Genomic DNA, 107989 nt, shown 5'->3' on the forward strand with positions numbered 1-107989 from the left:
CGTTCCGCTGGCCCATCAGGATGCACAGGGTGTAGGTGGCGTCGTCGAGCTCGTTGCGCACGGCGGGGTCGTGCGGCGCGGCCAGGGCGCGGCGGCGCAGTCCGCGGTGCCGCTTCAGCAACGCGCCGATGGTCTGCGGATCGGGGAGCAGCCGCGTGTACGGCTGCGTCGCGGGCGGGGCGGTGGCGGACCTGGCCTTGTCCATCGAGGCCTTCAGGGCCGTGCCGAGCGAGGCGGGCAGTGCGCGGCAGCCTCCCAGGGCGAGCACGGCCTCGGCCGTCTCGAGCAGGGCGACTTCGGCGGCCCGCGCCGTATCCGCCAGGATCTGGCGTGCGGTGTCGGAGCCGCACGGCACCACCGCCATCAGTACGGTCACGGCCTGCTCCGTGGCGGCGTGCTCGGGTGATGTCTCGCTCATCCGCGTGATTCCTCCGGCTGCTGGGTCGGCTTGCGCCGGCTGTGCGCTTCATTGCCTGGGATGGGGCACGGCCTCGTACGCCGAATGGTTCGGATCCCGCCGGGGAAGATGCCGCGGAGCGGCCCGTCGGCCCCGCGGCCCGTGACCGGACCGGACGGCCGCCGCCCCTCGGGCTCCGGGGGACCCGCGCCCGTCAGCCGAGGTGGGCGGCGCCGTAGGCTGGCGGCAGGCAGCACCTGCCGACTCCTCCCGGAAGGACGTACGTGATGAGTGCGAAGGCCCGCAAGCTGTTCGAGGCGCTCGATCTCAACCAGGACGGCACCCTGACCCGCCTGGAAGTGATCACCGCCCTGCGGACGAAGGGCCCGACCCTGGCCGCCAACGGCGACCTGCCGTTCTGGGGCCTGGGTGATGTCGACGCCTCGTCCGCGCTCTTCGACGCCGCCGACAAGAACGGCGACAACGTGCTGACGTTCGAGGAGTTCGCCCAGGAGGTCGACCGCCGCTTCGGCTGGTAGCCCCTGCGAGCCGGCGATGGCGGCTACGCCGTCTGCCCGTCGGCGTCCGGGCCCGGGCCGGACGCTTCGGCGGCAGCGAGCGTTGCGGCCCGCCGGTTGAGGACGATCGTGGCCGCGGCCGCGCTGAGCGTGAAGGCCGTCACCACCGTGGCCGGCCGGTCCAGCCGGTGCCGGGTGAGATGGTCGAGCGAGAAGCAACCGGGCCCGGCCAGGCCGAGGCAGGCCGCGACGAAGCCGAGGAAGGCCGGGTACTCGAAGCCGCCGCTCTGGGCGAAGAACCCGGCAGGCGCATGCACCGCTGCGGCGCCGGCCATGGCGCCTGCCGCGGCGGCGCCGGCCGCCGGGGTCGCAAGCCCCAGCGCGAGCAGCGCGCCACCGCCGGCCTCGCCGAGCCCGGCTGCGATCGCGCTCTCCCGTCCCGGGGTGAATCCCATGTGCTCCATGCCCCGGGCCGTGCTCTCGATACCGGCTCCGCCGAACCAGCCGAAGAGCTTCTGCGTTCCGTGTGCGATCAGCACACTGCCTGCCCCCAGGCGCAGGGCGAGCAGTCCGAGATCCTTGCGATGGGTGAGCGGCATGAGGACAGACCTTTCCTTGGGCGCGGTCGCCACGACCTGGTACGTGCGGGGTGGTGCGTGTCAGCTGGTCTCAAGCTTCACGTGAGCACAGCGCGTGCGCATGCGGTGTGCCGCCACCGGCGCGTCCTGGACCCCGTCCGGACGCGGGGAGGCCGGAGACGGCCGCGGTGAAAGCGTCGGATCGTCCAGCCAGGGGTGGTGGCCGGGGTACGGCAGGATGGTCGGCCGGGCGTCCGGGAGGAGCTCCGCCGCCCGGGCGGCGGCAGCCGTGAGGGGCCGCAGATCGCGTTTCCCGGCGAGGAGCCGCACCGGTGCGCCGAGCCGGCCGAGTACGTCGTGCAGGGCTGCGGTGCCGGGGGAGTGGTCGGAGTGGAAGCCCTCGCTGACCGACGGCGAGCGCTGGGCCGGGTCGGCGGCGGCCCGGGCGCGGGCTGCCTTCATGGCGCGGCAGGCGGGGACGGCGTCCGCGTACCACGGCTCGGCGGCCCCGGAGCGCAGCACCTCCTCGCCGTCGGTGTCCGAGGGCCGCCCGATCGACGCGAAGGACGGGTGGCCAGCACCAGGCGGCGCAGCCGCTCGGGGTGGGCGGCTGTATGGAGCCGGGCCGGGCTTCCGCCGGCCGAGTGGCCCGGCAGGTCGATGCGCTCCGGGCCGAGGTGTTCGCGCAGGGCCTCGACATCGGCCACGAGGCGGTCGGCGCGGTAGGTGGCGGGGTCGGCGGGAACTGCGGAGGAACCGGTGCCCCGGGTGTCGGGGACGACCGGCATCCGGTGGGCGGCGAGAGCGCCCAGGTCCCCGAGGTGGGCGCAGGCGCGGCCGGGTCCGCCGGGGAGATGGACGCGCGGCGGCCGTCGGCTGCCGGCGGGCTCGTCGGCGTCGAACGCCGCCCGATCAGCTGTCGTCCATGGCCGCATCGCAGGACGAGCACACCAGGCTCGCCTCCTGCGGCGGGTACCACGGGGAGCCCGGTTGCCCGGACGGGGTCCATCGTGCCGGCTCCATCGCGAAGGTGTCCTTGCCGCAGAGCGTGCGCGGCCCCGGCTCGGTGGACGTACCCGGCGCGGCAGGCGCGGCATGCACCTGGCGGACGGGTGCCTCGGCGCCCTGGGCCGACCCCTTGCCGGCGCGGGTCGGAGCCTGTGTGCCGAGCTCGTGCACCACGATGATCCCGCTCATACCTCGACGGTAGGCGACCGTCCGGGAAGCCGCTCCCTCGAGGCGGAGCGGACCCGTCCGGGTGCACGGCCCCCTCCGTGGAGGGGCCAACCGAGCGTAAGGCATACAAAAGGCTATGCATTTCATTGCTTTCGAGGCTTTCGCGCCATATGTTCCCGACGGATTCGAGCCTGGTTCCTTGGGCGGCCGGGCAACTGTGACCACTCCCACCGGAGGTCTGAATGCCTTGTCGTACGTCACTCACCATGCTGACCGCAGCCGCGCTGCTCTCCCTCGGGGTCCCGGCAGCAGCCGCCGACGGGGCCGGGGCCACCTGCTTCGGCCGCGCGGCCACCATTACGGGGGCAGGCACGATCGCCGGGACGGCGGGCGACGACGTCATCATCGGGTCGGCGGGTGCGGACACCATCGACGGGCTCGGCGGTGACGACCTGATCTGCGGCCTGGCCGGCAACGACACGATCGCCGGAGGCCTGGGCAACGACCAATTGGACGGTGGCGAAGGCGCGGATCTCCTCCGCGGCGACCTGATCGCCACCGGAGCCCCCGTCGACGGTGGGGGCGACGACGTCCTCTTCGGCGGGCCGGGTGACGACCGCATGGGCGGGGACAGCATGGCCTTCGGCTCCAGCGCGTCCGGCGGGGGCAACGACGTGCTGTTCGGCGAGGAGGGGAACGACGCCATCATCGGAGACAGCCGCGGCGGCATCAACGCGACGGGCGGCGGCAAGGACGTCATCGACGGTGGGCCCGGTGACGACAGCATCACCGGCGACTCCTCCGCCGAGGCCAGCGCGGCAGGCCACGGCGCGGACGTACTGCTGGGCGGGCCGGGTGTCGATGCCATCATCGGCGACAGCAACTCGGGCCACGCCGCGCACGGGAAGGGTGAGAGCGGGGTGGCTGCGAAGCCTGCCCGCCCGGGCCGCCAGAGCCGCCCGACCTCGTCGGCGAAGCCCGCTCAGAGCACGCCGGCGCCGCTCTCCCCGGCGGACGCGGCGGCAAGCGGCAATGACGTCATCGACGGGGGCGCCGACTTGAAGGACACCTGCGACGGCAACGACGGAAGCGACGTGGCCGTCCGCTGCGAGACCACGGCCAACGTTCCGTAGCGCCGGGCGCTTACGGCCCGGCCCGCGGCTCAGCGGATGCCGTAGCGCGCGGCGATGCCGTCGATGACGATCTGCAGGCCCTCTTCGAAGTGCTCGTCGTACTCCTGGAAGAGGTGCGCACCGGCGGCCGCGGCGAGCGGGTAGTCGGCCAGGCGCTCGCTGCGCTCCGCCACGTCGTAGCCCTCCCGGCGCTCGCCCGGGAGGGGGTGGACGCCCTGTTCCTCGATCACGAACCCGAGCGTGTACGAGAACGCGGTCGCCATGGCCCGTACGGCCTGCGGCAGTTCGAACCCCTGCACCAGAAGGGCCCGCAGATAGGCCTCGGACTGCTCCGCGTGCTCGGTTCCGGTGAAGCGTGACCCGGTGAACACGCGGGCGCCGTCGCGATAGGCGAGCAGGGCGCGGCGCAGACCGTGATTGGCGGCCAGCATCCGCTCGCGCCACGGCGTCGAGGGATCGTCCGCCCCGGATCGTGCCGGGCTCGCGGCCATGCGCCGGAACATCTCGGTGGCCATCTCGTCGATCAGCTCTTGTTTGTTCTTGAAGTGCCAGTACAGCGCCGGCGCCTTCACGTCCAGCTCCTGTGCGATGGCGCGGAGCGTGAGCTTGTCGAGCCCGCTCTCGTTGAGCAGCCGCAGTGCGGTCTCGGCGACGGTCAGGCGACTCAGCGGCGGGACGCGAGGGGGTGTCTGCTGCGGCTTGGCGTTCATCGTCTGTCCGTCTCCCGGGGCGGTGCACTCGTTCGAGGGTTGACAGCTTAACAACGTTAAGGGCACTCTTGCGATACGAGGCTCCTTAACGCTGTTAAGGAAAATTCTCGCTATGCGAACGGGGAGATCGATGACGCAGCACGAGCACGAGCACGAGCACGGGCACCGGCACGAGAACGAGCACCAGCAGCAGCGCGGCACCGCCGTAGGGATCGCGGCCCTGGAGGACCCGCGGAGCGACGTCCTGATCGTGGGCGCCGGTCCCACCGGCCTGGTTCTGGCCTGTGACCTCGCCCGGCGCGGTGTGCGCGCGCTGGTCGTCGATCGGTCGCCGGAGCTGTTTCCCGGTTCCCGCGGCAAGGGCATTCAGCCGCGGACGCTCGAGGTCTTCCACGACCTCGGCATCCTCGAGGAGGTCATGAGGTGGGGCGGCCACGCGCCGATCGGCATGACGTGGCAGGGCGGCACCCGCGCGGGCGAATACCGCATGTTCGACGACACCGAGTCGACCGAGGACGCGCCCTGTACGGGGCCCTGGATCCTGCCCCAGTGGCGCACCCAGCGGATCCTGCTCGACCGGCTCCGCGAACTGGGCGGTGACGTCGTGTTCGGCGTCGAGCTGACCGGGCTCACCCAGGACGCCGAGGCCGTCACGGCCACGCTCATACCGGTGGGAGGCGGCAGCCCGGTGACCGTCCGTGCGGGGTACGCCGTCGCCGCCGACGGCGGCCGGTCCACGGTCCGCCGGCTCGCCGGCATCAAGATGACCGGCGAGCGCGTCGACCCCGCCCCGATGCTCGTGGCCGATGTGGTCATCCCGACGCTCGACCGCGAGAACTGGCACATCTTCCCGCCGGCCGCGGACGGCACGGGCTTTGCGGCCCTGTGCCCGTTGCCGCATTCGCAGGAGTTCCAGTTCGTTGCACAGCCGGCGCCGGTCGGTGACGAGATCGCGGCGGAGGACGTGCGCGCGCTGGTTGCCGCATTCACCCATATACCGGCCGAGGAGGTCGTCGAGGTCCGCTGGGCGTCGGACTTCACCGTGAACGCCGCCCTCGCCGACCGCTTCCGTGACGGCAGGGTCTTCCTCGCGGGCGATGCCGCCCACATCCACTCACCGGCCGGCGGCCAGGGGCTCAACACCAGTGTCCAGGACGCCTACAACCTGGGCTGGAAGCTCGCCGCCGTCCTGCGTGACGGAGCCCCCGAGGCGCTGCTGGACACGTACGAGGAGGAGCGCCTGCCCAACGCCGCGGCGATGCTGGGGCTGTCCACCCGCATCCACCGCGGGGAGGAGCGGCGTGGCGCCGCCACCCGTCAACTCGGCCTCGACCAGCGGGACTCGTCGCTCACCTGCGAAACACGCACGGGCCTGGCCGAGGGCGCCCTCACCGCGGGAGACCGGGCGCCCGACGGCCGGCGCGACGGAGTGCGGCTCTTCGACCTCTACCGGGGCCCCCACTTCACCCTGCTCGCGGTCGACACCACGCTGCCGGACCGACTGCCGCCGCTCCCGGGCCTGCGTACCGCACAGATGGGTCCGTACGAGGCGTACGGGCGGGGCCTGTACCTGGTCCGCCCGGACGGCTACATAGCCTGGGCCGGCTCCGCCGATGCCCCGCTCGATGCCTCGGCCGACGATCTGCACGCCTGGGCAGCCCAGGTCGTGCAGCCGCAGCGGGCCGGCTCACCCGGTTAGCGAGGGGGTTGACCGGTGCCGCGTGGATCCGTACGAGCACCTCGGCGGGGCCGGGCTCGGGCCGGTCGGTCTCGGCGAGCCGGAGCACCTCTGGGGCCGCCGAAGCCGGCGCGGGGCCGAGGCCGTCGCCACGGCGGACACCCTCGTCATCCCACCCTTCATCTGCGGCCCCGGCGCGGACGGCAACCACCTCGCCGAAATGGACTGGCCGCCCCGTGAACTCGCCGAGCCCCTCGAGCGGTTGCCGGTCGACGCGCGGATCGTCTCGATGTGCACGGCCTCGTACGTCCTGGCCACGGCCGGCCTGCTCGACGGCCGCCGGGCGACGACCCACTGGAACGAGGCGGAGCACATCCAGCGCGCGCCTTCCCGCAGGTCGAGGTCGACGCGGACGTCCTGTTCGTGGAGGCGTACTGAGGCCCGCGTACCTGCTACGGACGGACGTAGGGCCGGGTCATGATCTCCATGTTGTGGCCGTCCGGGTCGGCGAAGTACGCGCCGCGACCCCCGAACAGGCGGTTGATGTGCCCGGGTTCGGTGTGGTGGGGGTCGGCGTAGTAGGTGACCCCGACTGCCTCCAGGCGGGCGATCATGGTGTCGAACCGCTCCTCGGGCACGAGGAACGCGTAGTGCTGCGGCTGGATCGGCTCGGCGGTCATCGCGTAGTAGTCGAGCGTCACGCCGTTGCCGAGGTCGACGGGCAGGAACGGCCCGAACGGAGTGCCGACCTGCAGTCCCAGGATCACAGCGAGGAACTCGGCCGACAGCTGCCGGTCCCTGGCATGGACGACAGTGTGGTTCAACTGGACGGCGTTCGGGTACTGCTGAGCGTTCTGCATGAGTGGTGTGTCTCCGGTTTCGGGATCCGCTGGAACGGCGCCACATGCGGGCGCCCGGGAACAGAACACGGAGAGCCGGCGGGCCCCTGGCCCGCCTCGTGCTCACGCCGAGGCCGGGAACCCCACTCGTACATGGCCCAAGGCCGACCCGGCAGTCACACGGCCAACCTTAGAGATCACCACGGGCCGGGACAACCCGGTTTCCCCGCCACGCTCACCGGCGCGTTCTGGCCGCTGCGCGCACCGACGCGCGCTCCTGCAGCCGTAGGCGGGGTACCGCCCCCAGCCGGAGCGGACCCCACGCCGCGAGTGCCGCCACGGCCGCCGACGCCCCCGTGACGGCCGCGAGCGCATAGGACCAGGTGGGCCCCGTCCCGCTGGGCAGCACGATCCCCAGCAGCCCCAGCACCGCCAGCCGCGCCCGGGTGTCCTCCAGCAGCCGCCAGGCGACCGCCGCCAGCGGCACCATCCCCCACAGCACGTACCAGGGCTGGACGACCGGAGCGGTCACCACCAGTCCCAGCAGCGCCATGCCGGTGGCGTACTCGGGACCCGTACGCGGGGCACGCCACGCGCAGAAGGCCACCGCGCACACACCCAGCAGCATCCCCACCGACCGCGCGGCGGCGATCGCATCGGCCGCCGTACCCACGCCGAACCCCTCGGCGAACAGTCCGAGCACGCGGCCCACGTCCGTGCTGGGCGACAGCACCGTGTACACCTGCGTCGGGCCCCGCAGCGTCGAAAGCCACCCCCAGCCCTGGCCGCACACACCCACGCCCAGCACCAGCGCAGAGAGGGCCACCAGCAAGATGCCCGCCGCCCTCGACCAGCCCGAACGCCGGTCCGGCCGCCCGCCGACGGACCATGCGGCGGCACACAACAGAGCCACCGCGGCGGGAACCTTGACCAGCGTGGCCGACGTGAGGACGACGGTGCCCAGCACCCAGCGGCCCCTGCGGAAGGCCACCAGCCCCGCCACCATCAGCCCGATCATCAGCGCCTCGTTGTGGGCCCCGCCCACCAGATGCACCAGGGCCAGCGGGTTGAGCACCGCCGCCCACAGCGCCCCGGCCTCCCCCACGCCCCACTCGGACGCGAGACGGCTCACGCCCCACACGATCAGCCCCAGCCCCACCAGGGCCACCAGCCGCATCCCCAGCACCGCCGCCACCGTGTGGTGTTCGCCCGTGACGGCCACCACGGCCCGCGTCGCCGCGACGGCCAGCGGCCCGTAGGGCGCCGGTGCGTCCTGCCACATCTCCGGCACGTTGTCCGCGAGCGTGCCGCCGAGCGCCGACGGCCCCAGCCGGTACACGTCCCAGCCCCTGGCCGCCAGTGCGCCCTGCGCGACGTAGCTGTACGCATCGTTGCTGAACAGCAGCGGGCCCGGTACGAGGGGCAGAACCCAGGACCACAGAACGGAGCGCAGCCGTCCGCGGCCGACGGGCTCCCCGCTCCGCAGCAGCCCGCCCAGTCGCCACCAGGCGATCACGAGCAGCACCAGCCCGGCGTACGAGGCCGCAGCTCCCAGCACCGTGTGGGCCGGGCTCCGCTGCGCCCACACCCCGTCGGGGGTCCCGAAAGGCAGTGCGCCGGCCGACCAGCTCCCGGCCGCCAGCAACACCGACCCGAGCGTTCCGAGCAGCCCACAACTCCGGACGGTGACCCCCACCTCAGCCATGGCGGCAGCCTAGGGTGGGCGCGGTCGGTGATCGGCCTGCGGGAGGCGTCGGGGAAGTGAATTTCGGGGGTCGTTCCGCCCTCGCGCCGGCCGACTCCGCCCGTGCGGGCGCCGGCTCCGCCGGGATCCGCTCAGCAGGTCATGCCGAGGGGCCGAGACGGACGGGCAGGGTCCGGTGGCCGTTGCTGATCAGGGAGGCGACGGGCACGAGCTCATCGTCGGGAACCGCCAGTTCGAGAGCGGGGAAACGGTCGAAGAGCGCCTCGAGCGCGGCCGCGACCTCGAGCCGGGCCAGCGGGGCGCCGAGGCAGAAGTGGACTCCGTGCCCGAAGGCGAGGTGGTCCTTCGTGACCCTCGTGACGTCGAAGGCATCGGCGTCGGGGCCGTGCCAGTCGGGATGCCGGTTGGCGGCGGCGTACGACGCGAGGATCGCCTCCCCCTTGGCGATGGTCCGTCCGTCGGACAGGGGGATGTCGGCCAGGGCGAAACGCATCGGCAGGTGTTTCACGGCCGACTCGTGGCGCAGCGTCTCCTCGACGACGTCGTTCCAGCTGCTGCGGCCGGCGCGGACGTGGCCGAGCTGCTCGGGGTGGGTGAGCAGGGCGGTGACCGCCTGGTCGATGACGTTGACGGTCGTCTCGTACCCGGCACTGATCATCAGGAACAGGGTGTCGGCCAGTTCGGTGTCGGAGAGCGCAGAGCCGTCGCCCTCCTCGTCGCGGGCGGCGATGAGGAGCGAGGTCATGTCGTCGCCGGGCACGGCGCGCTTGGCGGCGATGAGCTGGCCGAGGATTTCGTACGCCCGGACCGCGTTCGCGGCGGCCTGTTCGGGGGTGAGGGTCGTGTCGAAGACCCCGTCCACCACGGAACGGAACTCACCGCGCTTCTCGTCGGGGAGGCCCATGAGGTGGCCGATGACCGCGATGGGCAGCGGGTAGGCGAGCCGTTCGCGCAGGTCTGCCGCCTCACCGGGCGGCAGGGCGGCGAGCTCGTCCAGGAGGCCGGTGACGATGGCCTCGACGGTGCCGCGGAGCAAGGAGACACGGCGCGCGCTGAACGCGGGAGCCACCATCCGCCGCAGCCGCCGGTGGTCGGCCCCGTAGGCGGTGAACATGTTGCTCACGGCCACCCAGAGGGCGAGCGGCCATGTTTGTACGGCCTGTTCGAACTCCGGCCAGTGCGCACGGGCGTCCTTGGAGACGTCCGGGCTCGTCAGCAACTCCTTGAGCAGGGCCGGGTCGGTGACGGACCAGGCCGTCACGCCGAGGACGTCGACGCGGGCCGCGGGCCCCTGGGCGCGCAGCAGCCGGTGCTCGGCGTGCCGCTCGGCGCCGGCCGGATCAAGGACCAGCGGGACGGTGGGGTGGTTCACGCGGAACTCCTTCAGGAGACGGTCGTGTCGGAACGGAGGGTCCTCCATCCCTCGCACAACGCGTGTAGTGGGCACGAGGTTCCACCGTCCGTGGTGCGGGCCCGTGAGAAGATCCTTTCGCCGGTGTGCTCTGGTCCCGACCCTGGAAGGTGACGATGTTCGCGATATCCCTGGGCGACGACGGCGCGGAGCTGCGCCCGCTCGAACCGTGGCAGGCCGAGGAGTTCCTCTCCCACGTGGACCGAGGACGTGAGTTCATCGGGCGGTACAACGGGCTCCCCGACGTCGTCACGGACCTGGACTCCAGCCGGGCGCTGCTCCAGGCGTACGCGGAGAAGACCGCGGCCGACGCCGGGCGGCTCTACGGCATCCGGACCGACGGCATGCTGGTCGGAGCGGTCCTCTTCCGCAGGTTCGACGTGGCCCAGGGCGTGGCCGAGGCGGGCTGCTGGCTGGAGCCGTCCGCGGTGGGCAAGGGGCTGGTGACCCGGGCCGTGCGCGCGATCGTCGACTGGGCCGTCGAGGAGCGGGGCATCCACCGCGTGGAGTGGGTGGTCTCGGTCGGGAACGAGCCCAGCATCGCCGTGGCCCGGCGGCTCGGGATGACCAAGGACGGCGTGCTGCGGGAGAGTTACCTGTACCGCGGGAAGCGGCACGACGAGGAGGTCTGGTCCGTCCTCGCCCCGGAATGGCGGGCGCATCGGGCGGACCGGCCACACCGGGCGGACCGGCCACACCGGGCGGAAGGCTGAACTGGACGTCCCCCGGCGCAGGCCGTCGCCGGGAGACGTCCACGAGCTGTCCTCCCGTCAGGTGATCTGCCACCGCTGGTAGCCCGAACCGGAACTCGGCTGCTGCGTGACCAGGGCGCCGTCCGCACCCGATGCGGTGGTCAGCAGGAGCGTGCTCTTCTTGTTGGCCACCGAGTACTCGCCCCCACCGAGGGCGGTGATCACCCAGCGCTGGCTGTCGCCGCCGCTGCAGGTGGCCTGGACGACGGCTGCACCGGGCGCGGTGGAGCCGCCCGATACGTCCGCGCAGAGCCCGGACGAGCCGTTGACCATGGAGTAGGAGCCGGCGGCGTCGAGTGCCAGTTGCCACTGCTGGTTGGGGCCGCCGTGCGGTGTCCAGGTGATCAGCTGGGTGCCGGAGGCGCTGGAGCTCGCCGGGTCGTCGAGGACCTTGCCGGCTGAGCCGAGGGTCCGGGTGCCGCTCAACTGGCCTCCGTACACCTCGAACTCGTACAGCGAGTAGCCGTACGCGGTGCCGCGCCGGGTCCCGTACACCCGGATGTAGCGGCCGGATCCGGTCAGGCCGGTGAGCTCCTGCACCCCGCCCGTGCCGGTCGTGGTGGAGTACACGGTGCGCCAGGTGGTCGCGTCGTCGGAGAGCTGGATCTGGAAGGCCTTTCCGTACGCCGCCTCCCAGCGCAGCAGCACCCGGCTCACGGCCTGGCTGGAGCCGAGGTCCACCTGGAGCCACTGCTGGTCGCCGTAGGCGCTGGACCAGCGGGTTCCGGGGTCGCCGTCGGTGGCCGAGGAAGCGGGGAAGCCGGCGGTCTCCGTGCTGGACGCGGTGGTCGGCCGGTTGCGGGCGAGGTTGCCGGGCTGGGCGAGTCCCGGCCAGGCGGGGTTGTGCCCGACCGCGGCCGCGATCGGGGTGAACGCGGCGTAGGTGCTCGCCGACTTCGGGGAACCCCAGGTCTGCTGTGCCAGGGCGCGCAGCGGGTACATGATGCCCGCCGCGATCTGGTCCTCCGTCTCCGCGGTCGGGTTGTCGCACCACACGTGGATCAGCGAGCCGAGGTTCTTCGAGGGGTCGGTGAGGGTGGCCCCGCCCTCGAAGCGGTCGGGGGTCCAGGTCTCGTACATCCACTTGGTGTCGGGTTTGGCGCCGCCGAGCACGTAATAGGTGGGAGTCCAGGACTCGTTGGCGACGGTGTGGCCGGCCGCGGCCAGTTGCTGCGGGGTGAGCCCGTAGCTGTACCAGTACTCGACGAGGATTCCCGGGTGCGGGGTGATCGTCCCGTCCCCGGCCTTGATGCCGTCGTTCCACATCCGGGTGGTCTTGCCGGCCGCCCGCACCAGGTCGTCGGCCCAGTTCACGAACCCGTAGTAGGTGTCCTTGGCGGTGGCGCCCGCTCCGTAGTGGGCGCGGGCATAGCTGAGCAGCTGCGGGTACTTGGCGTAGTCGGTGACGTATTCGTCCGCGCCGATGTGCCAGTAGGGGGCCGGGAACAAGGGCAGGTACTCGTTCACCAAGTCCTTGATCAGGGTGTACGAGGCCGGCAGCGAGAGGTCGATGAAATCGGGGCTGGCCGTGCCGGAGCTGTTCTTGAGCTTGAGCTCCGGGTGGGCGGCCAGGACGGCGTTCATGTGCCCCGGGGTGTCGATCTCGGGAACGATCGTGACGTGGTACTTCTGCCCGAGCGCGACCAGGTCGGCGATGTCCTGCTTGGAGTAGTGGTCGGCGGAGACGATCTCCGGGTGGGTGGAGCTCTCGAGGCGGAAGCCGAACGTGTCCGACAGGTGGAAGTGGAAGTAGTTGAGCTTGAGGTAGGCCAGCTCCTTGATGTGCTGCTTGACCCAGTCGACGGTGAAGAACTTCCGGCCCTGGTCGATCATGAGCCCGCGCTCCGCCTTGGTGGGCCAGTCCACCGCCGTGCCGGCGGGCACCGAGGCCGACTGGTGCAGGAGCTGGAGCACGGTACGGGTGCCGTAGAAGGCGCCGGTGTCGGTGCCGGCCCGGATGCCGAGGGACTGACCGACGGCCAGCCGGTAGCCCTCGGCGGGCAGGCCGGGGTCACCGAGGCTCAGTGCGATGTCGCCGGGGGCGGCGCTCCCGGTGACGACGGCGACGGGACGCCCGGCGAGCGCGCCCAGATCCTCGGCGAGTGTGGCGGCCTCGTCGGAGAGCTGGGCGGTGTAGGCGGGGTCGACGACGATACGGCTGGCGGCGGTGAAGGCGTACGCACCGGTCCCGGCCGTCCACTGGCGCAGCGCCGGGACGGTCTGGGGCGGCCCGGCGGCGGCCTGTGCGGGCGGGGGTCCGGCGGCGGCGACCCCGGGTAAGGAGAGCGCGGCCACCGCGCAGACGGCGGCGATCAGCAATCTGAGCAGACGCATAATCAAGTCCCCAAGTCATGGGAGGGAAGGGGAGTTCAGAGAGTCGGCCAAAGTGCAGCGCAGTGCGGGATGCATGTCAATACCTGCTCGAAACTCCGTTCCTCCGAGCAGGATCAAGCATCCGAACGTGCAGCACTGACGGGGCGACAGCGGCGATCAGCTGTGGGGAGTCTGCGCCGGCGTACCGCGGTGCCCACGAGCACCAGGAGCACCGCGAGCCCGTACGCCGTGGCGCTCACCGCCTCGCGCGAGCCGAACACCTGGCCCGTGACGTACACGGCGGGGCCCGCGACGGCGATGCCCAGCCACTCCCAGCGTCCGTCCAGCGCCACGAGCGCGACCAGCAGCAGGGCGTACCACGAATAGCCCGGCGTGAGCAGCGCGAACGCCCACCCCGTCACCAACAGCGCCCCGCTCCAGGGCCGTCGGGGATCCCCGCGCCACAGCACGTACCCGCACACGCCCGCCATCGCGGCGATCAGCACCGGCAGCGCCCAGCCGTCCGGCAGCACCAGCCGCAGCAGCGCATAGCGGGAACCGGCCGAGGCGTCCTCGTACCCCTCCTCCTCCACGTAGCCGCCGAGGTAGCCGAACACCGAGCCGCGCGAGAGCAGGACGTACGGCAGGTACGCGAGCGCGGTGAAGGCGGCGGCCGGCAGCAGCACGGCGGCCGCATCGCGTACCCGGCGGACGCCCGACAGGGCGCCCGGGAGCACGATCGCCGGCATCAGCTTGGTGGCGACGGCGGCGCCCAGGACCAGCCCGCCGGCCGCCCGGCGCCCGAGGCGCTCCGCGGCCACGAGCCCGAGACCGGCCACGGCCAGCAGCACTCCCAGGACGTCGACGTGCGCGTTGTTCACCGCCTCGATCGGTACGGCGGGGCACCACGCCCAGTACGCGGCCCTGCGCGGGTCCGTGCCCCGGCGGCGCAGGATCAGCAGCAGCGCGCCGGTCACGCCCAGGGACAGCACTCCGGCACCGATCTGGAGCGGTTTGTGCCGGGCGCCATCGGGGGAGAGCCGGTCGACGGCCAGGAAGTACGCCTCGGCGACCGGCGGATAAATGGTGTGCACGGCGGGCCGGTTGATCCGGGTGCAGCGCGGGGTGTCCCCGGTGTACGGGATCCGGGCCCGGTCCGGGCCGGTGCACGCGGCGGCACCCGTGGGGAAGAGCCAGGGATCGCGGAGCCGGGCGGGTGCGGGGTCCTGCGGAGCGTGGTCGTACGGCGAGATGCCCGCGGACTGGACCCGGCCGTCCCAGGCGTAGCGGTACGAGTCGGTGCTGGTCCGGGGCGCCGCCACCAGCCCCGTCGCCGTCACCGCGACGGCCCCCGCCAGCACCAGCGGCACGACGACGGCGGCCGGGACCCGGCGCAGCGCGAGCACGGCGACCGCGAACAGCGCCCAGCAGGCCGCGTACCGCCAGGACAGTCCGGCGGGGTCGGTGAAGTAGCCGTCGTGGCGGATGGTCCATACGAGGGCGGCGACGAGGGCGGCGAGGGCGGAGAGGCCGAGGGCGGTGCGCAGGTTCACGTCCGCAGCGTCCCAGGCAACGGCCGCACAGCGGGGTCCGGCGCTGCTCATGTCCGTGTTTCGTAAGGTGTCCGAACCGCCTCAGCGAGCCTGGCCGGGGGTGTCATGGGTCCATGCGATTCCCTCTTCTCCGACTCCCTCCCGACCCGCCCGTCACCTTCAAGGCGCGGCTGCACGACGCCCGTACCGCGACAGCCGTGGGGCGCTGGCTCGGGCTCGCCTTTGCCGTGTGTTTCGCGACCGGTGTGCTCAGCCACTACTTCCAGCACCCGCCGGTCTGGCTCGCCGACCGGCTGCCGAGCCGCCCGTACTGGGGTTACCGGTTCACCCAGGGACTCCACGTGGTCTCCGGGATCGCGGCGATCCCGCTGCTGCTGGCGAAGCTGTGGGCGGTGTACCCGCGGCTGTTCGAGTGGCCGCCGCTCAAGTCGGTGCGGCACGCGCTCGAGCGGGCCTCCGTGGCGGTGTTGGTGGCGGCCGGCGTGTTCGAGCTTTTCAGCGGGCTGCTCAACACCTTCCAGTGGTACCCCTGGCCCTTCTCCTTCGTACCCGTGCACTTCGCGCTGGCCTGGCTCCTGATGGGCGCGCTGATGGTGCACATCGCCGTGAAGTGGCCGCAGATCCAAGCCCATTGGACCCGCCGCTCCCCGGGGACGCTCGCGCTGCCCGAGGCCGACGGCCCGGACCGGCGCGCGCTGCTGGCCGCGGTCGCCGCGGGGGTGGGCGCGGTGACGCTGACGACCGCCGGGCAGTCCGTGACCGCGCTGGGGCGGCTCGACCTGTTCGCCCCGCGCCATCCCGCCGTCGGACCGCAGGGGCTCCCGGTGAACCGTACGGCGAACGCGGCCCGGGTCACCGCCGCCTCCGTACAGGACTGGCGGCTGACCGTCGCCGGCCCGCGCCCGTACACCCTCACCCTGGACGAACTGCGCGCGATGCCCCAGTACGAGGTGACGTTGCCCATCGCGTGCGTCGAAGGCTGGAGCAAGTCCGCCCGCTGGACCGGCGTGCGGGTACGGGACCTGCTGGACCGGGCCGGCGGCGGCCCCGGCGCCCACGCCCGGGTGGTGTCGCTGGAGGCGGCCGGCGCGTACCGGGTGATGGAGATGGGCCGCCGGTACGCCCAGGACCCGCTCACCCTGCTGGCGCTGCGCCTGAACGGCGAGGAACTGTCCCTGGACCACGGCTACCCGGCGCGGATCATCGCCCCGAACCGGCCCGGCGTGCTCCAGACCAAGTGGGTCGGCCGACTGGAGGTGGCGTGATGGCGTACCGGTACCTGGTGGCGGGCCTCGGGCTGGCCTTGATGGGCCTGGGCGGCGCCCTGCTGATCCAGCAGCCCTCGCCCTGGCGGATCGCGCTGTGGCTCGCGGGCGCGGTCGTCGTGCACGACGGGCTGATCGCGCCCCTCGTGATCGCGGTCGCCGCGCTCACCGGCGCTGTCGGCCTGCGTCTGCGCGGGATCCCGCGCGCGGCCCTGATCGTCGCGGGCTCCCTGACGGCGATCGCCCTGCCACCGCTCCTGCGCCCGGGTGGCGCGGCCAACCCGACGGTCGTGCCGCTGGACTACCTGCGCAACTGGCTGCTGGCGATGGCGGCCATCGCCGTGGCCGCGGGCCTGTGGACCGGGACGCGCGCGGCGCTGCGCGGCACGCGCCGGCAGGCCTGAGCGACGGACATGCAAAAGCGGCTGACGCGGTTCTGCTCCGCGTCAGCCGCTCACGTATGCCCCGGTCTGCGGTCAGCGCCGCAGCTGCACGAACGCCCGGCCCGCGGCCTGCCAGGTCACCGCTCGGGTCCAGCCCGCTTCAGCCGCCTCGACGCCGAGTGCACGGGTACCGAGCCGGGCCCACAGGAACGGCTCCCCGCGGCCGCCGTGACCGTCGTCGACATGCACCTCGACGCGCTCGTCGACGTCCACGGTGGCCACCTCGACCAGGAGCGAGCCGCCGGGCGCCGCGAGCCGCGCGGCGCGCCTCAGCAGGGCGCCGGGGTCGCCGCCGATGCCGATGTTGCCGTCGATCAGCAGGACCGTGCCCCACCGGCCCTCGCTGGGCAGCGGGTCGAACACGGACCGGCACAGGGCGCTGCCGCCCGCGCGTACGGTACGGGCCACCGCCTCCGGGGTGACGTCCACGCCCAGCGCGGGGTGCCCGCGGCGGGCGAGGGCGGCGACCAGGCGGCCCGGTCCGCAGCCTATGTCCAGGACCGGACCGGCGCAGCGGGACAGGACGGTGGCGTCGGCCGTGTCGGGCTCTGCACACCAGCGCTCCACGTCCAACGGCAGCAGCCAACCGTCGGAGCGGCGCAGATAGAGAGGGCCCTGGCCGGTACGCAGGGCATCGGAGTACGGATCGGCCCGCCAGGCCTGGGCGGCGGGCTCCGCCAGTTGCGCGGTCATCGGACGGCCGCGCACAGCTCGGCGTGCAGGACGGCGAAACGGGTCCCCGGCGCGGCGGTCGCGACCAGCGCCGCATCGGCCGGGGTGTCGACGTCGCGGAGCGCGGCGAGATCCCGCACGGTCCGCCCGGACGAGGTCAGCCGCCGGCGCTGCACCTCACCGGTGTGCGGTTCGGACATGGGGACGCCGAGCAGCAGCGCCGGGTCGGGCTCGGCGAGCCCGAGGGCCCAGAACCCGCCGTCCAGGGCCGGGCCGAACCAGGCGCCGGTTCGGGTGAAGTCCAGGCCCTGGGCGAGGAGTTCCGGGGTGACCTGGGGGGTGTCCATGCCGATCAGGAGCGCGGGGCCGTCGTACAGGGCGAAGGCCGCGGCCAGTCGGGCGTCGAGCCCGCCCCCGCACTGCGGGACCACCTCGATGCCGTCGGGCAGCCAGTGCCTCGGCGCCCCGTCGAGGTAGAGGACGCGCCGCCGGGCCGGCGTGGCGAGGACGGTGTCCAGGGTGTCCTGGAGCGCGGCGCGGGCCAGGGCGGCGGCCTGCTGCGGCGTGAAGTGCGGTGTCAGCCGCGTCTTGACCCGGCCCGGGACCGGGGCCTTGGCGACGACGAGAAGGGTGCCCTCGTCGTTGCCGTGGCTGCTCGCGAAAGTGCTCATGCGCAGGCCCCGCCGGCCGGTGCGGGCCGGGTGCCGGGCGCCTCGGCCAGCACGCGCTGCATGTCCCGTACCGCATGCCAGGTGCCCCGCCAGGTGCCGGTGACCTTCGACTTCCCGGCACGCGGCAGGTACGGGACGTCCGTCTCGGCCACCCGCCAGCCCGCGTCGGCGGCCCGCACGACCATCTGCAGCGGGTAGCCGCTGCGCCGGTCGGTCAGGTCCAGGCCCAGCAGTGCCTCGCGGCGCGCGACCCGCATCGGTCCGAGGTCGTGCAGCCGCAGCCCCGAACGGCGTCGCAGCATCCGCGTCAGCGCGAGGTTCCCGGCGCGGGCGTGCGCGGGCCACGCGCCGCGGCCCTGCGGGCGGCGCCGGCCGAGCAGCAGGTCGGCCTCCCCGGCGGCGACCCGCGCCGCCATGGGAGCGAGCAGGGCGGGGTCGAGGGAGGCGTCGCAGTCGCAGAAGCAGACGAGGTCGGCGCTCGCGGCGAGCAGCCCGGCGTGGCAGGCGGCGCCGAAACCGCGCCGGGGTTCGCGCACCACGGTCGCCCCCAGGCTGCGGGCGATGTCGGCGGAGCCGTCGGTGGAGCCGTTGTCGACGACGATGGCCCGCCAGCCGGCCGGCACCCGCGCCAGCACCCAGGGGAGCGCCTCCGCCTCGTCGAGGCACGGCAGTACGAGGTCCGCCCGGGGCGGCACACAAGCAGAATCAGTCACGGTCCACACCGTAGGAAGCCGACGCGGACGAAAGGGGCTTTCACTCCTTACGAAACGCGGACGCCGTGCGGGATCGGGGGCAGGCGCATTTCACGCCGCCCAGGGCGGATGTCAGGCTGGGGCCATGGCAGTCAGCAATACGCAGAGTACGAACGAGGGCCAGGACGCCGTCGGCCCCGGCGGGGCGGGCACCCCGGAGCGGTTCATGGGCAGCGTCCTGGTCGTGGAGGACGACCCGACCGTCTCGGAGGTGGTGGCCGGATACCTCGACCGGGCCGGCTTCGCCGTGCGCCGGGCCGCCGACGGACCGGCCGCGCTCCGCGCCGCCGAGGAGCAGCGCCCGGACCTGGTGGTCCTCGATCTCATGCTCCCGGGCATGGACGGGCTGGAGGTCTGCCGGCGGCTGCGGGCGCGCGAGCGCGACGCCGACCAGCGCGGCGGTGAGCGCCGGGTCCCGCCCGTCCCGGTCATCATGCTCACCGCACGCGGCGACGAGGACGACCGGATCCTGGGCCTGGAGGTCGGCGCCGACGACTACGTGACCAAGCCGTTCAGTCCGCGCGAGCTCGTCCTGCGCGTGCAGTCGGTACTGCGCCGGGCCGCCCCCGCCCCGCCGGCCGTCGGCCCCCGGCTCACCGCGGCGGGCCTGAGCCTGGACCCGGCGGCCCGCCGGGTGAGCAAGGACGGACAGGAACTCGCCCTCACGCTGCGGGAGTTCGACCTCCTCGCCTACTTCCTGCGCCACCCCGGGCAGGTCTGTGACCGGGAGCGGCTCATGCGCGAGGTCTGGGGCTGGGACTTCGGAGACCTGTCCACCGTCACCGTGCACGTCCGCAGGCTCCGCGGAAAGATCGAGGACGACCCGGCGAGCCCCCGGCTGATCCAGACCGTCTGGGGCGCCGGCTACCGCTTCGACGCCCACCCCACCCCGGCGGCCCCCGCCACGGACCTGCGAACGGCGGACGGACATGCGTGACCAGGATCTGCTGCTGATCGCCCTGTACGCGCTCCTGGGCGCGGGCGGCGCCGGAGCGCTGGGCGCCCTCGCCCTGCGGATACTGAGACGGCGCAGCATCGCCGTCTCCCTCGCCGTCGTGACCGCCGTCGCCGTGTCCGCGATGCTCGCCGGAACGCTCACGGTGGCCTGGGCGATGTTCCTCTCCACCCACGACCTGACCGTGATGACCACGGTCGTCGCGGTGGCTGCCGCCGTCTCCCTGGGCACCGCCCTGCTGCTGGGCCGGCAGGTCGTACTGCGCTGCCGCGAGCTCGTCGCCGCCGCCCGGGTCTTCGGCGAGGAGGGTACGTTCACCACACCCACCGTGCCCGCCCCCGCCGAACTCACCGCACTGAGCCGCGAACTGGCCCTGACCAGCGAGCGCCTGGAAGCGTCCCGGGAGCGCGAGCGGGCCCTGGAAACCTCACGGCGCGAACTGGTGGCCTGGATCTCGCACGATCTGCGCACCCCGCTGGCCGGCCTGCGCGCCATGTCGGAGGCGCTGGAGGACGGCATGGCCGCCGACCCCGCGCGCTACCACCGGCAGATGCGCACCGAGGTCGACCGCCTCAACTCCATGGTCGGTGACCTCTTCGAGCTCTCCCGCATCCACGCGGGTGCCCTCAGCCTCAGCCCCACCCGGATGTCCCTATACGACCTGGTGGGCGACGCCCTGGCCGGAACCGACGCCCTCGCCCGCGAGCACGGCGTACGGCTGGTCGGCGACGGTATCGCACCGCTCCCGGTGGAGGTCGACGGCAAGGAGATGACCCGCGTCCTGTCGAACCTGCTGGTCAACGCCATCCGCCACACCCCGGCCGACGGTACGGTCGCGATCGCGGCCGAATCCCGCGAGGGAGCGGTGGTGCTGTCGGTCACCGACGCCTGCGGCGGCATTCCCGAGGAGGACCTCACGCGCGTCTTCGACACCGGCTGGCGCGGCACGCAGGCCCGCACGCCTCCGGGAGGTGCGGGCCTGGGCCTGGCGATCGTCCGGGGCATCGTGGAGGCCCATGACGGGCACGCTCACGTCCGCAACGTCTCCGGCGGCTGCCGCTTCGAACTGACCCTCCCGGCCCCCGCCTAGAGGACCGGAGGGCCGGAAGTCCGGGGACCGGGCGGCCCGGCGGCTCAGGGCGTGTCCGCCCCGGCCGCCAGCTCCGCCATCCCGGCGGCGAACGGCACCACCGGCCGCCAGCCCAGTTCCCGGCGCAGGCGCGCCGAGTCGGCGGTGATGTGCCGGACGTCGCCCAGCCGGTACTCGCCGGTGACGACCGGGTCCGGACCTCCGCACGCGGAGGCCAGGGCCTTGGCCATGTCACCGACGGTGCGCGGATCTCCGCTGCCGACGTTGTACGCGGCGAGGCCGCCCGTCGCCGCCCCCGGGGACTCCAGCGACTCCAGGGCCGCCGCGTTGGCCACCGCCACGTCCCGGACGTGGACGAAGTCCCTCCGCTGGCCGCCGTCCTCGAAGACGCGCGGCGCCTCGCCCCTGGCCAGCGCCGACCGGAACAGCGCGGCGACCCCGGCGTACGGGGTGTCCCGGGGCATCCCCGGCCCGTAGACGTTGTGGTAGCGCAGCGAGATCCCGCGCCCGCCGGTGGCCCGCGCCCAGGAGGCCGCGAGGTGCTCCTGGGCCAGCTTGGTGGTGGCGTAGACGTTCCGCGGATCCATCGGCGCGTCCTCCCCGACCAGGCCGGGCGACAGGTCGGCGCCGCAGGCCGGGCAGCGCGGCTCGAACCGGCCGGCCGCCAGATCGGCCTCGGCACGGGGCCCGGGCCGGACCACGCCGTGGGCGGTGCACTCGTACCGCCCCTCGCCGTAGACGACCATCGACCCGGCGATCAGCAGGCTGCGCACCCCCGCCTCGGCCATCTGGGCCAGCAGTACCGCCGTACCGAGATCGTTGGCCGACACATAGCCGGGTGCGTCCCCGAAATCCTTGCCCAGGCCGACCTTCGCCGCCTGGTGGCAGACCGCGTCGACGCCGGCCAGGGCCTCCCGTACCTGACCGGGATCCCGTACGTCCCTCCCGTCCTCCGCCAGGTCGAACACCACCGGGTCGTGCCCCCGGCCGGCCAGTTCGGAGACGATGTGCGAGCCGATGAAGCCCGCTCCTCCAGTCACAAGTACGCGCATGATCCGACGCTATGCCGCCCCATGGCGCGGGAGGCGCTCACCCGGCCGGACGTCACGGATCCGTAAGGACGGACCCGGGCCGGACCCTCGTCCGTCCGGATGTTCGAATGTGTGTGGATCCGTGACAAGGTGGCCGGGTGACGAAACACCGCGAGAGCACTGCCCCTCACCGCCCCGGTATCGGCCCCGGACCGTGGTCGGACACGGCCGGGGTCCCCGACGATCTCCTCGCGGCGAAGTCCCGGGTCTACGACCCCTGCGGATTCGTCTGCTCGCAGCCGGTGCCCGAGGCCGAGGGCGCCGCGTACGCCGCGCATGAATTCACCCTCGACGGCCGCCGTGTCCGGTTCCGTGCGGCGAAGACGACGCCCACCAAGGCGGGCCAGTTCGTCACCGTCTGGAAGAGGTCCGCGCGCGGGCCCATCGAGCCGTTCGACGCTGCGGATCCCGTCGACCTCTTCGTCATCGGCAGCCGCGACGACGACGGCTTCGGCCAGTTCGTCTTCCCGATGGACGCGCTGCGCCGGAACGGCGTCGTGTCGGTGGAGGGTTCCGGCGGGAAGCGGGGGTTCCGCGTCTACCCGCCGTGGGTGACCACCGCCAACCGCCAGGCCGGGCGGGCACAGGCGTGGCAGGTGGAGCACTTCCTCCACCTGCCACAGGACGGCCCCGTCGACCCGGCCCGCGCCGAGCAGCTGTACCACCCGTAGGCGCGCAGGTCAGCCGGTGGTGGCGGGCGAACGCGTCGGCGCCTCGCGCTGGTGCGGGACCGGGGGAGGCATCGACGCCTGGAGGTCGTCCCGGTGGAGTGCGACCGTCCGGGTGGGAGCGGGGATCGATATGCCCTCCGCCCGGAACCGCTGGTGCAGGCGCTTGATGAACTCGTGCTTGATCCGGTACTGGTCGCTGAACTCGCCGACACCGAGGATCACCGTGAAGTTGATCCTGGAGTCCGCGAACGTGTGGAACCGGACGGCCCCTTCGTGGTCGGGGACCGCGCCGTTGATGTCGGCCATCACGCCGTCGATCACGTCGAGGGTCACCCGCTCGACCTGCTCCAGATCGCTCTCGTAGCCCACACCCACCTGGACCAGGATCGACAACTGCTGCTCGGGCTGCGTGAAGTTGGTCATGTTCGTCCGCGCGAGACGCCCGTTGGGGATGATCACCAGGTTGTTCGACAGGTTGCGGACCACGGTGTTGCGCCAGTTGATGTCGACGACGTACCCCTCCTCGCCACTGCTGAGGCGGATGTAGTCACCGGGCTGCACGGTCTTCGAGGCGAGGATGTGGACGCCCGCGAAGAGGTTGGCGAGGGTGTCCTGCAATGCCAGGGCGACCGCCAGACCGCCTACGCCGAGGGCCGTGACCAGCGGTGCGATCGACACGCCCATGGTTTCCAGCGCGACGAGCACACCCATCACGAGCACCACGATCCGCGTGATGTTCACGAAGATGGTCGCCGATCCGGCCACCCCGGTCCGCGCCCCCGCCACGGACTGGACGAGACCCGAGATGACCCGGGCGGCACTGAGCGTGGCGATGAGGATGAGCACAGCGGTCAGGGACTGGTTCACGAACCCCAGGACCCGCGCGTGCAGCGGCAGGGTCGAGGCGGCCACCGCCACGCCGGCGATGACCGCCGCCCAGGGTGCGAGCGTGCGCAGCGCGTCGACGATGATGTCGTCCCCGCTCCACCGTGTCCGCTCGGCGTGCCGCCCCAGCCAGCGCATGAGGGCGCGCAGCAGCAGCCCTGCCAGGGCGCCCGCGGCGATCGCGATTCCGGCCACCAGCCAGTCGTGCAGGACGAGTTCCCGGTTCAACGGACGCCCTCCGCTTCGCGCCGGACCGTGGGAGCGGCGACGGGCGCTGCGGGTCGTCGTATGAGGTGTGTCGTCACCTTGTCACCTGTCAGTTTGTCGTGCATGGAGCCTCGTTCGGGCGCGTGTACGCATTCCGGAACGGGCTGCCATCCTGCCCCATGGGGCGGGGGACCACTGCAGGCGGGCCGGTTTCTGCCACCCCCGCCCGGGCCGACCGGTCTACCGGCGCCCGGTGGCCGGGACCGTGGCCGTCGGCGTGTTCCAGCCCGAGACCCTGATCCGGGGCGCGGACCCGTGCAGATCGGCGGTGCGGTACGTCGCGGTCAGGGTCGCCGACTCACCGGGCCAGAGGCTGATCTGATTGTCGGACCACTGGACGGGCAGGACGGGGACGTCCTTGCCGTCCACCAGATGGAGGTCGGTGAGCAGGGCCGGGGTGTTCCCGGTGCCGGTGTTGCGTACCGTGACGGTGGTCGTGGAGGTCGCCGGCGCATCGGCGCCCACGGCCGTCGTAGCCGTGGCGGACACGGAGGCCTGCGCCATGGACCGCAGGCCGGTGAGGTCGGCGTAGGCGGTGGTCGGGGTGTGGTACCAGTCGCTCTCGTCGTAGTCGGAGACGTCCCGGCGCGTGGAGAGCCAGTACACGTTGCGGCTCACCTCGCGGCCGGCGGCGTCCGTCAGGACCAGCCGCGCGAGATGGGTGGTGGACAGCCCCTCCACCGAGGCCGGAAGGGTCAGCGCGGTGGCCTTCGCACCGTCCCCGCCGACGCCGAGACCGGTCACGGTCCGGTCGTACTTCTGCGTCCCGTCCGTGTTGAAGAGGGAGACCCGCGCGGTCAGCCCCGACACCGCCGCCGGGCGGCGGTTGACGACGGCCACGGTGCGGTCGTCGTAGGAGTACTGGATGTGCAGCGGCTCGTTCGCCTTCTTCGCGCCGGAGTAGGCGCCGCCCTGGTCGAGGAAGCGGTCCACGAGCTGCCAGTGCAGCGAGGTCCAGCCGCTGTTGAACATCCAGTAGATCACCCCCGTCGACGGCTTCGAGGCGTCGGTGGCGTTGCGCGCGTACGCCTCGAACTGCGCGCGGACGTTCTCGTACTGGGCGAGCTGCGCCTTGGCGACGTAGTCCTCGAGGCTGCGCGGGGCGCCGTACCGGGCGGTCAGCGCATCGTCGTACAGCTTGAGCGTGGCGTAGGTGCGGGAGGGGGAGCGGTGGTACTGCGGCGCGGCCGGGTCCTTCCAGAGGGCGGTGAGCTCGGCGGGGGACATCATGCGGCGCAGGGTGTCGAGGGTGGGGACGTCGGGGCCGGCGCTGGTCTCGGAGTTGAAGCCGGTGGCTCCGCCCTCCCGTTTGTCGTACCAGTATCCGGGCGGCACCCAGTCGTACGGGCCGGGCATCCGCATCCCCGAAGGGCCGCTGAGAGGTGCGGATTTGGCGGAGGCGGCGGGGATCACCGGCGTGGGCCAGTCGGCGGCCTCCAGCGCGTCGAGGTAGCCCTTCTCGATCTCCGCGTCCGGGGCGAAATCGCTGCCGATGAGGAAGGAGATGACGCTGGGGTGATCGCGCAGGCGCGCGGCCTCGGCCGCCATGGAGGCCTTGGCGACCGGGTGGTCGGCCGCGGTCCAGCTCTCTCCGGCCTCGGTGCCGTTGACCTCGCCCTCCCACTTGGTACAGCACTGCCAGCCCGGCAGGGTGAGGATCCCGTACCGGTCGGCGAGGTCGAAGAACTCGTCCTGTTCGAGGTGCCCTTCCAGGCGCAGGGTGTTGAGGCCGAGGTCGCGTGCGTACGCCAGCCGGTCCTCGGCGTAGACGGGGTCCCAGCGCAGCAGCTCGTCGGGGGACCAGCCGGCGCCCCGGATGAGCAGGGGCCGGCCGTTGACGGAGTACTGGCGGGCACCGTCCTTGTTGAGCGGGGCCTGCACGCTGCGGATGCCGAAGCCGTGGCGGGAGCGGTCGGACACGGCCCCGGACTCCGCTGCGGGCCCTGGGGCCGGGACGGTGACCGTCAGGTCGAGGGCGTACAGCTCCTGCGCGCCCATCCCGGCGGGCCACCACACGCGCGGGGAGTCGAGGTGCAGCTGCGGCGTGTCGGCCGGGGCGAAGGCCACCGTCTTCGTCTCGTGGGCGCGCAGGGGTACGTCCCGGCGGAAGGCGATGCCGGTGCTGGTGGGGCCGGTGGGGCCGGTGGCGCCGATGGTGCCGGAGAGGGTGGCCGTGACGGCTTCGGCCGAGTCGTTGCGCACCTGCGCCTTGACGGTCAGGTCCGCGGAGGCCAGGGACGGCAGTGCCAGGCTGGTGACCACGTGCGCATCGCGCAGGGCGAGGGGGCCGCCGCGCCGTACGAGCACGTCGCGGACGATGCCCATGTTCTCGTCCGGGGGCGGCTGCAACCAGTCGAGCCAGCCCATGGTCAGGTTCTTGCGGGGGTTGTTGGGCTGGATCCGGAAGGCCACCGCATTGGCGCCGGCCCGCACCAGAGCGGTGACGTCGAGCTCATGACGGGTGTACGCGCCGGCGACCGCGGACGCGGTGGCGACCTGCTTGCCGTTGACGAACACGTCCGCGGCTGAGACCACCCCGCTGAAGTCCAGGTACGTGCGCGAGGAGGCGTCCTCGACGGTGAACTCGGCGCGGAACCACCACGGCACGGTGAAATCGGCGGCCGGGATGCGCTGCTGGTTGGTGGAGAAGAAAGGGTCGGGGTGCTTGCCGTCCGCGACCAGGGCCGCGAGCACGGTGGAACGCGGCCCGGCCGGGTACCAGCCCGTCGTCCGGTAGCCCGGGGCCGAGACGACGGACGCCGCGTCGGAGACCTCGGCCGTCGACCGGATGGCGTACCCGGACAACGGGGTGGTGCTTCCCGGCGCCGTGGGGACGGCGGTCACCGCTCGTACGTGCGCTGCCCGAGGGGAGGGAGCCGCGGCCGGAGCACCCGCGACGAGCGCACCCAACAGGCCGAATACGGCCAGGACCGAGATCTCCCACCGAACAAACGGGACAACCCGAAGGACACGCACAGGAGAGGGGAACACGGTGGTCTCCGGGGAGGCTGGCCGGGAATCCGCGTCATACGCGCTGGAGGGGCGGCCCTCAACCTAACGGAACCGACGTGCCGGATCGCTGGACGCGCCGCACGCGTCCGGACCAATCACGGGTGCGGGTGGCTCCGGGTCTACCGGCTGATTTCGTAGTCGAACCAGATCCGGTGGGTGCCGTCGGCGTCCACCGCCATGCCGCCCGCCCCCGTGATCCCCGCCAGCGCACCCGTACCACTGGACGGGACGATGGCGAAGAACTCGTTCTGTCTGCCTTCGCCGAGGGTGGTGGCGCAATGCGCGAAGTTGAAGGCGCCCGCCAGCCCGTTGAGGGCTCCCTCGAACGACTCCATCGCGACGTACGTCCCCGTACCGCTGGCGTGGTCGAACGCGGAGGTGAACAGCGTGGCGGACCGGCCGGCCACCTCGCCCTCGTACTGCTTGCGCATCGTGGCGACACCGACGGGCATCGCGGTCTCGATCTCCGGGCCCGGTACGGGGGCCGGGGTGAACTCGGCAACGGTGAAGGTTCCTGAAGCTCGCATGCCCCGAATCGTAGGCCGCCCCACTGACAACGCCCTCAGGCTGCGAGGGCGGAGGTGATCACCAGCGGCGGTTCGGACCGCTCCGCCGCCCACGCGTACCGCTGCACGAGGGCCGGGTCGGCGATGGCCAGGGCCTCGTCCACGGTCGGCCGGCGCCCGGTGACATCGCGGAAGCGGGCGCGTTCCAACAGAGGCGGCAGCAGGTCCACGGGCCAGGCGTGGTTGCGCACCTCCTGCCAGGAACCGTCGGTGCGCCGCAGCCGTAGCGGCATCTCCTCGCCCGGCAGGTACGCGGCCCCCGCCGTGCCCACGCGCAGCGAGGCGTACTCCAGCCCCGTACAGGCGGGGTCGGTGGTCAGCAGCACGAGCGGTGCCCCCGGCCGCAGCAGGCGGCGGATCTCGGCGAGCACCGTGAGCACGGCCTCCTCGGTCGGCAGCGAGGCCAGGACGTGATTGCACATCACCGCGTCCGCGCACCCGTCGGGCAGGCCGGTCACGCGGCCGTCCCTGACCAGGTGGAACTCCGCCACCTCCGTCGCCGTGCTCCGGGCCAGCGCCAGCATCTCGGCGGACGCGTCCACCCCCAGCACCCGTGCGCCCAGCACGCGCGCCGCCTGGTCGGCCACCCGTCCGGGCCCGCAGCCGTAGTCCACGAGCACCTCGTCCTCGCCGATCCGGCGGCGGGACAGGGCCTCGAACACGAACGGATAGCCGAGCAGCCAGTCCGTGGCCGCCTCCACCGCCGCGAACGCCTCTGCCCCGGCAGGCCCGGACCAGGCGCCGCCCTCTTGCATGTGTCCCTCTGACCCGTTGCTCACAGCTCCCCACTATCGGCCCGGCGGGACGGGTGACGGCAGCGGCGCGCCCGTCCCGTACACGGCGCGGGGCCGCGGGAGCGGAACCGCCGGCCGATCCGCTGCGCCCGCGTACCACGGGTCGGCCAAGTGGGGCGAGTGCGCCCTTCCGCCGGGGCGGCTGATGTTTCACGCCCCGGAGGCCGGGCAGTGTGGTGGGCTCCGGCCCTGCCCGGCTCTGCGGAGCCGCACGTCTCGAAAGGCATGACATGACCTCGCCTGTCGGTAGCGAGCTGCTCCCCAACGCCCGTGAGCTGTTCGACATCCCCGACGGCATCGCCTACTTCAACACCGCGAGCCTGGCACCGACCCTGCGCACCGGCCTCGTCGCAGGCGAGGGCGCCCTCCTCAAGCGCGCGCAGCCGTGGCGGATCCAGGGCGCCGACTGGTTCAGTGCGGCAGAACTGCGCAGGGCGCTGTTCGCGGAGCTCATCGGGGCAGCCGCAGACGACATCGCCCTCGTACCGGCGACGAGCTACGGGTTCGCGGTGGCCGCCGCCAACCTGACGGCGCCGGCCGGCAGCCGGGTCCTGGTCCTCGCCGGCGAGTACCCGTCCGGCATCTACACCTGGTGGCGGTTCGCCGAGCGTACGGGGGCCTCGATGCTCACCGTCGACCGGGAGCCCGGCCAGACCTGGACCGAGGCCGTCCTGGACGCACTCACCGCACACGCCGACGGCGTGGCCGTGGTCTCGGTGCCCCGGGTGCACTGGACCGACGGCGCGCTGCTCGACCTGGACCGGATCGCCGAGGCCACCCGGGCCGCGGGCGCCGCCCTGGTCGTCGACGCCAGCCAGTCCGCCGGGGCGATCCCGATCGACATGAGCACGCTGCAGCCCGACTTCGTCGTCAGCGTCGGCTACAAGTGGCTGCTCGGCCCCTTCGGGCTCGGCTACCTGTACGTGGCTCCGGAGCACCAGGAGGGGCGGCCGCTGGAGGAGAACTGGATCCTGCGCAAGGACTCCCAGGATTTCGCGCGGCTCGTCGACTACCGCACCGAGTACCAGCCCGGGGCCCGCCGCTTCGACGTGGGCGCCCGCACCGCCTTCGAACTCACCCCCATGGCCCTCGCAGCCCTGGAACAGCTGTCGGCCTGGACCGTCCCCCGCATCGCCGTCACCCTGGCGGCGACCACGGCCCGTATCGCCTCGGCGGCCCGCGAGCGGGGCCTGCCGGTCCCCGCGCCCCGCGGACCGCACATGCTCGGCATCACGGTCCCCGAGGGGCTCCAGCAGCGCGTGGTGGCCGCGCTGGAGGAGGCGAACGTGTTCGTCGGGGCCAGGGGCTCGGCGATCCGCATCAGCCCGCATCTCCACACCACCGGCGCCGACATCGACCAGCTGCTCACCGCGCTGGACGCCGCCCTGAACAGGCCCTGAACAGGCCCTGAACCGGCCCGGAACCGCGTCAGCAGCTCGACGGCGCCAGGCAGCCCCACAAAGGCCCGCTGCGGCCTTCTAGAGGAAATCGCATACCCGTGCGTAGGATTCCGATGTCCATCGCACTTTGAACACAGCTTCTCCACAAGCGAGTTCGGAGGTCATGTTGAGATCGAACAAGCGTGTCCCACGTCGATTAGCGGTCCTGGCCGTGGGCTTGGCGGCAGTCCTGGCCGCCCCTGTCGGCTCGTCGGCCGCGGTTGCCGCCGCGCAGCCCGCCACAACCGCGGTCAGCTCCGTGGCCGCAGCACCGGTGGTGGGCTTCCCCGGCAACCAGGTCAACTACCAGTACGACAGCGTCCGGCTGCAGATGACCGCCGGCGGTGGCACGACCCCGTACACCTGGTCGGCGCTCAATCTGCCGGTCGGCCTGACGATCAACGCGTCGACCGGGCTGATCTCCGGCCTGCTGCGCGGCAGTGGAACCCGCACCGTGACGGTCACCGTCAAGGATGCCGCGGGCGCCACGGCCTCCACCACGTTCACCTGGCGCGTGATCCGCGACGCCTGCCCGCGCTGCTGACCCGCCGGCCCTGAGAACCCCGTCGCGGGCGGGGTGCCGGCGCACGCCGCGCCCCGCCCGCGACACCGGGGGGAGTCCCCCGCTGGAATTCCCCTCGGGACGCCGAACTGCCGAACTGCCGAACTGCCGAAATGGCGAACCACGCGAACGCGTGAACCGTCGGTGCGGCGCAGGCGTCCCAGCGGGGGGAGGGGGGTGGTGTTCATGCCAGGGGCTGAACCGCAGGTGTGGCGGGTCGCCGCGCCGGTGCCCGTCGTGGCGGCCGCTGCCGTGTACGCCTGGGCCCACTGGTGCTACGGCGGCACCTCGGCGCCGTCCGGCACGGTCGCGTTGGCGGGCGGAGCGGTGCTCGTCATCGGCGGCTCGGTGGCGTACTTCGCGCTCGTCCGCGGGAGCGGCAGTCTCTTCGGTGCGCTCTTCCTGGCCCTGGGGCTGCTGCTGACCGTGACGGCCGCAGATCAGGCCGCCTCGCGCGGGGAGGTCGCCCCGTCCGTCATACGCGACGTCCAGGCCAGCGTGCAGGGCTCCGCCGGGGAGGGCGCTCCCGCGGAGAAGACCGTGTACCGCCATGTGCTGAACTGCCCCGGCGGCTACCCCGATGAGCTCAGGGACGACCGGCGCATCGCTGCCGCGGGTGCGGAGATCCGGGTCGCCTACGACTCCCGGCACCGGGTGTCCCCGGTCCTGGAGGGCGAGAACTCGCCCTGGACTGCCGGATTGTGGGCCGTGGCCCTGCTGGCCGTGAGTACGCTGCTGGCCGCTGCCAGGCGCGGCCCGGACGCGTAGCCGCCGCACACCGCGGCCGCGGCGGTGCGAACCGCTCGGGCAGACGCTCCGGTGGCTCCGGCGATCGAGTGAATCCGCTTCCCGGACTGACACGCCACGGCTCCGTCCCGGGCGGACGGGGCAGGGCCGGTACGGTCCGATGCGACGCATCGAGGACGAGGAGAGCCTGACGTGCCCATCGCAACCGTCAACCCCGCGAACGGCGAGACGCTCAAGACGTTCGACGAGCTGGGGGCCGAGCAGATCGAGCAGTGCCTGGCAGCCGCTGACTCGGCTTTCAGGAGCTACCGTACGACGGAATTCGCCGAGCGCGCCCGGCTCCTCGACCGCGCGGCCGACCTGCTGGACCGGGACCAGGACGCCATCGCCCGTACGATGACGCTCGAGATGGGCAAGCCGCTCGCCGCCGCCCGGGCGGAAGCGGCCAAGTGCGCGAAGGCCATGCGCTGGTACGCGCGCAACGCCGAGGAGCTGCTGGCCGACGAGCACCCCGCCCAGGCCGAGGTGGCGGACGCCGGAGCCTCCCGCGCCCGGGTCCACTACCGCCCCCTCGGCGTGGTCCTCGCCGTGATGCCGTGGAACTTCCCCCTCTGGCAGGTCGTCCGCTTCGCAGCGCCCGCTCTGATGGCGGGCAACGCGGGCCTGCTCAAGCACGCGTCGAACGTGCCGCAGACCGCGCTGTACCTGGGCGACCTCTTCCGGCGCGCCGGCTTCCCCGCCGGGGTGTTCCAGACGCTGCTGGTGTCCTCCCGCGCCGTCGAGGGCATCCTCCGCGACCCCAGGGTCGCGGCGGCGACCCTGACCGGGAGCGAGCCGGCCGGCCGGTCCGTCGCCGCGATCGCCGGCGACGAGGTGAAGAAGACCGTCCTGGAGCTGGGCGGCAGCGACCCGTTCGTGGTGATGCCGTCGGCCGACGTCGAACGGGCCGCAGCGGTCGCCGTCACGGCCCGGGTGCAGAACAACGGGCAGTCCTGCATCGCGGCCAAGCGCTTCCTCGTGCACGAGGACGTCCATGAGGAGTTCACCCGCAGCTTCACGGCCCGGATGGCCGCGCTGACCGTCGGCGACCCGCTGTCGGAGTCCACGGACGTCGGTCCGCTCGCCACCGAGCAGGGCCGCGCCGACGTCGAGGAGCTGGTCGAGGACGCCGTACGCCGCGGAGCCAAGGCCCTGTGCGGCGGCAGGCGGCCGAACGGGCTGCCTGAGGACCTGTCGGGGGGCTGGTTCTACGAACCGACCGTGCTCACCGGGATCACCCCCGAGATGCGGATCCACCGCGAGGAGGCGTTCGGCCCGGTGGCCACCGTGTACCGGGTCCAGGGCCTCGACGAGGCGGTGGAGCTCGCCAACGACACCCCCTTCGGCCTGAGTTCGAACGTCTGGACTCGTGACGAGGCCGAGCAGGAGCGCTTCGTACGGGACATCGAGGCCGGCGGGATCTTCTTCAACGGCATGACCGCCTCCCACCCGGCACTGCCCTTCGGCGGCGTGAAGCGCTCGGGTTACGGGCGAGAGCTGTCGGGCCACGGCATCCGCGAGTTCTGCAACGCGACGACGGTGTGGCACGCGGCCGAGCCCGGCACGGGCTCGTAGGCGCTGCCGAGCCGGGGCCCGCGGGTACCCGGCTGTCGGCCGGGAACCCCGACCTCATGATCGCCCCCGACGGTGCCCGCCGGACGGCGGCCGTCTCGCTCCGCGCACGCACGCACGCACGTCACGTACGACGGCGCCCGCTCAGCCGCCCCGGCACGTCCGAAGCGCATGCGGTCTGCCAGACCACGGCCGCGACCAGCCCCCAGAGCAGCCACACCGCGCCGAAGCGGCCCGCCGGCAGGGCCAGGAGCAGCGTCAGCAGCAGGCAGGGCCGCGCCCACAGCAGGGTCCGGCGCCAGGACGCACCGGCCACCAAGGCGGCCAGGACGCCGACGCCGAAGTACCCGGCAACGCTTCCGCACAGCAGCCGGCGCGCTCCGTCGGGGGTGTGGCCGTCCGGGTGCGTGATCGCCGGTCCGAGCCCCGCGGCCAGGACCGCGATCGCGCAGGTCGTCGCGCAGTGACCATGACGGCCAGCCCGGACATCGCCAGCAGCAGACTGGGCGTCCCGGCCCGGATCCCCTCGACGTTCCCGTACACCGTGAGTCATCGGCCGCGCGCTCACCCCGCTGGAGGTCCGCCCGGTCGGACGGGGTCTCGCCCCGACCGGTCGCCGTTCGGGAAGTACGCGAGGGTGTCCGTCAGCGCGAGCAGGCGGGCAACGCGGGCACTCATGCTCCGGACCTTGAAGTGCCGGCCGGGATCGACGCGTGCTCTCAGACGGGCGTGCAGCAGGACGTTCAGGCAGGCGCAGTCGCAGAAGGTCACGGCAGCCAGATCGAGGACCACCCCTTCGGGATGGGCGCCCAGGGCGGACATCAGGACGTCCTGAACCTCCGCGGCACAGTCCTGATCGATTTCTCCGGCGAGGACGACCACCGCGCCGCCCGCGCCATCCGGTTCCACGCGGACGGTCGACCGTGCTTCGTCCGTCCGCGCCTTTGCCGCGCCTTGCCGAGCTGGGGACATCTCCGACTCCCTTGGCCCAGTCGGATCGCTGTCATCTCGATCGTCCGCCGCGTCCTGTCATGCGTCAAGAATTACGGGAAAAATATTTCGCGTCTTCCCTTGCACGTCTTGTTTCTCGCGTCTTGCTTTACGCGATACGCCTCACGCGACTTGTCTCACGCGAATGGGGCGGCGCATGATGGAGACATGGAAAGCAGCTCAGAGCGCCGCGTCACGTGGACGTTCCTGACCAACCATGCACGGGTCCTCGTCGCCATCTCACGGGACCCCGGGGTCCGGCTGCGCGATGTCGCGGCGACCTGCGGACTCACCGAGCGCACGGTCCAGGCGATCGTGGCGGACCTCGAAGCCGACGGGTACCTGACCCGCTCGCGCGACGGGAGGCGCAACCGGTACGAAATCGCCGAGGGGGCGATGTTCCGGCACCCCGCCGAGGCGGGCCACGAGGTCGCGGGCCTGCTCGCCCTGCTCGCCGAGGACGTGTCCCCGGCGAGGCGCTAGCGGGTCCGGGCGGGCCGGAGCCGGAGCGGCTTCGGGAAGGCCGGTAGCAGCCACACGAGTGGTGTGGCGGCCGTGTTGCCGGGTGTGGAACCCCGCGGGCGACACGATGGACCGGGCTCCATGCCCGTCCGTGTCTTCGTGGGAGGCCTGTCCATGCTGGAACGCAAGCTGCGCAAGGACCGTACCGAGGTGACGTTCGTCCTGCCGGGCGACGAGCCGCCCGGCCCGGTCAGCGTCGTCGGTGACTTCAACGACTGGAAGCCGGGTACGCACACGCTGACTCCGCGTGCCGACGGCTCGCGCGCCGTAACCGTCAAGCTGCCGACCAAGCAGGTGCACTCCTTCCGGTACCTGGCGGCCGGCGACTACTGGTTCGACGACGCGCACGCGGACGCCCACGACGGCACCAACGGCCGCCTCCACACCTGAGGCCCTTCCCCCCGATCGGAACCCGGGCAGAGACCCGGGACGACGAGAACGCCTCCGGGCACCACGCCGGTGCTCGGAGGCGGGGCCGATGGCCGAGGGCGGCAGTCCACACCCGGATGTTCGAGGAGCCGGTCATGGTCCTGCCTCCCGCGATCCGCGAGAGTCCGTCCGAGGGCATCGGACGCCGTTCGCTGCTGCTGGGCACGGCCGCCTGGTGCGCCGGTGCGGCAGGGTGCGCGCCGGGCACGGAAACGTCGCCCGCCGCCCGGCACGCCACGCCTGCCGGGGCCGCGCGCGCGTCCGCCTCGCCCGGGCCCACGGCCAGTCTTCCGGCCGCGGCTCCGTGGCTGCCGGGACCGGGCGAGATCGAACCCGCGGCCAAACTCGCCGCCGTACGGCTCGTCGAGGCGCTCGGGACCTGGCCGTCGGGCCAAGGCGGCCCGCGCCATGCGGCGCAGCGGGCCGCGGCGCTCGGCATCGCCGGCCCCCTGGCCGCCCGCCTCGCCGCCGAAGCGGGGCCGTTGACACCTCCGGCGGACCAAGCCGTCGTCCGCGTGATCGACGCGCAGTACGGCGGCCTCCTGGCGGACACCGCGAGCGTCCTGATCCCCTGCGCCCAGAGCACCCGTACCGGCGGGGTCGTCCGCCAGGGCGGAACCACCGTCGACGTCCGCCTCGACCGCACCTCCACGGGCTGGGCCGTCACCGCTCTGCACCCCGGGCGCCCGGGCCCCGCGGCACCGCTCGGAGCCTCGGCACGGGCGGTGCTCGCCCAGCCCCGGATCGAGCTGCCGCCCGCCTCCGCCGCGGACATCCGCAGCGGGGCGGTGCACGAGGGCGTGCTGCGCGCGATGCTCCGGCTCGCCGAGACGTACCGGATGTCGGTCAGCGTGGTCCGGTCGGGACACCCGCTCAACGTGTTCGGCACGAGCCGCCCCAGCGACCACCCGGTCGGCCGCGCCTTCGACGTCTGGGGCATCGACGGCCGTCCGATCGTCGACCCCGCCACCCCGCGCAGCCTGATCACCGCATTCATGCGCTCGGCGGCGGCCGCAGGCTCGTACAACGTCGGCGGCCCCGTACGCCTTTCGGGCGGAGCCACACCGAACCAGTTCTTCTCCGACGATACGCACCACGACCACGTGCACCTCGGTTTCGCCGGCTGACGCCGCGCCCCGGCTCGGCTCACGGGTGAACACGCCCGGGTTCCGCGGCGGAGCTTGTAGCATTCCTGCCCATGTCGAAGCCTGACGACCTGCTCGTTGCCATCGCCGCCGCGGTGGAGTCGCAGCAGACCAATCAGATGTCGTTGACCGTCCTGGTGCACGGAGCCGTCATCACCGGCCGCCTCGCTCCCGAGAGCGCATGGCGGCGGCGGGTGGCCGAAGTCCTGGCGGATTCGGACCGGCTCGGTCCGTTCGCGAGCCTCTTCATGGATGCCGAAGGGGCCGAGGGGGCGGACGTCCCCCCGCGCGGCGCACCACACCCCCCCTCCTACTTGCACTTCCACGTCGCCAGGATCCTCCAGGGCACCGTGGGCATCCCCGAGACCGGCGGCATGTACCGGATCGCGATCAAGGACGTCAGCGCCTGGACGATGGGCGACTTCAGCTATTCCGAGCCGTGAGACCGCGGGCAGCGGTCCGCCGGCCGGACGGCCCGGTTCATACCGGTGCCTCTTCTTCGCCCCGGCCGGGGCGAGTCCGGCGTACCTGACGGTCAGCGAGATCCTCATCGGCACAGCACGGACGGCAGTCCCGTGCCCACCGACGCATGCGCCCGGTGGTGGCGAGGGCGGGGACCTCGAGCCCGGTCACTGCGCCCCACCGCGAGACGAGCGCGGCGGACGGTGCCCGGGGTCTTCGCTCCCGGATTCGATTACAGGCGCCACCGAGGCATGAAATGCGGCATTTATGGTACACGCAGGGTGTCCTGGTGCACTCAAGTGCCGGGGCGCCGGGAGGTAGTCGTGATTGTCCTCGGAGTGATCCTGCTGATCATAGGATTCGTCACCGGAATCTCGATTCTGTGGACGATTGGCCTGATTCTCGTCGTGGTGGGCCTGGTCCTCTGGCTGCTCGGCGCCGTCGGGCACGCGGTCGGAGGCCGCAAGCACTACTGGTGACGCAGGCCCTTGCGGCCCAGTGAGCGGCCCCGTGCGCGTGCTCCCCGGCAGGGCGGGTGTCCTGCCGGGGATGCGCCATGACGGGTGCAGCGTCGGCGGGCGGCGAAGTCGCTGTGCCATAAGGAAGCTGTGCCATAAGGAAGTCGCTGCGCCATAAGGGTGAGTGGGCGGCATGCCGCCGGGATCGGGCGGCCGTTGCCGAGGCAGTGTCGATCGCAGGCCCGGCCGCGAACGGCAGGCCGAGGCATGCACGCACCACGGAACGGGAGAAGCGCATGGGGCAGCGGAACATCCAGACGGCGCTGGTGATGGCAGCGGTGGGCCTGGGGCTGCTGCTCCCGGCGGTGCCGGCGGCAGCGGCTGAGGCCGCACCGGGACCGGCCGTGCCTGCCGCGGGCGCCCGTGACGCGCACGTGAAGGGCGTGGTGGTCGCCCGCGCGTCCCTCCACGTACGGATCAAGCCGACGACCTCGGCGAAGGTGATCGGGTCGCTGGCCCCGAACGAGAAGGTCGAGCTGTCCTGCCAGGCCAAGGGCGCCTGGGTGGAGGGCAACAACATCTGGTACCGGCTGCACGGCACGCCCGGCTGGGTCTCGGCCCGCTTCGTCCACAACTACACGCCCGTCCAGTGGTGCCGTTAGGCCGAGCGGCCCCGCCACAGGCGCTGCAGCTGAGGGCGCCGGGCGCGCGCCGTGCGCGAGTGCCGGTCGAGCTCCTCCACGAGCCGTTCGGAGCGCTTCTCCACCCCCAGTTCGTCCAGCACCCGGTCGGCTTCCGCGAGCAGGGCCCCGTACAGCTGCCACGACCCCGGCCGCGATCGCGCCTCCTCCTGCAGAAGACGCGCGGCCCGCTCACGGCTGATCCGCGCCGCCGCGAGCTCCTGCGTCAGCCGGACTTCCGCCTCCTCCGCACTGGCGGTGATCTGCGCGGTGATCAGTACGGCGAAGTTCTCGAGCGCGATCGCCATGTGCGCGAACAGCTCCCGCAGCGCCTGCGCGACGTGTTCCGGGAAGAGCGGGCCGTCCGTGCGCGTCTTGGCCAGGTCGGTCAGGGTGCGGCAGCAGACCCGCAGGACCACGGCGCAGATCTCCAGCGTGTCGAGTCCTGTACGGAGCACCAGGCGGAAGAGGAGCGCCTCCTTCACCCGAGGGTTGAGACGCAGGCTGTCCTCGGCCTGTCGCAGCGCCGAGTCCACGTGCGCGATGTCGTTGTCCAGCCGCCGTGCCTCGTGCAGTCGTGCCGCCGCCTGCTCCACGGGCGTGTGCTGGTCCAGTTCGTCGCCGATGTGGACCAGCAGGTCGCGCATGCGGCCGGTCAGCGAGGTGATCGCCTCGCTCGCCGGCGCCACCCATACGGGCGGTGCGAGGAAGACGTTGAACAGGAGCCCCACAACGGCTCCGATCAGGGTCTCCAGTACGCGGTCCCAGGCCGTGGCCGCCACCTGTGTCACCCCGAGCACCAGCATCGCGCTGATCGCGACCTCGGGGACGAACTCGTCGACCCGCACCAGATGGCCCACGACGAGCGAGGTGAGGATGACCAGGCCCAGGCTCCACCAGGTGAGACCGACGAGGGCGCTGAACCCGATGGCGACCAGGACACCCGCGACGACCGAGTTCACCCGGCGGATGCCGGTGGTCAGGGTGGTGTAGAGGGTCACCTGGACGACGAGCAACGCCGTCAGCGGTGCGGTCAGGGGCGCCGGCTCGCTGCTCAGCCAGAGCGCGACGACGTAGGACACCACGGCCGCCGCCGTCGACCGGACGGCTTGTACGACGACAGGTTCCCGGTGGCGGCGGACGAGGGAGCGTACGGTGACGATGACTTCCGGCATACGTGCCTTCCTTCCCGGACTCGGCGGCACCACGCGTCACACGGATCACGAAACCACGTCCGGCCGGGCAGCCGCTGCCCGCCTCCGCACTCCCCGCGCCCCGTACGGTGTACGTTGTTTTCGGGCGGCGGCTCGCCCGAGACACGAGCGGCCCGGCCTCGGGGCCGGTCACCCGGCTCCGGGCTAGTGTGTGTCGGGGGGAGGTCGAGGGAGGTCGGAGCCGGTGTCGACGTCAAGTCATGAGGTGTTCGGCGCGCCGTGCTGGGTCACCCTGATGGCCCGCGATCTCGATTCCGCCCATCAGTTCTACGGCGCCGTACTGGGCTGGAAGTTCCGCCCGACCCGCCTCGGCGAGGGATTCTCCGTCGCGCTGCAGGACGGCGTACCGGTCGCCGGAATCGGTGCGCTGGCCCCGCGCCTCGGTGTGCCGGTGGCGTGGACCCCGTACTTCGCCGTCGATGACGCGGACGACACCGCCGCCCGGGTGCGCGAGCGCGGCGCCACGATGGCGGTGGGCCCGCTGGCCTTCGGAACCGGGCGCGCCGCTCTCGCGGCCGACCCCGACGGCGCGGTCTTCGGATTCTGGCAGGGCGAGGTGATCCCGGACTGGACGGCACATCCGGGTGGCGCTGCCGGATGGCTCGAACTGCGCACCCGCGACGCCTTCGCCGCGGCCGTGTTCTACGGCGAGGTGCTCGACTGGGCCTGTGAGCGCCCCGGGTGCTGCGACGTCTCGTACGAGCACGGCCACGTCGTCGTCCGCCGAGGCCGCGACACCGTGGCCCTGATCAGCGGCGGAGCCGTCGAAGAGGCCCCGGATCCGCAGGTCCGGCCGCGCTGGCACGTCCACTTCCACGTGCCCGACCTCGAAGCCGCCGTGGAGACCGCCGTCCGGCTCGGCGGCCGGACCGTCTCACCCGTCCACACCACGGCCACGGGCCGCCGGGTCACCCTGAGCGACCCGGACGGCGGCCTCTTCACGGTGGTCGCGCCCCCGGACACGCCCGCTTGACGAAGGAGGAGAACGATGGCCATGGATGAGCTCTCGCGGTTCTTGAAGGCCCTGACCCCGGCCCGCCGGGAAGAGATCGAGCAGCTGCCGCGTGAGCGGCAGGAGGAGCTGGCGGCTGCCTGGGAGGCAGAACTGCGAGACGACCACGCGCTCGACACCCTCTCCGAGCTGTCACCGCCCGCGGCCGAGAGCGAAGCGGCCAAGCGTGTCACGGGAGGCTCCCCCTGAGCCTCCGCGCTGTGCGCGCGGCGGCCTTCGCTCTCAGGCCGGACACCTGCTAGCCGCGGGCGGCGAAGGCCTTCGTGAAGGCGAGGGGTTCCTGGACGATGGACGAGCACGTCGCGTCGGCGGAGTTCTTCGCGCCGCCCGGGCACTGCTTGTCACGGGCGCCCGACCACATCGCTAGCCAGCCGAGACCCTTGGACCTGGCGAACTCCACGAGCTGGGTGGCGTCGTCCACCTTGAAGATCTCGCTGGAGACGTCGTTGACACCGATCATCGGCGTGATGGCCACCGTCTTCCACGCCGCCGCGTCGCTCAGGCCCAGGACGCCCTTGATCTGCGCCTGCGTCGCGGTGGCCGCCTGGATGGCGTAGCCGCCCATGTCGCCGCTGTACGCCGGCCCGTAGTCCATCGCCATGATGTTGACGGCGGAGACCGCCACACCGTTCTGCCGGGCGTTGCCGATCAGGTCGACGCCGGGCTGGGTGAGCCCCTCGGGCATCACGGGCAGGGTGAACGAGACGTCGAGCCCGGGATGCGACTTCTGCAGCTGAGCTATGGCCTGCGCGCGCCGGGTGTTCGCCGCGGTGTCGGGCAGGGCCGCGCCCTCGATGTCGAAGTCCACCTTGGTCAGCTTGTACGTGTCCACCACCTTGCCGTACGCGGCGGCGAGGTCGGCGGGGGAGCTGCACGCCAGGCCCAGCTCGGAACCGGCCGCACCGCCGAACGACACCCGGACGTCCCCGCCCTTGGCGCGCAGCGCGGCGATCTGCGAGGCGACCCGGTCGTCTCCGAGAGCCGTGACACCGCCCCAGAGCGGGGAGCAGCCGCCGCCGGAGGTGATGAAGGCGAGGTTGAACTCCTTCACCCCGGTCTTGGCCGCCGTGTCCAGGAGATCGAAGGCCGGGTAGAGCGAGGTGTCCACGTACGGCGCGAACCCGGCCGAGGTGGTGGTGCCGCCGCCCGGGGGCACGGTCGGGGTCGGCTTCGCAGTGGCCGTCGCCGTCGCCGTCGCCGTGGCCGTCGCGGTGGGGGCGGCCGTCGGCTTGGAGCTGGGCGAGGCGGAGGCCGTCGGCGCGGTGGTGGGACGGCCGCTGGGGCTGGGCGTCGGCCCGGTGGCCGGGGAACACTTCTCCTTGTTGATCAGGCACCCCGTCGGGCTGCCCGGGTTCCCGCTCGCGCTGGTCACGAAGCCGATGGTGACGGAGCCGCCGGCCGTGAGACCGGCCGTGTCCCACCGGGGCGGCTTGACCGTCACATGCTGCCCGTTGACGGTGTGTTCGCCGTTCCAGAGGGAGGACAGGGCGGTGCCGGCGGGCAGGTCGAACTCGAGGGTCCATTCCTTGAGCGTGCCGCCGCTGCGGTTGGTGATGACGTACTGCCCGGTGTAGCCGGTGTTCCAGCTGCTCGCCTTGGTGAAGGTCGCGCCGACCGACGCTGCCTGTGCGGTACCGGTCAGCACCAGGGCGGTGCCCCCGACGGCCGCCGCGACGGCCACTGCCGCGGCCGCCTTCGCCTTGGCGCTCGTCGTACGGCGATGGGAATTGCCAGCCATGAGGACCTGCCTCTGTGCGGGGATGAGGTTCGAGCAGCACGCTAGCGACCGGAAAACGGACAAACGTGCGGTTCGGGCCCCACGCCCGTGTTCTTGAGGCCGGCTTAAGGAACGGATCGGGGAGGGTTAATGCCGCCTCGCCGTGCTCACCGTTTCAGATGGGCCAGCACGGCCAGCACCCGGCGGTTGTCGTCGGGCGACGGCGAGATGCGGAGTTTCGCGAAGATACCGGCCGTGTGTTTGGCCACGGCGCTCTCGCTGATGTGCAGCCCGGCGGCTATCGCCGCGTTCGACCGGCCCTCGGCCATCAGCTCCAGGACGGCGTGCTCCCGCGCGGTCAGCCCGTCCGTCAGCCCGCGGGCGTCACTGCGCGCCAGCAGCTTCGCGATGACCTGCGGGTCCATGGCCGTACCGCCGGCCGCGACGCGGCGGACAGCGTCGACGAACTGCCCGGTGTCGGTCACCCGGTCCTTCAGCAGATAGCCGATGCCCCCGGCGCCGTCCGCCAGCAGCTCGTTGGCGTAGAGCTGCTCGACGTACTGGGACAGCACGAGGACGGGCAGGCCCGGGCGTCGGCGCCGTGCTTCCAACGCTGCCTGCAGCCCCTCGTCGGTGAACGTCGGCGGCAGCCGGACGTCGACCACCGCGACGTCCGGCGCCTCGGCCAGCAACGCCCGCAGCAGGGCCGGGCCGTTGTCCACCGCCGCCACCACCTCGCAACCGTGGTCCTGGAGCGTGCGCACCAGCCCGTCCCTCAGAAGGAAGAGGTCTTCGGCGAGGACAACACGCATGGAATCTCCATCGTCACGGTGGTCGGGCCGCCCTGCGGGCTGTGCAGGACGAGGATGCCGTCGAACGTACCCAACCGGCGGCGGACGCCTCGCAGTCCGGTGCCACCGGCGCAGTCGTCCGCGCCGCCGCGGCCGTCGTCGACGACCGCGATCCGCAGCAGTGCACCCTCGTGGTGTTCCAGGAGCACGCTGACGCGCCGGGCGCCCGAGTGCTTCGCCGCGTTGGCCAGCAGCTCGTTCACCGCGAAGTACGCTGCGGATTCGACAGGCGCCGGCAGCCGGCCCGGCAGCCGGTTGTCGACGTGCACGTCGAGGAAGCTGTCGAGCGCCAGCGACCGGACGGCGTCCCCGAGACCGCGGTCGGCCAGTACCGGAGGATGGATGCCTCGCACCAGCTCCCGCAGATCCTGCAGGGCCCTGGCGGAGGTCTCCCGGCCGTCCGTCAACAGGCCGCGGGCGGCGGCCGGATCGGTGTCGATGAGCTGGGCGGCCCGGTCCAGTGCCATACCCAGCGCGACGAGGCGGGCCTGGGCACCGTCGTGCAGGTCCCGCTCGATGCGGCGCAGCTCCGCCGCCTGGATGTCCAGCGCCTCGGTGCGCGCATCGGTCAACTGCCCTACCCGGCGCGTGAGTTCGACGGTACGCGGTGCGGACAGCAGCGACCGGCTCCAGCGTGCGTGGAGCCGGAGCACGGCGGGTGCGCCGTACACGCCGGCGGCGATGAACGCGAGGCCGAGCACCAGCGCGGCGAGCATCGTCGGGGTGCTGTGCACCGGAATGAACGCATACCAGTTGCCGTCCCCCAGCCGCCGCCACACCAGCGGCTGCACCAGCGCGCCGAACGCCCCGTACTCGACGAGCGCGAGGGGAACGGCCACGAGCAGCCCGCCGATCAGTGGCTCCAGCCAGGCCCAGGCGAGGTCGCGCCAGAACCCCTCGTTCCCGAGGACCGCCGCGACCCTCGTACGGCGGGACGCGGTGCGGTCCACGGTCAACGGCTCGGGCGGGCTGAGCCGGATGCCGCTCCACCCGGTGGCCCACCTGCGGGAGCGGTCCGACAGGGCGCGCAGTGCCTTCGCGGCGGGCGGCAGCAGCGGGAATCCGGCTCCGACCGGCAGGAGCAGCAGGGCGACCACCACGAGCCCGCCGGTGCAGGACACGGCGAGGGCGAGCAGGCTCAGCAGCTGGCAGCGCACGACGGCGACCCAAGGCCGTGCGCCCGGCTGTGCCCTCACCGTGTCCTCCGTCAACGCGCCCGGCCCCCAGCCCGCTTGGCTCCCAGGGTCCATACGACGGCCGCCGCCAGACCGGCCAGAGCAAACAGCACCATCGGGAGAACGGCTCCTGATTCCTCGTCCATGAACAGCAACAGGCCCAAGTTGATCAGCATATGAAATCCGCCGGCGAGCAGGAGCCGCGACCCGCACACCCGCTCCAGGGCGGACCCCAGCACCACCGACAGGGACACGGTCGCGAGCAGGAACGCCCCCGCGTACGCCGGGTCCTGCGCGAAGACCTGAACGTGCCAGACGCCCCACAGCAGACCCACCGTGACCGACGACGCGAGCGGGCCGCAGCGCGTACGGAGCAGAGGCTGGAGCAGACAGCGCCAGCCGAGCTCCTCGCCGCACGCACCGATGAACTGCGCCACCACGATCACGGCGAAGGGGTTCCCCAGCGCGCTCGGGCCGGTGAACCGGACGTCTCCGGTGACGACGCCGTAGGCCGTCGCACAGAGGGCGACGATCAGGGGCGCGGTGGCGAGCAGCAGGACGCCGCGACTGCCGAAGCGTCCGCCGCCGCGCAGTGCCCCGGAGAGCAGGCTCCGGATCTCGCCCCGCCAGAGCAGGGCAACCACCGCGACTCCGAGAGCCGGTCCGAACTGCGCCAGTTGGACGACCTCGGTGGGGATCGGCGTCCCCGCCTGAGCGGCCCCGAGCGCGCCGGCCGCCAGGAAGGCGACGGCGAGGAACACCGCCGCCTTCGCCGTGACCCGGCCGCCCGGCCCGGCGATGCGTGGCGCTCCGTCCGCGTCCGGTCTCGCCAGGGTCTGTCCATCGGCGTTCCCCATGTCCTCAGCCTCCGTCAGGGGTCGAACTGCTACGCCGTCGACGATGCCTTCAGTCGAGGCCGCAGCCACTGCACCTGGTTGCCGGGTGGGGTGTACCCAGGTACACCCCACCCGGCCGGGCAAGGAGGAGGGGCTACTGCTTGTTCTTGGCGAGGTCTTCCTGGAAGGCCTTCGCGCACGTCGGACCGTTGTCCGTGGCGATGAACGAGACGACCAGCAGGGCGCCCGCCTTGCCCTGGTGGCTCGCCTTCACGCTCCAGCCGCTCTTGTCCAGCGCCTTGATGACCGCGGCCGGCTGATCGACGGTCCGGGTCTCCTTCCAGCCTCCCTTGGCCAGGGTCGCGACCGTGGCGTCGTAGGACTTCCTGGAGTCGGAGACCTTCTTGCTGTCCGCGGTCCAGGAGACCATGCAGGACTTCAGGTTCGCCGGTACGTCGTCACCGGGCTTCTCGGCGAAGCCGGCCGCCGTGGCCGCGGACTCGATCTCCTTCTTCACTGCGGCGGCATCCAGGGTGCCGGAGCCGCCCGAGCCCGCCCCCGCGCCGGCCGCCGGGGCCGAGGAACCGGACGCCGGGGCCTCGCCGCCCTTGCCCTTGTCCGTACCGCCCTCGCTACCGCAACCCGCGGCCAACAGCACCACACCAGCAGCCGCAGCCGCCCACTTCGCCTTGCGCACTACTCTCCCGATTCACCGTGCACGGCAGCCCGATGCCCCCGCGATCAAGGACGCAGTCTGTCATGCGGCACACCGGGCGCCCGGATCGACGGCCATCGGATCGCCGTCGGGCCGCCCGGCCTGCGGCGGACGTAAGACTTTCGTCATCAGGGGATCATGGCGCTCGGATCACCCGGCCGCGTTGAATGGCGAGGGAACGCATCGACGAAGAGGGGCTGTCATGACGAGGACGGGGACCGGGGCCGGGACCGGGGCCGGGGCCGCAACGGGGACGGCGCCGGCGACACGCCGGCGGCGCGGCCGGTTGCTGGCATGGGTGCTGGTCGCGGCCACGCTGGTGCTGGGCGCCGGGCTCTACTGGGCCCAGCCGTGGAAGCTCTGGCAGAACTCCACGGTCAACGAGGCGCTGCCCACTGCCTCCACCGCCCCGGGGTCCGGCTCGCGGCCGGGGGCGGCCCCGGCTCCGGGACCGCAGGTCGTTGCCCAGGGCTCCCTGATCAGCCACGAGCACAGCACCACCGGCACGGTCAAGCTCATCAGGCTGCCCGACGGCTCGCGCACGCTCCGGCTCGAGAACCTCGACACCAGCAGCGGCCCCGACCTGCGCGTGTGGCTGACCGACGCGCCGGTGAAGGAGGGATCGGACGGCTGGTTCGTCTTCGACGACGGCAAGTACGTGAGCCTGGGCAAGCTCAAGGGCAACAAGGGCGACCAGAACTACGAGATCCCGGCCGGTGTGAACCTCGCCGACTACTCGAGCGTCACCATCTGGTGCGACCGTTTCAACGTGTCCTTCGGCGCCGCGGCCCTCCAGGCCGCCTGAACCGACGGGACCTCCGCACGAGGACGTGCACGGTCGCCCGTCCGCCGGGCCACCACTCGTCTGCCCGACGTGCCGTCACCCGGCGGGCGTCCGGCGGGCGTCAGGGTCGTGGGCATGAAGAACGCGCTCACCGGCCTCCTCGTGGCCGCCACGCTCACCCTGTCGGGGGCGGCCCCCGCGCCGACGACCGCCGAACCCCCGGCAACCGCCCGTACGGTGTCCGCCTGGCTGCCCTGGTGGAACATCGAGGCCGGCTACCAGGACGCCCTGGCCCACGCCGGCCAGCTCCACACCGTCAGCCCGTTCTGGTACGCGACCTCCGGTGAGAGCGCCGTCAAGGGCGAGACCGGCGCGGGGGACCGCCGGATCATCGACGGCCTCCGCGCCAAGGGCATCAAGGTGGTCCCCACCGTCACGGAAAGCCTCGACGCCCCCGCGATGGCGGCCCTGTTGCGCGATCCGGCCCGCCGCGCCGCGCACGTCGAAGCCCTGATGGACGTCGCCGCAAGTCGCCGGTACGACGGGCTCGACCTCGACTACGAGCGGATGACCGAGACCGAGGACGCGGCCCTTCGCGAACAGGTCCGCACCGGCTACAACGCACTGACCACCGAACTGTGCGCCCGCCTGCACGCCTTGGCCAAACAGTGCGTGATCACGGTCATGCCCCGCACCCGCGACTCGGGCCAGGCCTTCGACTACGCCCACCTGGGGTCCGTCGCCGACCGGCTGCGCATCATGGGCTACAACCTTCACAACGCCTTGGAAGCACCGGGCCCGCTCTCCTCCCTGGCCTGGTACGAGGAGTTCCTCGCCTACGCCACCGCCAACGTGCCCCGCGGCAAACTGGAGGTGGCGCTGCCGGCGTACGGCTGGAACTGGACGGTGGGCTCCACGGCCCGGGCCGAGCACGTCACCACCCGGGAGGCCGAGGCCCTGCGCCGCACGGTGGGCGCGGATTACACGTACGACACCGCCTCCGGCACCCCGCACTTCACTTACACGGACGACGACGGCGAACGCCACGAGGTCTGGTACCAGGACGCCCGCGGTTCAGCCGCCCACCTGGAGGTCCTCGCCCGCTTCGAAGTCCGCGCCCCCGGCCTCTGGGCCCTGGGCTTCGAGGACTCCGCCCTGTGGAAGACCCTGGCCGGGCAATGACCCATCCGGATGGGGTCGACGGCTCTCCGGTGACGATCCGGTCTCGGATGCGGTGGTCACCGTTGCTTCCGCGGCGGGCGGTCCGTTTGGCGGTCATGGAAGCTTCTACGCGTCCAGTCGTGTCCCCCGATGTTTCTTTCGCAGAGCTCAACGGCGCGTACTGGATCGACTCCGACTCGTCCCTCCACGGTACGGAGGAGTGCCGTCAGTGCGCCCTCCTGCGCGAGGCTGCCGCCACCGCGCGCCCGACGGCGGGTGACGGCCCGGCCTTACAAGAGGACCCGGCATCGGCCACCGCCGGAGGCCGCGGTATCGGATGGGTGCTGACCACCGGGCGGCCGTTACTGCTGACCTGCGCGGCGATCACCGTCACCGCGGCGCTGGTCGCCGTGACGCTGGGCTGAGCAGCCGGCCGGCCCGTGCGCGCGGCCGCCCGGCAGCGCCCGCCCCATCGGCGTCAGCGCATGGCGGGCTCGCGCGGGCCGAGTCCGCCGCGGAATCAGGCGTTACGCCCTCGTCCAACAGGTCAACTGCAAGGAAGACGCCGCCCACCAGCAGTTCTGTACGGACGGACACCATCCTCGACGACCCGTCCACCGAGCTGCGCCGGCACACCATCAGGAACCGGGTCACCGGGCTCTGCCTGGGGGACGCGGGCATGCCGTCCGGCAGTCGCCGCGAGGTGCGACAGATGCCCTGCCACGGCGGCCCCGGACAGCTCTGGCAGCGGCGCTGAACCGCGGGTGCGGCCCTACCCCCGCGCGTGTGGCCGCACCACCGCCGTCAACCAACCCCTCCGGCCCTGCGGGCCTTTCGGAGAGTCCGTCCGTGCGCGTAGCGTGTTCGCATGACTACGACACCGGCTGAGGCGGGCGGGTCGAACGTGCCGCCGGACCGGGCCCGCCCGCGGATGGAGATCCGCAACAGGCAGACCGCCGGGCTGACGTTCCGCGCGGACCCGTGGGCCGCGGGGAAAGCCGGCGCCCGGGCGACGGCCACGGTCCGGGCCTGGGGATACGCACACCTCGACGAGCCGGACCTCGAGACCGCCGTACGGCGTCTCGTCGACGCGGCGGTCGCCGACGGCGGCAAACGGATCAGCGTCCACCTCGCCGACCAGGACCACCGCATCCTCGCCGTCGCCCTCAGCCACGTGGCCGGTGGCGCACCCGACGAGGGAGCCGTCCTCGCCGAACTCGCGGCCCTGCGCACCGTGGTCAGCTGCGGAAGTGACGTCGGGCCGGACGGGCGCCGGGTGTGGGCCCTGCTCGACGCCTCGCCGCCGCGCCGTCACGGCCGAGGGACCTGACACGGCCTCATCTGACACAGCATCCCGGGCGGCTCAGGACGGGACGGCGGTGGCCGGGTTCGGGCCGGACCTCGCGTGCGCCGAGGCCGGCCGGCGCCGCCGGCGGTGCAGCAGCGCGTCGAGGGAGAGCGCAGGGGCGCCTGCGAGGACCAGCGGGATCCAGGCCATCAGGTACACCAGGTCGTTGCCGTAGTAGTACGGGGTGGTCGGCCAGCTGATGGTCAGCCACAGGCTCAGCGAGATCAGGGCGCCGCCGAGGGCCGCGACCCGGGTCAGCAGCCCCGCGAGGGCGCCCAGGCCGACGGCCAGTTCACCGAGGGCCATCGCGATGCCGAAGCCCACCGGGTTCTGCGAGGAGAGTTCGATCAGCCCGGGAAGGGCGGCCGAGTCCCGTACGGCTTCCATCTGCTGTCCGATCGAGCCGTCACCGCCGGCGGACAGGAACGCGGCGTCGGTCAGCTTGTCCAGCCCGGCGTAGACGAAGGTGATGCCGAGGAAGAGGCGCAGCGGCAGGAGTGCGTACTCGGCCGCTCGGGTGCGCAGGTCGGGGGATGTCATAGTCACACCCTGGACACGCAGGAGCACGCGCTCCGGTTCGGCCGAAATTCCGCGAAGGACGCGTTGAACCGCCTGCCGCTTCCCTGCGTGTTCCTGCTGAGGCTGGAGTGGCAAGGGATGCTCCGGTCCGCTTCCGGTACGAGAAGGAGATACGGCCATGGGTGACACCACGCGTCGGCGCACGGTTCTCGCGGCGGGCGCCGCCACGCTGGCAGGCACCGTCCTGAGCGGCTGCGGCAGCGACGGCGGGTCGGACGCAGCAGCCGACAACGCGCCTGCCGCACCCTCGGCGGGCGGTGGCAGTGGAGGTGCCGGCGGCGGTGCCGGCGGCGGCCAGGCGCTCGCTCAGACCTCGGACATCCCGGTCGGAGGAGGCAAGGTGTTCAAGGACCAGAAGGTGGTCGTCACCCAGCCGATGGCAGGTCAGTTCAAGGCCTTCTCGGCGACCTGTACGCATCAGGGCTGCTCGGTCGCGACGGTGAAGGACGGAAACATCGTCTGCCCCTGCCACCAGAGCCTCTTCAAGATCGCGGACGGTACGGTCGCCGGAGGCCCCGCCACCCGTCCGCTGGCGGCGGCCAAGATATCCGTGGAGGGCGACAAGATCTCCCTCGCCTGAACCGGTCCGCCGCCGGACTCGCCGAGCCCGGCGGCGGACGTCCGCACCGCTCGACGTCAGCTGTCGTTGCCGCCGTAGGCGGCGCCCTCGCCCGGGTGGGTGGTGGCCAGCCCCGGGTAGTCGAGGACGAGTCCGGTGCTGTCGAACTCCACGTCACTGCGGAAGCTGCCGGAGGAGTACCGCACCCGGTGACCGCCGAGCGGCGTGTACGTCTGCGTGGACGGGGTCACGGTCAGTTCCGGTACGGCCACCCAGGCCATCAGGAACTGCTGCGCGGGGCCCTGTTCGCGGGCGAGGTGGAGCCCGTGGCGGCGTACGGGCATGGTGTTGGTCAGCGGGCAGAGCCCGAGGTCGCAGTCGAGGGCGCCGCCGAACTCGGCACGCGCCTGCCCGTCGACCGTCCACCGCCCGTCGTCGTCGCGGCACAGCGCGAGGTCGCGCCTCGCGTGGCCCGGCCCCTCCACGCTGACGTGCAGCGATCGGGTGACGAAACGCGGCCCGGTTTCGAGCCGGTAGGCGACCCAGTAGGGGCCGCCCTCCAGGGCGAGTGCCCGGCCCTGCGCGTGGAGCCGGTCTCCCTCGAACTCCCCCCATGCGGTGTCGTATCCCTTGCCGGCCGAAACGTGCCAAGTGCGGGTGAAGCGTACGAAATCTTCCATGAAGCGATCTTCCCGCACGATGATGGGGGAGGGACTCGTCCACCGAGTTCGGCACGCCCCACGGGGCGGACAGCCGGACGCGGTGGGCCGCTTGTTATCCTCGCGCGCCGCCCGAATACCGGGCGGACAGGGGAAGGGGAAGCGGTGGGGCACGTGGCCGAGGCAACCGTACCCGCGCCGCTCGCCGTCGTGGCGCGAACGGCCGCGGAGCTGATCGACGCGGACGGCGGAAGCGTGACGGCGTACGAAGCGCTGCTCGACGCCGTGGTCCGGTGGGCCGGACGGGATCGAGAGGCACTCGCCGGGGCGCTGCGCCCGGTTGCGGAGCGCTGGGGTGGCGTCCATCAGCCGCGGGTGCGCGCCGCCGCGCGGCTGCTGGCCGTCGTACGGTGCGCCGCAGGGCCGGTCGAGGAGCGGGCGGCAGCCGACCGGCACGAGGCCGTGCCGTGGCTGGAGATCTGCTGGCACGAGGCGGTCCTCAACGTGGTCGGCGCACGGATCGCGGAGATCTGCGGTTGGCTGCGGTACGGGGAGACGGTGCCGATGCTGCTGGCCGCGCCGAGCCGGGCCGACGGCGCCGTGGACCCGTTCGACCTGGTCATGCGGCTCACCGAGTACGAGCAGGCAGGCGCCCGGCCCGGGCCCGCCGACCTGGGGCAGGCGCTGCTGCGCAGCGGAGGCGGCCCCGCCGACGAGGACGTCGTACGCGCGGCGGCCGAGCTGGCGCTGCCCGAGGGCCCGCGCATCGCCGCCTGGCTGCGCCGGGGCGGTCTGCCGCAGCCCGGTGCGGCCGTGGTGCAGGAGCCCGGGGAGCCGGAGCGGCCGAGCCGTCGGTACGGCGCCCGGGTGGGTCGCCGGATCCTCGTCGGTACCGAACCCCTGGACGGGCGGGGCGACTTCCCCCGGCCCTTCTGGTCGCTGTTCCGCGGTTTCGAGCCGCTGATCGGCTGCAACCACCTGCTGTCGGGGCACCGGGAGCGGCATGCCGCCGCCGCGCTGCCGTGGCATCCCGAGATCGTGGCGGCCCGGCTGCTCACGGAGATCGCGGCCACGGCCGACCAGGACAGGGCGGGCAGCCCCGAGTTCCTGCCCGCGCTGGCGCAGAGCCCGGGCCCGGCCGGGCCCGCCGTCCATCTGGCCCTGGCGTACGGGCTCGGCGCGCGCCCGGACGCCGACCGGAAGGCGGCCGTCGAGGCCTTGCTGATCCTGGCCGCGCAGGGCCGGCTGGACGGCGCGCTGCTGGGCGGCGAGCTGGCCCGGCTGGCGCTGCTGGGAACCCTGCGGCTGCCCGTGGTGACGGAGTCGCTGGGCCGGGCCGCCGGTGCGGGTGCGGGTGTCCGTGCCGTCGGGGGCGCCGGCGAGGTGTGGCCGGTGCTGGCCGCGCTGCTGCCCGGTGTGCTGGCGGCGGTGGAGTCGGGAGCGGTGTCCCGGCCGCACGTGCCGCTGCTGGCGTTGGCTGCGGACTGCGCGCAGGGCTGCGACGCGCGCGGCACCGTCGCCGGGGTCGATGCGCTTGCGGCGCGGCCGGGCTCGGCGCAGTCGGTACGGGAGGCCCGCCGGCTGCGCGACGTACTGGCGGGGCGGCGCCCGTAACGCCGCAGGACCCGGTGTGCGTCATGGTGGATGTCGTGGACGTTGACGTTGACGCTGATGTGGATGCGGTCGCCGACGAGCTGTACGGACTGGTCCCGGACCGGTTCACCGCGGCCCGGGACGAGCGGGCGGCCAGGGCCCGGAAGGCCGGACGGGCGCAGGCGGCCACGGCCATCGCAGGACTGCGGCGCCCCACACGGGCGGCGTTCGCCTCGAACCTGCTGGTGCGGCGGCGCCCGAAGGAGGTCGCCGCCTTCCTCGAACTCGGCGAAGCGCTGCGCCGAGCCCACCGGTCGTTGGACGGCACGCAGCTGAAGGACCTGTCCCACCAGCGGCATGCGGTGGTGGCCGCACTGGCGCGCACCGCCCGGCAACTGGCAGAGGAGGAGGGCCGGGCGGTCGGCGAGGGCGTCGCGCACGAGGTGGAGCAGACCCTCCACGCCGCCCTCGCCGATCCGGACGCCGCCGAGCAGTGGTCGAGCGGACGCCTGACCACCGCACTGACCCCACCGGTCGGTTTCACGGGCCTTCCCGACACGGCCCCCGTACGCCCGGAGCCCGCTGTCACCCGGGCCGGCGCCCCGGCGAAACCAGCGAAACCGAAGCCGTCCCGCGCGGCGGAGCAGCGCCTGGCCCGGCACGAACAGGCCCGCCGCACGGCCGAGGAGACCCGCGTCGGGGCAAGGGCACGGGAGACGGAACTGCGCGAGGCCGAGCAGGAGCAACGCGACCACGACCAGGCCCTGGCCGAAGCCGACGCGCGTGTCGCCGAGCTGGAGCGGCAGCTGCGCGAGGGGCGGACCGGGCAGGCCGAAGCGCGGCGCGCCCTGGCCGAAGCCACCGACCGGGTCCGGGACGCCGCGCGCGCGGCGGGTGCGGCGCGCCGGAAGGCCGATGCGGCCGCCGACCGGCTGGCGGGGCTGCCGGGGGCGGAGGAGTAACGGGAGCCGGACGTCCGCCCCCTGTCATACGCCCTGCCGCCGGGCAGCAGGCGGAGATCGGAGGGACACTGGAGTCAGGGGGCCGGTGCCGGATGACCTGCGGCGAACGGAGGGCGACCACCATGCTGGGAGACAGCAAGGGATTCAGCGGCTACTCGGTGGACGACATCGAGGGCGCCAGGGGTTTCTACGGCGAGACGCTCGGACTGCGGGTGTCCGAGGACAACGGTCTGCTGACCCTGCACCTCGCGGGGAACACCGACGTCATGCTGTACCCGAAGGAGAATCACGAGGCCGCGACCTTCACCGTCCTGAACTTCCCCGTGGACGACATCGACCGGGCCGTCGACGAACTGGCTGCACGCGGCGTGTCGTTCGAGCGGTACGAGGGATTCGACCAGGACGCGAAGGGAATCGCCCGGGAGACGCCCGGCCCCGCGATCGCATGGTTCAAGGACCCGGCCGGGAACATCCTCTCCGTGCTCCAGCCGAACGGGATGTAGCCGAACGGCACGGAGCCGTCCGCCACGGCCGGTCAGGCCGGCGAGGCGGCTGCCACGGCCGGTCAGGCCAGTACGGTCCCGCCGTCGACGGTCACCACCGTGCCGGTGGCGAAGGTCTGGCGCAGCAGGTAGACGTACGCCTCGGCGACTTCCTCGACCTCTCCCGCGCGGCCCGCGCGCCCGCGCCCGGGGGTGAACACGGTGGAGGAGAAACTCGAATACGTGGCCGCCGAGGAGGGGGTTCTGGTCCTGCCCCGGTCGGTCGTGACCTTCTACACCCGCCCCGACGTGGCCCACGTACCGGTCGAGGACATCGCCGACAGCCAGGTCTGTCTGGCGTGGAGCGCGGACCGGGACCGCACATCGGAACTCGTCCGGGATTTCGTCGAGTTGGACACGTCCCTCGCCACGTGACGGGCCACGTCACGCGCCGCCCGATCCGCCGGGCGCGCCTGGTCCGCAGCGCCTACTCCTCGGTGTCGCCCCGCGTCGGTACGCACAGGACCGGGACCGGCGACAGGTGCAGCAGTTTGTGCGGGGTGGAGCCCAGCAGGGCGCCGCGGATCGGGCTGTCCCCCCAGCTGCCGACGATGATGACCCGCGCCCGGTGCCGTTCCGCGGCGTCGAGCAGGGCCTGGGCCGGCTTCTCGTCGACCACCTCGACGGTCGAGGGGACGCCCGCCTCGTCGGCGGCCTCGACGGCCCGCGAGAGGGCGCTGCGGCCTGCCTGGCGGACGGCTTCCCGGTGCGCCACGTACTCCTCCCCGGCGGCGCCCGGCGCGGCGGCACCGTAGACGAGGACGAGCGGTTCGCCGAACGCGGCGGCGACCTCGAGCGCCACCTGCAGGGCCCGTTCCGCGCCGGGTGACTCGTCGTACCCCAGGACCACAGACATCAGGGACTCCTTCCGGACCGCCGGGCTACGGCTTCCTGCCGTGGACGAGATCCGGATCGACGACGCCCCGCCGCTCCCGCCAGAACCTGCCGTCCCGTACCCGCCAGAAGCACATGATCAGTACGCCGACCACGGCGATCCCGATCCCGATCACCAGCGGTGGGCCGAGACCGAGCCAGGAGACCCCGCTGGCCGAGTTCTCCGGATTCGACATGTCGCTGATCGACTCCTCCAGCAGCCACGCCAGCAGGGCCGCGCCGATCAGCGGCCCGAGGCCGATGAGCAGGAAGTTGTGCAGGTTCTCCAGCAGGTGGCGGCGGTAGTAGACGGCACAGGCCACACCGGTCAGCGCGTAGTAGAAGGCGATGAGCAGGGAGAGCGCCGTCAGCGAGTCCAGGAGGGCGTTCTCGCTGATCTGGTTGACGATGAGGTACCAGGCGATGGCGATGCCGGCGACCCACCACGTGCTCACGTCCGGGGTCAGGAACCGCGGGTGGATGTGTGCGAGCTGCGGTGGCAGTGCGTGCCGCCGCGCCATGGAGAGGGCCGTCCGGGAGGCCGGGATGATCGTGGTCTGGGTGGAGGCGAGCGCGGAGGTGCAGACGGCCAGGAGCACCATCCAGTCCCAGCCGCCCATCACCTCGTGCGCGAGCACGGCGAAGATGGCCTCCTCCTCGCCCGCGTTCTCGGCGAGGAAGGCGGTTCCGGCGTAGCCCACGATGGCGAAGCCCACGGACAGGTAGGTCACCAACAGGACCACGGTGGACCAGATCCCGGCCTTGCCGGGCGCCGTGGCGGAATTCTCCACCTCCTCGGTGAGGTTCACCGCGGACTCCCAGCCCCAGTAGATGAACACGCCGAGCAGCAGCCCGCCGGTGAGGGCGGCGCCGCCCGCGCCGAAGGGGTTGAGCCAGCTGAGGGACGGCTCGATGGAGTCGAGGGTGCTGGTGCCGGCGTAGATCCGGTAGATGGCGACCACCGCGAAGGCCAGGAGGAAGAAGACCTGGGCGAGGATCAGGATGTCCTGGAGGTGGGCCGACAGCTCGGTGCCGATGACGCAGATGGCGGTCATGGCGAGGATCACCACGACGGCGAGGGTCTGCCGGATCACCGGGTTGGCGGCCCAGCTGTCGAGGCCGGCGGCGAGCAGGCCGAAGTTGACGGCGACGTCGGCCAGCGAGCCGATGACCAGGACGCCGGTCATCGTGATCGCCCAGCCGCCGAGCCAGCCCGCCCAGGGGCCCATGGCCCGCGTCACCCAGGAGAACGTGGTCCCGCAGTCCTGGTCGACCTTGTTGAGGTAGTAGAAGGCGGCGGCGATCAGCAGCATCGGAACGAACGACGCCAGCATGATGCCCGGCGCGTAGATCCCGGCCAGCGCCACGATCGGCCCGATGACGGCGGCCAGCGAGTAGGCGGGCGAGGTGGAGTTCAGGCCGATGACGAGCGCGTCGAGGAAACCGATCGCGTTGTGTTTGAGCTCCGCGTTCGGGATCTCTGCACCCGCTGCGCCGCCGGCACTGTCCTGGGCCATACAGGCATCGTCATGCACCGGGCGACGCTGCGCGAGGCGCGTGCGCTGTCCGGGGGGCCGCGGCCAGGCGACGCACCGCGAGCATGCCTCCGATGCCCGGGATCAGGGCGAGGAGCGTCGCCGTACGGTCGGCACCGGGCCCGCGGCCGCCTGCGGTGGCGCCGTTGGTGGCGGTGGAGATGATGGCGATCAGGTAGGCGCAGCCGTGGAGCGGCCCGGGGAACGAGGCGAGCGCCTGCTGGTGCACGGTGGCGAGGTTGACCAGCAGAACGGCGAGGGAGAGCAGCTCGATGCGGGCGCTGACGCGCAGGAGCCGGCTGGGCGGTTGCATGGTCAGGCTCCTGTGGTGGACCCGGGGCGGATGATCATCAGAACGGTCACGGTGGCCCACAGCAGGTTGAACAGGCCCGTGTACATGCCGAGCTGTCGGGCGCTGCGCAGTACGGCGTCGGATTCCGCCGCGCCGCCGGCCGGCCCGCCGAGGGCCGAGAGGGCCGCGCCCTGGCGGGGCAGGATACGGGCGGCGAGGACGGCGGCGGCCAGCGCGGTCAGCACGATCGAGGTGATCAGCCAGGCGCTGCCCAGGACGTGGAGGCTGTTGGCCGTCGCGAGCCCGAACACCGGGACGGCGACGGCGATCCCCGCATAGACCCGGCAGATCCGGTGCAGGGTGCGCACCGTGGCGAGTCCGGACGGGTCGTCCGGGGCGGCAGCGGCCCGGCGGGCGGCGGGCGGGAACATGCTGGCGGCCACGGTGACCGGGCCGATGGTGATGATGGCCGCCAGGACGTGGACGGCGAGGAGGAGTTTCGTCACGGGTGCGATTCCGGGGTGCTCGGGGCTCGGTGCTCGGTGGGCGGAACGGGCGGGACGGCGCGTCAGAATGCAGCGGGTACCGGTCCCGCGGCACGCCACACCGTCCCCCGGCGCTCGTGCGCGAACAGCTGCTCCACGGCATGGGCGATGCGCGGCCCGACCTCGCGCTCCAGCAGGTACAGGGCGAGGTCGAGGCCGGAGGTGACACCCGCGCCGCTCACCAGGTCGCCGTCGTCGACGACACGGGCGTCGACCGCGACCGCACCGGTGGCGGCCAGCAGGCCCAGCCCCAGGTGGTTGGTGGTGACGTGGCGGCCCTCGATCAACCCGGCCGTCGCCAGCAGCACCGAGCCTCCGCAGACGGTGGCCACGATCGTCTCCGGCCGGTCGAGGGCCTCCTTGAGCAGGGCGGGCAGCCCGCTGGAGGCCGTACGGGCCAGCAGGGCGGGGATCGTGTCCGCGGGGCCGGGGGCAGCCGGATCAGCCGGGTTGCCGAGCGGCCCCACCGCTCCCGGTACGAGGACCAGGCCGGCCTGCTGCGGATCGAGACGGGCGGTGGCCCGCAGCGTGAGCAGCCCCGCCCCGGAGGGCACCTCGCGAGGGCCCTGCGCCGAGACGAGCTCGACGCTCAGCTGCCCGGGCGCGGCAGTCGATCCGGCGTACAGCACCTCGTACGGGGCGATCACGTCCAGCGGGTCGAAGCCGTCGAAGAGCACGATCTGGCACAGCATCAGGGGAAGTCCTCTCTGTGGTTCCGGCACCCCGGTAGGTCGGCCGGAGATGCCGGAACCGACGGTATGCAGCGCCGGACCGATCGGACAGTGGCGGAATTGCCAGGGCCCAACAGATTCCCGCCAGGGCGGTACAGAGGGCGATGCGAGCTGAACGGCCCCTGAGTGGCCTTGGCCGGAATCCGGCGAAGGCCTAGAGTTCGGCCATGCACACCGTGGCCGTACTCGCGCTGGACGGGGTCATCCCCTTCGACCTGTCCACCCCCGTCGAAGTGTTCGGGCGTACCCGGCTGCCCGACGGACGCCCGGCCTACCGCGTCCGCGTCTGCGCGCCCGCCGGCGAGGTGGACGCCGGTGCGTTCGCGCTGAGGGCGCCCTGGTCGCTGGACGCCCTCGCCGAGGCGGACACCATCGTGCTCCCCGGCGTCGCCGACCTCGACGCGCCCGTCGCGCCAGAGGTCCTCGACGCCCTGCGCGAGGCCGCCGCCCGCGGCACCCGGATCGCGTCGATCTGCGTCGGCGCCTTCGTGCTCGCCGCGACGGGGCTGCTGGACGGACTGCGCGCCACCACCCACTGGGTGGCCGCACCCGTCCTGACGGCCCGGTACCCGGAGATCGAGGTCGATGCCGATGTGCTCTACATCGACAACGGGCAGTTCCTCACCTCGGCCGGCGCCGCCGCCGGACTCGACCTGTGCCTGCACCTGATCCGGCGCGACCACGGTTCGGCCGTGGCGGCGGACGCCGCCCGGCTTGCGGTGATGCCGCTGGAACGCGAGGGCGGACAGGCACAGTTCATCGTGCACGCCCAGCCGCCCACCCCCCAGGGTTCGACGCTCGAGCCCCTGCTGCGCTGGATGGAGGACACGGCCCATCACGAGCTGACCCTCGACGAGATCGCCGCCGAGGCCGGGATCAGCGTACGCACGCTCAACCGGCGCTTCCGCGAGCAGACCGGGACCTCGCCCCTGCAATGGCTGCACCGCGCCCGGATCCGCCAGGCCCAGTACCTGCTGGAGACCACCGGCCACCCGGTGGAGCGGATCGCCTCGCAGGTCGGCTTCGGTTCACCGACGGCCTTCCGGGACCGTTTCCGGCGGATCACCGGCACCAGCCCCCACGCCTACCGGCGCGCCTTCCAGGGCCAGGCCGCCGCGCAGTAGGCGATCAGGAATGCGGGCCGGCCAACTGGTCGCCCAGCGGGCTGCGCCGGTACAGCACCTGCCGTCCGTCACGGGCCCGGTGGACCAGACCCGTGGCGTGCAGGACGCGCAGGTGCTGGGACACGGCGCTCGGGGTGACCCGGAAACGGCGCGCGATCTCGACCGTGGGCAGCGGTTCGGCGAGGAGGCGGAGCAGCCGGGCCCTGGGCGCGCCGAGCAGCGCCACGAGAGCGGATGCGTCGGCCGTCGGCGCCGGGGCCCACATCGTCGCCACTCCACGACTGGGGTACATCAGCAGCGGTGGTTCCTCGGGGCTGACCGGGGGCGCGGGCTTGTGGACGAACACGGAGGGCACGAGCAGCAGCCCGCGACCGGACGCCGTGACCCGGTGCGTATGGATCATCTTGTCGATGTGCAGCACACCGTCCTGCCAGCGCAGGTTCGGATGCATTCCGGCGAACAGCAGGCGGGCGCCGCCCATCGCCAACTGCCTGGCCCGGTAGGTCATGTCGGCTTCCAGCAGCAGCCTCATCTGCGGCCACATCGGCTTGACGGCGATCTCCCAGTACCGCTGCAGGAGATCACAGATCGCATCGCGGAGCCCGAGCACCGGCGCATCGTCCGTGGCGATGGCAGCGCGCAGGGCCTCGGGCAGTGGATCCGGCGCGTGGGCGGCCGACAGGTCGCGGCGCACCAGGTCCGGGGAGGCCTCGCGGACGACGGCCAGTTCCTCTTCGAAGGCGGGGGAGAAGCCCGTCGGCCGCGGGGTCAGGAAGTCGGGAAGGGTGAGCCGCTGGGCCACCAAGGACATCAGCAGGCCGGTGTCGAGCGTGTCGAGCCGGCCGAGGACGGACCTGCGCCACGGGAGGTGCACCGCCGACAGGCCCGGGTCGCGCAACACCCGCAGACTGAAGACGGTTTCGCTCAGGGGCGAGAGCGCGAACCGGGTGTCCGCGAGGTCCTCTACGCCCAGTACGAAGCTGATCATTAAGCAGTACGCTACATCGATTGGCAGCGGAACGCGGGTGCCGTGGACTTCCGCACATGACGCACACAACTCCTGCATGGGGTACAGCCACGCCCGACGACGGGCCGGTGGACTGACATGACCCGCCGGATGGTTCTGATCCTGTCCGTGACCTGCGCCGTCGCCGTGGGCAACCTCTACTTCCCGCAAGCGATCGTTCCGCTGATCGCCGCCGGACTGCACACGTCTCCCGACGCGGCCTCCATGGTGGTCACCGCCACTCAAGTCGGCTACACGGCAGGGATCTTCCTGCTGGTGCCGCTGGCCGACCGGCTTGCGCACCGCCCGTTCCTCGTCACCCTGCTCGCCCTCACCGGCCTGGGCCTTCTGGCCGCGGGTTGCGCACCGACCCTGGCGCTCCTCGTCGCCGCCAGTGGTCTCATCGGGGTCACCACCGTGGCCGCGCAGGTCATCGCCCCGCTGGCGGCCGGGCTCGTGGCCGCCGACCGCCGCGGCGCGGTGATGGGCACGTTGCTGAGCGGGTCCATCGGCGGCATGCTGCTGGCCCGCACGTTCAGCGGGACGCTCGGCGAATGGCTGGGGTGGCGGGTCCCCTACCTGGTGGCCGGGATGGTCGTCCTGCTCCTGGCGGCCGTCCTGAGCCGCCGGGTACCGGCCACGGCCGGGACCTCGCGCGAGCCGTACCGGACACTGCTCACCGAGCCGCTGCGCCTGCTGCGCGCCGAGCCGGAGCTGCGCCGCTCCTGCATCTACCAGGCTTCGGTCTTCGCCGGGTTCTCCGCCGTCTGGACCTGCCTTGCGCTCCTCCTCACCGGCCCGGCCTACGGTTTGGGCAGCCAGGCGGTCGGGATGCTCGCCCTCGTCGGGGCCGCCACCATGCTCTGTACCCCGCTCGCCGGACGCCTGGTGGACCGCAGGGGCTCCGACCCGGTGAACCTCCTCTGCCTGCTCGGGGTCCTCCTCTCCGCCGTGGTGCTCACCGCCGGCGCCTCGGGCGGAGTGGCGGGGCTGACCGCCCTGACGATCGGCACGCTCCTGCTCGACCTCGCGATGCAGTCCGGCATGGTCGCCAACCAGGCACGGGTCTTCGCCGTGCGCCCCGATGCCCGCGGCAGGCTGAACACCGCCTACATGACCTGTGTCTACCTGGGCGGCAGTGCGGGCTCCTGGATCGGAGTACGCCTCTACGGCCGGGCCGGGTGGTCGGGCGTGTGCGTGCTCGTGGCCCTGCTCGCCGCACTGGCCCTGGCCCGCCACCTCGCGGCGCTCCCCCTGCCCTTGCGGGCCCGGCGGAGCCGATCCGCGCAGCCGCCTTCGGGGTCGACGACCGCCGGATGACACGGAGCACCGACGGAGCCGAGGGCCCGGTGCGGGGTCCTTTGCGTGCCGTACGTCTTCATGTACGCCCCGAGCGTCCGGTGCGGACCCCGGTGCGGACCCCGGTACGGACCGCCCCTGCGCTCGCCGCCACCACCAGTGCAATGGCCGCGCACTCCAGCGCCGACAGTGTCTGCCCCAGCACCAGGAGGCCCGCCAGCGCGGCGATCGCCGGCGCCAGGCTCATCAGCACCGCGAAGGTCGCCGCAGGCAGCCGCCGCAGCGCCAGCAGCTCCAGTGCGTACGGCAGCCCCGAGGACAGCACCGCGATCGCCAGTCCCAGCACCAGTACGTCCGGCTGAAGCAGCGCGCCGCCCGCCGAGCCGATGCCCAGCGGCAGGGTCATCAGCGCTGCGACGGCCATGGCGACGGCCAGGCCGTCCAGCCGTGGAAAGCGGGCTCCCGCCCGGGCGTTGAAGACGATGTACGCCGCCCACATCGCCCCCGCCGCGAGCGCGAAGCCGGCCCCCGCGAGGTCGAGTCCGGCGAATCCGCCCCCGCCCAGCAGGACGACCCCCGCCAGGGCCAGGCCGGCCCACAGCAGGCTGAGCATGCGGCGCGCCGCGACCACGGACAGCAGCAGCGGACCGAGAACCTCCAGGGTGACGGCCGGGCCCAGCGGGATCCGGTCGATGGCTTGGTAGAAGAGGATGTTCATGCCGCCGAGGGCGACTCCGAAGGCGCCGGCGACGGCCCAGTCCGTACGGGAGTGACCGCGCAGCCGGGGGCGGCACACGAGCAGCAGGAGCAGCGCCGCGAGCGTCACGCGCAGCGACACCACGCCCAGCGCGCCGGCCCGCGGGAAGAGCAGGGCGGCAACGGCGGAGCCGAACTGAACCGAGACCGTGCCCGCCAGGACCAGGCCGATCCCGCCGAGGCTGCCGACACCCGGGGGTGTGCGGACGAGAGCGCCCGCCGTCGATCCCCGCGAGGGAGAGGTGACCGTCGAATTCGTCATGCCCCTCACGCTAGGGACCCGGCCGTTCGGCGTGAAATGCCGATGTGTGCAGTGGTTATGCTTGGCAGGCATGACCATGGAGCTGCGCCACCTGCGGGCCTTCCTCGCCATCGCCGAGGAGGGTGCGATCACGCGCGCCGCGGCCCGGCTGCACACCGGCCAGCCCGCCCTCTCCCGTACCCTGCGCCAGCTCGAGGACCACCTGGGCGTACGCCTGGTCGACCGCTCCACCCACCACCTGGAGCTGACGCCGGAGGGCCGTACGTTCCGGGACAGGGCGGCCGCGGCGCTGGCCGCCGTCGACGCGGCCCTCGACCCCGGCGCCCTGACGGCCCGGCCGCTGAGGCTCGGGCACCCGTGGGCCGCGCTCGGGGACTACACCGTTCCGCTGCTGAGGCGCTGGGACGAGCTGCACCCCGACACGCCGCTGGAGCTGCGCCGAATCGACGACCGCCTCGCAGGGCTCACCCGGGGCAAGGTGGACGTGGCGCTGCTGCGCGGGCCGGTGACGGAGCCGGGGCTGGTCACCGTGCAGCTGCTGACGGAGGAGCGGGTGGCCGTGGTGCCGGCCGGCAGCGACCTCGCGGACAGGGAGGCAGTCACGCCGGCGGACCTCGCCGCGTGGCCGGTCGCCCTGAACACGGTCGCCGGGACGACCACGCTGGACCTGTGGCCGGCGGACGCCCGCCCGACGGCGACGATCGAGGTCACCAACACCGACGAGTGGCTGACGGCCATCGCCGCAGGCCGCGCGGTGGGCATCTCGACGTCGGCGACGCCCCGCATGCACACGCACCCGGCGATCGCCTACCTCCCGCTGAGGGACGTCCCGCCGGTCCCCCTCCTGCTGGCCTGGCGCAGCGGCCCGCCGGGGCATCCGGCGATCCCGGATCTGGTGGCGCTGGCCCGCGAGGTCGTGGCGGGCCGCTGAGCAGGGTGGAAGGGACGCAACCTCTCGGACCGGGCGGGCACGGGCCCTGCGCGAAGGGGTCCTGACCGGTCGGCGCGGGCGAAGAGGCCGGCCGAGCACCGGTAACACCCCGCCCCACAGGGCCGGTCCGGGCCGGGCAGAAACGATTCGCTACCTGGCGTCGGATCAGGAACTTGCGGCGATCTGGCGCTGCGCGAGGGCGTCGGAGGCCTTGGCCGTGACGTACAGCGACGCGGCGAGGGTGAGGACGAGCAGGGCGCCGACCGCGAAGATGCTGCCGGTTGCGACGGGCGCCGGGCTGCCGGCCTCGGAGCGGGCGGAGCCGGTGAGGAAGGGGACGATGCCCAGGACGGCGGCCCCGAGCACGACCTCGGCGCAGACGACCTTCGGGAAGTGGCGCAGCGTCAGGTGCAGGAGGGGGGCCGAAGCATCGGCCTGACGGGCCTGGACGATGCGCGGCATCAGCCAGAGCTGGTTGACGGCGCCGGCCGCGACCATCGCGAGCACCAGCAGGGTCTTGATGAGGAGGAAGACGCCGTAAGTCGTCGTCCACAGCTGGCCCACGCTGCCCACGTGCTTCCAGGACAACCACAGCCCGGATATCAGCACCGCCGCGACGCTCACCAGGGCCACGAGACCGAACCGCCGCCAGATGTCCGCCCACAGCAGGCCGGCGTTCTCGCTCAGGCGGCTTCGGGTGCCGGCGAGGGCGAGGAGCAGCGCCAGGCCGCCGACCCACACGGTGCCGCTGATGATGTGGGTCTGGCCGAAGGCGAGGTCGAGCCACTTCTCGGAGTCCTTGGGCGCGGTGGCCGGGATCGCCCCGATGAGTGTGATGGCCAGGGACAGCGGGAGTGCGGTCAGTGCGACCGTGTTGAGGTGACGGCGGCCGGCTGCGGTGAACAGCGAGAGCAGCGCGGCGGCCGTGAGTACGAGGATGACGTTCTGGGAGACGTAGATCGTGCCCTGGGCCACCCAGGCGCCCTTGGCCGCAGGTGCGTTCAGGAAGTCCGAGATCCGCCCGGGGGCGAGGGCGTCCCCGAAGGGCATGCCCTTGCCGGCCCGTGCCACACGCCCGGCGAGCTGGAAGTACCCCGCCACCAGCAGCACCACCCCGGCCCACGCCAGGTACGCCGACGTCCGCCGCTGCAGAGCCACGACGTCGTCGGCCCCGCTCTGCGGGGCTCGCAGGCCGGCACGTACCGATGCCGCGTACGTGACGGTCGAGCCGATGGCGCCGCTCAGACCGACGAAGTAGCCGGTCTTGGTCAGGATCCGCCAGAGGGGAGGCGTCGTGTAGGCCGCAGCCGCAGCGAGGTCCGCATGATTCATGAAGGTGAGGCTAACCTAAATAAAGATGGTGTGAGTATAAAGCGCTGGTAAAGAAAGGGGCTCCTGCCCGCCCCGCCACCACCCGCCTGGCCGGCCGAAGCGGGGGAACACGCGCAGCGCCCCGGGAGGCGGCCGCAAGGGCCGTCCCGGGGCGCTGTCGTTCACACCTGATGGCGAATCGATTCGCCTGGATCAGTTCGTCTGGTAGACACCGAAGATGTCGACCACGAGGTCGATGTTGTCCCAGCCGCGGTTCCAGAAGTCGACGATGCCGTTGTTGCCCATGCCCGCCTGGACCAGGTTCGGGACGGTGTTGCCCTTCTTCCAGTTCAGGTTGGAGGAGTTGGGCGGCGTCGGCCAGATCTCCCAGCCGTTGTCGTAGTCGTACAGGCTGTTCGGGTCGGGGGACACCGTGAGGTAACCGTCGCCCCGGGTGTTGGTGACCGTGCTGTTCAGCACGTACGCCGTGTTGCTCGGGCGCGTGGTGGACAGCGGCATGTAGATGTAGCCCTGGCCCTCCAGCTGGCCGTACGGCCAGTCCGCCGGGTCGCGGGTGTCGAGCAGCCGCTCCGGCAGGAACGGCAGGTAGGCGCCCTGGCTGTCCTGGCTGTAGTAGCCGACCACGTCGACGATGACGTCGGTGCCCTTCCAGGCGCCGTTGCGGACCTTGACCGAGCCGTCGGGACCCACCGGCACGATGACCGAGTTGGCGACGGTCTGGCCACCGCGGAAGTTCAGGTTGGACGTGGTCGGGACCGACCCGCCGCTCGGGAAGACCGTCAGGTGGCCGTCCTCGCGCGGGTTGGTGACGGTCACGTTCAGCGCGACGGCCGTGGCGCCTGACGGGATGCCACCCTTGCCGGTGATCTGGACGCCGATGGTGCCCTGGCCGGCGACCTGGCCGAGGCCCTCGCGGGTGTCGAGGAAGCGCGAGGGGGCCAGCGGGGTGTAGCCGCTGGACGAGGTGCGGGTGAAGTAGCCGGTGATGTCGGCGATCAGGTCGACCGACTCCCAGCCGCCGTTGTACAGGTCGACGTAGCCGTTCTTGTTGACCGGCACGATCACCAGGTTCGGGACGGTCTGGCCGGCCGAGAAGTTGACGTTCGACGTGGTCGGACGCTCGCTGCCCTCGGGCCAGACCGTGACGTGGCCCCCGCTGGTGGTGTTGGTGGCGGTGACGTTCAGCACCACGGCCGTGACACCTGCGGGGATCGCGCCGTTGCCGGAGATCTTGACCCGGGTGGTGCCGTAGGCGGGGACCTTGCCCTGCTGCGGCGTACCCGTACCGTTGCGGGTGTCCAGCAGGCGGGTGGGCGTGTACGGGGTGAAGTCGGAGCCGGGCGTCACGACCGGCAGCTGGTTGACGGCCCGCTCGCCCGAGCCGTCCGACAGGGTGACCTTGATGGTGTACGAGCCGATCTCCGGGTAGGAGTGCGTCTCCGTCGAGTTGGTCGGCCCGTTGGCGCCGAACGTCACGCTGGTGCCGTCACCCCAGGCGACGTTGACCGAGAGCGCGGTGCCCGGGTCGCTCGTGACGGCGACGTCCAGGCTGATCCCGCGCGCGCTGGTGCCCTTGGCGGTCAGGGCGACCGTCGGCTCCGACGCGGCGGTGCCCTCCGCCTGCGGGGAGGCAGCGCCCTTGCCGTTGGCCTTGGCGGCGGACGAGGTCTGGACCGTCTGCTCGGCAGGGCTCTTGAACGTGGTGAAGTTCGACGCCGCGGCCTTGTTCAGGTCCACGTCGGGCACGGTCACCCCGTGCGTGCCCGCGGTGCCCGGCGTGGCCGGCCCGGCCTGCGCCACCCCCGGTATGAGACCCACGCTGGCTGCCACGACGGCAGCGGACATTACGAGTCGGCGATTGCGCACCGGCCCCCCATTTCGGTTTACGCTTGAACAGGTTCGAAAGCTCGCTCAGAGTACACAGCCGCAGGGCCTTGATCACGGGGGCGGCCCTGTTTGACCGCCGCGAATCCACGAGGTCCGTCGGGGCCCGGCGGACAATCGGGGGCGAGGCGGTACCAGGTGGGCGGGAGAGCGGGAGGCCGGCCTCGTGGAGGAGGCTACTGGAGAGTCTGCTCGGTCCAGATGGTCTTGCCGTCGGCGGTGTACCGGGTACCCCAGGCCTGCGCGAGCTCGGCGATGATGAACAGCCCGCGGCCGCCCTCGTCGACGACGCCGGCGTGGCGCAGGTGCGGAGCCGACCGGCTGCTGTCACGTACCTCGACGGTGAGGGCGCGGTCGTTGATGATGCGCAGCTCCAGCGGCGGACTTCCGTAACGGACGGCGTTGGTGACGAGCTCGCTGACGATGAGCTCGGTGTCGGAGGCCGTCTCCTCCTCCACGTTCCAGTCGACGAGCCGGCCCCGGACCAGGCGTCTGGCGGTGGCGGCGGCCGTCGGGGCGTCCGGCAGCGGCCAGACGGCCACCCGGTCGGCGGGAAAGGAGCCCGTACGGGCGAGCAGGAGCGCGGTGGGGCCGGCCTGGGCACCGCCCGCGAACGCGTACAGGACCTCGTCGCGCAGGTCCTCCAAGGGGCGGCCGGGCTGGGCGAGCATGCGCCGGAAGACGTCCGGGTCGGCGGGCGGCTCCAGGGTCGGCAGCGGGGTGTCGGAGAGGATCAGGAGACTGCCCTCCGGGATCTCGAAGGCCGTCGCGGCGAAGGGCGTTCCCTCGGCGCTCCCCAACCGGGCCCCGGACGGCACGTCACGGTTCTCGGTACTTCCGTCCGGGTGGATGACGACGAGACTCGCGGAGCCGGCTCCCGCGACCGTGCAGATCCGGGTCAGCGGGTCGTAGACGGCGTACGTGCAGCGCGCGGCGAACGCCTGGCGGTGCACCGGGTCGGCGGTCGGCAGGGCCGCGCGCTCGGCTGCCAGGAACGTCGCCGTGTCGTTCAGCCGGGCGAGGAGCTCGTCGGGCTCCAGGCCGAACGCGGTCAGGGAGCGGACCACCGTGCGCAGCTGTCCCATGACGGCCGCGGAGTGCACCCCTTGGCCGACGACCCCGCCCACGACCAGTGCCGTACGGGCTCCGGACAGGGGGACGGTGTCGTACCACTGCACTCCACTGTCGGACGGCAGGAGCAGGTACGCCGTCTCCAGCGCCGTGTGGGAGGCGGGGCGGCGGGGGAGCAGTTGCCGCTGGACGGTCGCGGCGATGGTGTGCTCGCGTGTGTAGCGGCGGGCGTTGTCGATGCACAGCGCCGTGTGGTCCGCCAGCTGGAGCACGAGAGCGACGTCCTGTTCGTCGTACGCCTCGGGCTGCCGCGTCCGGTAGAGACTGATCAGGCCCAGCACGGTGCCCCGTACGGTGAGCGGGGCCGTGATGAGGTGATGGGCCCCCGCTGCGCGGATCGCCTCCGCGCGGTCCGGATCCGCCGCGAGCCACGGGAGGCCGCCGTCCAGGGCGACAGCGCGGGGCCGCAGGTCGGAAAGGGCCTGTGTGTAGGGCGTGGGGGCGGGCAGGGCGCGTACGTCGCCCAGCGGATGCGCCTGCGGCTCGTCGGCGCGGCCGCTGCCGCCGCCGGCGCCGCTGCTGCGGAACGCGGCGCGGCGCAGTGGAACCTCGCGCGGGAGGGGAGCGAGCGGGGGCTCGTCGCCCCGCAGGACGGCGTCCACCACTTCCACGACCGCGACGTCGGCCACCCGCGGCACCACGACGTCCACGAGCTCCTGGCAGGTGGTCATCACGTCGAGCGTTCGTCCCACCTGCTCGGCGGCGATGCGGAGCACCTCCGTGCGGGCACGCCCCTTCTCCCGCTCGGTGACCTCGACCACGGCCACGGCGAGGCCGAGCACCTCCCCGGACGGCGACTCGAGGCGGAAGACGGAGACCTCGTAGAAGTGCTCCGTGCCGGGATCGGTCAGGCGGTGCGCCCGCAGGAGGTGGCCCACCACGGCCACACCGTTGTCCAGCACTCCACGAGCGAGGTCCATGGCCTCGTCGGCGTCGACGACCCCGTAGAGCTCGTCGAAACGGTGCCCGACGATGTCCTCCACGTGCACGCCCTGCATGGCGGGCGTGGCGGTGTTGACGCGTACGATGCGCAGTTCGGTGTCCAGCAGGTGCAAGCCCACGGGGGACTGGCTGAACAGGGCGTCCAACATCGCAGCCTCCGGCCCGTTCAGAGGGGCGGTCGACTCGCTTCGGCTCACCTGGAACACCCCTCTCTACGCTTGTTCACGGGCCAGGGGATCGGTGATGCCGCCGGGGCAGGCTAGGCGCTCGACGTCCCAGCCGGCCAGGCCGGCTGCGGTTCGGTACAGGGACTCGTAGAAATCGAGGACGGTCTCCCGCGGGTTCGCGCTGCCCCGGACCTCGTCGTAGTCCAGCACGGCCAGGCGGCTCGTGCCCCGCTCGGCCCAGCGTGCGGCCGCCGGGTGCAGCGGATGCCCGGTCAGGCCGTCCGGCTCCGGCGCGGCGTAGGCGTAGAAAGCAGGCCGGGGCGAGGCGTCGTCGCCGAACCAGAAGCCCGAGCTGATGACCTCGCGCGAGTAGGCCTCGCGGGTCACGGGGTCGACACTCGCCCCCAGCTCGACGAAACGGTCGGAGAACCGGGTGACCGCGATGTCGAAGGAATGCCAGAAGAGGTGCACCGGGCTGATCTTCCCGGAGAAACCGGAGGCGAACTCCTCCAGGACGAGGCCGACCTGGCTGAGCACCTGCCAGTGGCGGTTGACCCAGAACGGATCGTAGGAAGCATGCTCCGTGTCCTCGGCGAACGGCCGCTGCGTGCCGGGCAGACCGTACGGGCGGGGGTGCGCGATGGTCACAGCCACGCCGATCCTGTCGAGAGCGGCGAGCGTCTCGCGGTGGAACGACGACACGGACTGGCCGACGAGCGGGAAGGAAGCGGTCGAGCCGTCGAGAGACGACACGGTCAACTGGTGGTCGACGAAGTCGAAGTCCACCGTGAAGACCGGATTGCCGTGGGTCCCGCCCATCGGGCGGGTCGTCACACCCCGCCCAGTGACATGGAACGGGACATTCCACCAGTGGTTGCGCCGCGCACTGCTCGCCAGCCGGATCTTGCCGACGATCTGGGTGAACCGGTGCAGTGTCTCCTTGGAGTCTCGCCACTCCGACAGCGGAATTGCAGGGAACAGGTCCACTGAGCATCCTCAGCTCGTTGCACTACGCCTCGCGGCCCGGACACCGACATCTTCACCCCGCCGCCGGGCAAATTCCCGGCACGGCGTACGGCGCGCGGATGCGTTACGCCGAAGTCGGCCGGTCCGCCGTGGCCTGATCTGCGAGGTCAATGACGGCCCGGAGGGCGGCCGAGGCGTCGAGAAGGGCACGGGAGCGGGTCTCGATGCCCGCTTCCCGGGCCGCGAGTGCGGCCTCCACGGTCTCCCATCCGCGCCCGTCCCGCAGCTGCGGCATCAGCGTGCGCAGCGGATCGATGCGATACCCGGCGCTGCGCAGCTGGTGGACGATCCTGGCATCGCGGACCTGCGCCGGTGAATAGCGGCGGGTTCCCCGTCCGGAGAGCCGGTCGGGGATCACGAGCCCCTCCGCGTCCCAGTGCCGCAGGGTCGAGGCGCGTACCCCGAGGGCCGCCGCGAGCTCGGACACGCCCATCGCGTCCGCCGGGCGTACGTCGGTGATCGGCTCGGCCGAGATCGCCCCGGCGGCCTCCTTGGCGAGCCCCAGATCCGTACGCTCCCGGGCGAGCCGGGCGTGTACCGCGTCGAGCAGCGCGAGCAGTCGAGCGGTCGGGCCCTCGTGGGCGGCGCGCACGATCCCCTTGGCCTCCACCGGGCCCGTACCGGCCGCGAGGGCCCGGTAGGCCAGCGCGGAGTTCAGGTGGACCTCTCCGTAGACCCGGTAACCCGCAGCGGTGCGCACCGCGGGCGGCAGCACGCCGTCGCGCTCGAGGTTGCGGATCTGCTGTACCGAGTAGCCGGCCCGCCGCGCGACATCGACCGTCCGCATGACCGACGATTTGAGGGTTGGCACCGATCTCTCCTGCGTACTGCGGCCGAAGTCTCCACAAGCACTTTAATGAAACGCTTGCGGACATGACCATCGACGAGATCATCGACTTCGTGGGCGCCCTCGACGGAGTCCTGGCCGTCAGGCCCGGACCCGGCGACGGATCGCCCGAGATCAGCTGGGGCGACACGTTCTTCCACCACTCGCCCGACGGCGTCGTCCCGACAGCGGCCCAGCCCTTTGCGACGATCGTGGCGAAGGACCACCCGGGCGACGGATCGTCGCGCCTGGACCGGCCCGACACGTTCCGTGTCAACGTCGCCGCCGGGAGGGAGGAGTTCATCCGCTGGACGGGCCGTGCGCCGCGGGACCCGGCCACCGACGACGACCCCGGTGCCACGGACACCGTCACGGCGCACCCCGTCTACGGATCTCTCGGCTGGCTCGCCGTGGTGAACCCGGGCCGGCGCACGGATGCGGCCCTGCGTGAACTGCTGCGCCACGCCCACCACCTGGCGCGTGCGCGCCACGAGCGGCGTACGGGCGCGGTGACGGGGGAGCGCGGCCCGCAGGGGTGAAGGGAACGAGGGCGCCCGGACGGGTCGGCCGGTGAGGGCCGACCGGCCCGGACGCCACGATCAGACGAGGTCGAACCGGTCGAGGTTCATCACCTTGTCCCACGCGGCGACGAAGTCCTTCACGAACTTCTCCTTCGCGTCGTCGCTCGCGTACACCTCGGCGAGCGCACGCAGCTCGGAGTTCGATCCGAAGACGAGGTCGGCGCGGGTTCCGGTCCACTTGACCTCGCCCGTGGTGGCATCGCGGCCCTCGAACGTGTTCGCGTCCTGGGACGTCGCCGTCCACGTGGTGCCCAGGTCGAGCAGGTTGGCGAAGAAGTCGTTGGTCAGCGACTCGGGGGTCGTGGTGAGCACGCCGTGCGACGACTGCTGGTGGTTCGCGCCCAGCACGCGGAGCCCACCGACGAGGACCGTCATCTCGGGGGCGCTCAGCGTCAGCAGGTTCGCCCGGTCGATCAGCAGGTACTCGGCCGGCAGCCGGTTGCCCTTGCCCAGGTAGTTGCGGAAGCCGTCGGCGACCGGCTCGAGCGCCGCGAACGACTCCACGTCGGTCTGCTCCTGCAAGGCGTCCGCGCGGCCCGGGGTGAAGGGGACCTCCACGTCGAAGCCCGCGTTCTTCGCGGCCTGCTCGACGCCCGCACCACCGGCGAGCACGATCAGGTCGGCGAGCGAGACCTGCTTGTCGCCGGTCTGGGCCGAGTTGAAGGACTGCCGGACGCCCTCGAGGGTGCGCAGCACCGTCGTCAGCTGGTCGGGCTCATTGACCTCCCACCCGCTCTGCGGCTGGAGGCGGATGCGTGCGCCGTTGGCGCCGCCGCGCTTGTCGCTGCCGCGGAAGGAGGAGGCCGACGCCCACGCAGTGGAGACGAGCTGGGACACCGACAGGTCCGAGGCGAGGATCCTGCTCTTGAGGGAGGCGATGTCCTCGGCGTCGACGAGCGCGTGCGTCACGGCCGGCAGGGGGTCCTGCCACAGCAGTGTCTCCGACGGGACCTCGGGGCCGAGGTAGCGCACGATCGGTCCCATGTCGCGGTGCGTCAGCTTGAACCACGCGCGGGCGAAGGCGTCCGCGAACTCCGCGGGGTTCTCCAGGAAGCGCCGCGAGATCGGCTCGTACGCCGGGTCGAGGCGGAGCGAGAGGTCCGTCGTCAGCATCGTCGGGGCGTGACTCTTCGACGCGTCGTGGGCGTCGGGGACGGTGCCCGCTCCGGCGCCTGCCTTCGGCCGCCACTGGTTCGCACCGGCAGGGCTCTGGAACAGCTCCCACTCGTAGCCGAAGAGGATCTCGAAGAAGCTGTTGTCCCAGGTCACCGGGGTGTTGGTCCAGATGCCCTCGAGGCCGCTGGTGATCGCGTCGGCACCCTTGCCGGTGCCGAAGCTGCTGCTCCAGCCGAGGCCCTGCTGCTCGATCGGAGCGCCCTCGGGGTCGGCGCCGACGTGGTCCGCGGGCCCCGCGCCGTGGGTCTTGCCGAACGTGTGGCCGCCCGCGATCAGGGCGACCGTCTCCTCGTCGTTCATCGCCATCCGGCGGAACGTCTCGCGGATGTCGCGGGCCGCGGCGAGCGGGTCGGGGTTGCCGTTCGGACCCTCCGGGTTGACGTATATGAGGCCCATCTGGACCGCGCCGAGGGGGTTCTCCAGCTCACGGTCGCCGGTGTAGCGCTCGTCGCCGAGCCAGGTGGTCTCGGGACCCCAGTACACGTCCTCGTCGGGCTCCCAGACGTCCGCGCGGCCGCCGGCGAAGCCGAAGGTCTCGAATCCCATCTGCTCCAGGGCCACGTTGCCGGTGAGGATCATGAGGTCGGCCCAGGAGAGGCTCTGGCCGTACTTCTTCTTGACGGGCCACAGCAGGCGACGGGCCTTGTCGAGGTTGCCGTTGTCCGGCCAGCTGTTGAGGGGGGCGAAGCGCTGCTGTCCTGCCCCGGCACCGCCGCGGCCGTCGCTGATCCGGTAGGTGCCGGCGCTGTGCCACGCCATGCGGATCATGAACGGGCCGTAGTGGCCGAAGTCAGCGGGCCACCAGTCCTGCGAGGTGGTCAGCACCTCCGCGATGTCCTGCTTCACCGCAGGGAGGTCGAGGGCCTGGAACGCCGCGGCGTAGTCGAACGCCTCGCCGAGGGGGTTCGCCACGGCGGGGTTCTTCGCGAGGATCTTGAGGTTGAGCCGCTCGGGCCACCACTGGCGGTTTCCGCCGCCCTGCGTCGGGTGCGCGGCGCGCCCGTGCGCGACCGGGCACCCACCTCCGCCCTCCGTCCTCGCGTCTACGGCGTTTGCATCATGGTTCTCAGACATGGGAATCCTTCCAAACCGGGCGGATCACGCTGCTAAGGAAGTGCGGTGGCGGAAGCGGTGAACGGGCGCGGCTGTCTTGAGGGTTGGCTGCCGACCGAACCGATCCTACGATGGACGCAATCCAAGTCAAGAAGCACACCAAACCCATAACCAATAGGGATCCGGACCCGTCTCCAAACTCCGAGTGCCCCACCGAACCTGAACGGGTGAACCGACATGAGTGACCTGCTGGAACGACTGCGCGGGCGTGGCTGGCGGATGACTTCCCAGCGGCGTGTCGTTGCGGAGGTACTCGACGGGGACCACGTGCACCTGACGGCCGACGAGGTGCATGCCCGCGCGGTGGAGCGGCTGCCGGAGATCTCGCGCGCCACCGTCTACAACGCGCTGGGCGAGCTGGTCGCCCTCGGTGAGGTGGTGGAGCTGTCCACGGACGGCCGGGCGAAGCGGTACGACCCCAACGCGCACCACCCGCACCACCACCTGGTGTGCTCCCGCTGCGGCACCATCCGCGACGTCCACCCGACGGGCGATCCCCTGGCAGGCCTCCCGCCGGAGGAACGCTTCGGCTTCACGGTGTCCAAGGCCGAGGTCACCTACCGCGGACTGTGCCCGTCCTGCGCCTAGTGCTGTGACCGGGAAGGCTTGCCGGGTTGCTCGTTGTGCTGGTCGCATGTGACGACTTCGACTGGCATGGGGAGCTGCCGGCGGCGTTCCGCCGCACCCACGGCATTACCTACTTCCACGGCTGCTACTCCGTCGGCGACGACCAGATGTGGGGCGTCAACCGGCGCCGCAAGGGGATCGACCACACCTGGGCGGCCATGCGGACGATCCGAGCCGCTCGTCCGGACGGCGCTCCGATCTTCGTGATCCTCGACAACCTCTCGCCCATACGAACTGGCGGATGAAGCGGTGGGCGGCCAAGAACAAGGTCGAGCTCTGCTTCACCCCGACCTGCGTGTCCTGGGCCAACCCCATTGAGGCTCACTTCGGGCCGCTGCGGCAGTTCACTTTGGCCAACTCCCACCACCCCAACCACACCGTTCAGACGAGGGTCCTGCACGCCTACCTGCGCTGGCGCAACAAGAACGCCCGCCACCCCGACATCCTCGCCGCCCAACGACGCGAACGTGCCCGCATCCGCAGCGAGAGAGCCATCCGGTGGGGCGGCCGACCCGTGCAAGGAGCTGCATGAACAAGGCCGAGCGCCTCGCTCGCTCGATGGCGGATGCAGTCAACGCGTCAGACGGAAGTGAACGATGGTGGCGTCATCGGTTGACTTGATGTCGGGGTAGTGGAACCGCAGCCTGTCTTGCAGCTCGGCGAGATCACGAAACCCGTCGGCGATAGCGTCCGCCTCGGTCAACTCGGCAACGCTCTTGGAAGTGATCTGAGTGACCACACCGGACAGCACTACCTCGTCATCCAACTCGAACACCATGTTCACCGGGCCCGTCTCTACTGGGTCGCGGAACCGCACCGTGGTCGTCTTCCGCCCAGTGCGTACAGCCTCGAGATAGGTGGGATGGAAATGCAGGGCCTGCATCGCGGCCGAGCACAGCGCTCCGTCAGACGCTGCGGACTGCTCCCCCCAGACATAAGCATGAGGCAGGAGATCGGTGATCGCGACACTGCGAATGCCACCAGCTGCCGGCACGAGGACGCGGATACCTGGGTGGTAGTCCAGCAGGACCTGCCGGTCCCGGCCACACGGCGCGAGCACGCCGCGTCCCGTGTCACCGACGGCAACAATCGCCGTTAGGTCACGTGCTCCCGCAGCACGCGCATGCCCGAGCGCCACCAACTCCGCGCAAGGTCCGCCAGTGAAGTGATAGAGGTTGATACCACCGAACATCCGGCCCTGTGCGTCTCGCACGGCTGCCCCGACGGTGTGCACCTCACCGTCACCGTTGGTCTCAACAACGCGCTGGGCGAACTCGACCAGCTCCAGATCTTCTTCCGTCGGCAGATTCATCGTGCTGTCCATCCAACAGACACTACTCATACACGCCCCCAATCCATGTAACCCGGTGAACGTTCGCGATCAGAGCACCAGCCGAGGCTCGTGGATCAGGCCCGGGCGATCAGCGCGTACCTCTCGTCGGTGACGGGTCCGCCCCACAGGTCGGGGTCCCCGCCGAGCGGTTCGATGCGCAGACTCGATACGAGGGGACGGACGGCGGCGGCCAGGTCCTCGGCGGTGATACCACCGTGCCAGGGCAGCGACTCGGCTCCCGCGACGTACGGAACGCCGCTCTGGCCCGCTTCACGCCACCGCCCTTCGACCAGAACCAGCCGGCCTCCCGGGCCGAGGCGCGCGACCCACTCCCGGAGCGCGGCCCCGGGGTCGGGCAGGGTCCACAGCAGGTGCCGCGAAAGAACGACGTCGTAGCGCTCCTGCCCGGTCGGCGGAACGGCGGCGTCGCCGACGAGGAACCGGCCCGCGAAGCCCGCGGCCGTGAGCTTGGCCTCGGCCTGCTCCACCATCCGGGGCGCCAGGTCCACGCCGGTGACCCGGTGCCCGGCCTCGGCCAGCAGCAGGGACAACGACCCTGTACCGCAGCCGACATCGAGAACATCGGCCGGCCCGACGGGGAGCCAGGACCTCAAGAGCCGGGCCCACGCGGTGCGGGTGTGCTCCTGGCGCAGGCCGTGATCCGGCTCATCGTCGAACGCGGCCGCGGCGGCGTCCCAGTACTCGGAAATGGCACGGGTGGGATCAGACATGGCAGGGATCATGCCAGCCGGCACCGACAACGCACCGTGGAACGAAAACCACTGGCCCGCCGCCCCATCCGGCAGAGAAGCTACGGATGTGACGCTTCACCACAATGAGGTCCCGATCGGCCAGGCGCTCGTCAGGTCACTGCTGGAGGCACAGCGCCCGGAGTGGGCCGGCCTGCCGCTGTCGCCCGCCGGTGCCGGCACGGACAACGTCATGTACCGGCTCGGCGACGATCTGGTCGTGCGACTTCCCAGAACCGCCGACAGCGCCCGGTCCGTGCGCAAGGAGCAGGAGTGGCTCCCGCGCCTGGCACCCCGCCTCGCGTGCCCCGTCCCCGAGCCCGTCCACGCCGGGACGCCCACCGGCGCCTTCCCGTTCGCCTGGTCGGTCTACCGCTGGTTCGACGGCGATGAGGCAGGCCCGGACACCGTCCGGGACTGGACCGCCTTCGGAGCCGACCTGGCGGCGGTCGTACGGGAGCTCCACGGCATCGGCCTCATGGGGGCGACCCGCACGGATGACCTCAGCTGGTACCGCGGAGGCAGCCTGCAGGCCTGCGACGAGTGGTTCGGCAAGAGCCTTGACGACTGCCGCACCACCGTGGGTTCGGAGCTCGACATCGAGGCACTGGAACAGCTGTGGCGAACCGCGCTCGTGCTGCCCGAGCCGTCCGGGCCCCACGTCTGGCTGCACGGGGACCTCAAGCCCACCAACCTCCTGGTGCGGGCGGGCAGGCTCCACGCGGTCATCGATTTCGGAGCCCTGTCGGTCGGCTGTCCCGACGCCGAGCACGCCACGGTCTGGGACCTGCCGGCCCGAGCACGGCAGGCCTACTGGAACACCCTCGACCTCGACGAACCGACCTGGGCCCGCGCCCGAGCCTGGGCGATCGCGGTCGCCGTGAGCGGGATCTCGTACTACTGGCACACCTACCCCGCCTTCGTCGCCGAATGCCGGGCACGCCTCGAGGCGATTCTCGCCGACGCCGTTGCACGGTGAGGCCGCCCAAGGGCTGTCCCGTAATCCCCGGCGGGCGCACGACGACAGCTGCGGCACCTCGCCGCGTTGTCGGAACGCCCATGTACGCCCAGTACGAGGACGCTCCTCCGCCTTGCGATGCACCGCATCTGACGTCGCGCGCTGATTCACCGGGGATTACGGGACAGCCCTTAGTCGGTGGCGCCCGAGGTCTGAGGTGAGCGCAATGGGGGCCGGGCCAGGATGTGCTGCTCCCGTGCCGTCAGTTCAGGGCCGTCGAGCAGGGGCTTGCGGGGGCCGAGTGCTGCCGCCAGGAGAACTGCCGGGTCGGCGAGGATGCCGGCCGGCTTCCGCAGGGTGACGACGTCAGTGACCCGTTTGACGACCAGGCCGTTGCCCGTGGCCGTGTGGACGAGGCGGTGGACGTACCGAGCGCTCAGCCGGTCCGCAAGGTTCGGTCTCCTGTCGATCGCGCCGGGGTAGAAGCGGTCCTGGCCGACCGCCAGCAGCCATGCCGCAGCCGCCGGCCGCGCCATCGCGCGTTGGGCCCGTGACGTGAAGCCCGCGGAGGCGACCGGCGTCCGTGCGGCCTGGCCGCGCAGAGCGAGGGCGCCGAGGGCGGCCACGGACATCCCGTGCCCGTAGACGGGGTTGAGGCTGGTGGCGGCATCACCGAGGACGAGGAATCCCTCGGAGAGCCCGGCCCGCTCGAACTGGCGGCGACGGTTGGCGGTGCGCGCGTACACGCTGACGTCGCTGATCGGCTCCGCGCGGGCGAGGAGATCGGCCACGAGGGGATGGCGGACCCTGCGGGCGAACTCCTCGAAGAGGTCCTCGCTCGAGGAGGGCTCGCCGCCGCGCGTGCCCGAGAGGCTGACGTGCCACTGGCCGTCCTCGATGGGGATGATGGTGGCGAAGAGCCCCGGCCGGGCCTGTCGGGGATCGGCCGGAATGTGCACCACCGGCCAATCGGTCTCCGTTCCTTCCGGTGCGCGGTACCGGCGGCTGGCGTACCGGACACCGGCGTCGACCACGGCCTCCCGCACCTCGGGGCCGCCGATGTCGAGGAGCCACCGGGTGCTCTTCGAGCTGCGGCCGGTCGCGTCGACGACGAGGTCGGCCTGGATCAGGACCGGGCTCCGGTGCGCGTCCTGTCCGTCGTGCCCGGCCTGTTCGACGTACACGCCCCGTACGCGCGTGCCGTCTCCTGCCAGTCCGGTGATTCTCGTACGCGTCCGGAGCCCGACGTTGGGCATCGCCAGGACCCGCCTGCGCAGGGCCCAGTCGATCAGGTCCCGGCCGGCACCGATCACGTAGTGCGTCGGATCCCATTTGCGCCGGTACCAGCCGGCCGGCGAGAACGAGACCATCCCGTTGGGGATCGGGATGCGGTGGGCGCCGGCCGCGAGCCAGTCGGCCGTGACCCCCGGAAGGAGTTCCTTCATGGCATCCGCCCCGCCGGCCCACAGCGCGTGGGCGTGCGCGGCCTGGGGGAGTCTCGCCCGCGGCGCGGGTGTCTGCGGCAGCGCGCTGTCGCGCTCCAGGATCAGGATCTCGCCGACGTGGGGGCGAGCGCCGCCGCGGCGAGAGTGCCGGCCAGGCCGCCGCCGAGCACGACCACGCGGGGTAACGCGGGAGGGTGCGATGTCACGGTGCGCTGCTCTCCGGGACGGTGCTTCGCCGGCAGGAACGGACGGTGGCCGACCTGGTCAGCGCCTGGGACATCCGGACCAGGCCCAGGGGGCTGTTCGGTGAGGCCAGGACCGGGCTCGCGTCCCGTGACGCGGGCTCGTCCTCCGGAGCGTTCTGCGCACGGCTCCAGAGTACGACGGCATTCGCCAGGGCGGCGGCGTCGGCCACGGCCGCAGCTTCTTCGTCCGGACGACCGGCTTCCAGTTCCTCCCGGAGCGCCTGCTCCCGTACGCCGGCCTGCAGGTAGGGACTGACCGTGAGGATCCCGTCGTGGATGTCCGACTCGCGCTGGGTCAACCGGATCTCGATGGACGTCCAGGGCCCGTTGGCCAGCTCGATGCTGCGCCGTGTCGCCTCCTTCAGTTCCTGGGACAGCGGGCGGAGCTGACGGTACCGGCGCCACATCCGCCATCGGCCCGTCACGTGCTGGGAGATGAGTGGCAGGACGAACCCGGTCGCGATCAGGAGCGCGGACACGGAGGCGAGTGCCGGTGCGATCTCGGTGCTGAGGACGTCCCAGTCGTTGTTGCCCCCCGCCCAGCGGGCCCCGATCGCGGTGAACTTGGCGATGTCGTACAAGAGGTTGAGTACGTACCCGACGGCGATCAGCCCGAGTCCCGAGCGGAGGGCGCCGTGGACCTCCCGCGCCCATCTCCAGCACAGAAGCGTCATGGTGACGGCTGCCGTGGTGTGGGCCGCGAGGTAGAGGAGGATCATCTCCCTGATGTACGGCGTGGACGCGTAGTAGGTGTCCAGGTCGCGCACGCGCTCGACGGGGGCGTCACCGAGCGCGAAGAGCACGTTGATGGCCGCGATCACCGCGAGGGTGACCACGTTGCACAGGCGGGAGCGCCGGCGTGTCCGCTCGGCGTCCTCCGGGCCGCTGCTCCAGCGGAAGATGAGCACGATGTTGGCGCCGGAGAAGGCCGTGAGCAGCGAGAACACGAGCGGTGCGGCGGCGTTGGGGACTCCCGTGATCCTGTTGACCGCGAGGATGGTGGGAATCGCGGTGAACCCGAACACGGCGGTCGCCAGTGCGAGGAGGATGCAGACGGACCGCAGGAGTTCGTCGCGGGGGTTGCGCCAGAGGGCGGGGAGCTTGAGGCTCGCGGCCACGAGCAGCAGGACTCCGGGTACGTAGAAGCCCAGTCCGTTCGAGTCGTTCACGCCGTGTTCCTCAGCGACTTAGGGCGTTGAGATGCCGGTAGACCGCCTCGTGCCCTTCGGGGGTGGGGTGCAGGCCGTCGACGAGCAGTTCGCTCTTCTCGCGCAGCGGCTCCCACATGTCGAGGAAGTCGACGTGGTTCCCGTCGCACCAGGCCCGCAGGGATTCGCGCAGGTCCAGTGCTCGTGCCCGGGTGAATCGCAGGCCCTCGTAGTCGCGGGTGCGTGTTTCGTCGATCCATGTCGGTCCTGCGACGACGAGTCGCGCATTGTGGCCGAGGGCCGTGGCAGCCAGCGAGCCGAGACGGTCCGCGAGGTGCGCCGGCGCCGGCCCGTCGACGTGAGCCCCTGCAACGGCGAGCGGCAGGGCGGAGTCGTTGATGCCGGCGGCGACGAGGAGGGTGTCCGGCAGTCGCGGGCCCAGCAGCGCGGGTGTCTGCTCACTGACGTCGGTCAGGGTGCTACCGGGTATGGCCAGGTTGAAGACCCGGTGTTCGGCCTCGTTCCCCGCGATGTGGGCGGCCGCCAGGTGGCCTGCCCACCCTCCCCGCGGATCACAGCGCCCGTAGGCGATGCTGTCGCCCACGATCACGATGCGCTGTGCGGAGCGCAGCGGTTTCGCGTCCAGGTAGGCCCAGGTGCTCTCCCCGGAGGTGAGGACCACCCGTCGGCGGGCGTAGTCGTCGACTTCGTAGGCGTCGGCCGCGGCGAGGTCCTGATCGGTGAGGTGCAGGACGGCGCCTTCGACCGCGGCGCCGGTCTTGCGCTCCAGGATCAGGTGCACGTCGAGGCCGCTGGCGGCGATCACGGCCGGGTCGGTGATCGGCAGGGGCCGGGTGGTGTAGCCGGCCAGCGACGCCGCAGCAGTGGGCACGGCCCGGCCGAAGAGAGCGGTCTGCACCCTCTCGTCCATCAGCGTGCCGAAGGAGAACAAGGTGTGGGGGCGTGATTCGGTCACTGTGAGCCGCGTGGCCTTTCTTGAAGGAATGATCAACTCACCCTAACGGCCGACCCGGGTCACCGAACGGGCCCTCCCCGGTCATCACGCGGCCGCCACCGGGGAAGGACGAGATCAGAGAACGTGAGCCCGGCCCGAGCGGCCTGGAGCTACGCTCCGAAGATGGAACGTGCAGAGGTCCTCAAGCGAGTCATCGGCATCCTCACCGAGGCCCAGGAGATCCGCCGGGCAGCCGAAGCCGGTGAGGACGACGACGGTCCCGAGACGGAAGCAGGGATCGTCACCCAGCTGCTGAACGAGATGCTGCCCTCGATCAGCGTGCCGGCCGACTCGTCCCCGCAGCAGGTGGCCCGCCTCGTCGCGGAGGCACTGGGACCGGCTCTGCACACGATGGTCGCCGGATTCAGCCTGGCGTTCACCAGCCTCGCCATGGCGCACGACGGCGGCCGGACGGACGTCTCGTCGATCGAGGTACTCCAGCAGCTCGCCCTCGAGGTGGAGGCGGGGACGTACGACGAAGGACCCTGACCGGCGGCTATCCGCGGAAGGGCTCCCACTCCTGCTCCGACGGCGACCGCGGATCGTCCCAGTGCAAGGAGTGGTGCAGGACACCCGGCACGTCCGTGCCGGTGCCGACGCCCAGCCCGTCGTACAACGCGTCCGCCACGGCGGTCAGGTACGCGGCGAACGACGGCCAGGTCCCCGGCGCGGGTACGTCGGCCTCGGCGTAACTGCCGAGGCCGCCGTACCCCTCCCCGGGAGTGCAGTCGGCGAACAGCCCGTAGAACCCGTCCGGATCCGACGCGACGAAAGCCAGATACCGCTGCTGCGGCTCTTCGTCACGCTCGTACCCGGCCGGTCCGTCGATCCAGTGCGTCACCTTCTGCAGCGGCCCGATCCCCCCTTCCGGAAAGATGTATCCGCTGGGGTCCTGCCCGGGATCCCACGCGCCTTCGGGGATCGGCAGCGGACCGTCCCAGGCCGACCACTCGAAGTCGACGTCGGGGCCGGTGCCGTTGTGGAGCCGGTAGAACGCCCGGACGTCGGCGGGGATCACCAGGTCGAGCTCCCGTTCCACAGCCCGGATCTCCTCCTCGGAGGCCGGCGGCGGCAGACGCCGGTGGCTGCGCGGCGCGTACTCCTCGAGCCACGTCTCGATCCTGCGCCAGGCCGCGAGGGTCTGCTCGACCCGTATCCGGTCATCGGTCATGGCCGGCACCCTAGCGCGCGCTCGACACGCCGGGCTCGCTCGCGCGATGGCCCGAATGTGCGTGCCATTACCCTGGGGCCTGCTCAGTACGTGAGTTGACCAACGGTGATGAATGGGGCGTGTGGTGACGGCGGGGGAGGCGAACGGCTCGGAGCTGGTCGGCAAGCTGCTCGGCGGACGGTACCGGGTGACCGCGGTCATCGGACGCGGCGGCATGGGCGTGGTGGCCCGCGCCGTGGACGAACTGCTCGGCCGGGAAGTCGCCGTCAAGGTCATGCGGGCCTACACCGACGCCTCCGGGGCCGAACTGGCCGATCTGCGGACCCGGATGCAGCGGGAGGCGCAGGCCGCCGCCCGTATCCGGCACGGCGGTGTGGTCACCGTGCACGATGTCACCGAGGAGCAGGGCCTGCCGGTCATCGTGATGGAACTCGTCGACGGTCCCTCGCTCGACGACGTACTCACGCAGCGGGGCCCGCTGGAGCCGCGCGAGGCCGCGGCGATCGGCGCCAAGCTGATGGACGCACTCGACGCCGCGCACCGGGCCGGGGTCCTGCACCGAGACGTCAAGCCGGCCAACGTGCTGCTGGAGCGCGACGGACGGGTCGTGCTCACGGATTTCGGCATCGCCACCTTGGACGCCTCGGGCGACGAGGCGATGGCCAAGCTGACCCGCAGCGGCGACATCATCGGCTCCCTCGACTACCTGCCGCCGGAGCGGGCGCAAGGCACGGAGCCCGGTCCCGCGTCGGACATCTGGTCGCTCGGCATGACGCTGTACGCCGCCGTGGAGTGCACGTCACCGTTCCGCCGCACGTCCGCGTGGTCCACGTTGTCGGCGATCGTCGCCGAGCCGCTGCCGGAACCCCGTCGAGCCGGAGCGCTCGCCCCCGTGCTCCAGGCGCTCATGGTGAAGGAGCCGGCGAACCGGCCCACCGCCGGGCAGGCGCGCGAGATGCTGGAGGCGGTGGCCCAGGGCCGGAGCGTGAACCGAGCCGCCCCGGTGGCTGCTCCTCCGACCGTCCCTGCCGCCAGCCCTGTCGCTGGCCCTGCGGCCGCCCCGCTCGCGACGGCGGGCACTGCTTCGGTCGGAGCCCCCGTCGCCCCGGTGCCTCCGCCCGGCTACGGCCCTGCTCCGGTGGCGTACCCCCAGCCCTCCCCGCAGCCGCCCCACGCCGGCTACCCGGCCCCCGGCGGGCCGGGCACTTTCGGGCAGACCGGTGCACCGGCCGCCCCCCGGGTTCCCGGCGCCGCAAGAGGGGCCCGCGGACGCATCGTCATCGCCGCGGCGGTCGCCGTCGTACTCGCCGGGGGCGGCATCACGTACGCCGTGGTGGGCCGGCCCGGCGGCAAGAGCGGCCGGCAGCAGGCACAGGCGGCGTCGCCCCAGGGCGCCCGCAACCCCTCCGGGCCGGCGTCCGAAGACTCCCGGCGTCCGGAGCCGAAGAAGACCGCCGGCAAGGCGGGCAAGTCGCCCACACCGACGCCGACGGCGAGCGGCAAGGGCGGCTCGGCCCCGCAGGCGTCGGCCTCTCCGCCGGCCGAGCCCAGCCCCGTGTCCACGAGCTGCACCGGTTGGAGCCACCAGGAGCGGAACCCGGGTACTTACGGCTACATGGCCGGCAATTACCACATCGTGACCGGGCCCTACCAGACGTGTTCCTCCGTGGCGACGGCCAAGTCCGGCACGAAACTTCTGCTCCACTGCTACATCGTCAACGCGTACGGCAACAAGTGGACCTTCGTCCGCGCCGCCGACTCGAGCGCATCCGGCTGGATGTCCAACGACAACCTCACCCGCCAGAGCGGCCCGTCGACCCGCTGCTGACACCTTCCTGCCGGTCACTCCGTTCGCCGCGCGGAGGCCCGGGTCATAGGCTGGTCGTACGGAGGGCGGCCGTGTGCGGCCGCCGATCAGACCACTTCGTCGCCGATGGCCTCGGCCATCGCACAGCCGGCCGTGCGGCCCGCTACCGACGGCAGTGACCCACGCCGGCACGGCCCAGCAGGTCTTGCCTCTGCTGCTGTTTTTTGTGCGACCAGGGAGTCGCAATGAAGACTCTTCCCCGGGTACACCACCGGGCCTCGGCCCTCGTCGCAGCGGCGCTGATGACAGGGGCCATGGCGCTGGCTACGGGTGCCACCGCGACCGTCTCCCACTCGGCAGTGCGCCCCGCCGAGCTCAGTCCCGCCGAGCAACAGGCCATCGTCGCCGAGACGAACACCGTACGCCAACAAGCCGACCAGCCCCCTTTGACCTGGGATGCCGCGCTCGCCGCCGAGGCCCAGGCCTGGGCCGATGACCCGGCATCCACGGCGGGCGGCGAGCTGAACCACGCCCCGATCAACAACGCCGCCGAGAACATGTCGGGTTATCCGCCGGGCGAGGCCACGGGCCAATGGGCCGCGGAGAAGAGCGACTACGACGCCGATCCCAACCATGACTACGTCAGCAACCCCGCCGGCTACCAGAAGTGGGGTCACTACTACAACATGATCGACAGCAAGTGGCAGAAGATCGGTTGCGGTGCGAAGAGCGGCGTTCCCATTCCCGGTGCCGGGTGGGTCGTCGTGTGCCGGTACGCAAGCTGACTCACCGGCCGGCGCCGACAGTGCCGGGGGGTGCCGAGCGGGTGGTCGTGGTCATGGCGTGATGGAGGGCGGAGTCGCCCGGCGGGCGGTCGCGCCAGCGGGCGCCGATGTGGCCGTCGGGCCGGACGAGGAGTGCTCCGTGGGGGCGGAGACCACAGCGTCCGAGGTATTCCTGCGGAAGGTGCTCGACGCGAAGCGGCCACGGTCCGTTGGACTGCTTCCCCCACCGGGCGGGCTCCGGGGTGAGCAGCGTGAACCATTCGCCGAAGGCGTCGAGCGTGGAGCGGTGGTGTGTCAGCCAGAGGTGCGGCATCCGGTGGCCCGGCCTCGTGGTGGGGACGTAGTCCGTGCCGCCGTCGGACGGCTCGGGCGGGGTGCCGTCGTCGTCGCCGAGTACGGCGGCAGAGCGGTAGCCGACGCCGAGCACGAGACCGAGTTGGGCAAAGTACCTCTCCGACCAGGGCAGTTCGACCTGGGCCGAGGGTCCTGCGCCCGTTTGCAGCTGGTCGCGGCGCCGGTTCAGTACCTGGACCATGAGCTGGGTGTTGGCCACCGACTGGCGCAGGGTCCGGTGGGCGACGGGGTGTCGCTCCGTCTCGTACGTGTCCAACAGGCTTGGCGCGGCCCACCCGTGGAGGACGCCCGCCAGTTTCCAGCACAGGTTGTGCACGTCGGCGACGCCGGTGTTCATGCCCAGACCGCCGATCGGGGGGATCGCGTGCGCGGCATCGCCCGCCAGCATGATCCGGCCGTGCCGGAAGCGTTCGGCGACGAAGGCGTTCATCGTCCACTGCTGGACCCGCAACACATCGGCTCGTACGCCGGCGCCGGGGCCGAGGGCCCGCGAGACCACGTCGTGCCAGTCGACGTGCGCGGCGTCCTCGGGCGTCGGACCGAACCAGGCCCAGCCTCCTTCGGGGTAGAGCGGTCCGAAGGATCCGTGCGCGGTGAAGTAGACCCCGGCGGGCTGGCGAGCGCGCCAGCGGTCGAGGTCGGCGTCGAACACCACGGTGGTGAAGCTCCCGAGCGCTCCTGGGCCGGCGGTGTCGATGGCCAGCCGCTGCCGGACGCCGGAGTTCGCGCCGTCGGCGGCGATCACGTAACGGGCCCGGACACGAGTCTCCCGGCCGGCGCCCTGTCGGTGGTCGACGAGTACGGCCACGACGCTCTCGGCCTCCTCGGCCAGGTCGATGAGCTCGACCCCGAACCGCACGTCGGAGTCTGCTGCGGCGAGCAGGGTGGGTTCCAGCCGGTCCTGCGAGGTCACCACGCCGATCGCGGGGCTTTCGGGCACCGGAGCATGGACCCCGACCATCGGCGCCGTGGCGAAGTCGTCGCCGTGCAGGGTGTCGCGGAAGCGGACGCGGCCGTACTCGGCTGCGAACGCGTTGGCCGTGATCTCGGCAGCGAGCCCGAGCTGGCGGTAGATCTCCATCGAGCGCACGTTGACCAGCCGGGACCGGGGAAAGGGCGACAGTTCGGCGTGTTTCTCGACCAGCAAGGCCGGCACGCCCCAGCGTTCCAGCAGCGCCCGCGCAGTGAGCCCGACGGGCCCACCTCCGACGATCAGGACGGCCACCTCGGCGTCCACCTCGGCGTCCACCCCGGCGTCCGCTTCGGGCATTTCGAACTCCTCCTGCTCACCTTGGGGTTGACGAGGCGACCGGCGCCCGTCAGTCGGCGGCCTCTTGGTGCATGCCGTGGCACAGCGCCCAGATGATGAAGAGGTTGACGGCGATCAGAACCGTGGCCCAGAGAGGGTAGTACGGGATCCACAGGAAGTTGGCGACCGTGCCCAGCCCCGCGACGAACACGCCGAAGTAGCGCGCCCACAGGGCTCCGCTGAGCACGGCGCAGCCGGTCAGGACGAGAACGATGCCCACGATGAGGTGGATCCAGCCCCAGCCCGCCAGGCTGAACTCGAACACGTAGTGGCGTGTGGCGATGAACAGGGGGTCCTTGACGACGGCCGAGATCCCCTCGAAGATCGCCATCGCCCCACCGAAGATCATCAGAGCTCCGGCGAGGACGGTGCTTCCGGACGTGGGCGCGTGCCACGGGCTCGGGCTGACGGCGGCCGCGTCGGGTCGGGTGGAGTCACTGGCCATGTCGGCCTCCTTGCTTGGCAGCGCCGTCCGGTCAGCCGTGCATGCCGGAGCCGGCGCGATCCCCCGTCTCAGCGTGGCATGGGGGCACCGTGTCGGCACTCCGAAGCGGTGACGCCGCTGTGACCACCTGAAATGCGTATGCCCCAAGGCCTTGGGGGTCGTCGCCCCGGCGGTGCGGTGGTAAAGAATGCTTGACATCATGTCGTGACTGTTTGACACTCCCCATGTCTGGTTTTCTTGACATGGGGAGTGTCGGTGGCAGTCGAGGAGAAACGTGCCTGGAGCATGCTGGTGGTCGCGGTCGGGTCCTACGCGGTGTACCTGTGGGTCGTTCTGGGGCGCCCCGCAGGAGTGCCGCTGACCCGCGCGCCGTACGCCGGAGCCCTGCTGTGGACGGTCGGCCTCTCGATCGTCGCGTCCATCGCCGCCCACATCGCGATCGCCGCCTTCTCGCCCGAGGAGGCGAGCGTCAAGGACCAGCGCGACCGCGAGATCCACCGCTTCGGCGAGTACGTCGGGCAGTCCTTCGTCGTGATCGGCGGCGTGGCCGGCCTGCTCCTGGCGATGGCCGAGGCCGCTCCGTTCTGGATCGCCAACTCCATCTACCTGGCCTTCGTCCTGTCATCGGTGCTCAGCTCGGTGGTCAAGGTCATTTCCTACCGGTTCGGATTCCACCCGTGGTGAAGGCGACGCGGGTCACCAACACCATCCGGGCCCAGCGCTTCGCCCACGGCGAGATGACCCAGGCCGAGCTCGCCCGCCGCATCGGCGTGAGCCGCCAGACGGTCATCGCCATCGAGCAGGGCCGCTACTCGCCCTCGCTCGAGATGGCCTTCCAGATCGCCCGGGTGTTCGGGGTCCCGCTCGACAGCGTCTTCCAGTACTCGGCCCCCGCCGGCGGCTCGGCCGCCACCACCACGACCGGCAGTACGGGCAACGAGGGAGACAGCCGATGAGAGCCATCGTCCAGGACGTGTACGGACCGCCCGACGTCCTGCGCCTCGAAGAGACCGAACAACCCGTCCCCGGGCCGGGCGAGGTGCTCCTGCGCGTGCAGGCGGCCGGCCTCGACCAGGGGGTCTGGCACCTCATGACGGGCACGCCCTACGCGCTCCGCGCAGCGGGCTTCGGTCTGAGGGCACCCAAACAGCGGGTCCGCGGCCTGGACGTCGCCGGCCGCGTCGAGGCCGTCGGACCGGGCGTCGGCCGCTTCCGTCCGGGCGACGAGGTCTACGGCACCTGCACCGGCTCCTTCGCGGAGTACGCCTGCGCCAAGGAGGACGAGTTGGCGCCGCGGCCGGCCCGGCTCACGCCCGAAGAGGCGGCGGTCGTCACGATCTCGGCGACCACGGCCCTCCAGGCCCTGCGTACCGGCCGGCTGGAGCCCGGCCAGCGGGTCCTGGTGATCGGCGCCGCGGGCGGGGTCGGGACCTACGCCGTGCAACTGGCCAAGGCGCTCGGGGCCGCACACGTCACCGGAGTGTGCAGCGCCCCCAAGGCGGACCTGGTCCGCTCCCTCGGCGCCGATCGGACCGTGGACTACACCCGCGAGGACCCCACTGACGGAGTCCACCGCTACGACCTCGTCCTCGACATCGCCGGCAATCGTCCCCTCCACCGGCTGCGCCGGGCCCTGACCCCTCGCGGGACGCTGGTCATCGTCGGCGGCGAGACCGACGGCCGCTGGATCGGCGGCCACGACCGGCAGCTGCGAGCCCTGCTCCTGTCGCCGTTCACCCGCCACCGCCTGCGCGGCCTCGCCGCCACGCCCCGCCCCGAAGACCTGCGCGTCCTGGGGGAGTTCGTGGAGTCCGGCGCGCTCACCCCGGTGGTGGACCGTACGTACCCGCTGGCCGAAGTCCCGGACGCGATACGCCGCCTGCGGGAGGGCCGCGTACGCGGCAAGATCGCGATCCGGGTCTAGGCCGTGTCGTCAGCGATGGCGGTGGTGCCCGGGCCCCTGCCGCTGGAACAGGGCGCGTTCCACAGCCGGAGCACGCTTGATTTCTTCTCCAGTACGTTGACTTCATGCACGACAGCAGTCCCATGGGAGAGTTCCTCAGAGCACGACGCGAAGCCCTCAAGCCGCAGGACATGGGCCTGCCCGCGCACGGCCGCAGGCGGGTACCAGGGCTGCGCCGCGAGGAGGTCGCCCTGCTCGCGGGCGTGAGCCCCGACTACTACATGCGCCTGGAACAGGGCCGGGAGACCAGACCGTCGCCGCAGGTCGTCGACGCGATCGCCGCTGCCCTGCACCTCGACGACCAGGCGCTCGACCACCTGCGCCGGCTCACCCGTGCGCCCCGTGAACGCCGTGGGACTCCCGCCGGTCGTTCCCGGGTCAGCCCCCAGCTCCTGCAGTTGCTCGACAGCTGGTCCGACACCCCCGCCTTCGTCCTGGGACCGGCCCTGGACGTCCTCGCGCACAACACCCTCGCCGCGGCCCTGCACAGAGGATTCCAGCAGTTCGACAACCTGGCCCGCATGGTCTTCCTCGACCCGGCCGGACGCAGCTTCCACCGGGACTGGGAGAAGGCTGCGAACTCCTGCGTCGCCGAAATCCGCGCCGCGTACGGATACGAGCCCGAGTCTCCGCGGATCACCGAAGTCGTCGACACGCTGTGCGCGAAGAGCCCGGAATTCGCCGCACGGTGGGCGCGGCACGAGGTGCGGGGCAAGACCCGGCAGCCCAAGCACCTCGCACACGCCGAAGTCGGCGCTCTGGAGATCCGGTTCTCGGCCTTCACCGTCAACGATGCCCCGCACCAGCAGCTGGTCGTCTACCAGGCCGAGCCCGCCAGTGCCACCGCGGCTGCCTTCGCAGGACTCCGTTCCACGGGGCGCGCGCCGCGGTCAGCAGGGTTGGCGTAGTCCTGCGACGAGGAGCGCGACCAGTCGGCGGGCGTCGTAGCGGGGGTCGTTTTCGGCGCCGATGCAGAGGTTGCCGATGCCGCGCATGAGGGGGTACGCGGTGAGGTCGGAGTGGATCTCGCCCGCGGCGGCGGCAGCGTCGAGGAGCTGCGTGCACACCGGCACGAGGCGGTCCAGGAAGTAGGCGTGCAGCGTCTCGAAGCCGGGATTGTCGGCGTGCATCGCGGACGCGAGGCCGTGTTTGGTGACGAGGAAGTCGACGAAGAGGCCGGCCCACCGTTCGAGGGCGGCGTACGGTGTCGGGCCGGCCGCCAGCAGGGCCGGGCCGGCCTCGGCGCAGGCGTCGACCTGGTGGCGGTAGACGGCGATGACCAGGTCCGCCCGGGTGGGGAAGTGCCGGTAGATCGTCCCCATCCCGACCCCGGCCGCAGCCGCGATGTCACGTACCGGCGCTTCCACCCCCGAGGCGACGAACACCGCGGCGGCCGCCTCCAGCAGGGTCTGCTGATTGCGCCGGGCATCCTTGCGCTTCGACCCGGCCGCGCTTCCCGCACCCTGTCCGCCGTCGTTCAACGCGACGCCCCTTCAGTGAGTCCTGCAAAGCGGAACGATGCTCCGCATCGTTGCCGCGGAGCAAGGTTCCGTTTCGCTCATGATGGCAGACCGGGGGACCGCCGGCCAAGCGGCGGCAACGGCCGTGGGCGCGGCACGCGACGGTCCGCCCGCATCCTGGGTGCGCGACACCAGGGAACACGGCGGCCTGGTTGCCGCACGCAGCGCAACCGAGGCTGATGGCCGAGCCGTTCCGGTCGCCGCCCGGCAGCCGCAGCTCGCCACCTTCCTCTTCGGCGCACGGAAAGAAGCCCTGTCATGAATGTCCAACCCACCGCCGTTGATGCCGTCCTCGCGCAGATCCGGCGCCTGCCCGCCGACCGGCGACGCATCCTCTTCGCCGGCGCGACGATCGTCACCATGGACCCCGGCCTCGGCGTCATCGACCGCGGCGATCTCCTGGTCGAGGGCGACACGATCACTGCGGTCGGCGGCGACCTCGGCGCGGTTGACGCCGTTGTCGTCGACGCCGCCGGCGCGATCCTCACCCCCGGCTTCGTCGACACCCACCGGCACGCCTGGCAGGCCCAGCTGCGCCGGATCATGCCGGACGTCGACGACCTGGGCGGCTACGTCATGACCACCCTGGCCGGCTACGCTACCCTCTACCGGCCCGAGGACATGTACATCGGCACCAGGCTCGCCGCCCTGACGGCGATCGACAGCGGTATCACGACGATGCTCGACTTCTCCCACAACTCCCGCACCCGCGAGCACTCCGACGCCGCGATCCAGGCCCTCCTCGACACCGGAATCCGCGGAGTGCACGCCTCCATGGGCCCGCACTTCGGCGACTGGGACCGGCAGTGGCCCGGCGATCTCACCCGCATCAAGGACCGGTACTTCAGCAGCGACGACCAGCTGCTGACCCTGCGGCTGGCGGCCTTGGCCACCGACGAGATCGCCGGACCCGCGCTCGCCTACGGGCCTGAACTCGCCCATGTCGCCGCAGAATTGGGCATCGGAGTGAGTGTGGACGCCGTCTTCGGCGCGGCGTCCTCCAAGGCGGTGCTGCGCTGGGCCGAGGGCGGCATCCTCGGCCCCGACGTCACCCTCATCCACTCCACCGGACTCACCTCCGCGGCATGGAAGGCCATGGGGGAGACCGGCACCACCGTGTCGCTCGCCCCCACCTCCGACGCCCAGATCGGCCTGGAGACCGCGATTCCCGCCGTCGACGAGGCCCTGTCCGCCGGCATCCGCCCCGGCCTCGGCATCGACGTCGAAGTCGCCCTGGCCAGCGACATGTTCACCCAGATGCGGACCCTGCACGCCCTCCAGCGGATGCGCGCGGTCAACGCCGCCTACGGCACCGACCGGCAGCCCTCCCGGATCACCACCCGCGACGTCCTGGACTTCGCCACCCTCCAGGGCGCCCGGACCAACGGACTCGCGGGCGTCACCGGCTCTCTCGCACCGGGCAAGAAGGCCGATCTGCTGGTCGTGCAGGCCGAGGACCTCAACAACATGCCGCTCAACGATCCCATCGGCACCATCGTCCTGGGCTCCGACCCGCGCAACATCAGCGCGGTTCTGATCAACGGCGAACCCCGCAAGTGGAACGGACGGGTCCTCGACGTCGACCTCCCCGCACTGCGCAGTGCCGTACGCGCCTCGCGCACGTACGTGCTCGACACCCCTGCCGCCTGACCACCCCTCGCCCCTGCCGCGTACAGCGCACGGACCGGCGCTGCCTGCACACGCGCAGCGCGGGCCCCGAGGCTGCGAAACCGGGTATGTGCACCCGGATCCAGCCCCGGCCCGGGATCCCGCGGTCAGGCGCGCCCGCGACAGGCGTGGGGCGAGGTGTACGAGTCCCTGTCCCGGGCAGACCTGCGCCGCCCGCTCGACGCCGAGGGCCTCGAACGGCTCGCTCTCGCCGCGACGATGACAGGCGAGGCCATGGTCGCGGTCACCGCGGGCGAGGTGTCCCCGATCGTGTCGGGGCTGTCGTACTGCGCGGTCATCACCGCCTGCCACGAGGTGTTCGACCTCGGCCGGGCCCGGTAGCCGGAGAGCACGACCAGGCGGAACGGGCCTACCCGGGTCGCGGGCACCCTCGTACCTGCGAGGTGTCGTGATCGCCCCCCGCCCCCGACCATGGTGCGCGACAACGCCTGGCGGGGCGCCGTCCAGGAGGCCGCGAGGGGGAGACATGATGCGGTACGTGCGCATGCTGCGGGCGCTGGTGCTGATGTCCGTGGCGGGATGCGTCCTGGCGGGCATGCCCGCCTCGGCCGCTCCCGCCTCGGCCGCGCCCCCGAGGACGGCGGCCGGGGCGGAGCCGCTGTTCCAGCTGCCGTTCCCGTGCGGCACGACCTGGGAGCTGCACACCTGGGGCCACGACCCCGCGCTGGACATGGTGGTGGAGGGCAACACGGGATCCGACGGCCTGCCCGTCCTGGCGTCCGCCGCCGGCACGGTGTCCGCCACGTACCGGAACGACGGCTCGGGCAACACGATCCAGATCAGCCACGGCAACGGCTGGTTCACGGCGTACTACCACCTGAAGGACGACCCGGACACCTACGTCAAGAAGGGCGAGTCCGTCCAGCCGTCCACGCGGATCGGCCGGATCGGCACCTCGGGCGCCTCCGGCTGGGCCCACCTGCACTACGAGCAACGCTTCCTGGCCTCCGGCGACTTCACCGACGAGAGCCACCGGGTTCCGGCCTACTTCGACGGTGTCGCGTACACGGGCGCAGGGAAGGACTGGCCGAGCGTCACCAGCCGCAATTGCACCGGTGCACCTGCGGCTTGGCAGGACTGCCCGTCAGGCCAGGTCTGCTTCTACTCGGGAGCCGATGGCACGGGCACCGTCTGCCGCTCCGCCGTCGACGAGCCCGAAAGCCGCTGCGGCCTGCGCAGGTCCTTCTTCAACAACGGTACGCCGCAGCCGGGTTACGACCACGTGCAGGTGTACTTCAACGAGGGCGGCACCGCCTGCCTGCACTACGGCTGGGACGAGGGGCGCGGAAATCTGCCCGCCGGCGGCCGGACCATCGAGCGCTTCGCGTGGCGCGGCGAGTGCTGAGTACAGGCCAACCTTTACAGAAACGATTGATTCCGCTGGCTACCATGCCCCCGGCACCTTGGGGGATGGGAGCAGCGTGTACAGCATCGTCGTGGTTCCGGGGCCCACCATGTCCCCGGCCGCACAGATCCGCCTGGCACCGGGGCAGACCCTCCGGTTCGGCCGCGACAGCGCGGGCGACGGCCGCCTGCACGTCCCGCACGCGGGCGTCTCGCGCTCCGCGGGGGAGATCACCGCCACCGGTACGTACTGGTCGCTCAGCAACCTGAGCCGTGCGTCGACGTACGTGGTCGAGAACCCGGAAGGCGCCGGCGAGCACATCAAAATCGCGCCCGGCCGGCTGGGCGCACCCGTCCCGTTCGAATTCGCCCGCCTCGTCCTGCCGGCCGGCTCCGAACTGCTCACGCTGGACGTCTGGGCGCCGCGCCACGACTACGCCGACCAGGACGAGCCCGGCGAGCCCGGCGGGGAACCGACGGCGCTCGCCTTCCCGCTCGACCGCTCCAGCCGGTACTTCCTGGTCCTCACCGCCCTCTGTGAGCCGCGGCTGCGCGGTGAACCGCACGCGCCGCTGCCCACCGTCGAGCAGGTCGTCGAACGGCTGAGGCCCTCGTGGCCGGCCGCGAACCGGGCCGCCGTGCAGTGGAGCATCGACTACCTCGCGGTCAAGCTCCGTCTCAAGCCCGGCCCCGACACGGCGGATCCCGGACCGCGGCTGGTCGGCAAGAAGGACACCCTGGTGTCCCTGGCCCTGCGCTTCGACCTGGTCCGCGAGCATGACCTGGCGGCCCTGCCGGCCGCCCCGACCGGTACCGCCCCCTGACCGGGCGGGCCGGGCAGCGGGGCGCCCTCGCGGTCCCGCCGGGCTACCGGATCGGCCCCTGGGTCGTCGGCCACCTGCTCGGGGCCGGCGCCTTCGGCAGCGTGTACGCCGCTCGACGCGCCGTTCCCGAGCCGGGCCTGCCCGGCCGGGCCGCGCTCAAGCTCCTCCCGACCGGCACCCGTACCCCGCGCCAGCTGCGGCACCTGAGCGAGCTCGCCGACCGCGAGACCGAGGTGCTGCGCCGGGTGTGCACGCCCCGGCTGATCCGGATGTACGAGGTGCTCACGATCGACGACCCCGGCCGTCCCGAACTCGACGGCGCCACCGTACTCGTCCTGGAGGAGGCGAAAGGGTCCCTGGACGCCCTGCTGGCCGACGGAGTGCCGTCGGCGGGGCCCGCCCTCCTCGCCCAGGTCTGCGAGGGGCTCGACCAACTGCACCGGGCGGGCTGGGTGCACGGCGACCTCAAGCCCGGGAACGTCCTGCTGATGCCGGACGGCACGGCGCGGCTCGGCGACTTCAACACCGCTGCGGAGCTGGAGGGCACCCACGCGTACTCGCCCGCGTTCGCGACGCCCGACTACACTCCGCCGGACCTGCTCTGGTCGGAGATCGGCGAACGCGGGACGAAGATCCGTCCCACCGCAGACATCTGGGCCTTCGGCGTACTGGCCCACGTCGTCCTGACCGGCTCGCTGCCGCTGCCCGGCGGCACGTCCGCCGCCCGCCGGGACGCGGCGCTCCGCTACGCCAGGGGCGAGGAGGAACTGCGCCTGTCGCCGGAACTGCCGGAGCCCTGGCGCGACATCGTCCGCGACTGCCTGGCCCGCAGCCACGAGGACCGGGCCCGGCACACTGCGGCGTCACTGCTGAGCCGGGTCGAGGCGGCGGCCGCGGGCCGGCCCGCGCCGAGGCGCGCGCCGAAGGTCTCGCGCGCCCTCGGGCCGCGACGGCGGCGCCGCGTGGTGATCACGGCCGGGACTGCGGCGCTCGTGGTCCTGGGGGCCGTATGGGGCTCGGGGCTGCTCCCGCTGGGGGGCGCAGCCGATGCGGGGTACGACCGGTGCCGGCGCGGGGCCGTCTGCTTCTTCGCGCAGGAGGACGGCCGGGGCGAGATGTGCTCCTGGGTCGACGGCGACGCCGACTGGGCCGACGGCCAGAGCCCCTGCCCGTGGGCGGCCCGCAGCGGGCCCCGCTCGGTCTACAACAACGGTTTCGACCTCTCCGAGGGGGCGAGCCAGGTCGACGTCGTCTACTACGCGCAGACCGACCGGCGGGAACTGCTGGGCTGCGTGAAGGTGCGCACCAGGAGCAACCTCACCGGCTCCGGCCGGCCGCGCTCCCACGCCTGGGTCCCGAACTGCTGACCCTCGCAGGCGCGAGGTACTGCCGGGACGGCTCCTCCGCGAGTCTCAAGGCACGTCACACCGCTCTGACAAGGAGTCCACGATGCGCGTCAAGCGTTCCGTTCTCGGCCTGGCCGGCGTCACCACGATGCTGCTCACGGCGGCCTTCACCACCGGGTCGGCCGAGGCCGCCACGCCCTCGGACCAGGGCGCGAGCGCCCGCGTCCTGGTCGCGCCGGCCGCGCCCGCGAACGCCCGGTCGGCGTCCCTCGTCGCCGCCTCGTCCCCGGGCATCTCGCCCGGCGTCACCACCTCTCACGTGGCGCCGAGCGGCAGCTACACCTGCAACAGCGGGTACCTCTGCACCCTCGTCTGGGATCCGACGATGTCGGACTGGAAGATGTTCCACTTGTACACCTGCAACCGGTACTCGGTGTACAACTGGAACGGCAACGGGTGGTATTTCGACAACCAGACCGGCAACCCGACCTCGTACCTGTACAACCAGGGCGGCGGCGTCGTGAAGTCCTTCAAGCCCGGCGGCGGCCAGCAGGGCCAGGACTGGACGCCGATCTACTCCATCCGCAACTGCTGATCGACCGTCACGCATGCCCGCCCCCGGTCGCTTCCGACCGGGGGCGGGGCGGCGTCAACGGCAACTTTCAGGGGCTGTCCTCCGTGAGCGGCCCGTAGTGGTACGTGAGCTCCTGCCAGGTCAGCGCGCCGCCGGGCTGGTCCTCCTGTTCGGGGCGGTTGAACCGCGCCATCCGCCACGCGCCGCGGTTCGGACCGTCGCCGAGGCGCGTCCACGCGTCGAGGTCGGCGTCGAGAACACGTGTGGGCCCGTCGTCTCCGGGATCGGCGTTGTCCACGGGGGACCAGTGGCGCAGGTCGGGGTGCTGTGCCACCCGTTCTTCGTAGGCGGCGGCGCGGGCCATGAAGTCGCGCCCGCCGACCGGGGCACGCTTGACGCGCTCCAGTTCGTAGGCACTGGCGAGGCTGGTGAGCGTGTGGCGCATGTGACCAGCCTAGAAGCTCGCGCCCCGGTCCGGGAGCCGGTTCGGCGACCTGCTGCATTTCGGCCGTCGTGCAACCGGGTCGTCGAGCCGATGGCGCCGGAACCGGTCGAACGCAGACCACGTCACGCACCGGTCACGGAGCGCGCCACACGTTGGCGAACGCAGCCTTCTCGATGGACCGCCTCTGGCGTACGGCTTCCAGCTCCATCACCGCGTCGTTCACGACGGCCAGCACGGTCGTCACCGCTTCGTCGTCGAGGCCCGGCAGCTCCTCGGACGGCCCGCTCGCGATCCCCACGACCGCCGCGAGGGCGGCGAGGACGGGCTCGTCCGCCTCCCAGCGGCCGAGGGCCCGGCGGCGAGCGGGTGAATCGACCACTTCCAGGCGCTCGGCCCCGAAGAGCGACCGGCCGCTGCGCCCCCGAGCCAGTTGACCGTCCGCCTCGAGGGCGGTCTGGTACTCCGCGGCGAGGTCGCGTCCCCTGCGCCACAGCCAGTCCTCGAGCCGCTCGTACGGCACCTGCCGCACCAGCGCCGCCGACGCCTCGCCCAGCTGGCGGTCATCCAGTGCCGGCTGCTGACCCGGCACGATGGCGTCCCCGTCCAAGGCGACTGCCTGCTCGCCGAGGAGATCGATCAGCTCGGCTGCCGCGAGTGCGAGTGACAGGTCCCCCTGCCCCACCGAACGCTCCGGCTGCGGATCCATGGCGATGATGAACAGGTCTTTCGCCGTGGTCATGAACGGCTCCCCTCGGAGTCAGCGTGGAATTCCAGTATCGCCCCCCATTCGCGGAACACGCCGTGCTGCCGCGGGAAGCCCCCGGCCCGGCCATGCCCGGCCTGCGAGGCGCGGGGCCGGGCCGAGCGGTCGGCTGCGGGGCCGCGCTCAGCGGCCGTAGCGGCGGTTGAAGCGCTCCACGCGGCCCTCGGTGTCCACGATCCGTGAGGTCCCCGTGTACAGCGGGTGGCTCGCCGACGAGATCTCGACGTCGACCAGCGGGTAGGTCTTGCCGTCCTCCCACTCGATCGTTCCCGACGCGTGCGCGGTCGACCGGGTCAGGAACGTGGCGCCGGCTGCGCGGTCGCGGAAGACGACGGAGCGGGATTCGGGGTGGATACGGGGCTTCATGCGGTTTCCTTCCTCATGCGCGTGTGCCGAGTGCATGCGTGCGTGCCCGGCGGCGTCCGGTGGGCCTCAGCGTTCCTCTCGGAAGGCGACGTGCCTCCCGGCCAGCGGGTCGTACTTCCGCAGGACGAGCCGGTCGGGGCTGTTCCGGGTGTTCTTCCGCGTCGTGTAGGTGGTGCCGGTCCCGGCCGTCGACTTCAGTCGGACGACGGGACGCGTGACGTTGCGTGCCACGTGGTGCTCCTCTCAGCGACACTGGCGCGATATTTGACTCGCGCATGCCAGCTGCCTCGTGTAACAGAAGCCTCGGTCCACGCATTCCCGCCCTGCCCCGCCGCGCCGCGGATGGTGCACCGCCTCGGCGTCCATCGCCGGGGCGACAGCCGGGCGGCCGGCCTGAAGGGTGAGGAAACGGTGAATCGGCGGCGGTGTGGTGCGGTGGCCGCCAGGATGTGGGCATGGACCGTGGGGATGTGGAACCGGGCGGGGCGCGGCCGGTGGTGGTGCGGGTGCCGGTGGAGCCGGTGGAAGCCGCGGTGGAAGCCGATGCGGTCGACGCCGTGGCGCGGGCGGGCGATGTGGTCGTGCGGGGCCCGCTGTTCGGGGTGGCGGCGCAGGGCGCCGGGGACGGGTCGCGGTGGCGGGTGGTGATCGCCGTGACGGCCGGCTGCCCGCAGCAGGCCCGCGACAGCCTGAACAGCAAGCTGTGGTTCCGGGCGAAGGACGAGGCACACGACAGGGCGGAGCGACGCGCGCTGCTGGCGGCGGTCGCCCGGCTCGAAGGCGAACGGGTCGACGCACTCGAAGTGTCCGGGACCCGGTACCGGATCGTGCGCGCCGAGGAGTACGCCGTCGCGGGCCCGCGCGGCATCGAGGAGCCGCGCCCGACCGATCCGGAGCCCCCGGTCCCCGACTGGACCCGCGGGGCCCAGGGGCCGGAGGTCGACGACGGCCTGGTCCTGGACCCGGACGCCCCGGTCACCCCGACCCAGGCGCTCGAGCAGGTGGCGCTGCGCGGCCTGTGCTACACCGGTGGACGCTTCCCCGCCGACGTGCGCTCCGATGCACGGCAGGCGCTGGACAGCCACCCCGACGTCCTGCTGCTGCCGCCGGCGTTCACGGTCGTCGAGCAGTCCGCCGGCAGCTGGACCCCGCTCAGCGGCCCGCACGCGAGCGCACACGATGCCCGCAAGTCGCTGGACTTCGCCCTGACCTGGATGTGGCCCCGCATGCGCGGACACATCCCCGAAGACACCGACCTCCACGCCGATGCCCGCACCCTGACCGCCGACGGCACATCGGCGCCGCCGAAACTGGCCGCATACGCCAGCGCCGCCGACACGCTCCGCGCCGGACGCGTCAACCGCCTCGAATTCCAGGGCACCGTGTACCAGGTCGCACGTACCCGCCGCCTGCTGCGCTGGGGCCCCGACGGACCCGAAGGTCCCCGCCCGTCCGACACCAACACGCAGGACCCCGGACAACTCCACCCCGCCCTCGACGAAGACGGCCGCATCCTCCCCGAGGAATGAGCCGTACCCGGACCCGGATCCGCCACCGGTCCGATCACCACGGCCACTCCCAGGTGCACCGGACGGCTCACCTCGCGACCGGGGTGGCGCAGGCCTAGGGTTGTAGTGTTGTGGGGTTCTCGGACGGCAGGAGAGCATGCCGTGAAGCCAACCCATGTCCGGCTGCGCCGGGCCTGCGCGGTTGCTGCCGTCGCAGGCGTGCTCATGGTCCCGGCGGTCGCGGGCTCCGCATCCGGGGTGACTGCCTCGGCGCCGTCCATCCCCGTCCCCGCCACCCCCTCACCGGACTCCGACACGCCCTTCCCGCAGCTCACGCCGGCCGTTGCAGCACAGCTGGACGCGGCCATCCGTCAGGTCATGCGCCAGACGAAGGTGCCGGGCGTGACCGTGGGCCTGTGGGCCCCCGGCAAGGGGAGTTACGTGAAGACCTTCGGTGTGGCGGACAAGGCGACCGGCGCGCCCATGACCACCGGGCTCCACGTACGCATCGGCAGTGAGACCAAGACGTTCACCGTCACCGCCCTCCTCCAGCTGGTGGACCAACGCAAGGTCGCCTTGGACGACCCCATCGGCACCTACATCACGGGTGTTCCGAACGGGAACCGCATCACCCTGCGCGAACTGGCAGGCATGCGCAGCGGGCTCTTCAACTACAGCTTGGACGAGAACTTCATCAAGAAGCTCCAAGCCGATCCCGAACAGTCCTTCACACCACAGCAGTTGCTCGACTACGCCTTCGAACACCCCGTGCAGTTCGCGCCGGGCGCGAAGTTCGACTACTCCAACACCAACCTGATCCTGCTCGGGCTGGTGGTGGAGAAGGTCACCGGCCGGCCGCTCCACGAGGTCATCGCACAGGACGTCCTGGCACCGGCCGGGCTCCGCCGTACGGTCTTCCCCACGAGCGCGGCCATGCCGGATCCGTACGCGCACGGCTACACCAACCAGACGGCCTCGGGCGAGATCGAGGACGCGACCGGCTGGAACCCCTCTTGGGCCTGGGCTGCCGGAGCGATGATCTCCGACCTGCAGGACCTGCGCAGCTGGGCCCGCACACTCGCCACCGGCAGGCTGCTCACGCCCGCGACCCAGGCCGAGCGTTTGAAGACCACCCCGATGAACCTCCAGGGTGACGGCTACGGGCTGGGCATCTTCAACGTCCAGGGCTGGATCGGTCACAACGGCTCGATCCCCGGATACGAGGTCCTGCCCGTCTACCTGCCGCAGGCCCAGGCGACCATGGTCATCCTCCTCAACACCGACGACAGCTACCACGGCCAGGAGCCCAGCACGCTCTTCGGCGAGGCAGTCACCGGCATCGTGACCCCCGATCACGTGTACCCCGGCCACAAGCCGTCCGTGCCCGGAAGCGGTTGACGGCCGCCCGGTGGGCGCGGACCTCCAGCCGGCCATGTCAACGGGACACTGCGATGCCGAGGGAGTCGGCGGCCAGGGACTTCGGGGCGCCCTTCTCGTAGAAGACGTCGAGCTCGGTGATGGTGAAGCCGGCGGTGGTGATCAGGTCGGCGATGGGCCGGGTGAGGTGGCATCCGCCGAGCAGGCGCTGCTCCAGCGGGTCGAGGCGGCGCTGCCAGCGGCGTACCCGCTCGTCAGGGGCCAGCCCGTGCTCGATGAAGTGCAGGGTTCCGCCGGGCTTGAGGACGCGTCGCACCTCCTGCAGGGCGGCGCCGGCGTCCGGGATGGTGCAGAGCGTCCAGGTGGACAGAGCGGTGTCGAAACTCGCGTCCGCGAAGGGCAGCGACTGGCCGTCGAGGCCCGAGCGCTCGACGGGAGTGGTGGTCGCTGCGAGACGCTTGGCGGCCAGCTTCCAGCCCACGTCCGAGGGGTCGACGGCAGCCACCCGGGTGACGGCCGGTGGGTAGAAGGGGACGTTGTGCCCGGAGCCGAACCCGATCTCCAGCACTTCGCCTTGCAGGCCCTGGCAGACACGGCGCCGCAGGGCCTCGGCCTCGCCCATGCCGCATGCGAGGTCGAGGATCCGCGGGACGATGTGCTCGGCGTACAACCCCATGACCGCCTCCGGCGCTCACGAAAAGTCTGGCACCGTGCCCGGGGCGGTGCGAGCCGCGGACCGATGCGGGGTGTCGGGCTCAGGGCGGCCTCGAGGGCAGGCCCAGCCGCGTGCGGTTGGCCGGCGAGTCCTCATGGACCCTCCACTCGGCGAGCTGCTTCCCCGCGGCTCTGGCCGTCCACAGGGCCGGTCCCGCGAGCACGGGCTCCCTGCACACCGAGTGCCCCTCGACCGTCACCAGGTCTCCCTCGGCCCGCAGGGACGTGAAGACGTTGCGGTAGGCGGGGAAGGCGGCGAAGAACCCCCGCCACGCCAGGTTACGACCCCGGCCGGGCGCGGAGCACCTACACCAGAACCCCGGCGAAGAACATCGCCCCCAAAAGAGCGTATTGGATAGCGCAAATGACCAACAGCGGTACCTGGACCCATCGGGACATGTGCTTGACCAGGACGAGCCCGACAAACATTTGCGCATGGTTGCGGTACCACGACATCTCCGCGCCGGCGAAGAACGGCAGCAGGAAGACTGCCACCGTCAGAATCAAGGCGGCCCACTCCTCGGCGCCGAGCCGGCGGTTTCGGATGAGCTGGACCACGGCCGTCGCCACTACGAGCAGCAAAAAGACCATGTTCAGCCAGAGCTGGGTCCTGTGCGCGGTGAGACTGTGCTCCACCAGCCATGGCAGGTGCCCTTCGGGCCGGTACCAGTCGCTGAACGGGAAACCGTACGCCTTCCTCATCTCGTCGAAGGGTTGACGTAGGCCACCTTGCTGGTAACTGGACCTCTGGATGGTCTCGTACGCGTCCCAGCGGCCCGTCGCCTGCCACATCAGCCATTTGGCCCACAGGACGCCGCAGCCGGCGATGGCCGCTGACGCCCCGGCCTTCGCGAGCCGTACGGGCCACGGATCTCGCTGCCATGCGAAGAACGCGCTCGACAACAGCATGCCGACGGCGACCGCACCGACCAGATGGCAGGAGGCCGCCACGAAACCACCGGCAGCGGCGATGCCCCAGGAGCCGCGCTTCACTCCGGCGATACAGACGAGCAACGCCAACGTTCCCGTGGCGATCGGGAACATCGCATGGAAATAGATACCGCCGGGGAAAACCACACCGATGGCGAGGGTGAGGCCGGTGGCCCAGGTGAGCCGGGCGCCCAGTAACCACCACAGCACCGCGAACATGCCGAACAGGGACGCCTCAGCGACGAAAACAGCGGATATCTCGTAGGAAAGACCGGTGGCGGAAACCGCCCGGACCGGCATCGGATAACCAGGAAACCAGGCGACGTTTCCGCACATCACATCGGGAAAGTCCGCGTAGCGATCATGGCACCGAAACATCTCGTATCCGGTCCTGGCGATGGACAGATAGTGTTCGGAATCCCAGCGGCGGCGACCGTCCGCGGACCAATACACCACCTTGGATCCATCGCCGGAAACAGAGGAATTCGCAATCAGCCAGGTGACGAGGTTCGCCATCAGCCACGCGACGACCGGAGGCAGCAGACCGTGCAGCCCGTCGCGGCGCGATGGGCGGATCCGCGCGGACGGGGGGAAACCGGTCAGGAGGCGCTGAGCGATGCTCTCCACGCCGCCATGGAACCACGGGCGGAGCCCGGTCACCCGGTGGATGCCCGCCGGATGGCGTCGAGGGTGCGCATCACATCGTCTTCGGTCGTCGACCAGTTGCTCACCGAGATCCGCATGACGCGGCGACCGTGCCAGGTGGAGCCACTGATCCACGCCGTGCCGTCGTCGAGCAGCCGATTGAGCACCCGCTCCGTGCGTTCGTCGCCGCCGAACTCGGCGCAGACCTGGGTGAACACCACATCGTTGAGGACGGTCGCGCCGTCGATCCCGTCGATCCCGTCGATTCCGGCGGCGAAAGCGGAGGCGTGCCGGCATAGCCGCTCGACAAGGTCTGCCACCCCCGATCGGCCGAGGGACCTGAGTGCGGCCCACACGGTGAAGGCTCTGCCGCGCCGGGAGAGCTCGGGCACCTTGTCGATGGGGTCGCCGCGCTCGTCCTGGATGAGGTAATCGCCCTGCAGACCCATGGCCGCCCGGAGCGCGGACGGGTCGCGCACGACGGCGAGCCCGCAGTCGTAGGGCACGTTCAGGGTCTTGTGGGCGTCCGTCGCCCAGGAGTCGGCGTCTGTGCAGCCCGCGGTCAGGTGTGCGTACGTCGGAGAGGCGGCTGCCCACAGTCCGAAGGCGCCGTCGACGTGTACCCATGCGTCCGCCTCGCGAGCGGCGCGGATCGTCTCGACGAAGGGGTCGAAAGCGCCGGAGTGGATTTCTCCGGCCTGGAGGATCACGATCGCCGGGCCCCGGCCGCCGCTCGCCAGGGTGCGCCGCAGAGCCCCGGGCTCGATGCGACCCTGATCGTCCGCCTTCACCAGTTCCGGACTGCCGAGCCCGAGATAGCGCAGCGCCAGGTCGACGGCCATGTGGCGGTCCTCGCCGGCGATGGCGCGTACAGGCGGCCCACCGGCGAGGCCGTCGCGGGCGACGTTCCAGCCGGCGCGGCGCAGCACCGCGTCGCGCCCGGCGGCGAGGCAGGTGAAGTTCGCCATCGTGGCACCCGTGGTGAAGCCGACGGCGCTGCCGCCCGGCAGGCCGAGCAGATCGAGCAACCACCTGCCGGCCACGTCCTCCACCGCCGCGTACGCGGGCGAGGCGGCGCGCATCACGCAGTTCTGGTCCCAGGCACCGACCAGCCAGTCTGCGGCCAGCGCGGCCGGTTCGGTGCCACCGACCACGAACCCGTAGAAGCGACCGCTGGGGAACGCGGTGAGCCCCGGCTCACAGGCCGTGGCCAGCAGGTCTACGACATCGGCCGACGCGCTGGGCCCATCGGGCAGCTCGGCACCGAGCGCACGCGCGATCTCGTCGACCGAAGCGCGCGCAGGGACCCGGCGGTCGGCCAGGCTCGCCAGCCAGTGGGTGGCATGGTCGTACGCTCGTTGGAGCGCCCTCTCTCGCGCGTCCATACCTCGGACTATGGGACCGCCACCGCTGCCCCGCAAGCCACGCCCCGCTCGGCCGGCAGACCTGCACCATCGATGCGTACGGCCTCGGAGCAGCTCGTATCACCGGGTTGCGCGGGTGGACGGGCCGACAGCGGGTAGACGGGTGCGTGGAGGTCGCGCCATGCCCCACTCGGACTGGCTGCTGGAGCCCGGAGAACGCGGAAACCCCGCCACCCGGCTGGAGAAGCGCCGGGCCGACGGTGTCGCCTGGTCCGAGGGCAACGACGCGCGGCCGCTGGTCCACGGAGCGGCGTACTTCGCCGAGCTCCTCGAGCGGATCCGGGGGATGCACGCGGGCGATCTGCTCCTGTTCACCGACTGGCGCGGCGATCCCGATGAGCGGCTGGCCGGAGCCGGTACGGAGATCGGGGCGGTACTCGGCGGCGCGGCGGAGCGCGGTGTCATCGTCAAGGGACTGCTGTGGCGCTCCCACCTGGACGGTTTCCGGTTCAGCGAGGAGGAGAACCGCTCCCTCGGCGAGCAGGTCGAGGCGGCGGGCGGCGAATGCCTGCTGGACCTGCGCGTGCGGCCCGGCGGCTCGCACCACCAGAAGACGGTGGTGCTGCGCCACCCCGGCCGCCCGGAGCGCGATGTCGCGTACGTCGGCGGGATCGACCTGTGCCACAACCGCAACGACGATGCCGTCCACCGGGGCGACCGCCAGTCGCTGCCCATGGCACCGGCCTACGGTCCGCACCCCCCGTGGCACGACGTCCAGCTCGCGGTGAGCGGGCCCGCCGTCGGCGACGTCGAAGCCGTCTTCCGCGAACGCTGGGAGGATCCGGCGCCGCTCAGCCGCAGCCCCCTGATCCGCCTGCGCGAGCTGTGGCACCGGGAGGACACCAGCGCCGACGAGCTGCCGCCGCAGGGCGCCGATCCTCCGCCGTGCGGTACGCACGCCGTTCAGGTGCTGCGCACCTACCCGAACCGGCTGCTGCGCGGGTATCCCTTCGCCCCCGACGGCGAGCGCAGCATCGCCCGCGGCTATCTGAAGGCGCTGCGGCGGGCCCGGAGGCTCATCTACCTGGAGGACCAGTACCTGTGGTCCCCGCGCGTGGTCGACTGCTTCGCCCGGGCGTTGCGCGCGCACCCACGGCTGCGGCTGATCGCCGTCATCCCCTCCGTCCCGGAGCAGGACGGCCGGCTCACCGGGCCCGTGAACCTGATCGGACGGATCACCGCCCTGGAGGAGCTGCGCCGCGCGGGCGGGGACCGGGTCGCGGTGTACGGCCTGGAGAACCACGCCGGAACCCCGGTGTACGTGCACGCCAAGGTGTGCGTGATCGACGACGTATGGGCTGCGGTCGGCTCCGACAACGTGAACCTGCGTTCGTGGACGCACGACTCCGAGCTGAGCTGCGCCGTCCTCGACCGGAGCGGCGATCCGCGGCCGCCGCACGATCCGGGCGGACTCGGGGACGGCGCCCGCCGGTTCGCCCGGGAACTGCGTCTGGAGCTCATGCGCGAACACCTCGACGCGCAGGACGGGGCGGAGCCGGGGCTGTGCGACCCGGGGACCGCATTCGACGCGTACGGGGAGGCCGCCGCGGCACTGGACGCCTGGCACGCGGCCGGCCGTCGCGGGCCGCGCCCTGCGGGCAGACTGCGCCGCTATGTTCCGCCGGACCTGCCGACCGCCCGACGACTCCTCGCGGCGCCGCTGCACCGCGCCCTGATCGACCCGGACGGACGCCCCCTCAGAATGCGCCGTCACAACAGCTTCTGACGCGGGAGGAGCGGAGCGAGGCCTTCAGGCCGAACGCCCGTCGCGGCGCAGCCTGGCGGGCGTGGTGCCGTACCAGCGTTGGACCGCCCGCCGCAGCGCGCGGGCGTCGGCGTAGCCGCTCCGAGCGGCTATCGCGTCGATGCCGAGGTCGGTGTCGTGGAGCAGCCGCGTGATGTGGGCCCGCCGCACGGCCTCGACTTCGTTGCTCCAGGTGGTGCCGTGTTCGTCGAGGCGCCGCTGGAGGGTTCTCGTACTGACGGTCATGCGGCGTGCCACTGCGGGCAGCGTCGCAGCGGTGGTCTCGTCGTGGACGGAGGCCAGGGCGGTGCGGAAGAGGTCCAGCCAGTTGTGCAGCGGGATCGCTCCGGCGAGGGTCTGCTCGGCGTGTCTTCGAAGCACGGTCGACAGTCCGGGCTGGGCGTGTGGTGTCGGCGCACTCAAGTCGCAGGTGCGGAAGGTGATCGAGCTGACCGGGGCCTCGAACTCGATGGCGCGGGTGCCGTACAGCCCGGTCAGCGCCTCGTGCCGACGGGGTGCTTCGGCGGCCAGGGTGACGCGGAGGGGAACGAGGCGGCGCTGTGCGGCTTCACTCAGACGCCGTCGGTACAGGCCGAGCGCATAGGCGCGGATGGCGCAGGCGGCCTCGTACGTCAGATCGGCCTCGTTGACGTGGCTGATGGTGATCCGGTCGCCCTCCTCGACGATCCGGAGGTTGTCGGTGCCGGTGTCGGCGACGGTGGCGAAGTACGCCGAGGCGTCTCGGATCCCGTCCAGCGGTGTGGGCGCAGAGGTGATCAGGTAGTCCCAGACCCCGAGGGCGCCGATGCCCGACTGCTCTGCCAGTACCAGGGCCAACTCGGTCCAGGAAGCGTGGACGGTCGTCAGTTCCGCGATGCGGATGCTCGTGGCCGCGGGGGTCCGGCACAGGTCGTCGTTGAGGTGCTCGGGCGCCAGGCCGAGCAGGTGCGCGTATCCGTCCTGGGGTATGCCGAGCCGACGAGCGGCGTTGACGCTCAGACGGGTGAGGGCCGAGGAGGTCGTCCCCTGGTGCGCATGCAAGATCACAGCGGATGAGCATAGACCAGCAGGAATTGCCAGGTCATCGTCGTGACACGGCGCCTGATGTCCCCATCACGGCGTGGAGAGTCCCCCCTTGGCGCGCACGGTCCCCTGGCTGGCGCGCGCTGCCCTGTGCCGAGCAGAGGTCGCCGCCATAGCGTGGTGATCGTTCTCGGGAGGTACGGACGGCGCCCGCAGGCGGGGTGTCGGCCGGCATGCCGAGCCGTGCCGGCCACAGTGGCCGGCCCCAGGGCAGAGGGACCCATCGGCGTGACGCCGGACGGCCCCTCTTGGCGCACTGCCCCGTACGGGGGTCGGGTCAGTGCGCCGATCCGTCCATCACCTCGCGGTGCCTTGCCGCCCGGCTCAGGGGCGCGCCGTGGGGCGGGCGATCGGGCCGTCGTTGACGCCCAGGTCGGTGCGCATCACGGCGCGGAGCGCCTGCCCGCGGTTCCAGAGTTCCTGCAGTTCGTCGTGTATCTCCTGGAAGGAGCCGCCCGGCACAGGGTGGCCCTCCTCCAGCCGCATCGTGCGTCCGTACAGTTCGGACAGCGCCGTGGTCATGGCATCCAGCTCGTCCATCACGGCGGTGGATGCGATCATCTGCGCCTCGGCGAAGGCGGCGTGGTGCCCATGCCGGGCGGCCTCCATCGCCTGCCGGCCCTCCGGCGTGACCTCCCCCTTCTGCACCAGCCACAGGAAGTTCATCAGCTCGACCCGGTGGCGGCGGTACGCGGCGTTGGCCGCCACATAGCAGTCGCGCCGCCGCTCCTCCTCGGCGATCTGCCGCTCATGGAGCCGTTCGGCGCGGTCCGTCCGCTGCTGGCGGTCGAACTGCTCTGCCTGGGCACGGGCCGTCAGACGCTGGGACAGAACGGGCGCGAGGAGCGTGCCGACCACGCCGACGCTTGCGGCGGCCAGCGCGATCAGAGCTGTGCCCACGATGCCTCCACCTGATCCGGGACGGTTCCTGCGGCCTCCGGCCGACCACGACCAATGTAATGGCCCGTGGACCGGGGCCGTTCGACGGAAGTCGTGGCCAGGACGTGGGCGGCGCCGGCAGTCGACAGCGTCCCGCTCAGACGGACCGCGGGGCCGCCGCGACGGGAGTGCCCGGCGGCGGCCACTGCCGCCTGGAGGGGACCACGGCCCGCAGGACTCGGAGGGCGTGGCGGCGCCTCCAGTCGTCCGGCGAGCGGAACTCGGCAATGAACGCGGCAGTCGACCTGCTGATGGAGCCCTTCGCCTCGGCGGTCGCCCGCGGATCCAGGAGCCTGTCGCAGTTGAACCAGGCCATGCCCCGCGCGACCCGGATCCCGTAACTGGTGAACAGCTCGTCGTCGCCGGTGAACAAACGGTCCAGCGAGTGCAGCCGGCGGCAGTAGCGGGCGGAGATCTCGTCCTGGACCACGTCGACGGACGAGGCCAGGAGGTCGTTCATCCGGTGGAAGTCGGCGATGTGGTCGTGGAGTTCCCGGTGGCCCGCCCGGGCCAGGGCCCGGAGTGCCAGCGGCAGGTCGTACGACATGTGCGCCATCATCGAGAACAGCACCTCCTCCAGGACGTAGGAGTGCCGTACGGTCGAGGCGGCGTACACGTCCCGCCAGGGTTTCGGGATGGTCTGCGGCATGTTGCAGGAGCGGACTTCCCCGCGGGGACGGGGGCCGGGGCCCAGCCAGGTGTCGATGGCGTCCATCGCCGTGAAGTAGGCCGCGGCGAGGGAGACGGAGAGGTCGGCGACCCACTCCGGCGTCGTGAACGGCAGCGTGTTGGTTCGCAGGCTCGCGGCGAGGTCCGAGGTCAGCCGGAAGTACGTGTACGCGAACACCGCGCGGGGATCCCGTGCGGCGTCGTACCGCATGACGAGGGCGGTCAGTTCTCCGACGACCCCGAGGACCTTGTCGGCGGCGACAGCCGTGGCGTCCTCCGTCATGAGATCCGGCGGGCGCTCTCCGTCGCCTTCGCCCAGTCGCACACCAGCTCGCCCGCGAGGCTCCGCCGATCGGCTCCCACCTCGTACGTCGCGGTCCAGGGGCTCCCCAGCAGCGGCATGTGGTAGGTGGAGCCCAGGCCCGAGGGGCGGATCTCCGCGGGGTAGGTGAACTTCCGCGTCAGGATGGCCGGGACCGGACTGAACTGCTCGTTCGCCTCGACGGTGACACCCCTGCCGTCAGGGGCGAGAACGTACCGCTCCTTCAAC

Annotated in this window: 117 protein-coding genes and 1 pseudogene (2 of these 118 running past the window's edge); 55 read left to right on the forward strand and 63 right to left on the reverse strand. The window is 72.0% G+C overall.

What is annotated here, in order from left to right:
• Positions 1–418, reverse strand: the 5' portion of a protein-coding gene (locus ACZ5WG_RS32270; RefSeq protein WP_468727847.1) for a DUF5133 domain-containing protein. 107 nt of this gene lie to the left of the window's left edge; the window shows 418 of its 525 coding nt (coding positions 1–418); the start codon lies at positions 416–418; its stop codon lies beyond the left edge, outside the window.
• 266 nt (positions 419–684) lie between these two features.
• Here ACZ5WG_RS32270 and ACZ5WG_RS32275 point away from each other — a divergent pair, with 266 nt between their 5' ends.
• Positions 685–936, forward strand: coding sequence for an EF-hand domain-containing protein (locus tag ACZ5WG_RS32275; protein ID WP_468727848.1), 252 nt, complete (start codon positions 685–687; stop codon positions 934–936).
• 23 nt (positions 937–959) lie between these two features.
• On the opposite strand, the gene ACZ5WG_RS32280 is transcribed toward ACZ5WG_RS32275, so the two are convergent.
• Genes ACZ5WG_RS32280 through ACZ5WG_RS32295 form a run of 4 tightly spaced genes read right to left on the reverse strand, consistent with a single transcriptional unit; the run spans position 960 to position 2690 of the window.
• Positions 960–1514 carry a DoxX family membrane protein gene (locus ACZ5WG_RS32280; RefSeq protein ID WP_468727849.1) on the reverse strand — a complete coding sequence of 185 codons (555 nt, stop codon included), beginning with the start codon at positions 1512–1514 and terminating at the stop codon, positions 960–962.
• A gap of 60 nt (positions 1515–1574) precedes the next feature.
• Positions 1575–2015: a hypothetical protein gene (locus tag ACZ5WG_RS32285; protein WP_468728116.1), complete on the reverse strand. Its 441-nt coding sequence runs from the start codon at positions 2013–2015 to the stop codon at positions 1575–1577.
• On the reverse strand, positions 1952–2428 hold the full coding sequence (locus ACZ5WG_RS32290) for an alpha/beta fold hydrolase (RefSeq protein ID WP_468727851.1): 477 nt from the start codon (positions 2426–2428) through the stop codon (positions 1952–1954). The genes ACZ5WG_RS32285 and ACZ5WG_RS32290 overlap by 64 nt, the downstream gene beginning before the upstream one ends.
• Positions 2406–2690, reverse strand: coding sequence for a hypothetical protein (locus ACZ5WG_RS32295; RefSeq protein WP_468727852.1), 285 nt, complete (start codon positions 2688–2690; stop codon positions 2406–2408). The genes ACZ5WG_RS32290 and ACZ5WG_RS32295 overlap by 23 nt, the downstream gene beginning before the upstream one ends.
• Before the next feature lie 245 nt (positions 2691–2935).
• Between ACZ5WG_RS32295 and ACZ5WG_RS32300 the strand changes: the two genes are divergently transcribed.
• A complete protein-coding gene (locus ACZ5WG_RS32300) occupies positions 2936–3802 on the forward strand; it encodes a calcium-binding protein (RefSeq protein WP_468727853.1) in 867 nt (288 codons plus the stop codon).
• A gap of 29 nt (positions 3803–3831) precedes the next feature.
• Here the strand turns inward: ACZ5WG_RS32300 and ACZ5WG_RS32305 are convergent, their stop codons facing one another.
• Positions 3832–4512: a TetR/AcrR family transcriptional regulator gene (locus ACZ5WG_RS32305; RefSeq protein WP_468727854.1), complete on the reverse strand. Its 681-nt coding sequence runs from the start codon at positions 4510–4512 to the stop codon at positions 3832–3834.
• 130 nt (positions 4513–4642) lie between these two features.
• Between ACZ5WG_RS32305 and ACZ5WG_RS32310 the strand changes: the two genes are divergently transcribed.
• The gene (locus ACZ5WG_RS32310) at positions 4643–6211 is read left to right on the forward strand and encodes an FAD-dependent monooxygenase (RefSeq protein ID WP_468727855.1); all 1569 of its coding nucleotides are present in this window, start codon (positions 4643–4645) and stop codon (positions 6209–6211) included.
• A gap of 22 nt (positions 6212–6233) precedes the next feature.
• On the forward strand, positions 6234–6671 hold the full coding sequence (locus ACZ5WG_RS32315; protein WP_468727856.1) for a type 1 glutamine amidotransferase family protein: 438 nt from the start codon (positions 6234–6236) through the stop codon (positions 6669–6671).
• On the opposite strand, the gene ACZ5WG_RS32320 is transcribed toward ACZ5WG_RS32315, so the two are convergent.
• From ACZ5WG_RS32320 to ACZ5WG_RS32330, 3 genes are all read right to left on the reverse strand, one after another.
• The gene (locus ACZ5WG_RS32320) at positions 6643–7050 is read right to left on the reverse strand and encodes a VOC family protein (RefSeq protein WP_468727858.1); all 408 of its coding nucleotides are present in this window, start codon (positions 7048–7050) and stop codon (positions 6643–6645) included. The genes ACZ5WG_RS32315 and ACZ5WG_RS32320 overlap by 29 nt on opposite strands.
• Positions 7051–7264: 214 nt before the next feature.
• Positions 7265–8734, reverse strand: a complete 1470-nt coding sequence (gene mptB, locus ACZ5WG_RS32325) for a polyprenol phosphomannose-dependent alpha 1,6 mannosyltransferase MptB (RefSeq protein WP_468727859.1) — start codon at positions 8732–8734, stop codon at positions 7265–7267.
• A gap of 139 nt (positions 8735–8873) precedes the next feature.
• Positions 8874–10106, reverse strand: coding sequence for a cytochrome P450 family protein (locus tag ACZ5WG_RS32330; protein ID WP_468727860.1), 1233 nt, complete (start codon positions 10104–10106; stop codon positions 8874–8876).
• A gap of 155 nt (positions 10107–10261) precedes the next feature.
• On the opposite strand from ACZ5WG_RS32330, the gene ACZ5WG_RS32335 reads away from it, so the two are divergent.
• Positions 10262–10858, forward strand: coding sequence for a GNAT family N-acetyltransferase (locus tag ACZ5WG_RS32335; protein WP_468727861.1), 597 nt, complete (start codon positions 10262–10264; stop codon positions 10856–10858).
• Between the two features lie 57 nt (positions 10859–10915).
• Here the strand turns inward: ACZ5WG_RS32335 and ACZ5WG_RS32340 are convergent, their stop codons facing one another.
• On the reverse strand, positions 10916–13231 hold the full coding sequence (locus tag ACZ5WG_RS32340) for a family 20 glycosylhydrolase (RefSeq protein WP_468727862.1): 2316 nt from the start codon (positions 13229–13231) through the stop codon (positions 10916–10918).
• A gap of 113 nt (positions 13232–13344) precedes the next feature.
• On the reverse strand, positions 13345–14814 hold the full coding sequence (locus ACZ5WG_RS32345; RefSeq protein WP_468727863.1) for a glycosyltransferase 87 family protein: 1470 nt from the start codon (positions 14812–14814) through the stop codon (positions 13345–13347).
• Between the two features lie 62 nt (positions 14815–14876).
• Between ACZ5WG_RS32345 and ACZ5WG_RS32350 the strand changes: the two genes are divergently transcribed.
• Together ACZ5WG_RS32350 and ACZ5WG_RS32355 are read left to right on the forward strand one after the other, a co-directional pair.
• Positions 14877–16028: a molybdopterin-dependent oxidoreductase gene (locus ACZ5WG_RS32350; RefSeq protein ID WP_468727865.1), complete on the forward strand. Its 1152-nt coding sequence runs from the start codon at positions 14877–14879 to the stop codon at positions 16026–16028.
• Positions 16028–16432, forward strand: coding sequence for a hypothetical protein (locus ACZ5WG_RS32355; protein WP_468727866.1), 405 nt, complete (start codon positions 16028–16030; stop codon positions 16430–16432). The genes ACZ5WG_RS32350 and ACZ5WG_RS32355 overlap by 1 nt, the downstream gene beginning before the upstream one ends.
• A 72-nt stretch (positions 16433–16504) precedes the next feature.
• On the opposite strand, the gene ACZ5WG_RS32360 is transcribed toward ACZ5WG_RS32355, so the two are convergent.
• The 3 genes from ACZ5WG_RS32360 to ACZ5WG_RS32370 are packed head-to-tail and all read right to left on the reverse strand — an operon-like array spanning position 16505 to position 18527.
• Positions 16505–17164, reverse strand: coding sequence for a class I SAM-dependent methyltransferase (locus ACZ5WG_RS32360; RefSeq protein WP_468727867.1), 660 nt, complete (start codon positions 17162–17164; stop codon positions 16505–16507).
• Positions 17161–17814, reverse strand: coding sequence for a TIGR04282 family arsenosugar biosynthesis glycosyltransferase (locus ACZ5WG_RS32365; protein WP_468727869.1), 654 nt, complete (start codon positions 17812–17814; stop codon positions 17161–17163). The genes ACZ5WG_RS32360 and ACZ5WG_RS32365 overlap by 4 nt, the downstream gene beginning before the upstream one ends.
• Positions 17811–18527 carry a glycosyltransferase family 2 protein gene (locus ACZ5WG_RS32370; RefSeq protein WP_468727870.1) on the reverse strand — a complete coding sequence of 239 codons (717 nt, stop codon included), beginning with the start codon at positions 18525–18527 and terminating at the stop codon, positions 17811–17813. The genes ACZ5WG_RS32365 and ACZ5WG_RS32370 overlap by 4 nt, the downstream gene beginning before the upstream one ends.
• A 205-nt stretch (positions 18528–18732) precedes the next feature.
• Here ACZ5WG_RS32370 and ACZ5WG_RS32375 point away from each other — a divergent pair, with 205 nt between their 5' ends.
• Complete coding sequence (locus ACZ5WG_RS32375; protein WP_468728111.1) at positions 18733–19503, forward strand: response regulator transcription factor; 771 nt, start codon at positions 18733–18735, stop codon at positions 19501–19503.
• Complete coding sequence (locus ACZ5WG_RS32380; protein ID WP_468727871.1) at positions 19496–20611, forward strand: sensor histidine kinase; 1116 nt, start codon at positions 19496–19498, stop codon at positions 20609–20611. Before ACZ5WG_RS32375 ends, ACZ5WG_RS32380 begins: the two co-directional genes overlap by 8 nt.
• 44 nt (positions 20612–20655) lie before the next feature.
• Here ACZ5WG_RS32380 and ACZ5WG_RS32385 read toward each other — a convergent pair whose 3' ends face one another.
• A complete protein-coding gene (locus ACZ5WG_RS32385) occupies positions 20656–21663 on the reverse strand; it encodes an NAD-dependent epimerase/dehydratase family protein (RefSeq protein WP_468727873.1) in 1008 nt (335 codons plus the stop codon).
• A gap of 137 nt (positions 21664–21800) precedes the next feature.
• Between ACZ5WG_RS32385 and ACZ5WG_RS32390 the strand changes: the two genes are divergently transcribed.
• Entirely contained in the window at positions 21801–22373 is a 573-nt protein-coding gene (locus ACZ5WG_RS32390) for a MepB family protein (RefSeq protein ID WP_468727874.1), read from the forward strand.
• A gap of 9 nt (positions 22374–22382) precedes the next feature.
• Here ACZ5WG_RS32390 and ACZ5WG_RS32395 read toward each other — a convergent pair whose 3' ends face one another.
• The 4 genes from ACZ5WG_RS32395 to ACZ5WG_RS32410 form a co-directional block, all read right to left on the reverse strand.
• Positions 22383–23486, reverse strand: a complete 1104-nt coding sequence (locus tag ACZ5WG_RS32395; protein ID WP_468727875.1) for a mechanosensitive ion channel family protein — start codon at positions 23484–23486, stop codon at positions 22383–22385.
• Positions 23487–23705: 219 nt separating this feature from the next.
• Positions 23706–26462, reverse strand: coding sequence for a glycoside hydrolase family 2 protein (locus ACZ5WG_RS32400; protein ID WP_468728112.1), 2757 nt, complete (start codon positions 26460–26462; stop codon positions 23706–23708).
• A gap of 194 nt (positions 26463–26656) precedes the next feature.
• Complete coding sequence (locus ACZ5WG_RS32405) at positions 26657–27064, reverse strand: DUF3224 domain-containing protein (RefSeq protein ID WP_468727877.1); 408 nt, start codon at positions 27062–27064, stop codon at positions 26657–26659.
• Positions 27065–27099: 35 nt separating this feature from the next.
• On the reverse strand, positions 27100–27882 hold the full coding sequence (locus ACZ5WG_RS32410; RefSeq protein ID WP_468727878.1) for a class I SAM-dependent methyltransferase: 783 nt from the start codon (positions 27880–27882) through the stop codon (positions 27100–27102).
• Between the two features lie 245 nt (positions 27883–28127).
• Between ACZ5WG_RS32410 and ACZ5WG_RS32415 the strand changes: the two genes are divergently transcribed.
• The 4 genes from ACZ5WG_RS32415 to ACZ5WG_RS32430 all read left to right on the forward strand — a co-directional run bounded on the left by ACZ5WG_RS32415 (position 28128) and on the right by ACZ5WG_RS32430 (position 32259).
• On the forward strand, positions 28128–29297 hold the full coding sequence (locus tag ACZ5WG_RS32415) for an aminotransferase class V-fold PLP-dependent enzyme (RefSeq protein WP_468727879.1): 1170 nt from the start codon (positions 28128–28130) through the stop codon (positions 29295–29297).
• A gap of 298 nt (positions 29298–29595) precedes the next feature.
• Positions 29596–29880: an Ig domain-containing protein gene (locus ACZ5WG_RS32420; RefSeq protein WP_468727880.1), complete on the forward strand. Its 285-nt coding sequence runs from the start codon at positions 29596–29598 to the stop codon at positions 29878–29880.
• Positions 29881–30084: 204 nt separating this feature from the next.
• Positions 30085–30666 carry a hypothetical protein gene (locus ACZ5WG_RS32425; RefSeq protein ID WP_468727881.1) on the forward strand — a complete coding sequence of 194 codons (582 nt, stop codon included), beginning with the start codon at positions 30085–30087 and terminating at the stop codon, positions 30664–30666.
• A gap of 171 nt (positions 30667–30837) precedes the next feature.
• On the forward strand, positions 30838–32259 hold the full coding sequence (locus ACZ5WG_RS32430; RefSeq protein ID WP_468727882.1) for an NADP-dependent succinic semialdehyde dehydrogenase: 1422 nt from the start codon (positions 30838–30840) through the stop codon (positions 32257–32259).
• 121 nt (positions 32260–32380) lie between these two features.
• Here the strand turns inward: ACZ5WG_RS32430 and ACZ5WG_RS32435 are convergent, their stop codons facing one another.
• Both ACZ5WG_RS32435 and ACZ5WG_RS32440 read right to left on the reverse strand, forming a co-directional pair.
• Positions 32381–32809, reverse strand: a complete 429-nt coding sequence (locus ACZ5WG_RS32435; protein ID WP_468727883.1) for a hypothetical protein — start codon at positions 32807–32809, stop codon at positions 32381–32383.
• Positions 32810–32820: 11 nt separating this feature from the next.
• Positions 32821–33228, reverse strand: coding sequence for an STAS domain-containing protein (locus tag ACZ5WG_RS32440; protein WP_468727884.1), 408 nt, complete (start codon positions 33226–33228; stop codon positions 32821–32823).
• A gap of 186 nt (positions 33229–33414) precedes the next feature.
• Here ACZ5WG_RS32440 and ACZ5WG_RS32445 point away from each other — a divergent pair, with 186 nt between their 5' ends.
• From ACZ5WG_RS32445 to ACZ5WG_RS32470, 6 genes are all read left to right on the forward strand, one after another.
• Positions 33415–33729, forward strand: coding sequence for a helix-turn-helix transcriptional regulator (locus ACZ5WG_RS32445; RefSeq protein WP_468727885.1), 315 nt, complete (start codon positions 33415–33417; stop codon positions 33727–33729).
• Positions 33730–33882: 153 nt separating this feature from the next.
• On the forward strand, positions 33883–34158 hold the full coding sequence (locus tag ACZ5WG_RS32450) for an isoamylase early set domain-containing protein (RefSeq protein WP_053789379.1): 276 nt from the start codon (positions 33883–33885) through the stop codon (positions 34156–34158).
• Between the two features lie 134 nt (positions 34159–34292).
• Positions 34293–35324 (forward strand): hypothetical protein, encoded by a 1032-nt coding sequence (locus ACZ5WG_RS32455; RefSeq protein WP_468727886.1) that lies wholly within the window; start codon positions 34293–34295, stop codon positions 35322–35324.
• A 71-nt stretch (positions 35325–35395) separates the two neighbouring features.
• Positions 35396–35785 carry a hypothetical protein gene (locus ACZ5WG_RS32460; RefSeq protein WP_468727888.1) on the forward strand — a complete coding sequence of 130 codons (390 nt, stop codon included), beginning with the start codon at positions 35396–35398 and terminating at the stop codon, positions 35783–35785.
• A 342-nt stretch (positions 35786–36127) separates the two neighbouring features.
• Positions 36128–36283: a DUF6131 family protein gene (locus tag ACZ5WG_RS32465; RefSeq protein WP_468727889.1), complete on the forward strand. Its 156-nt coding sequence runs from the start codon at positions 36128–36130 to the stop codon at positions 36281–36283.
• Between the two features lie 275 nt (positions 36284–36558).
• A complete protein-coding gene (locus ACZ5WG_RS32470; protein WP_468727891.1) occupies positions 36559–36924 on the forward strand; it encodes an SH3 domain-containing protein in 366 nt (121 codons plus the stop codon).
• On the opposite strand, the gene ACZ5WG_RS32475 is transcribed toward ACZ5WG_RS32470, so the two are convergent.
• Entirely contained in the window at positions 36921–38117 is a 1197-nt protein-coding gene (locus tag ACZ5WG_RS32475) for an FUSC family protein (RefSeq protein ID WP_468727892.1), read from the reverse strand. The genes ACZ5WG_RS32470 and ACZ5WG_RS32475 overlap by 4 nt on opposite strands.
• A 274-nt stretch (positions 38118–38391) precedes the next feature.
• Here ACZ5WG_RS32475 and ACZ5WG_RS32480 point away from each other — a divergent pair, with 274 nt between their 5' ends.
• Positions 38392–39129 (forward strand): VOC family protein, encoded by a 738-nt coding sequence (locus tag ACZ5WG_RS32480; RefSeq protein ID WP_468728114.1) that lies wholly within the window; start codon positions 38392–38394, stop codon positions 39127–39129.
• Between the two features lie 15 nt (positions 39130–39144).
• Entirely contained in the window at positions 39145–39357 is a 213-nt protein-coding gene (locus tag ACZ5WG_RS32485; RefSeq protein ID WP_266660262.1) for a hypothetical protein, read from the forward strand.
• Between the two features lie 49 nt (positions 39358–39406).
• Here ACZ5WG_RS32485 and ACZ5WG_RS32490 read toward each other — a convergent pair whose 3' ends face one another.
• The 5 genes from ACZ5WG_RS32490 to ACZ5WG_RS32510 all read right to left on the reverse strand — a co-directional run bounded on the left by ACZ5WG_RS32490 (position 39407) and on the right by ACZ5WG_RS32510 (position 44444).
• Positions 39407–40906 carry a glycoside hydrolase family 18 protein gene (locus ACZ5WG_RS32490; protein WP_468727894.1) on the reverse strand — a complete coding sequence of 500 codons (1500 nt, stop codon included), beginning with the start codon at positions 40904–40906 and terminating at the stop codon, positions 39407–39409.
• Between the two features lie 146 nt (positions 40907–41052).
• A complete protein-coding gene (locus ACZ5WG_RS32495) occupies positions 41053–41697 on the reverse strand; it encodes a response regulator transcription factor (protein ID WP_468727895.1) in 645 nt (214 codons plus the stop codon).
• Entirely contained in the window at positions 41661–42932 is a 1272-nt protein-coding gene (locus ACZ5WG_RS32500; RefSeq protein WP_468727896.1) for a sensor histidine kinase, read from the reverse strand. The genes ACZ5WG_RS32495 and ACZ5WG_RS32500 overlap by 37 nt, the downstream gene beginning before the upstream one ends.
• An 11-nt stretch (positions 42933–42943) precedes the next feature.
• Positions 42944–43768 (reverse strand): CPBP family intramembrane glutamic endopeptidase, encoded by an 825-nt coding sequence (locus ACZ5WG_RS32505; RefSeq protein WP_468727897.1) that lies wholly within the window; start codon positions 43766–43768, stop codon positions 42944–42946.
• Between the two features lie 133 nt (positions 43769–43901).
• Positions 43902–44444 (reverse strand): hypothetical protein, encoded by a 543-nt coding sequence (locus ACZ5WG_RS32510; RefSeq protein WP_468727898.1) that lies wholly within the window; start codon positions 44442–44444, stop codon positions 43902–43904.
• A 220-nt stretch (positions 44445–44664) separates the two neighbouring features.
• Between ACZ5WG_RS32510 and ACZ5WG_RS32515 the strand changes: the two genes are divergently transcribed.
• The 4 genes from ACZ5WG_RS32515 to ACZ5WG_RS32530 all read left to right on the forward strand — a co-directional run bounded on the left by ACZ5WG_RS32515 (position 44665) and on the right by ACZ5WG_RS32530 (position 47737).
• Positions 44665–45267 carry a DM13 domain-containing protein gene (locus tag ACZ5WG_RS32515; protein WP_468727900.1) on the forward strand — a complete coding sequence of 201 codons (603 nt, stop codon included), beginning with the start codon at positions 44665–44667 and terminating at the stop codon, positions 45265–45267.
• Between the two features lie 114 nt (positions 45268–45381).
• On the forward strand, positions 45382–46428 hold the full coding sequence (locus tag ACZ5WG_RS32520; RefSeq protein WP_468727901.1) for a glycosyl hydrolase family 18 protein: 1047 nt from the start codon (positions 45382–45384) through the stop codon (positions 46426–46428).
• A 119-nt stretch (positions 46429–46547) separates the two neighbouring features.
• The gene (locus tag ACZ5WG_RS32525) at positions 46548–46832 is read left to right on the forward strand and encodes a hypothetical protein (RefSeq protein WP_468727902.1); all 285 of its coding nucleotides are present in this window, start codon (positions 46548–46550) and stop codon (positions 46830–46832) included.
• A gap of 443 nt (positions 46833–47275) precedes the next feature.
• Positions 47276–47737 (forward strand): hypothetical protein, encoded by a 462-nt coding sequence (locus ACZ5WG_RS32530; protein ID WP_468727904.1) that lies wholly within the window; start codon positions 47276–47278, stop codon positions 47735–47737.
• A 33-nt stretch (positions 47738–47770) separates the two neighbouring features.
• Here the strand turns inward: ACZ5WG_RS32530 and ACZ5WG_RS32535 are convergent, their stop codons facing one another.
• Positions 47771–48295: a DoxX family protein gene (locus tag ACZ5WG_RS32535; protein ID WP_468727905.1), complete on the reverse strand. Its 525-nt coding sequence runs from the start codon at positions 48293–48295 to the stop codon at positions 47771–47773.
• 157 nt (positions 48296–48452) lie between these two features.
• On the opposite strand from ACZ5WG_RS32535, the gene ACZ5WG_RS32540 reads away from it, so the two are divergent.
• A complete protein-coding gene (locus ACZ5WG_RS32540) occupies positions 48453–48914 on the forward strand; it encodes a Rieske (2Fe-2S) protein (protein ID WP_468727906.1) in 462 nt (153 codons plus the stop codon).
• Positions 48915–48970: 56 nt separating this feature from the next.
• Here ACZ5WG_RS32540 and ACZ5WG_RS32545 read toward each other — a convergent pair whose 3' ends face one another.
• On the reverse strand, positions 48971–49573 hold the full coding sequence (locus ACZ5WG_RS32545; RefSeq protein ID WP_468727908.1) for a putative glycolipid-binding domain-containing protein: 603 nt from the start codon (positions 49571–49573) through the stop codon (positions 48971–48973).
• Positions 49574–49726: 153 nt separating this feature from the next.
• On the opposite strand from ACZ5WG_RS32545, the gene ACZ5WG_RS32550 reads away from it, so the two are divergent.
• From ACZ5WG_RS32550 to ACZ5WG_RS32560, 3 genes are all read left to right on the forward strand, one after another.
• The gene (locus ACZ5WG_RS32550) at positions 49727–51166 is read left to right on the forward strand and encodes a hypothetical protein (RefSeq protein WP_468727909.1); all 1440 of its coding nucleotides are present in this window, start codon (positions 49727–49729) and stop codon (positions 51164–51166) included.
• Positions 51167–51201: 35 nt separating this feature from the next.
• Positions 51202–52107 carry a hypothetical protein gene (locus tag ACZ5WG_RS32555; protein ID WP_468727910.1) on the forward strand — a complete coding sequence of 302 codons (906 nt, stop codon included), beginning with the start codon at positions 51202–51204 and terminating at the stop codon, positions 52105–52107.
• Between the two features lie 122 nt (positions 52108–52229).
• Positions 52230–52610: a VOC family protein gene (locus ACZ5WG_RS32560; RefSeq protein WP_468727911.1), complete on the forward strand. Its 381-nt coding sequence runs from the start codon at positions 52230–52232 to the stop codon at positions 52608–52610.
• Positions 52611–52672: 62 nt separating this feature from the next.
• On the opposite strand, the gene ACZ5WG_RS32565 is transcribed toward ACZ5WG_RS32560, so the two are convergent.
• Positions 52673–52810, reverse strand: coding sequence for a hypothetical protein (locus ACZ5WG_RS32565; protein ID WP_468727912.1), 138 nt, complete (start codon positions 52808–52810; stop codon positions 52673–52675).
• Position 52811: 1 nt separating this feature from the next.
• Here ACZ5WG_RS32565 and ACZ5WG_RS32570 point away from each other — a divergent pair, with 1 nt between their 5' ends.
• On the forward strand, positions 52812–53024 hold the full coding sequence (locus tag ACZ5WG_RS32570) for a hypothetical protein (RefSeq protein ID WP_468727913.1): 213 nt from the start codon (positions 52812–52814) through the stop codon (positions 53022–53024).
• Positions 53025–53076: 52 nt separating this feature from the next.
• Here ACZ5WG_RS32570 and ACZ5WG_RS32575 read toward each other — a convergent pair whose 3' ends face one another.
• The 5 genes from ACZ5WG_RS32575 to ACZ5WG_RS32595 all read right to left on the reverse strand — a co-directional run bounded on the left by ACZ5WG_RS32575 (position 53077) and on the right by ACZ5WG_RS32595 (position 56586).
• A complete protein-coding gene (locus ACZ5WG_RS32575; protein WP_468727915.1) occupies positions 53077–53505 on the reverse strand; it encodes a universal stress protein in 429 nt (142 codons plus the stop codon).
• Positions 53506–53530: 25 nt separating this feature from the next.
• On the reverse strand, positions 53531–55039 hold the full coding sequence (locus ACZ5WG_RS32580; RefSeq protein WP_468727916.1) for an APC family permease: 1509 nt from the start codon (positions 55037–55039) through the stop codon (positions 53531–53533).
• Between the two features lie 10 nt (positions 55040–55049).
• Complete coding sequence (locus ACZ5WG_RS32585; protein WP_468727917.1) at positions 55050–55370, reverse strand: DUF3817 domain-containing protein; 321 nt, start codon at positions 55368–55370, stop codon at positions 55050–55052.
• 2 nt (positions 55371–55372) lie between these two features.
• A complete protein-coding gene (locus ACZ5WG_RS32590) occupies positions 55373–55855 on the reverse strand; it encodes a hypothetical protein (protein WP_468727918.1) in 483 nt (160 codons plus the stop codon).
• Between the two features lie 62 nt (positions 55856–55917).
• Entirely contained in the window at positions 55918–56586 is a 669-nt protein-coding gene (locus tag ACZ5WG_RS32595; RefSeq protein WP_468727919.1) for a DJ-1/PfpI family protein, read from the reverse strand.
• A 206-nt stretch (positions 56587–56792) separates the two neighbouring features.
• Here ACZ5WG_RS32595 and ACZ5WG_RS32600 point away from each other — a divergent pair, with 206 nt between their 5' ends.
• Entirely contained in the window at positions 56793–57749 is a 957-nt protein-coding gene (locus tag ACZ5WG_RS32600; RefSeq protein WP_468727920.1) for a GlxA family transcriptional regulator, read from the forward strand.
• Positions 57750–57753: 4 nt separating this feature from the next.
• Here the strand turns inward: ACZ5WG_RS32600 and ACZ5WG_RS32605 are convergent, their stop codons facing one another.
• Positions 57754–58737, reverse strand: coding sequence for an ArsR/SmtB family transcription factor (locus ACZ5WG_RS32605; protein ID WP_468727921.1), 984 nt, complete (start codon positions 58735–58737; stop codon positions 57754–57756).
• 129 nt (positions 58738–58866) lie between these two features.
• On the opposite strand from ACZ5WG_RS32605, the gene ACZ5WG_RS32610 reads away from it, so the two are divergent.
• A complete protein-coding gene (locus tag ACZ5WG_RS32610; protein ID WP_468727922.1) occupies positions 58867–60075 on the forward strand; it encodes an MFS transporter in 1209 nt (402 codons plus the stop codon).
• Between the two features lie 58 nt (positions 60076–60133).
• On the opposite strand, the gene ACZ5WG_RS32615 is transcribed toward ACZ5WG_RS32610, so the two are convergent.
• The gene (locus tag ACZ5WG_RS32615; RefSeq protein WP_468727924.1) at positions 60134–61072 is read right to left on the reverse strand and encodes an EamA family transporter; all 939 of its coding nucleotides are present in this window, start codon (positions 61070–61072) and stop codon (positions 60134–60136) included.
• A 70-nt stretch (positions 61073–61142) separates the two neighbouring features.
• On the opposite strand from ACZ5WG_RS32615, the gene ACZ5WG_RS32620 reads away from it, so the two are divergent.
• Entirely contained in the window at positions 61143–62003 is an 861-nt protein-coding gene (locus tag ACZ5WG_RS32620) for a LysR family transcriptional regulator (protein WP_468727925.1), read from the forward strand.
• Positions 62004–62168: 165 nt separating this feature from the next.
• Here the strand turns inward: ACZ5WG_RS32620 and ACZ5WG_RS32625 are convergent, their stop codons facing one another.
• From ACZ5WG_RS32625 to ACZ5WG_RS32645, 5 genes are all read right to left on the reverse strand, one after another.
• Positions 62169–63335: a copper resistance D family protein gene (locus ACZ5WG_RS32625; RefSeq protein WP_468727927.1), complete on the reverse strand. Its 1167-nt coding sequence runs from the start codon at positions 63333–63335 to the stop codon at positions 62169–62171.
• A 192-nt stretch (positions 63336–63527) separates the two neighbouring features.
• Complete coding sequence (locus ACZ5WG_RS32630) at positions 63528–65165, reverse strand: hypothetical protein (protein ID WP_468727928.1); 1638 nt, start codon at positions 65163–65165, stop codon at positions 63528–63530.
• 230 nt (positions 65166–65395) lie between these two features.
• Positions 65396–67441 carry a SpoIIE family protein phosphatase gene (locus ACZ5WG_RS32635; protein ID WP_468727929.1) on the reverse strand — a complete coding sequence of 682 codons (2046 nt, stop codon included), beginning with the start codon at positions 67439–67441 and terminating at the stop codon, positions 65396–65398.
• A gap of 63 nt (positions 67442–67504) precedes the next feature.
• Positions 67505–68446 carry a DUF5996 family protein gene (locus ACZ5WG_RS32640; protein ID WP_468727931.1) on the reverse strand — a complete coding sequence of 314 codons (942 nt, stop codon included), beginning with the start codon at positions 68444–68446 and terminating at the stop codon, positions 67505–67507.
• A 103-nt stretch (positions 68447–68549) separates the two neighbouring features.
• Complete coding sequence (locus ACZ5WG_RS32645) at positions 68550–69296, reverse strand: MerR family transcriptional regulator (RefSeq protein WP_468727932.1); 747 nt, start codon at positions 69294–69296, stop codon at positions 68550–68552.
• Positions 69297–69358: 62 nt separating this feature from the next.
• Here ACZ5WG_RS32645 and ACZ5WG_RS32650 point away from each other — a divergent pair, with 62 nt between their 5' ends.
• Positions 69359–69850 carry a DUF6194 family protein gene (locus ACZ5WG_RS32650; RefSeq protein ID WP_468727933.1) on the forward strand — a complete coding sequence of 164 codons (492 nt, stop codon included), beginning with the start codon at positions 69359–69361 and terminating at the stop codon, positions 69848–69850.
• A 60-nt stretch (positions 69851–69910) separates the two neighbouring features.
• Here ACZ5WG_RS32650 and katG read toward each other — a convergent pair whose 3' ends face one another.
• Complete coding sequence (gene katG / locus ACZ5WG_RS32655; protein WP_468727935.1) at positions 69911–72142, reverse strand: catalase/peroxidase HPI; 2232 nt, start codon at positions 72140–72142, stop codon at positions 69911–69913.
• Positions 72143–72358: 216 nt separating this feature from the next.
• On the opposite strand from katG, the gene ACZ5WG_RS32660 reads away from it, so the two are divergent.
• Positions 72359–72769 carry a Fur family transcriptional regulator gene (locus ACZ5WG_RS32660; protein ID WP_133895739.1) on the forward strand — a complete coding sequence of 137 codons (411 nt, stop codon included), beginning with the start codon at positions 72359–72361 and terminating at the stop codon, positions 72767–72769.
• A gap of 74 nt (positions 72770–72843) precedes the next feature.
• A pseudogene (locus ACZ5WG_RS32665) lies at positions 72844–73340 on the forward strand (transposase); the annotation flags it as partial.
• Between the two features lie 39 nt (positions 73341–73379).
• Here ACZ5WG_RS32665 and ACZ5WG_RS32670 read toward each other — a convergent pair.
• Both ACZ5WG_RS32670 and ACZ5WG_RS32675 read right to left on the reverse strand, forming a co-directional pair.
• A complete protein-coding gene (locus tag ACZ5WG_RS32670) occupies positions 73380–74132 on the reverse strand; it encodes an ASCH domain-containing protein (protein ID WP_468727936.1) in 753 nt (250 codons plus the stop codon).
• Between the two features lie 83 nt (positions 74133–74215).
• A complete protein-coding gene (locus ACZ5WG_RS32675) occupies positions 74216–74872 on the reverse strand; it encodes a class I SAM-dependent methyltransferase (RefSeq protein ID WP_468727937.1) in 657 nt (218 codons plus the stop codon).
• A gap of 88 nt (positions 74873–74960) precedes the next feature.
• On the opposite strand from ACZ5WG_RS32675, the gene ACZ5WG_RS32680 reads away from it, so the two are divergent.
• Positions 74961–75869 (forward strand): aminoglycoside phosphotransferase family protein, encoded by a 909-nt coding sequence (locus ACZ5WG_RS32680; protein WP_468727938.1) that lies wholly within the window; start codon positions 74961–74963, stop codon positions 75867–75869.
• A 170-nt stretch (positions 75870–76039) separates the two neighbouring features.
• Here the strand turns inward: ACZ5WG_RS32680 and ACZ5WG_RS32685 are convergent, their stop codons facing one another.
• The 3 genes from ACZ5WG_RS32685 to ACZ5WG_RS32695 all read right to left on the reverse strand — a co-directional run bounded on the left by ACZ5WG_RS32685 (position 76040) and on the right by ACZ5WG_RS32695 (position 79662).
• Entirely contained in the window at positions 76040–77293 is a 1254-nt protein-coding gene (locus ACZ5WG_RS32685; RefSeq protein WP_468727940.1) for a pyridine nucleotide-disulfide oxidoreductase, read from the reverse strand.
• 202 nt (positions 77294–77495) lie between these two features.
• A complete protein-coding gene (locus ACZ5WG_RS32690) occupies positions 77496–78707 on the reverse strand; it encodes an MAB_1171c family putative transporter (protein WP_468727941.1) in 1212 nt (403 codons plus the stop codon).
• 10 nt (positions 78708–78717) lie between these two features.
• A complete protein-coding gene (locus tag ACZ5WG_RS32695) occupies positions 78718–79662 on the reverse strand; it encodes a GDSL-type esterase/lipase family protein (protein WP_468727943.1) in 945 nt (314 codons plus the stop codon).
• 162 nt (positions 79663–79824) lie between these two features.
• On the opposite strand from ACZ5WG_RS32695, the gene ACZ5WG_RS32700 reads away from it, so the two are divergent.
• Positions 79825–80190 (forward strand): hypothetical protein, encoded by a 366-nt coding sequence (locus tag ACZ5WG_RS32700; protein ID WP_468727945.1) that lies wholly within the window; start codon positions 79825–79827, stop codon positions 80188–80190.
• A gap of 7 nt (positions 80191–80197) precedes the next feature.
• Here ACZ5WG_RS32700 and ACZ5WG_RS32705 read toward each other — a convergent pair whose 3' ends face one another.
• Positions 80198–80872, reverse strand: coding sequence for an SMI1/KNR4 family protein (locus ACZ5WG_RS32705; RefSeq protein WP_468727946.1), 675 nt, complete (start codon positions 80870–80872; stop codon positions 80198–80200).
• Between the two features lie 112 nt (positions 80873–80984).
• Between ACZ5WG_RS32705 and ACZ5WG_RS32710 the strand changes: the two genes are divergently transcribed.
• On the forward strand, positions 80985–82700 hold the full coding sequence (locus ACZ5WG_RS32710) for a serine/threonine-protein kinase (RefSeq protein ID WP_468727947.1): 1716 nt from the start codon (positions 80985–80987) through the stop codon (positions 82698–82700).
• A gap of 224 nt (positions 82701–82924) precedes the next feature.
• Positions 82925–83464 (forward strand): CAP domain-containing protein, encoded by a 540-nt coding sequence (locus ACZ5WG_RS32715; protein ID WP_468727948.1) that lies wholly within the window; start codon positions 82925–82927, stop codon positions 83462–83464.
• A gap of 1 nt (position 83465) precedes the next feature.
• Here ACZ5WG_RS32715 and ACZ5WG_RS32720 read toward each other — a convergent pair whose 3' ends face one another.
• Both ACZ5WG_RS32720 and ACZ5WG_RS32725 read right to left on the reverse strand, forming a co-directional pair.
• Positions 83466–85088: an FAD-dependent monooxygenase gene (locus ACZ5WG_RS32720; protein WP_468727950.1), complete on the reverse strand. Its 1623-nt coding sequence runs from the start codon at positions 85086–85088 to the stop codon at positions 83466–83468.
• A 49-nt stretch (positions 85089–85137) separates the two neighbouring features.
• Complete coding sequence (locus ACZ5WG_RS32725; protein ID WP_468727951.1) at positions 85138–85572, reverse strand: DUF7144 family membrane protein; 435 nt, start codon at positions 85570–85572, stop codon at positions 85138–85140.
• A 255-nt stretch (positions 85573–85827) separates the two neighbouring features.
• Between ACZ5WG_RS32725 and ACZ5WG_RS32730 the strand changes: the two genes are divergently transcribed.
• The 4 genes from ACZ5WG_RS32730 (at position 85828) to ACZ5WG_RS32745 (ending at position 88443) form a co-directional block, all read left to right on the forward strand.
• Positions 85828–86256 carry a hypothetical protein gene (locus ACZ5WG_RS32730; protein ID WP_468727952.1) on the forward strand — a complete coding sequence of 143 codons (429 nt, stop codon included), beginning with the start codon at positions 85828–85830 and terminating at the stop codon, positions 86254–86256.
• Positions 86250–86528: a helix-turn-helix transcriptional regulator gene (locus ACZ5WG_RS32735; protein ID WP_468727953.1), complete on the forward strand. Its 279-nt coding sequence runs from the start codon at positions 86250–86252 to the stop codon at positions 86526–86528. Before ACZ5WG_RS32730 ends, ACZ5WG_RS32735 begins: the two co-directional genes overlap by 7 nt.
• Positions 86525–87496, forward strand: coding sequence for an NAD(P)-dependent alcohol dehydrogenase (locus ACZ5WG_RS32740; protein ID WP_468727955.1), 972 nt, complete (start codon positions 86525–86527; stop codon positions 87494–87496). Before ACZ5WG_RS32735 ends, ACZ5WG_RS32740 begins: the two co-directional genes overlap by 4 nt.
• Positions 87497–87600: 104 nt before the next feature.
• Positions 87601–88443, forward strand: a complete 843-nt coding sequence (locus tag ACZ5WG_RS32745; RefSeq protein ID WP_468727956.1) for a helix-turn-helix transcriptional regulator — start codon at positions 87601–87603, stop codon at positions 88441–88443.
• Here the strand turns inward: ACZ5WG_RS32745 and ACZ5WG_RS32750 are convergent.
• The gene (locus tag ACZ5WG_RS32750) at positions 88426–89016 is read right to left on the reverse strand and encodes a TetR/AcrR family transcriptional regulator (RefSeq protein WP_468727958.1); all 591 of its coding nucleotides are present in this window, start codon (positions 89014–89016) and stop codon (positions 88426–88428) included. The two genes, ACZ5WG_RS32745 and ACZ5WG_RS32750, sit on opposite strands and share 18 nt — an antisense overlap.
• A 37-nt stretch (positions 89017–89053) precedes the next feature.
• On the opposite strand from ACZ5WG_RS32750, the gene ACZ5WG_RS32755 reads away from it, so the two are divergent.
• The 7 genes from ACZ5WG_RS32755 (at position 89054) to ACZ5WG_RS32785 (ending at position 94853) form a co-directional block, all read left to right on the forward strand.
• Positions 89054–89317 (forward strand): hypothetical protein, encoded by a 264-nt coding sequence (locus tag ACZ5WG_RS32755; protein WP_468727959.1) that lies wholly within the window; start codon positions 89054–89056, stop codon positions 89315–89317.
• Complete coding sequence (locus tag ACZ5WG_RS32760) at positions 89314–90705, forward strand: amidohydrolase family protein (RefSeq protein WP_468727961.1); 1392 nt, start codon at positions 89314–89316, stop codon at positions 90703–90705. Before ACZ5WG_RS32755 ends, ACZ5WG_RS32760 begins: the two co-directional genes overlap by 4 nt.
• A gap of 156 nt (positions 90706–90861) precedes the next feature.
• Positions 90862–91065: a hypothetical protein gene (locus ACZ5WG_RS32765; protein ID WP_468727962.1), complete on the forward strand. Its 204-nt coding sequence runs from the start codon at positions 90862–90864 to the stop codon at positions 91063–91065.
• Positions 91066–91210: 145 nt separating this feature from the next.
• Complete coding sequence (locus ACZ5WG_RS32770; protein ID WP_468727963.1) at positions 91211–92089, forward strand: peptidoglycan DD-metalloendopeptidase family protein; 879 nt, start codon at positions 91211–91213, stop codon at positions 92087–92089.
• A 76-nt stretch (positions 92090–92165) separates the two neighbouring features.
• Positions 92166–92912, forward strand: a complete 747-nt coding sequence (locus ACZ5WG_RS32775) for an FHA domain-containing protein (protein WP_468727965.1) — start codon at positions 92166–92168, stop codon at positions 92910–92912.
• Positions 92909–94279 carry a protein kinase domain-containing protein gene (locus tag ACZ5WG_RS32780; protein WP_468728115.1) on the forward strand — a complete coding sequence of 457 codons (1371 nt, stop codon included), beginning with the start codon at positions 92909–92911 and terminating at the stop codon, positions 94277–94279. Before ACZ5WG_RS32775 ends, ACZ5WG_RS32780 begins: the two co-directional genes overlap by 4 nt.
• A gap of 82 nt (positions 94280–94361) precedes the next feature.
• Positions 94362–94853 (forward strand): hypothetical protein, encoded by a 492-nt coding sequence (locus ACZ5WG_RS32785; protein WP_468727966.1) that lies wholly within the window; start codon positions 94362–94364, stop codon positions 94851–94853.
• A 67-nt stretch (positions 94854–94920) separates the two neighbouring features.
• Here ACZ5WG_RS32785 and ACZ5WG_RS32790 read toward each other — a convergent pair whose 3' ends face one another.
• From ACZ5WG_RS32790 to rpmG, 4 genes are all read right to left on the reverse strand, one after another.
• Positions 94921–95277 (reverse strand): PHD finger domain-containing protein, encoded by a 357-nt coding sequence (locus tag ACZ5WG_RS32790; RefSeq protein WP_468727967.1) that lies wholly within the window; start codon positions 95275–95277, stop codon positions 94921–94923.
• 133 nt (positions 95278–95410) lie between these two features.
• The gene (locus ACZ5WG_RS32795; protein ID WP_468727968.1) at positions 95411–96016 is read right to left on the reverse strand and encodes a GPP34 family phosphoprotein; all 606 of its coding nucleotides are present in this window, start codon (positions 96014–96016) and stop codon (positions 95411–95413) included.
• A 147-nt stretch (positions 96017–96163) separates the two neighbouring features.
• Positions 96164–96406, reverse strand: coding sequence for a type B 50S ribosomal protein L31 (locus ACZ5WG_RS32800; protein ID WP_468727970.1), 243 nt, complete (start codon positions 96404–96406; stop codon positions 96164–96166).
• Between the two features lie 66 nt (positions 96407–96472).
• A complete protein-coding gene (gene rpmG, locus ACZ5WG_RS32805; protein WP_365955876.1) occupies positions 96473–96637 on the reverse strand; it encodes a 50S ribosomal protein L33 in 165 nt (54 codons plus the stop codon).
• 224 nt (positions 96638–96861) lie between these two features.
• Here rpmG and ACZ5WG_RS32810 point away from each other — a divergent pair, with 224 nt between their 5' ends.
• Both ACZ5WG_RS32810 and ACZ5WG_RS32815 read left to right on the forward strand, forming a co-directional pair.
• A complete protein-coding gene (locus ACZ5WG_RS32810) occupies positions 96862–97935 on the forward strand; it encodes a DUF5954 family protein (RefSeq protein WP_468727972.1) in 1074 nt (357 codons plus the stop codon).
• A gap of 141 nt (positions 97936–98076) precedes the next feature.
• Entirely contained in the window at positions 98077–99312 is a 1236-nt protein-coding gene (locus ACZ5WG_RS32815; protein ID WP_468727973.1) for a serine hydrolase domain-containing protein, read from the forward strand.
• Between the two features lie 37 nt (positions 99313–99349).
• Here ACZ5WG_RS32815 and ACZ5WG_RS32820 read toward each other — a convergent pair whose 3' ends face one another.
• The 3 genes from ACZ5WG_RS32820 to ACZ5WG_RS32830 form a co-directional block, all read right to left on the reverse strand.
• Positions 99350–99967 carry a class I SAM-dependent methyltransferase gene (locus tag ACZ5WG_RS32820; protein WP_468727974.1) on the reverse strand — a complete coding sequence of 206 codons (618 nt, stop codon included), beginning with the start codon at positions 99965–99967 and terminating at the stop codon, positions 99350–99352.
• A gap of 344 nt (positions 99968–100311) precedes the next feature.
• The gene (locus ACZ5WG_RS32825) at positions 100312–101562 is read right to left on the reverse strand and encodes a hypothetical protein (RefSeq protein ID WP_468727975.1); all 1251 of its coding nucleotides are present in this window, start codon (positions 101560–101562) and stop codon (positions 100312–100314) included.
• Between the two features lie 29 nt (positions 101563–101591).
• The gene (locus tag ACZ5WG_RS32830; RefSeq protein WP_468727977.1) at positions 101592–102965 is read right to left on the reverse strand and encodes a pyridoxal phosphate-dependent decarboxylase family protein; all 1374 of its coding nucleotides are present in this window, start codon (positions 102963–102965) and stop codon (positions 101592–101594) included.
• Positions 102966–103125: 160 nt separating this feature from the next.
• Between ACZ5WG_RS32830 and ACZ5WG_RS32835 the strand changes: the two genes are divergently transcribed.
• Entirely contained in the window at positions 103126–104730 is a 1605-nt protein-coding gene (locus tag ACZ5WG_RS32835; RefSeq protein ID WP_468727979.1) for a phospholipase D family protein, read from the forward strand.
• 24 nt (positions 104731–104754) lie between these two features.
• On the opposite strand, the gene ACZ5WG_RS32840 is transcribed toward ACZ5WG_RS32835, so the two are convergent.
• From ACZ5WG_RS32840 to ACZ5WG_RS32855, 4 genes are all read right to left on the reverse strand, one after another.
• Positions 104755–105795: an AraC family transcriptional regulator gene (locus ACZ5WG_RS32840; protein WP_468727981.1), complete on the reverse strand. Its 1041-nt coding sequence runs from the start codon at positions 105793–105795 to the stop codon at positions 104755–104757.
• 360 nt (positions 105796–106155) lie between these two features.
• Positions 106156–106731, reverse strand: coding sequence for a hypothetical protein (locus tag ACZ5WG_RS32845; RefSeq protein WP_468727983.1), 576 nt, complete (start codon positions 106729–106731; stop codon positions 106156–106158).
• A gap of 136 nt (positions 106732–106867) precedes the next feature.
• Positions 106868–107722, reverse strand: a complete 855-nt coding sequence (locus tag ACZ5WG_RS32850) for a DUF5995 family protein (protein WP_468727985.1) — start codon at positions 107720–107722, stop codon at positions 106868–106870.
• Positions 107719–107989 carry the end of a hypothetical protein gene (locus tag ACZ5WG_RS32855; RefSeq protein WP_468727986.1) on the reverse strand. Its footprint extends 305 nt past the window's final position, so the window shows 271 of its 576 coding nt (coding positions 306–576); the start codon falls outside the window, past its right edge; the stop codon is at positions 107719–107721. The genes ACZ5WG_RS32850 and ACZ5WG_RS32855 overlap by 4 nt, the downstream gene beginning before the upstream one ends.

The organism is Streptomyces sp. NPDC032745, from assembly GCF_055579465.1.

What these genes read in the sequence shown, in the direction of transcription:
- ACZ5WG_RS32675 (WP_468727937.1), bottom strand. Translation starts at nt 74,872, where the DNA reads ATGTCTGATCCCACCCGTGCCATTTCCGAGTACTGGGACGCCGCCGCG.
- ACZ5WG_RS32650 (WP_468727933.1), top strand. Translation starts at nt 69,359, where the DNA reads ATGACCATCGACGAGATCATCGACTTCGTGGGCGCCCTCGACGGAGTC.
- ACZ5WG_RS32365 (WP_468727869.1), bottom strand. Translation starts at nt 17,814, where the DNA reads ATGAGCACTTTCGCGAGCAGCCACGGCAACGACGAGGGCACCCTTCTC.
- ACZ5WG_RS32635 (WP_468727929.1), bottom strand. Translation starts at nt 67,441, where the DNA reads ATGTTGGACGCCCTGTTCAGCCAGTCCCCCGTGGGCTTGCACCTGCTG.
- ACZ5WG_RS32615 (WP_468727924.1), bottom strand. Translation starts at nt 61,072, where the DNA reads ATGACGAATTCGACGGTCACCTCTCCCTCGCGGGGATCGACGGCGGGC.
- ACZ5WG_RS32480 (WP_468728114.1), top strand. Translation starts at nt 38,392, where the DNA reads ATGGCCCGCGATCTCGATTCCGCCCATCAGTTCTACGGCGCCGTACTG.
- ACZ5WG_RS32620 (WP_468727925.1), top strand. Translation starts at nt 61,143, where the DNA reads ATGACCATGGAGCTGCGCCACCTGCGGGCCTTCCTCGCCATCGCCGAG.
- ACZ5WG_RS32460 (WP_468727888.1), top strand. Translation starts at nt 35,396, where the DNA reads ATGTCGAAGCCTGACGACCTGCTCGTTGCCATCGCCGCCGCGGTGGAG.
- ACZ5WG_RS32545 (WP_468727908.1), bottom strand. Translation starts at nt 49,573, where the DNA reads ATGGAAGATTTCGTACGCTTCACCCGCACTTGGCACGTTTCGGCCGGC.
- ACZ5WG_RS32685 (WP_468727940.1), bottom strand. Translation starts at nt 77,293, where the DNA reads ATGAAGGAACTCCTTCCGGGGGTCACGGCCGACTGGCTCGCGGCCGGC.
- ACZ5WG_RS32505 (WP_468727897.1), bottom strand. Translation starts at nt 43,768, where the DNA reads ATGGGGAACGCCGATGGACAGACCCTGGCGAGACCGGACGCGGACGGA.
- ACZ5WG_RS32295 (WP_468727852.1), bottom strand. Translation starts at nt 2,690, where the DNA reads ATGAGCGGGATCATCGTGGTGCACGAGCTCGGCACACAGGCTCCGACC.
- ACZ5WG_RS32405 (WP_468727877.1), bottom strand. Translation starts at nt 27,064, where the DNA reads ATGCGAGCTTCAGGAACCTTCACCGTTGCCGAGTTCACCCCGGCCCCC.
- ACZ5WG_RS32800 (WP_468727970.1), bottom strand. Translation starts at nt 96,406, where the DNA reads ATGAAGCCCCGTATCCACCCCGAATCCCGCTCCGTCGTCTTCCGCGAC.
- ACZ5WG_RS32345 (WP_468727863.1), bottom strand. Translation starts at nt 14,814, where the DNA reads ATGAGCAGCGCCGGACCCCGCTGTGCGGCCGTTGCCTGGGACGCTGCG.
- ACZ5WG_RS32445 (WP_468727885.1), top strand. Translation starts at nt 33,415, where the DNA reads ATGGAAAGCAGCTCAGAGCGCCGCGTCACGTGGACGTTCCTGACCAAC.
- ACZ5WG_RS32710 (WP_468727947.1), top strand. Translation starts at nt 80,985, where the DNA reads ATGGGGCGTGTGGTGACGGCGGGGGAGGCGAACGGCTCGGAGCTGGTC.
- ACZ5WG_RS32660 (WP_133895739.1), top strand. Translation starts at nt 72,359, where the DNA reads ATGAGTGACCTGCTGGAACGACTGCGCGGGCGTGGCTGGCGGATGACT.
- ACZ5WG_RS32340 (WP_468727862.1), bottom strand. Translation starts at nt 13,231, where the DNA reads ATGCGTCTGCTCAGATTGCTGATCGCCGCCGTCTGCGCGGTGGCCGCG.
- ACZ5WG_RS32670 (WP_468727936.1), bottom strand. Translation starts at nt 74,132, where the DNA reads ATGGACAGCACGATGAATCTGCCGACGGAAGAAGATCTGGAGCTGGTC.
- ACZ5WG_RS32520 (WP_468727901.1), top strand. Translation starts at nt 45,382, where the DNA reads ATGAAGAACGCGCTCACCGGCCTCCTCGTGGCCGCCACGCTCACCCTG.
- ACZ5WG_RS32485 (WP_266660262.1), top strand. Translation starts at nt 39,145, where the DNA reads ATGGCCATGGATGAGCTCTCGCGGTTCTTGAAGGCCCTGACCCCGGCC.
- ACZ5WG_RS32490 (WP_468727894.1), bottom strand. Translation starts at nt 40,906, where the DNA reads ATGGCTGGCAATTCCCATCGCCGTACGACGAGCGCCAAGGCGAAGGCG.
- ACZ5WG_RS32740 (WP_468727955.1), top strand. Translation starts at nt 86,525, where the DNA reads ATGAGAGCCATCGTCCAGGACGTGTACGGACCGCCCGACGTCCTGCGC.
- ACZ5WG_RS32305 (WP_468727854.1), bottom strand. Translation starts at nt 4,512, where the DNA reads ATGAACGCCAAGCCGCAGCAGACACCCCCTCGCGTCCCGCCGCTGAGT.
- ACZ5WG_RS32585 (WP_468727917.1), bottom strand. Translation starts at nt 55,370, where the DNA reads ATGCAACCGCCCAGCCGGCTCCTGCGCGTCAGCGCCCGCATCGAGCTG.
- ACZ5WG_RS32760 (WP_468727961.1), top strand. Translation starts at nt 89,314, where the DNA reads ATGAATGTCCAACCCACCGCCGTTGATGCCGTCCTCGCGCAGATCCGG.
- ACZ5WG_RS32450 (WP_053789379.1), top strand. Translation starts at nt 33,883, where the DNA reads ATGCTGGAACGCAAGCTGCGCAAGGACCGTACCGAGGTGACGTTCGTC.
- ACZ5WG_RS32290 (WP_468727851.1), bottom strand. Translation starts at nt 2,428, where the DNA reads ATGCGGCCATGGACGACAGCTGATCGGGCGGCGTTCGACGCCGACGAG.
- ACZ5WG_RS32575 (WP_468727915.1), bottom strand. Translation starts at nt 53,505, where the DNA reads ATGTCTGTGGTCCTGGGGTACGACGAGTCACCCGGCGCGGAACGGGCC.
- ACZ5WG_RS32715 (WP_468727948.1), top strand. Translation starts at nt 82,925, where the DNA reads ATGAAGACTCTTCCCCGGGTACACCACCGGGCCTCGGCCCTCGTCGCA.
- ACZ5WG_RS32810 (WP_468727972.1), top strand. Translation starts at nt 96,862, where the DNA reads ATGGACCGTGGGGATGTGGAACCGGGCGGGGCGCGGCCGGTGGTGGTG.
- ACZ5WG_RS32515 (WP_468727900.1), top strand. Translation starts at nt 44,665, where the DNA reads ATGACGAGGACGGGGACCGGGGCCGGGACCGGGGCCGGGGCCGCAACG.
- ACZ5WG_RS32300 (WP_468727853.1), top strand. Translation starts at nt 2,936, where the DNA reads ATGCTGACCGCAGCCGCGCTGCTCTCCCTCGGGGTCCCGGCAGCAGCC.
- ACZ5WG_RS32360 (WP_468727867.1), bottom strand. Translation starts at nt 17,164, where the DNA reads ATGACCGCGCAACTGGCGGAGCCCGCCGCCCAGGCCTGGCGGGCCGAT.
- ACZ5WG_RS32455 (WP_468727886.1), top strand. Translation starts at nt 34,293, where the DNA reads ATGGTCCTGCCTCCCGCGATCCGCGAGAGTCCGTCCGAGGGCATCGGA.
- ACZ5WG_RS32820 (WP_468727974.1), bottom strand. Translation starts at nt 99,967, where the DNA reads ATGGGGTTGTACGCCGAGCACATCGTCCCGCGGATCCTCGACCTCGCA.
- ACZ5WG_RS32275 (WP_468727848.1), top strand. Translation starts at nt 685, where the DNA reads ATGAGTGCGAAGGCCCGCAAGCTGTTCGAGGCGCTCGATCTCAACCAG.
- katG (WP_468727935.1), bottom strand. Translation starts at nt 72,142, where the DNA reads ATGTCTGAGAACCATGATGCAAACGCCGTAGACGCGAGGACGGAGGGC.
- ACZ5WG_RS32415 (WP_468727879.1), top strand. Translation starts at nt 28,128, where the DNA reads ATGACCTCGCCTGTCGGTAGCGAGCTGCTCCCCAACGCCCGTGAGCTG.
- ACZ5WG_RS32720 (WP_468727950.1), bottom strand. Translation starts at nt 85,088, where the DNA reads ATGCCCGAAGCGGACGCCGGGGTGGACGCCGAGGTGGACGCCGAGGTG.
- ACZ5WG_RS32560 (WP_468727911.1), top strand. Translation starts at nt 52,230, where the DNA reads ATGCTGGGAGACAGCAAGGGATTCAGCGGCTACTCGGTGGACGACATC.
- ACZ5WG_RS32595 (WP_468727919.1), bottom strand. Translation starts at nt 56,586, where the DNA reads ATGCTGTGCCAGATCGTGCTCTTCGACGGCTTCGACCCGCTGGACGTG.
- ACZ5WG_RS32835 (WP_468727979.1), top strand. Translation starts at nt 103,126, where the DNA reads ATGCCCCACTCGGACTGGCTGCTGGAGCCCGGAGAACGCGGAAACCCC.
- ACZ5WG_RS32530 (WP_468727904.1), top strand. Translation starts at nt 47,276, where the DNA reads ATGACTACGACACCGGCTGAGGCGGGCGGGTCGAACGTGCCGCCGGAC.
- ACZ5WG_RS32725 (WP_468727951.1), bottom strand. Translation starts at nt 85,572, where the DNA reads ATGGCCAGTGACTCCACCCGACCCGACGCGGCCGCCGTCAGCCCGAGC.
- ACZ5WG_RS32440 (WP_468727884.1), bottom strand. Translation starts at nt 33,228, where the DNA reads ATGTCCCCAGCTCGGCAAGGCGCGGCAAAGGCGCGGACGGACGAAGCA.
- ACZ5WG_RS32755 (WP_468727959.1), top strand. Translation starts at nt 89,054, where the DNA reads ATGCTCCGCATCGTTGCCGCGGAGCAAGGTTCCGTTTCGCTCATGATG.
- ACZ5WG_RS32790 (WP_468727967.1), bottom strand. Translation starts at nt 95,277, where the DNA reads ATGCGCCACACGCTCACCAGCCTCGCCAGTGCCTACGAACTGGAGCGC.
- ACZ5WG_RS32795 (WP_468727968.1), bottom strand. Translation starts at nt 96,016, where the DNA reads ATGACCACGGCGAAAGACCTGTTCATCATCGCCATGGATCCGCAGCCG.
- mptB (WP_468727859.1), bottom strand. Translation starts at nt 8,734, where the DNA reads ATGGCTGAGGTGGGGGTCACCGTCCGGAGTTGTGGGCTGCTCGGAACG.
- ACZ5WG_RS32425 (WP_468727881.1), top strand. Translation starts at nt 30,085, where the DNA reads ATGCCAGGGGCTGAACCGCAGGTGTGGCGGGTCGCCGCGCCGGTGCCC.
- ACZ5WG_RS32745 (WP_468727956.1), top strand. Translation starts at nt 87,601, where the DNA reads ATGCACGACAGCAGTCCCATGGGAGAGTTCCTCAGAGCACGACGCGAA.
- ACZ5WG_RS32580 (WP_468727916.1), bottom strand. Translation starts at nt 55,039, where the DNA reads ATGGCCCAGGACAGTGCCGGCGGCGCAGCGGGTGCAGAGATCCCGAAC.
- ACZ5WG_RS32770 (WP_468727963.1), top strand. Translation starts at nt 91,211, where the DNA reads ATGATGCGGTACGTGCGCATGCTGCGGGCGCTGGTGCTGATGTCCGTG.
- ACZ5WG_RS32385 (WP_468727873.1), bottom strand. Translation starts at nt 21,663, where the DNA reads ATGCGCGTACTTGTGACTGGAGGAGCGGGCTTCATCGGCTCGCACATC.
- ACZ5WG_RS32375 (WP_468728111.1), top strand. Translation starts at nt 18,733, where the DNA reads ATGGGCAGCGTCCTGGTCGTGGAGGACGACCCGACCGTCTCGGAGGTG.
- ACZ5WG_RS32830 (WP_468727977.1), bottom strand. Translation starts at nt 102,965, where the DNA reads ATGGACGCGCGAGAGAGGGCGCTCCAACGAGCGTACGACCATGCCACC.
- ACZ5WG_RS32850 (WP_468727985.1), bottom strand. Translation starts at nt 107,722, where the DNA reads ATGACGGAGGACGCCACGGCTGTCGCCGCCGACAAGGTCCTCGGGGTC.
- ACZ5WG_RS32700 (WP_468727945.1), top strand. Translation starts at nt 79,825, where the DNA reads ATGGAACGTGCAGAGGTCCTCAAGCGAGTCATCGGCATCCTCACCGAG.
- ACZ5WG_RS32310 (WP_468727855.1), top strand. Translation starts at nt 4,643, where the DNA reads ATGACGCAGCACGAGCACGAGCACGAGCACGGGCACCGGCACGAGAAC.
- ACZ5WG_RS32535 (WP_468727905.1), bottom strand. Translation starts at nt 48,295, where the DNA reads ATGACATCCCCCGACCTGCGCACCCGAGCGGCCGAGTACGCACTCCTG.
- ACZ5WG_RS32350 (WP_468727865.1), top strand. Translation starts at nt 14,877, where the DNA reads ATGCGATTCCCTCTTCTCCGACTCCCTCCCGACCCGCCCGTCACCTTC.
- ACZ5WG_RS32475 (WP_468727892.1), bottom strand. Translation starts at nt 38,117, where the DNA reads ATGCCGGAAGTCATCGTCACCGTACGCTCCCTCGTCCGCCGCCACCGG.
- ACZ5WG_RS32435 (WP_468727883.1), bottom strand. Translation starts at nt 32,809, where the DNA reads ATGACTCACGGTGTACGGGAACGTCGAGGGGATCCGGGCCGGGACGCC.
- ACZ5WG_RS32380 (WP_468727871.1), top strand. Translation starts at nt 19,496, where the DNA reads ATGCGTGACCAGGATCTGCTGCTGATCGCCCTGTACGCGCTCCTGGGC.
- ACZ5WG_RS32495 (WP_468727895.1), bottom strand. Translation starts at nt 41,697, where the DNA reads ATGCGTGTTGTCCTCGCCGAAGACCTCTTCCTTCTGAGGGACGGGCTG.
- ACZ5WG_RS32470 (WP_468727891.1), top strand. Translation starts at nt 36,559, where the DNA reads ATGGGGCAGCGGAACATCCAGACGGCGCTGGTGATGGCAGCGGTGGGC.
- ACZ5WG_RS32355 (WP_468727866.1), top strand. Translation starts at nt 16,028, where the DNA reads ATGGCGTACCGGTACCTGGTGGCGGGCCTCGGGCTGGCCTTGATGGGC.
- ACZ5WG_RS32335 (WP_468727861.1), top strand. Translation starts at nt 10,262, where the DNA reads ATGTTCGCGATATCCCTGGGCGACGACGGCGCGGAGCTGCGCCCGCTC.
- ACZ5WG_RS32540 (WP_468727906.1), top strand. Translation starts at nt 48,453, where the DNA reads ATGGGTGACACCACGCGTCGGCGCACGGTTCTCGCGGCGGGCGCCGCC.
- ACZ5WG_RS32280 (WP_468727849.1), bottom strand. Translation starts at nt 1,514, where the DNA reads ATGCCGCTCACCCATCGCAAGGATCTCGGACTGCTCGCCCTGCGCCTG.
- ACZ5WG_RS32785 (WP_468727966.1), top strand. Translation starts at nt 94,362, where the DNA reads ATGCGCGTCAAGCGTTCCGTTCTCGGCCTGGCCGGCGTCACCACGATG.
- ACZ5WG_RS32625 (WP_468727927.1), bottom strand. Translation starts at nt 63,335, where the DNA reads ATGAATCATGCGGACCTCGCTGCGGCTGCGGCCTACACGACGCCTCCC.
- ACZ5WG_RS32605 (WP_468727921.1), bottom strand. Translation starts at nt 58,737, where the DNA reads ATGATCAGCTTCGTACTGGGCGTAGAGGACCTCGCGGACACCCGGTTC.
- ACZ5WG_RS32320 (WP_468727858.1), bottom strand. Translation starts at nt 7,050, where the DNA reads ATGCAGAACGCTCAGCAGTACCCGAACGCCGTCCAGTTGAACCACACT.
- ACZ5WG_RS32600 (WP_468727920.1), top strand. Translation starts at nt 56,793, where the DNA reads ATGCACACCGTGGCCGTACTCGCGCTGGACGGGGTCATCCCCTTCGAC.
- ACZ5WG_RS32705 (WP_468727946.1), bottom strand. Translation starts at nt 80,872, where the DNA reads ATGACCGATGACCGGATACGGGTCGAGCAGACCCTCGCGGCCTGGCGC.
- ACZ5WG_RS32610 (WP_468727922.1), top strand. Translation starts at nt 58,867, where the DNA reads ATGGTTCTGATCCTGTCCGTGACCTGCGCCGTCGCCGTGGGCAACCTC.